We start from the raw sequence: 115,343 nt of genomic DNA, 5'->3' as shown, positions 1-115,343 counted from the left end.
CAACCCGGTGGATATCACCGTCGACGCCTGGCCGGATATCACACTGCACGGGCATGTCGACAGCGTCCAGATGGGTTCCGGCTCGCGCTTCTCCGCCTTCCCGGCGGAAAACGCCACCGGCAACTTTGTGAAAATCGTCCAGCGCGTGCCGGTGAAAATCGTCATCGATAAAGGGCTGGACGCCGACAAACCCTTGCCGCTGGGCCTGTCGGTTGAACCCAGGGTGACGGTGAAATGAGCCAAAGCCAGAGCTGGCAGCCGGCCAGCAACCCCTGGCTGGTGGCCATTACCGTCACGCTGGCGGTGTTTATGGAGATCCTGGACACCACCATCGTTAACGTGGCGCTGCCGCACGTCGCCGGCTCGCTGTCATCCAGCTACGATGAATCGACCTGGGTGCTGACCTCGTATCTGGTGGCCAACGGCATTGTGCTGCCGATTTCCGCATTCCTGAGCCGGGTATTCGGCCGCAAGCAATTTTTCCTGATCTGCATCGTGATGTTCACGCTCTGCTCGTTCCTGTGCGGCATCGCCACCGAGCTGTGGCAGATCATTCTGTTTCGGATCATGCAGGGCTTTTTCGGCGGCGGGCTACAGCCGGTTCAACAATCGGTGCTGCTGGATTATTTTAAGGTGGAGGATCGCGGCAAGGCGTTCGGCCTTTCCGCCATCGCGGTGATCGTCGCCCCGGTGATCGGGCCGACGCTCGGCGGTTGGATCACCGATAACTACAGTTGGCGCTGGGTGTTCTTCATCAATATTCCCGTTGGCATCTTCAGCGCGCTGGCGATCTATCAGCTGCTGGAAGATCCGCCGTGGGAACGCAAGACGGCGAAGGGCAAGCTCAGCATCGATTACATCGGCATCGGCCTGATCACCCTGGGGCTGGGCTGCCTGCAGGTGATGCTCGATCGCGGCGAGGATGAAGACTGGTTCCAGTCAAACTTCATTATCACCTTCGCCATCCTGACGACCATCGGCCTGGTCGGTGCCGTCTACTGGCTGCTGTACGCCAAAAAGCCGGTGGTTGATCTCTACTGCCTGAAAGACCGCAACTTTGCGGCCTCCTGCGTGCTGATGGCCGGCATGGCGATGATACTCTACGCCAGCGCGGTGGTGATCCCACAGCTGGCGCAACAGGATCTGGGCTATACCGCCACCTGGTCCGGGCTGATCCTCTCGCCGGGCGGCGTGCTGATCGTGCTGTCGATCCCGCTGGTGCTGCGGCTGATGCCGGTGATACAAACCCGCTGGCTGATCGCCTTCGGCTTCTTCTGCCTGTCGGCCTCGTTCGTCTATTCCGCCACGCTTGCACCGAACGTTGACTTCACCACGCTGGTATTGATGCGCAGCGCCCAAACCATCGGGCTGGGCTTCCTGTTTGTGCCGCTGACCACCATTGCGTTCGTCACCATACCGCAGCGGCTAAATGCCGATGCCTCCGCCCTGTTCACTATGTGCCGCAACGTGGCGGGCTCGATCGGCATTTCACTCTCCACGGCGATGATCACCGAACGCCAACAGGCCCACAGCGCCAATATGGTGCACAACATGTCAACCCTGAATGAGCCTTTTAACCTGACGGTGGAACGCTGGGCGCAGGCGATCAGGGATTTCACCACCCAGACGGGCGATCCCATTTCTCTCGCCACCGGCCAGCTGTACAAAACCATGATCGAGCAAGCGCGCATCCTCGCCTACATTGACGTTTTTACCGGCCTGAGCGTTATCGCCCTGCTACTTATTCCTTTTTGTTTACTGCTTGCGCCCATCAAGAGCAAAGGCAGTGCGGGAGCACACTGACATGACGGTTTACCCCTCATTTTCCGCCTCACGAGCCGGCTTACTGGCAACGGCCCTGCTGGCGCTTTGCGCCTGTTCGGTCGGGCCTGACTACCAGGCCCCCACGCCCAACACGCCGGGCGGGTTTAATACGTTGGCTTCCGACGGCGCGTCAAAACCGCAGGCCACGGCGATCGACGCCAACTGGTGGAAATCCTTTCACGATCCGCAGCTCGACAGCCTGGTGGAGCGGGCGATCGCCGGCAATCTGACCTTGCAACAGGCCGTGCTGCGCATTGCCGGTTCGCGCCAGCAGTTGAACCAGGCGCGCGGCGCCTGGTATCCGGCGGTGGAAAGCAAAGCGTCGGTACAGCGCCAGCAGATGGGGCTGAAGGGGATCCTGGAATCCCATGGCGCATACAGCAAGGTGGATGAGGTCGATCCCAGCCTGAGCTCGGCGCTGGATAGCCTGGCCCAGCCGGTAGGGCTGTATCAGGGCAGTTTCGATGCCTCCTGGGAACTGGATCTCTGGGGCAAGGTGCGCCGCCAGGTGGAAATGGCCGGCGCCCAGCAGCAGCAAGCCATCGAAAATCGCAACGACGCGCTGGTGTCTCTGGAGGCGGAAGTCGCCAGAACCTATTTACAGCTGCGCGGGGCGCAGGCCACCAGCCAGACGCTCGCCAGCCAGATTGAGATCGCACAGCAGACGCTGGAACTGACGCAAAGCCAACAGCGCAATGGCCTGGCGCCGCAAATGAACGTGGAAAACGCCCGCGCCCAGCTTGGCTCGCTGCGCGCGCAGATGCCGCAATACCAGGCGCAGATCCATCAGGCGATGAACGGCCTGGCGGTGCTTATCGGCCAGCCACCGGGCGCGCTGGATGGCGAACTGGCGGCGAATAAGCCGCTGCCCGCCTTGCCGAAGGCGGTGCCGGTCGGCGTGCCGTCCACGCTAGCCAGGCGCCGGCCGGACGTGCGTGAAGCGGAGGCGCAATTGCACGCCGCCACCGCCAACATTGGTGTTTCCATCGCGCAGCTGTTCCCGGATCTGTCGCTAACCGGCCAGTTCGGCGTACGCAATACCGACGCCAGCTATCTGGATAACTGGAGCAGCCATTTCTACAGCTACGGCCCTTCGATTTCGCTGCCGATATTTCAGGGCGGCCGGCTGGTGGCCGGCGTTAAGCTGGCACGCGCCGAGCAGGCCAGCGCCGCGCTGGGCTACCGCCAGACGGTGCTGACCGCGCTGCAGGATGTGGAAAACGCGCTGGTGAGCTACCGCGCCGACCAGCAACAGGCGCAGGAGCTTGATCACACCGTCGACGCATTGCAAAACGCGTTTGAACTGGCCAGCGACGGCTACCGCCAGGGGCTGTCTTCGTTTATCGACGCGCTGGATACCCAGCGCCAGTTGGCGCAGGCCAAACAGCAGGCCAGCCAGGCGCACATGCAAAGCAGCCTGGATCTGGTGGCGTTATATAAAGCGCTGGGCGGCGGCTGGGAACCTTATCAGCAGGCCAAGCTGCCCGACTACCCGGTATTCGGCCCGGCCGGCAGCTAAAAAAACGGGTGTTGCTCCCGTAGCTGGCCGCCGTGGGGGCAACACATCGGCCAGCGCATCATCCGCCGGGCAAACGGCTCTCCCCTTTGTTAACGGCCTGCGCAAGCACACTAAAAATAATTGCACCTATGTGCAAAACGGTCACCGGGCCGTCATAAAGCGCCGATATAGTCCTTTCCTGTCTAAAAACAGAAAAGGGAATCCCCCGTGACGCCCGAAGCAGTTAACCCGGCACCGCCTTCATGGTGGTGCAAATTCCGGCACGCTTTCACCATCGCCCGCCACGAGCCGGCGAACCTGATTGGCATGCTGTTGATATTGCTGTTTGCCTGGATCATCCTGGCGCCGGTGCTGTCGATTCTGCTTGACGCCATCGTCGTGCAGAGCGGCGACAGCGAGCGCGTGCAGGCGGCCGAAGGCGCCTTTACCCAATATTACCTGCTGCGCACCCTGGCTTCGCGCATGTCCAGCCTGTTGCTGTGGACGCCGTTGCTCAATACGCTGGCGGTGGCGATCAGCAGCGTGTTGGGCGCGCTGGTGGTCGGCGTCACCCTCGCCTGGCTGGTCAACCGCACCGATATGGCCGGGCGCAAATGGTTCGCCACTGCGCTGATCGTGCCGTTTATGCTGCCCTCCTGGACCTTCGCACTGGCCTGGACCACGCTGTTTAAAAACCACACCGTTGGTGGCCAACCCGGCTGGTTGGAAACCCTCGGCTTCCACACGCCCAACTGGCTGGCCTATGGCTATTTCCCGATCGTGGCGATCATGGTGCTGCACTACGCGCCGCTGGTGATCCTGATCGTCGGCAACGCCCTGAAACGCATGGATAGCCAGTTGGAGGATTGCGCCCGGGTGCTTGGCGCCTCACGCCAGGTTATCGCCCTACGGATTATTGTGCCGCTGGTGCGCCCGGCGCTGCTGTCGGCCGCGCTGCTGATCTTCGCCGATTGCATCGGCGAGTTCGCCATTCCGTACATTCTCGGCTTGCCGGTGCACTTCGATACGCTGTCCACCGGTTTGTACCGCGCGTTGGGTTCACGCCAGACCGGCGTTGCCGCGGTGATCGCCGCGGTGATTATGCTGATGGGCATGATCACACTGCTGCTGGATATGCGCATGCTGCGCGAAGCCAAACGCTTCGTTACCATCAGCGGCAAGGGCGGGCTGGATCGCCGCCGCCATCTCGGCCGCTGGCGCCTGGCCGCCGGGGCGGCCGCACTGCTGTTTGTGCTGCTGGGCGTGGCCATACCGCTGCTCACGCTGTTCTTTTCCACCATCATGAAACTGCCGGGGCGGTTCAGCGCCGACAACTTCACCTTCGATTTCTGGATTGGCCATCATCTGGATACGGTGGCCCTGCATAACGGCATTCTGATTACGCCGGATTTCTGGCACGCGGTCTGGAACACCTTGGTGATTGTCGGCTCCGCATCGCTGGCCTCCGGCATCCTCGGCCTGTTGGTCGGCTATGCGGTGATACGCAGCACGGTGCGCTGGGTGGGCGGGTTTTTACGCCAGATCACCTTCCTGCCCTACCTGGTGCCCGGCATTGCCTTCGCCGCCGCGTTCCTGTCGCTGTTTGCCGTGGCGCGCGGCCCGGTGCCCGCCCTGTACGGCACCCCGCTGATCCTGGTGATTGCGCTGATCGCCGAGAAAATGCCCTATGCCAGCCGTTCCGGCATCGCCGCAATGACCCAGTTGGGCAAAGAGCCGGAGGAAGCGGCGCGCGTGGCCGGCGCCGGCTGGTTCACCCGCATCGGGCGGATTGTGATCCCCATCCAGGCCGCGCCGCTGACCACCGGCATTCTGCTGCCGTTTATTTCCGGTATTAAGGGCGTCAGCCTGTTCATCATCCTGGCGATCCCCGCCACCGACGTCCTGACCACCTATTCACTGCGCTTGATTGACTACAACTACCAGCAGGCGGCCAACGCCGTGGTGTTGATGATCGCGCTGATTTCATGGGCCGGCACGGTACTGATTCAAAAAATCTCCGGTACCGGGTTGGCTGAAGGTTTGGAGAACTGACATGCCCGCCATTACCCTGACCAACCTGAGCAAAACTTACCCCGGCGCCAAACAGCCGGCCGTCAACGCCATCAACCTGACCGTTAAAGACGGCGAGTTCATGTGCCTGCTTGGCCCCTCCGGCTGCGGCAAAACCACCATCCTGCGCATGATCGCCGGTATTGAACACGCCAGCGGCGGCGAGATCGCCATCGGCGATGCGGTGATGGATTCTGTGGCCCAGGGGGCCTTCGTGCCGCCGGAGCGGCGCCGCGTCGGGCTGGTGTTCCAGAGCTACGCCCTGTGGCCGCACATGACGGTGGAGCAGAACGTCGATTTTGGCCTGCGGCTGCAAAAAGTGCCGAAGCAGGAACGTATCGCCCGCAGCCGGGACGTGATGGAAAAGCTGCGTATCGCCGAGTATGCCGGCCGCTATCCGGCACAGCTTTCCGGCGGCCAGCAACAGCGCGTCGCACTGGCGCGCATGCTGGCGGTCAACCCCGGCGTACTGCTGCTCGACGAGCCGTTGTCCAACCTGGACGCCACCCTGCGCCTGGAAATGCGCGCGGAGCTGCGCCGCCTGCACGCCGCCTTCGGCACCACCATTGTGTTCGTCAGCCACGACCAGTGGGAAGCGATGACGCTGGCCACCACCATCGCCGTGATGAGCGCCGGGCATGTCCAGCAGGTGGGCACCCCGGATGAGATTTACGCCAGGCCCGCCAACCGCTTTGTCGCCGAGTTTATCGGCACGCCAAAGCTGAACATGATCCCGCTCAATCAGCCGGCCAGCGCATTGGCCGCCCACCTGCAGCAACGCTTTGCCCTGCGGGAAACGGCGCATACCTGCGGCATTCGCCCAGAGGAGATCGCGCTGTGCGAGCAGCCGCACAGCGACAGCATTCCGATGACGATCGACAACATCATGCCCACCGGCGGCAGTTGGGTGATCGAGCTGGTGAAAGACGGCGATCGCCTGTTTCACTCAACGCAACTGCGCCCGCGCTGGCAGGCCAACCAACAGGTGCACTGCCAGTTGCCCGCCGCCGCCCTGCACTTCTTCAACCAGCAGGGGCAACGCCAGGAACCGTATGGGCGCTAACCACCACGATAGCCGTTTCGCTTAACCGCAACCCAAGGAAATGTGATGAACCGCAAATTGATAACGCATCTGGCGATACTCGCCGTCTGTGTCGCCGGCGCCGCCGGCGTCAACGCGGCCGAACCGCTGGATCTCTCCACCCTGATTGCCAACGCCAAAACAGAAGCGCCAATCACCGTTTATGCCTCCACCGGCAAGATCGTCGAGCAGGCGAAAAGCTTTAGTCAGCAATATGGCGTTAACGCGGTAGGCATTAAGGCCGACGCGCCGCAGATCATCGAGATCATCAGCCGTGAAGCGCAGGCGCACAACGTGAAAGCCGATGTAGCGATCATCGAAGACGCCCCGGCCGGCATGGCGCAGCTGTTAAACAAAGGCTATGTGCAAAGCTGGGTGCCGGATGACATGAAGGCCACCGTGCCAGCACAGTATCAGGCACCGTTGACGGTGGTGCTGGCGCCGAACGTGTTTGCCTACAACACCGCGCATCACGGCCGTTGCCCCATCACCAATATCTGGCAACTGACCGAGCCGCAGTGGCGCGGCAAAGTCGCCATGCAGGATCCCACCAGCAAACCGGCCTACACGGATTGGTTCAGCCAGATGGCCACCCACTATGATCAAGAGGTGCGCGCCGCCTATCAACAGGCATACGGCAAACCGCTGGAAACCGACGAAAGCACGGCGACGGCGGCGTTCGTTAAGGCGCTGGCCGCCAACAGCCCGCTGCTGACGCATTCCGACAACGACGCAGCCGAAGCGATTGGCGCGCCGGATGGCAAAGGCGATTTTGTCGGGCTGGTTTCCACTGCGAAATTCCGCGATAACAAACAGGGGATGAAGCTGGGCCTGTGCAACGGAATGAAGCCGTTTATCGGCTGGAACTACCCGAGCCTGGGCGTGGTGGCGACCGGTAGCCACAGCCCGAACGCCGCCAGGCTGTTTGTCCATTACCTGATGACCGCTGAAGGCATCGCGCCGCAGGGCGTGGACGGCAAAATGTCCACTAACCCGGCGGTAAAACTGCCGGCAAATGAAGCCTCGGGCATCGAAAAATACCGCGCGGAGCTGATGGTCTACCAGACCACCAGCGCCAAGACGGACTGGCAGAGCCGCCAGGACTGGCAAGATCTCTGGAACCTGAACTACCAAAAATAACCGCGCCGCCGCGCGCCCGATATTTTCAGACTGGGAGAGCCCTTTGACACAGATTAACCTGGCCCAGCGTGAAGCTGCGCTAAAACGCATTATCCTCGCCGCCGGCGAGACGGCGCTCGGCCACTTCCGTTCCCGCCAGCCGGGAGCGTTCTCACTGAAAGGCCACCAGGACTTCCTGACCGAAGCCGATACCCTGGTAGAACAGCAGATCCGCCAGGCCATTGCCGCGGCGTTTCCCGAAGATACCCTGCTGGGTGAGGAAACCGGCAGCACGGCCTGCGATGCCACCCGCTTGTGGGTGATCGATCCCATCGACGGCACCGCGAACTTCGCGCGCGGCATCGAGCACTTTTGCGTCGCCATCGCCTTCGTCGCCGAGGGCGTCACCGAGCTGGGCGCCATTTACAACCCCGCCAGCCAGGAGCTGTACCTGGCGCGGCGCGGCCACTACGCCGAGAAAAACGGCCGGCCGCTGCAGTGCGCCGCCACCGATGACGTGCGCAACGCCACGTTTGAACTCGGCTGGTCAACCCGCGTGCCGCAGCGGCGTTATCTGGACGTGCTGGCCGCGCTGCTGGGCCAGGGCGCGAACGTGCGGCGCGGCGCCTCGGGCGCGCTGGCGCTGGCCTGGGTGGCGGAAGGCCGCACCGACGGTTACGCCGAACTGCACATGAACGCCTGGGATTGCCTGGCCGGGCTACTGCTGGTGCGTGAAGCCGGCGGCCACACCGGACACATCCCCACCCACGCGGCAGACATCTTTAACGGGCTGCCGGTGTTAGCGGCCGCACCGGCCGTAGTCAATGCGCTGGCGCGCGCGACCGGCATTCCGGTCGCCACGGCGGCGTTGCCCCCCGCCGAAGAACCGGCCGTCACCGAAGCGGCCGCCACGCATTACGATCGTCCGGCCATCAGCCTGATCGCATCCGATTTTCCCGGCTGGGGAATGGATATTTATATCGGCGGTTCCAGCGGCGTGACCGATCTGGCGCTGCTGGAACAGTACGGCATCAAGACGGTGATCAACTGCGCCGTCAACCTGGATATCGACTGGGTTTCCACGCCGGAAGCGAACATCGGCGCGCACTTGCTCAACCACGGCGCCGGGGCCATTCGCTATTACAAACTGGGGCTCATCGACGGCGAGGGCAACGCGCCGACCATGCTGCACGCGGGCTATCACCTGATGCGCTCCGCCCTGCTGCAGCAAATCCCCGCCAAGCCGTCTTACCGCAACCGCGAGCGCGGCAATGTATTGGTCAACTGCCGCGGCGGCCGCAGCCGGTCGGTGGCGCTGGTCGCCCTGTTTATGCACCTGGAGTGCCCGGCCCGTTACCCGACGCTGGACGCGGCTATCGCCCATATCCGCGATAAACGCCGCCTGCACCCAGACGAATGGTACGAAACGCCGAAGCCGGAAATGGTGGCCCTGGCGCAGCGCGCCATTGAGATGGAGCAGGCGTTAAACGCGGCGGGGTTGGGCATTGAGCAATAACCCCCACCAGGAGGCCACGGCATGAGTGAGAAATACATGGCCAGCGCCGCCGAAGTGGCGCGCCTGGCGGGGGTTTCCCGCTCGGCGGTGTCGCGCACCTTTACCCCCGGCAGCAGCGTTTCAGCAGAAACCCGGCGCAAAGTGTTGGCCGCCGCCGAAACGCTTAACTACCACGTCAACCATCTGGCGCGCGGCCTGTCCAAACCGGCCAGCCGCCCGGTTTGTCTCCTTGGCGGCAACCTGAGCGCGCCCTACCAGGCCAGCCTGCTGGATCAGATCACCCGGCGCCTGCATCAGGCGCAGCGTGCCGTGATGGTGATCAATACCGACGGCGGGGAAGAAAGCGCCGACGCCGCGCTGCGGCAAACCCTGAATTACCGCGCCGCCGCCACCATCGTGCTGTCGGGCAGGCCACAAACCTCGCTGGTGGAAACCTGCCTGCAAAGCGGCCAGCAGGTGATACTGATTAACCGCATGGGGCAATTCGCCGGCGCCGACAATATCGACATCGATTACACCTCGACCATGGACGATGCTCACCATATGCTGCGCCAGGCCGGCTGCCAGCGCATCGCCCTGGTCTCGTCTTCCGCCCGTTCGCCCAGCATGGTGATACGGGAAAGCAAGTTTCTCGAAGCCGCCGGCGCCCAGTGCCAGGTAGCGCGCCCGGGGCCGGCCGACTATGCCAGCGGCGCTGCCGCCGCGCGGCAACTGCTGGCGGGGCCGAACCGGCCGGACGGTATTTTTTGCGTGACCGATCTGCTCGCCTGCGGCGTTATCGACGTGGCCCGTCATGAATGGGGGTTACGCATTCCCGAGGATCTTTGCGTTATCGGTTTCGACGACATCGAACAGGCGAGCTGGGGCGGCTATCAGCTCACCACCTTCGCCCAGCCGCTGGCGGAGATGGCGAACGCCATCATGGAACTGTTGCAGCCGGCATCAGCGCCGCGCCTGCCGGGCAAGCGCCTGTTCCAGGCGCCGCCGGTATGGCGAAAAACGGTGCGGTTAGGCTGAACCGCGTACCCGCAGTGCCGGCGCCAGGCTCGTGAGCGCCGGGATGGCCTCTTCGCTCTCCGCCATCATGTGCAACAGTTGGATCACCCGTTCGGCAATCTGCGCAACCGGCTGGGCGACCGTGGTCAATTGGTAGCCTTGCCAGGCGGCCTGCGGCACATCATCACAACCGATCACCTTCAGTTGGCCGGGAACAGACGGCCCCCCCTGCTGGCGGCAGCAGTCCATCAGCCCCATCGCCAAGGTATCGCAAGCGCAAAACACGCCTTCCATCTCGCGCAGCGAGGCCCGCGTGTGCATGGCCAGCTCAAAGCCCGCCGCGTAGCCATATCGCCCGGCTTCCAGCCGCTGCGGCGCCGCGCCCCCCATAGCCTGGATCTGCTGGCAAAAACCCAGGTAACGTTCGTTGGAGGCCTGCCCATCACCGCGCCCGGCAATAAAACCCAGCCGCGTCAGCCCCAGCGAGAGCAGGTGCGCGGCCGCCAACCGGCCGGCCTGCACGTTATCAGTCTGAACCGCGGGAATTAAACCGCGGGCATCGGTGCGCCCCAGCGTCACCAGCGGCAATGAAAGCTTCAGGCACTGGCCGAAACGCTCCGCCGGCAACGATCCGACAACCGCAACCACGGCGTCAACCTGGTAACCTGATAAGCGCAGGATGGCGTCATCGAGATCCTCATGCTGGTTAACGCTCAGCAACATCGGCTGCTTGCCGTGGCGTTGTAATGCCGCCGACAGCGCTTCAAACAGATACGACTGATAGGGGTTGGAAAAATCGCTGATCAGTATCGCCACCAGATTCGAACGTTTGCGCTGCGCCGGCGTGCTCAGCGTGCGGGCAAAGAAATTGGGTTGGTAACCCAGCGCTTTCGCCGCGGCCAGGATGCTGGCGCGTTTCTTTGGCTGGATGCTGGCGCCGTCGGTAAATGCGCGCGACACCGCCGAGCGCGACACGCCGACATAAGCGGCGACGTCGGCGGCGGTCACTTTTTTATTCATATTAACGATGAGCTTGCTCCTGTTTAACGTAAACACGGCCGTTCCTTATGCACGGGCGCTGCGGGCGCCGATATCCGCGACGGCCAGCGTTTCCCCCTCTTGCGCCAACGCCAGCCCGGCGATGCCTGCGGTACGGGCGCGTAGCTCTGGGCGGCAGTGCGGGCTGATATGGTACAAGCGCCACTGGCTGCCCGGCTTGCGCGCCAACGGGGCGATAGCCTGCCATGAGCCGTGGCTGGGGTGATGTTCCAGCACTTCACACTCTAAAAATACCCAGTCGCTTTGCGCCGCCAACCGTTCGCCCGCCGGCGACAATAATCCGTCACCGGAGTAAAACAGCTGGTGCCCGCCGGCGGTGGTTACGTGCAGGCTGCGGTTCGGTACCGCATGGCGGGTCAGCGAGGTCTGCAACGCCCACGGGCCGAGCGAAGCTACGGTTTCGCTGTCTTGCTGCACGAGCGCAAACCCGCCGGCGGCCTGCGGCCAAAATGCGTAATCAATCAGCGGCGCGATCACGCGCCACTGCGCACGTTGGGCGATCAGCGCCAGCGGCCGCCGCCGGCCATTGGCCGCCATCCAGTTCAGCAGCGCCGTCAGGCCCAGGCAGTGGTCCGGGTGGGCATGCGTAAGATAAACGGCATCAATCCCATGCGGATCGCGCCCCTGGGCGAATAGCGCCGCCGGCACGGTTGGCCCACAGTCAATCAGCAACTGATAGCCGCCCTCCGTTACCAGCACGCTGGCGTTGGTATGTTCCCCGTCATAAGCATTGCCGCAACCTATCACCTCAAGTTGAAAATCACGCGGCATGCGTCACCTCTGCGGGCACAACGCGCCGTTGCGCGGCGTCGAAATAATGCAACAGGGAATCCGCCAGCCGCAGCGGCAAACGGTCACCGGTTTGATAATCGGCCGTGCTCTCGACGATAAATGGCTGGCCTTGCAGCTGGCCATAATACAAACGCGCATGGCCCAGCGGTTCCACCACGCTAATCGTCATTTCACAGTCCGGGCGCGCGGCGTCAATCACCACATGGTTCGGCCGCACGCCAACGGTGGCGACGTTTTCCATCGCCGCGCCGTTAATCAGGGTAGTAAACAGGTGGGCATCGAGAAAGTTCATCACCGGCGAGCCGATAAAGGCGGCGACGAACTGGTTGGCCGGCTGCTGGTAAAGCGCTTCGGGCGAGCCAGTTTGCTCGATCCGCCCCTGATTGAGCACCACGATTTTATCGGCCAGCGTCATGGCCTCAACCTGATCATGCGTAACATAAATCATGGTGGCCTTCATTTGCTGATGCAGCTGTTTCAAATAGGTGCGCATTTCGCTGCGCAGCTTGGCATCCAGGTTCGACAGCGGCTCATCAAACAAAAACAACTGCGGGCGGCGGACGATCGCCCGGCCGATGGCGACCCGCTGCCGCTGGCCGCCCGACAGTTCGCCCGGCAGGCGGTTTAACAGCGGGGTCAGCTGTAAGTTTTCTGCCGTCTGCCGCACGCTCTGTGCGATCGCCGCTTTGGCGATGCCGGCCATTTTTAGCGGGAACCCCATGTTTTTCTCAACCGACATGTGCGGATAAAGCGCATAGGACTGAAACACCATCGCGACTTCACGCTCCGACGGATGCACGCCGTTCAGCGCCTTGCCGTTCAACAGGATCTCGCCCTGAGTGACGGTCTCCAGGCCGGCGATCATCCGCAACAGGGTGGATTTACCGCAGCCGGAAGGGCCAACGAACACTACGAACTCCCCGTCTTCCACGGTCAGGTCCACATGGGGAATAACGCGTTGCTGGCCATAGGCTTTTTGAATGTTTTTAAGCTCAAGCTTTTTCATGGTGATGTCCTATTTCAGCCCCATCGAAAAACCGCGCAGCAGGTAGCGCTGCATGTAGCTGGCCAGCGCCAGCATCGGCAGGGATGAGACGATGCCGGTCGCCATCAACTGGCCCCAGACGGTACCGTCTTCGGTAACAAAATTGGAAATAAACAGCGGCAAGGTGAGCTTATCCGGGCTATGCAGAAACAGCAGCGAGAAAAGAAACTCATTCCAGCCGAGGATCATGGCGAAAATCGCGGTGGCAACCAGGCCCGGCGCGCACAGCGGCAGCACGATCAGCGCCAGGCGTTTGCTCAGGCGCGCACCATCCATCGCCGCGGCCTCTTCAATTTCGGCCGGGATGTCACGCACGAAGCCCAGCAGCATCCAGATACAAAACGGCAGGGTATAAACCTGATAGACCAGCACCAGCCCGAGCCGGGTATCCAGCAGCCCCAGTTGGTTCATCAACGAATAGAGCGGGATTGCCACCACGATCGGCGGCATCATTTTGATTACCAGCACCGCCAGTAAAAACAGCATATCCAGGCGGGCCGGGAAGCGATAACGCACCAGCGCATAGGCCGCCAGCACGCCGGCCATCACCGATACGGCGGTGGAAGCCAGCGAGACAAACAGCGTATTGCCGACCAGCATCGGCAAATCCCCCTGCCAGATCGCCTTGAAGGATGCGAAGCTGATCTGCCGCGGCAGCAGATTGGCGCCGGCGTTGAGGATTTCGCCCGGCGGCTTGAAGGCCGTGCCGAACATCCAGACGATCGGCAGGATAAACAGCACGACGATCAGCCAAACCCACAGCGGGTGAAGATACGCTTTCATCGTGTGCTCCCCTTCATCACTTTGCGGGCATAAAACAGCGTCATCGCCAGCGAGATCGCCAGCATGACCAGCGCCGAGCTGCTCGCCATCCCCAGATCAAAAAAGCGGAAGCCATATTTATAGACAAACATCGACAGCGTTTCAGTGGCGTTGCCCGGCCCGCCGCCGGTCATCACGTACACCTTGTCAAACAGCTTGAAGGTATCGATCGCACGCAGCAAAAACGCCAATATCACCTGGTTTTTAATCTGCGGCAGGGTGATGTAGACAAAGGCGCGCCAGCCTTTGGCGCCATCAACCAGCGCGGCTTCGCTGATGTCTTTCGGGATGGATTGCAGGCCGGCCAGCACGATCAGAAACGCCATCGGCGTCCATTGCCAGGTATCCACCAGCGCAATGGCGTACAGCGCCAGATGAGGGTTAAACAACCATTCTTGCGCCGGCAGGCCCAGCGCGGTCAACACCGTGTTCAGCAAGCCGTAATCGTAATGGAACCAGGCACGCCAAATTGCCGAGCACACCATGGTCGAGATCATCATCGGGTAGATAAACAGCGGCAGGGCCAGGCGGCGCCCGGGAAAACGGCGGTGAAACAGCAGCGCAATGCCAAGGCCGAGCACCACCTGCGCTACCGAAGCCACCACGGTAAACACCAGGGTATTTTTAATCGCGTCGACAAAGAAAAAGTCATCGAACAGGGTGCGGAAGTTAGCCAACCCGACAAACTGATAGTGGTTGTTTGCGCGATCGACTTCGCCGAAGGCGTGATAAATCACGCTGACGATAGGGTACGCCGTTAATAATCCCAGAATCGCCAGGGCGGGCAACAGCAGAACAAGGCATTGTTTACGATTTTCAGAAAACATAAATCAATCCGAATTGGCGCTGGCGTTAACGCCAGCGCCGTTGAGCCAATTACATTTTGATGATGCGGCTAATGCTGCGCTGGGCCTGCTGCAGCGCCTGTTCGGCACTCATCTGGCCCATCATGGCCATTTGCAGGTAATCGCCCAGGATGCTTTCAACCTCGGCCCAGTTCTGAATGCGCGGGCGCGCCTTGCCGATTTTCAACGCTTCGGCCTGCTGCGGATACCAGCGGTATTTCGCCACCACGTCTTTGTCGGCATAAACGCTGGCGCGCGTTGGCGGCATGCCGTAGCTCAACGCCAGCGTTTTCTGCATATCGGCGCTGGTGGCGAAGGTGAGAAAAGCCGCCGCATCGGTTTTGTTTTTCGCATCCGCTGGGATCGCCAATTGCCAAAGCCCCAGCATCGGCGACGGTTTACCGACTTCCGCCGGCGGCGCCATGATTTCCATCTCGCCGACGACTTTCGACACTTCCGGGTTATCCAAATTCGGCACCCAGGCCGGCCACACTTCGATCGCCATGGCGGCGCGGCCTTTTTGCAACGCGTCGCGCACTTCATCGGCGTTATAAACATCCACGCCGTGCGCCGCGTACTGTTTCATGGTCAGGAACGTTTCCAGCGCCTGCTTCGCCTGCGGCGAATCCAGCGTAGCCTTGCCATGTTGATCCACCACGTCGCCACCATAGCCCCACAGAATCGGCAGGAACCCGGTGACGATCGGGTTGCCCTTCACGCCGCGGAACACCACGCCCTTCATCTCTGAATGCTGATTAATCACCTGCGCAGCGTTGAGAACATCACGCCAGGTTTTCGGCTGTGAGAGGTGGTATTTTTCAAACTCCGCGCGGTTCCAGGCGAACATGGCGACGTTGCCCACCATCGGCAATGCGTAGATCGCGCCGTTGGCATCGGGATAACGGCCAATATCAAACGGCGCCGTAATGAAATCGCTGTCTGCCACATCGTTGGCCAACGGCGCCAGCCAGTGGTTGCTGAAAAACTCCGGCGCCCAGGCATCATCCATTTGAATGACATCGTAATTACCGGTCTTTTCACGCATAGACAGCGCGATGTTCTCGTAAAGGCCCTTATTCGGGCGCTTCACCAGGGTGATTTTGGTTTCCGGGTGGGCTTTTTGGTAGGCGTCCACGACGTACTGCAGCGCTTCGCCATAGCTGCTATCGCGGCCGGCAATAACCAGTTCGCTCGCCAGAGCGCCAAACGTGGTGGCCAGCAGCGTAGCGGCAAGGATGGTGCGTTGGAACATGGATATCTCCTCAACATTGCTCATTAATGCGTCTTTTTGCACGCGCGTGCATTTCAATGAGCACCAGCCTAGAGAGGAAAAATGTCACCCAGATTACAACGCCGTAAAAGTTAATAGGCGGCGCCGACGCGCCGCCCGCCTTCCCGTTTACCGGCAACCGGCCCTACCCACATGGCAGCGATGCCGGCGTGCCAGCCACAGCAAGGGAAGCTGAGCCAACAACGCCAGCGCAAACCCGGCCCAGGGGGTGTGGGCCAACTGCCCCTGCGCCACCAAGGTGCTGCCGCAGGCCTGGCCAAGGGTAATGCCCAAATTGAAGGCCGAGATATTCAGCGCCGAAGCAAAATCCACCGCCCGCGGCGCCCAGCGTTCGGCGGTATCCAACATCCCGGTCTGGAACCCCGGCGACATGCCGAAGGCGAATACGCCCCAGATAAACAACAGCGGCACCATCGCCGTCTTGCTGGTCATCAATAACGCCAACGCCGCGAAGACCACCAGCAGCCCGGCAAACATACGCCGCAGCGCCAGCGGCCAGCCCAGGCTTGCCGCCAGCCGCCCGCCCAGCAGATTGCCCACCAGCGTTGCCGCGCCAAACACCACCAGCAGCAGGCTGGCGCTATGCAGCGAAAACCCGCTGATATCGACCAGAATCGGCGTGATAAAGGTGAAAGCGGCAAAGCTGGCGCCAAACCCCAATGCGGTGATGCTCATCATCGCCAGCACCGCCGGCTGGCGTAACGCGGCCAACTGCTCCCTTCCCCGCGCGGCGGCCAGGGTGGGCAAGTTCGGCACCCAGCGCGCCGCCGCCAACCAAGCCAGCCCGGCCAACAGCGCCACGGCGAAAAACGGCAAGCGCCAGCCAAAACTGTTGCCGATAAAACTCCCCAGCGGCACGCCAACCACCATCGCCAGATTCAACCCGGCAAACATCACCGCAATCGCCCGGCTGGCCTGCCCTTCCGGCGCCAAGCGCGCGGCGATGGTGGCGCCGATCGCAAAGAAACTGCCGTGCGCCACCGCGGTGATGCTACGCCCGGCCAACAGCATCGGGTAGCTGGCAGACAACGCCGACAGCAGGTTGCCCGCCAGAAACAGCGCCACCAACCCCAGCAGCACCGTTTTACGCGGCAAACGCGCCAGCGCCAGCACCACCAGCGGCGTGCCGATCGCCAATGCGAAGGCGTATAGCCCCACCAGCCCACCCGCGCTGGCCAGCGGCACGCTGAATTCTGCGGCGATGGCCGGCAGTACGCCGACCACGATGAACTCCGCGACGCCAATCGCAAACGCCCCAATGGCCAGCGCATAGATGCCGGGGTGGGTATGATCTTTACGACGCATGCGGCCCCTCCTGCGTGGCGAACGGATAATCGGTATAGCCTGCCGCCGCACCGCCGAAAAAGCGATCGGCATCCGGCAGGTTCAACGGCAGCCCCAGGCGCAGGCGCGCGGGCAAATCCGGGTTAGCGATAAACGGCCGCCCAAAGCCGATCAAATCGGCCCAGCCGTGTCGCAACGCCGCCTCGGCGCGCGCCAGCGTGTACTTGCCGGCATAAATCAGCGTCCCGCCATAGATCAGCCGCAGCGCTTCTTTGAACGCTGCTGGCATCTCGGGGGCATCCTCCCAATCCGCCTCGGCGATGTGCAGGTAGGCGACATGACGTTCGCCAAGCAGACGGGCGGCGGCCAGATAGGTCGCCTGCGGCGTATCGTCCACCGCGCCCTGCAGGGTGGTTAATGGCGCAAGCCGGACACCGAGCCGCTCCGGGCCGGTGACGGCAGCGACCGCCTCAACCACTTCGCGCAGGAATCGCAGGCGGTTGCCCAGGCTGCCGCCGTATTCATCGCGCCGGGCGTTGGCCTGGGAGTCAATGAACTGGTTGATCAGGTAGCCGTTGGCGGCGTGCAGCTCTACGCCGTCGAAGCCGGCCGCCAGCGCATTACGCGCGGCATCGGCATAATCACGCACGATGCCGGCGATTTCCGTTATTTTCAGCGCACGCGGCGCCGAGTGCGGTACCTTTTCGCCCATGCCGGCCAGCGGCCCTTTACCGTCGGGATCGATAAATACGCTCACGCCCTCGGCCCGCAGCGGCGAAGAGGACACCGGCGCCGCCCCTGCGGGCTGCAATGACGTATGGGAAACACGGCCGACATGCCAAAGCTGTGCGAAGATGCGTCCGCCGGCGGCGTGCACCGCGGTGGTTACGCCGCGCCAGCCGGCAACCTGTTCGGGGCTGTGGATGCCAGGCGTCCAGGCATAGCCTTGCCCCTGCTGACTGATTTGCGTGCCTTCACTGACGATCAATCCAGCCGAGGCGCGCTGCGCGTAATATTCGGCCATCAGGGCCGTTGGTACGTTAGCGGCGCCGGCGCGAGAACGGGTCATCGGCGGCATCACGATACGGTTGGGCAACGTCAGATCGCCCATTTGATAAGGGGTAAAAAGCATAGGTTAGTGCTCCTGTGTGGTGGCCGGCAGTTTAAGATCCGGTAACAAAGCCGGTAGATCGACGGCCGCGGCCAGCGCGCGGTTGCCCTCATCACCCGGGTGCAGGCGATCGCCGGAATCGAAACGGGCCGCCAGGCGGGCGGAGTGCGCGCCATCACGCAGAATGGCATCGGCGTCGATCACCGCATCGAACGCGCCGCTGTGGCGTATCCAGTCATTCACCTGCCGGCGCAGCGCGTCCTTGGCCGGCTGGTAATAATCCTCCAGCGGCGTGCCGGGCAATGCGCCCTCGAACGGCGTCAGCGTGGCGCCGATGACGCGCACGCCGTGGCTGTGCGCCTGCGCAATCAGTTGGCGGTACCCCGCGGTTAACGCGGCCAGCGTGGGGGGCGCGCTGGCCGGCGCGAATGCCGTTCCCGGCCAGGCAATATCATTGATCCCCAGCATCACAATGGCGCTTTGCACGCCCGGTTGCGCCAGCACATCACGCTCCCAGCGCGCCAGTGCATTGACGCCCATGCCGTCGGATAACAAACGCCCGCCGGAAATACCGGCGTTGAGCACGGCTACGCCATACGGCGCCAGGCGGGCGGCCAGGAAATCGGGCCAGCGCGCGTTGTTATCCAGGCTGGCGGCGGCGCCGTCGGTGATCGAATCGCCAATAACCGCCACCGCGCGCGCCGCTACGGGCGCCTCGACCTGAACCCCGGCCAGCAGCAGCCGCGTCGTCGTGGTTTCCCCGCCGGACAGCGCCGGCGCCATCACCCGATCGCCCGGTACAATCCAGCCGGTCTGGCGGCCATCCCAGTGGAAGGTGCTGATGGGGGTAACCGCCGGCAGGTACAGACTCACCGCCACCTGCCCCAAGGCGGGTACCGGCAGTGCGATCGGATCGCTAAGCAGCACGGCGCCGGGAGGGATCACCGCCGCCGCCTGGCCGCCAAAGGTAATGGTACGCAGGCTCTCAACGTGTATGGCTCCGTCGGGCGCCGGCTGGGCGGCCGTCGCCTGTCCCAAAAAAAGCGGCCGGTCGCCGTAGGCGTTGGACAAGACGATGCGTATCCGCGGCCCGCCCAAACTGACGCGCACCACCTGGCGCACGGTATGATCGTGCAGTTGCGCGGGCGCATTGCGCGGAAATAGAAAATCCGCATCCCAAACGGGCTGGGGGCTGGCGCTCCAACTGGCCACCCAATGGGAAGCGGATGCCGCCGCGCCTCCTGCGGTGAATGCACTGGCCAGCAGCATGCCTGCCGATAGGGTTTTAGCGTTTTTCATCCTGGTGATCTCAATGGCAATGTGTCGCTAAAGGGTGAACCTAACGGCGAAAATGGACTAGACTGCCTTCAGGAAAAACATTTATGAATTGAAGTCATAAGGAGGCTGCGATGGCCCGGCTGGAAATCAACCGCTCCGGCGAACTGGACGTTTTTGTGCAGGTTATTGAACAGGGTGGGTTTTCTGCCGCTGCGCGCGCCTGTGGGATGACGCCCTCCGCCGTAAGCAAGCTGATCACTCGCCTGGAACGCCGGCTGGGCACCCGGCTGTTGAACCGCTCGACCCGCCAGCTCCAGCTCACGCCGGAAGGCTGCGCCTTTTACGAGCGCGGCGTGCGCATCCTGGCCGATCTGGCTGAAGCGGAACGCTGCGCCAGCGCCCACTCGACGCCGCGCGGGCGGCTGCGGGTGAATGCTAACGTGCCGTTCGGCCACCATTTTCTGTTGCCGCTGGCGCCGGAATTTCTCGCCCGCTACCCCGACGTGGCGTTAGATATCGTACTGACCGATGAGGTCATTGATATTCTGGAACAGCGCACCGACGTGGCCGTGCGCGCCGGCCCGCTCAAAGACTCCAGCCTGGTGGCGCGCAAACTCGGCCAGACGCGCATGATGATCGTCGGTGCGCCGGATTATCTGGCGCGCAACGGCATGCCGACCACGCCGGATGAATTGGCGCATCACAACCTGCTGGGCGCCAACTATGTGCGCGCCCAACCCGGCTGGCCGCTGCGTTATCAGGGGGAGGACATCACCGTGCCGATCGGCGGCAATGCGCAGGCCAGCGACGGCGAAGCGCTGCACCGCCTGGCACTTTGCGGCCTGGGCCTGGCGCGTCTGGCGGCGTTTCAGGTGCGCGAAGACATCGCCGCCGGCCGGCTGCTGCCGGTGCTTGAGGCGTGCAACCCCGGCGATATCGAAGAAATCCACGCGGTGTTCGTCGGCCAGGGGGGCTACCTGCCGCTGCGGGTACGCGCTTTGCTGGATTTCCTCGTTGAGCGGGTCAAGATCGGCACGGAGTAGCCCGGTTGGCGGAAGATAAATGGGCGGCGCTGTTGGCATGGCGTAAGCACGCCATACCCGCCCTTCATGCCGGCAGCGCGGCCACAAAACGCGCGGTGATCTGCTGCGGGCGGGTAATGGCGCCCCCGACCACCACCGCATGGGCGCCCAACTGCAGGCAGCGCGCCATCATCGCCGGCGTGGTGATATTCCCTTCGGCGATCACCGGCCTGGCGACCGCCGCCAGCACCTGCTGAAGAAACGCGAAATCATCCATCGGCAGGCTGCGGCCCTGCGTTTCCGCGGTATAGCCATGCAGCGTCGTGCCGATGCAGTCAAACCCCAGCGCGTCGGCGGCGCGCGCTTCTTCCAGCGTGGCGATATCCGCCATCAGCAGCAGTTGCGGATAGCCGCGGCGGATTTCGCAGACCAGTTCCGGCAGCGAAACGCCGCCCGGGCGTGGGCGCGCCGTAGCATCCAGCGCGATCATCGCCGGCCCCGCGGCCATTAACTCTTCCACTTCTTGCTGCGTGGCGGTGATGAAGACGGCGCTGTCGGGGTAATCGCGTTTTATGATGCCGATGACCGGCAGCGCCACCGCCGCCATAATCGCTTTGATATCGGCCAGGCTATTGGCGCGGATCGCTGCGGCGCCGCCTTGCTGGGCCGCCAGCGCCATGCGGCTCATAATAAAATCACTGTGCAGGGGTTCATCGGCTAACGCCTGGCAAGAGACAACCAATTTCCCTTTGATGGTTTCCAACATCGTCCGGCTCATAGTGCCAATCTCTCCTCAATTTCATTTTTGATCACGGTAACCTGCGGGCCATAGATCACCTGAATGCCCTTGCCATGGCTGACCACGGCCCGCGCACCGGTCTGTTTCAGTAGCGCTTCGTCGACCAAGGCGCCGTCTTTCACCGTCACGCGCAGCCGGGTGGCGCAGCAGTCCAGTTCATCAATGTTGTGCTGGCCGCCCAACGCGGCGATCGCCAGTTCAGCGCGCGAATCGGCCGCCGCAGCCGGCACATCGGCGGCCAACGTTTCCTGCTCGCGCCCCGGCGTTTTCAAATCGAAGCGGGTGATCAGGAAACGGAACGAAAAATAGTAAAGGAAGAACCAGGGCACCCCGACCAACGGAACCCTGAGCCAATGCGTTTTGGCTTCGCCCTGCAGGACGCCGAACAGAATAAAATCAATAAAACCGCCCGAGAACGTCTGGCCGATAGTGATATTGAGCATATGCGCCAGCATGAACGCCAGGCCGTCGAAGAAAGCGTGCAATACGTACAGTAGCGGCGCGACAAACAAGAAGGCGAATTCGATCGGCTCGGTGATGCCGGTCAGGAAAGAGGTAAGCGCCGCAGACAGCAGCAGGCCGCCAACACGTTTTTTGTTCTCCGGCCTGGCGGTGTGATACATCGCCAGGCACGCGCCGACCAGGCCAAACATCATGGTGATGAAGCGGCCCGACATAAAGCGCGAGGTGCCGGAATAGAAATGGCGGGTGGCGGGATCGGCCAGTTGCGCGAAGAAGATCCGTTGCGTGCCCTCCACCAGTTGGCCGTTAATCATTTCGCTGCCGCCCAGGGCGGTGGTCCAGAACGGCAGGTAGAAAATGTGGTGCAGCCCCAATGGCCCCAGCATGCGCAGGATAAAGCCGTACAAGAAGGTGCCGATATAGCCGGTTTGCTCCACCAGGCCGCCCAGCCCAAAGATGACTTTCTGGACATGCGGCCACACCACCACCATCACGCCGCCCAGGGCGATCCCCGCCAGCGAACAGACGATCGGCACAAAGCGAGAGCCGCCGAAAAAACCCAGAAACTGCGGCAGGCTGATCTTGTTATAGCGTTGATGCAGCCAGGCGCACACCAGGCCCACCACCACGCCGCCAAACACGCCGGTTTCCAGCGTTTGGATCCCCAGCGTCATGCCCTGCCCCACCGCGCCGGGATTACTGGCGGCCAGCTTGCCGCTCAGCGTCAGCAAGCTGTTGATGGTGGCGTTCATCACCAGAAAGGCCAACAGTGCGGCCAGGCCGGCAGTGCCCTTATCGCTGCGTGCCAGCCCCACCGCCACGCCGACCGCAAACAGCACCGCCAGGTTGGCAAAGACGACGGCGCCGGCGCTGCTCATCACCGAGAAAATGCCCTGTAGCCAGGGGATATCGAGGAAGGGGTAAGCGGTGACGGTATTGGGGTTCGACAGCGCGCCGCCGATCCCGAGGAGTAACCCGGCCGCCGGTAACACCGAGATCGGCAACATGAACGACTTGCCGAAGCGTTGCGCTTTTTCAAACCAGGGACTGTTGCCACTGCTGCGAAATATCGACATGAAAATTTTCCTCACCGACGTAGCCATTAGTGATAATTTTTATCACAGCAATCAGAAAAGGAAACAATTATCATCATAGGATTTGATTATGATCGCAGGGCGAGGACGGGATGAACGAAAAAGAGAATGTGCTGCTGCACCTGAAACAGGATCTGCCAAGCCTTAGCCCGGCATTACAGAAGTTGGGCAGCTACGTTATTTCGCAGGCGGAGCGGGTGCTCTACCAGACCATCACCGAACTGGCGCGGGAAAGCCAAACCAGTGAAGCCACCATCACCCGCCTGTGCCGCCTGCTGGGCTGCAAAGGGTACACCGAATTCAAGATGGCGCTGGCATTCGACATTCAGCAAACGGCGCCGGCCATCGCCAGCGGCCGCGATGATATCGACACCCTGATCGATGAATGCGCCCAGTCCCTGCGCGACACCGGCAGGCTAACCAAACGCGAGGATCTGGATAGCGCCGCCGCACTCGTCCATCAGGCACGCCACATTCAGATCTTCGGCGTGGCCGCCAGCGCCACGGTCGGCGATTACCTGCACTATAAGCTAATGCGCCTGGGCATCCCGGCCCAGGCGTTTACCGATAGCCATTCGGCGGCGATGAATTGCGTCAGCCTGGGTGCGGAAGACGTGACGTTCGCCGTCTCCAGCTCCGGCTCTACCCGCGATGTGCTTTACGTGGTTGAGCAGGCCCGCAAACGGGGCAGCAAGATCATTGTGCTGAGCAACACCTCGCGCAGCCCGCTGGCCAACCTGGCCGACGTGCTGCTCGTGGCGGCCAAACCGGAAGGCCCGTTCACCGCCGGGGCATTGAATTCGAAGGTGGGCGTGATGCTGCTGGTGGAAATGCTGATCATGGCGCTGTTGAAGTGCGATCCGCGCTATGCGCAGCGCAGCCAGGAAACGGCGAGCGTGACGCTGCCGATGCTGCTGTAACGCGCCTGCGCCGCAGAAACGATGGGCAGCGCTGCGGCTGCCCTTACCGCCTTACTGCTCCAGTTGGCTGATATCCGCCGGCGATAACTGCAGGTGCGCCGCCGCCAGGTTTTCCTGCAGATGGCCCAGCGATGAGGTGCCGGGGATCAGCAGAATATTCGGCGAGCGCTGCAGCAACCAAGCCAGCGCGACCTGCATCGGCGTGGCGCCCTGCCTGCCGGCCACATCGTCCAGCGCCGCAGATTGCAGGGGCGAAAAACCGCCCAGCGGGAAATACGGCACCAACGGAATGCCCTGCGCAGCCAGGGCATCAACCAGGCTATCGTCCTGGCGGTGGGCCAGGTTGTAGTGGTTTTGCACACAGGCCACCGGCGTGATTTTCTGCGCATCGGCAACCTGCCTGGCCGTAACGTGGCTCAGGCCGATATGGCGGATCAGGCCACGCGCCTTCAGCTCCGCCAACACGGTTAAGGGTTCTTCCAGCGGGCCTTCGGCGGGCTGATGCGGATCAAACATGCTGCGCAGGTTGACGACATCCAGCACGTCCAGCCCCAAATGGCGCAGGTTATCTTCCACCGCCTGGGTGAGCTCTTTCGGTGAAAAGGCCGGCAGCCAGTTGCCTTTATCATCCCGCCGCGCGCCCACCTTGGTGACGATGCACAGATCGTCCGCGTAGGGATGGAGCGCTTCTTTGATCAGCTTATTGGTGACGTGAGGGCCGTAAAAATCGGACGTATCGATATGGTTAACGCCGGCGGCCACGGCTTCGCGCAGCACGCGAATGCACATTTGCGGATCCTTGGGCGGGCCGAACACCCCAGGCCCAGCCAGTTGCATTGCGCCATAGCCGATGCGTTTCACCTGCCGATCGCCCAGTTGATAACTGCCGGACGCATGAATGTTTGACATTGTGGCTCTCCTGTTCGGGTTTGTTTCTTTGTACGGGCGTTGACCTGTACGACTATACGCCCAAACAGAGACAGGCGAGAAATAAAGCCAACGCAGCGACAGCCCAGTTGGCCGTGTTTACCGCGATTACAGGCCGAGCAGCTTTTCCAACATTACATTCGCCTGTAGCCAGAAGGTGTAGCCATTTTCAGGTTTGACGCTGGTGACGGCGTACTGCCAGTTCGTGTTGTTCCAGACGCGGGAACCCGTCATGGTCAGATTGATCTCCGGCGTCAGCATGAACAATGCGTCGATGCTCAACTGGTATTCATTACGCGGCACTCGCCAGCCGGCCCCGCCCAGGGAGTCGTAGGTATCCTGCAAGTAGCGCTGCTCTCCCCCGGTCAGGCGGCCGTAGCGGAACGTCAGGCCATAGCTGTCATAGGGGCGGCTGCGCCAGGGGCCGGACCAGATTACCCCGGCATCAGCCAGCGTCGCGACGCCCGTGTAAGCATCTGACTGCAAGGTTTGCGTAATGCTGCCGTGCAGGCTCACGGCGCTGGGGGCGTCATCCTGCGGGTTGGCGCCGCCGTCGCTTCGCCATACGGCTTTTTTAGCCGTCAAATAAAACCCTGAAACGCCTTTATGCGTGCGCACCGCAGCGTTGCCGTCATAAACTTTCGAGGTACCGTTCACCGTGTAATAGGCATCGTCAAAGGTCAGATCGTTATAGAACGCCAGCATTTCCCAGTTGAATGGATAGGCCTCCTGCTGCCAGTTCACGCGGCGTGCAATATTGGCGACCATCAAGGTACTGCCTGAACCATAATCATCGTCCCACCGTTCCCAACCGTTGGTGAACGGAAAAGCCTGATAGGTGCGCCAGGCGCCGAGGGTGGATTCTAGCAGCGGTGTGAAATGATAACTTGCGCGCATGCCCCAGCCGGCATAGGGCGCAGGCCCGAACACCGCGGTTTTATTCAATACCGTATTAACACAGGACGATTGCACATTGCAGTTAGTGAAACCGACAAACTGACCGGGGTTGCTCTTGCCAAGCTCAATCGACAGCCGGTCGTTAAATAGCTTCTGCTCATAACCAAAACGCAGTAAATGCGCGACCTTAGGGATGTAAGGCGGCGGATCGCCGGCCAGTAAACCGCCCGCGCCATCGCCCAGGCTGATGTTATTTTTGAAAGGCACCCACAGTTGCATGAAATGAACGCTGCCGCCGGGAATCAGCCCCATGCGATCCAGATCGAAATCTGCACCGGCGAAAAATAGAGTATAAGCCGACTGTTCACCGGTGCGGGTTCCCGCGCTGGGGTTCCCCAGCCAAAGCTGCGATACCATGATATGGGGAATGACGCCGTGCTCTTTCAGCCATGTTCCCGTATCGGCCAACGGCCGGTCGGCACTTCCCACATCCGCAGCGGCGGCGCCATTCGTCAGCATCATGGCGCACGCGATCGCGCCAGAGCACAACATTCTCTGCCATAGATTACGAGGTGTTATTTTCATATCGTTATCCCATCACGATGGGACGGAAATGCGCGGTCATCAACGACCAAAAACAGCAAAGTAAATCTTTAACTCTTATTTTCAAGCCTGGTTGGATAAATACCAACAGGCCGCGAATAAGATTATTAAAACTTTATTTCGGTCCAGAGAAATACAGTAATGACGTTCAAGCGGCAATAATTTATATACTCGTCATACTTCAAGTTGCAGGTGTGTTGGCTTTCCTCGCTCACCCCAGTCACTTACTCCAGTAAGCTCCTGGGGACTCGCTGCGTCGCCGCCTTCCTGCAACTCGAATTATTTAGAGTATCCACTTACAGCGGATATTATGCATTATCACTGCTTTATTTCCGTCTCTAATCAATATTAATACGGTTCGTTTTACCTATACCGTACATTGTTGTTTCCGCTATTACGGCGTATTTTTCTTTTCACCTTCTCGCCAAGATCAAACGCGCTCAACGATCATGGCCACGCCTTGCCCGCCGCCGACACACAGCGTCGCCAGCCCCAGCGTTTTGTCATTGGCCGCCAGCGTGTGCAGCAGCGTGACCAGGATGCGGGCCCCTGAAGCACCGATCGGGTGCCCTAATGCGATAGCGCCGCCGTTAACATTGGTTTTTTCCATATCCAGCTTCAATTCGCGGGCAACGGCAATGAATTGGGCGGCGAAGGCTTCATTCGCTTCGATCAGATCGAGATCCGGCACGGTCAGCCCCGCACGGCTTAGCGCCAGGCGGGTAGCGGGCAAAGGCCCCAACCCCATCAACGCAGGATCGACACCGCTGGTTGCGTAACCGCGAATACGGGCCAGCGGGCGAATGCCCAGGCTTTTCGCCCGCTCCTCACTCATCACCAGCAGCGCCGCCGCGCCGTCGTTGATACCCGAGGCGTTGCCTGCGGTAACCGTTCCCTCCGGCTCGAACGCCGGTTTCAGTTTTGTCAGGCTCGCCAACGTCGTATCGCTCTTGGGGTGTTCATCCACCGTAAACAGGCTGTCCCCCTGTTTAGTGCGCACGGTCACCGGGACAATCTCCGCCTGGAAGGCGCCACGTTCAATCGCCGCCGCCGCCCGCTGCTGCGATAACAACGCAAACGCATCCTGCTCCTGGCGGCTGACGCCGCAGCGCCGCGCCACGTTTTCCGCCGTGATGCCCATGTGGTAGTGATTGATGGCGCAGGACAGCCCATCATTGACCACGCTATCCCTCACGGGATAATCCCCCATGCGATACCCCCAGCGCGCTTTATCGAGCAGATAAGGCGCCGCAGACATATTTTCCATACCGCCCGCCAGCACCACCTCGGCAGTGCCGGCGGCAATACTTTGCGCGGCGGCGATCACGCTTTGCAACCCGGAACCGCACACCATATTGAGGCTGGTTGCCGGCTTGTCTTCCGGCAGGCCTGCCTGCAACATCGCCTGGCGCGCCGGGTTTTGGCCCAACCCCGCCTGCAGCACATTACCGAAAAGCACTTCATCAACGGCAGAGGGAGCGATAGCCGCCCGCTCGATCGCCGTTTTCATCACCAGCGCCCCCAGTTGCGGAGCGCTGACCGTAGTCAGACTGCCGCCGAATTTACCGATAGCGGTGCGCACGGCACTCACAATCACCAACGATTTCATAGTTACCTCGAGTCATCTGCGGTCATGCCGGTACTGACCGGCGTCACATCAATCAACCAAAATAACAACAGCGTTATCGCGCCCACCCCTGCCAGCAGCAGATAAGCGCCGGCATAGCCCCCCAGATAAGTCAGGCCGAAGGCCAACAGGGTAAACGCGGAACAGCGCACCACCGACTGGATCGGGTGGATAATGCCGAGGGCCCGCACATAGATGCGGCGGGGAAACTTGGCGGCGATCAGCGCGGTGCTCAGGTTGGTCGCCCCCGGCATCGCCAGACCGATCATCACCAAAGAGATCCACAGCGTGACGGCGTGGTGGGCAAGCATGTTGATCACTATCGCCAGCATCCACCATAGGGTGTAGAACAGCAGCGAGCGCCGGACGCCAAAGCGCTGGTTGCACCAGCCCCAGCCATAGGCCGCGGGTAAACCACACAGCGCCGATAGGGTCATATAAAAGATGGCCGTGCTCTGGGCATAGCCCATGCCCACCAGCCGGGGCACGATCTGGCTGGTCACCCCGACCAGCATGATGTAGAGACCGCCGGTCGCGATCCCCATAAACCACACGTCCCGCATGCGCAGCAGTTGCCCAATGCTCAGGGGGAACCTGTCGCCGTCATGCTGGTGGCGCCGTTCGGTTTGTTCCTCGCCGGAAAGCCGGCCGTTATCAGGTGCAAGCCCTATATCCTCAGGCCGGTTGGCGATAAAACGTTGCGCCAGGACGGCCACGATGAACATCATCGCCGAAATGCCCCAGAAACCGTCACGGACGCCCAGCCAGAGAAAAAGGCCGGCCAACGTCGGCACAAAGAACGCGCTGGATAGCGTCTGCCCGATGGTGCACCACCCCAGCGCCAGCCCCTGCTTACGCACGAACCAATTGGCCATGATCGCCGTGCCGCCGACATAGGCGAAACCGGTACCAAAGAAGCAAACACCGGCGAATAGCAGCGTGAAACCGATAAAAGATCCGCAATATCCCAGCAGGCCATAACAGAGGCCACAGGCTATCAGGCAGAAGATGACGTTGAATTTGGCCCCTTTCTTTTCACTCAACCACGCGCATAGCGGGCCGGCGAGGATCGAGGACCAGGATGACGGCGTCGCCAGCGCAAGCAGCACACTGTAGTCCAGGCCAAAGTTGCGCGCCAAAGCAGGCAACATGACGTTCAGACCGTGAGTCACCGCACCGGCGGCAATCCAAAACAACACGCCCTGGAACACAATGACGCGCCAGCCGTGCACGCCAAAGTGATTCCCACGGTGCGCAACGTCGGGGCCATTTTCGGCGGTCTGCACCCTATTATTTTCCTGCGCAATCATAGCGTTGTTGTCCTTGAACCGATGCGATAGCGCGCCATTCACACACCCTGTCAGGCCGACATCACCTTCGGCGATGCGGGTACGATCAGCCGGGGTTCCACCTGGCTCTGGATGTCGTCCGGCGTCAGCCCTTCCAGCAGTTCAACCAGCACCAGCCCATCGGGCGTGACGTCGATGACGCACTGTTCGGTAACGATATGATCCACGCAGCGGCGCCCGGTCAGCGGATAGCTACAGGCGTTGACCACCTTCGGCTTACCGTCTTTGGTGCACAGCTCCATGGTGACGATCACCTTGCGGGCGCCGCTGACCAAATCCATCGCGCCCCCCATCCCGAACACCCGGCCGGGCTGGGCCCAGTTGGCCAAATCGCCGTTTGCCGCCACTTGCAGCCCGCCCAGCACTGTCGCCGCCAACTTGCCGGAACGTACCAGCGCAAAAGATTCCGCACTGTCGAACGCACTGGCGCCGGGTACCGGAATAAAACGCAGGGCGGTGGCGTTGGAAAAGCCCTCCACCGCCAACACGCCGTCCACCAGCGGCCCCATCCCCACCAGGCCGTTTTCGGTGTGGAACATTACCCCAGGCGGGGCATAGTCGCTGCACAGGCTGGGAATGCCGATGCCGAGGTTGATAACGTCGCCGTCGGTGAAGTACTCCGCCGCGCGGCGGGCGATTCTGTTACGTGGGTTCATTGCCGTTCCCCCTGAAGCTTCAGAATCTTGTTCACGTAGACGCCGGGCGTGACGATGCTCTCGACGCCCAGTTCGCCCACGTCTACCTGTATATCGGCGTCGACCAGCGTCAGGTTGGCCGCCTTGGCCACCAGCGGGTTAAAATTGCGCATCGTGCCGCGATAGGTCAGGTTGCCCAACGGGTCGGCGGTGCGGGCGCGCACCAGACCGATGTCTGCCCGCAGCGGTGTTTCCAGCAACCACTCTTCGCCATCCACCTCAATGTGCTGTTTGCCCTTATCGACCACCGTACTTAGCCCCGTTTTCGTCAACACGCCGCCCAGCCCGGAACCGCCGCAGCGCATGCGCTCCGCCAAGCTACCTTGCGGCACCAGCTCCAGCGCGATCTTGCCAGCCGCCACCAGCGCCACGGTTTCGGTATTGCGGCCAATATGCGAAGCGATCAGCTTGTCGACCAGCCCGTGATGGATTAGGCGCCCAATCGTCAGGTTGGCGTCGCCGCTGTCGTTCGAAATCAGGGTAAAATGCCGCGCCCCGCTGGCAATGACGCAATCGATGAGCCGATTCGGCACGCCGTGATTGGCGAAACCGCCGCACATCAGCGTCTGCCCGTCTTTAAACAGCGCGATAATCTCTTCGGGTAGTGCAAATTTACTCGCCATGGTTTATTCCCTCGTCAGCAGTACCGCCACGCCCTGACCACCGCCGACGCAGAAGGTGATAACGGCATTGTCCAGATGGCGGCGGCGCATGTCGTACACCGCTTTCGCGGCCAGAATCGCACCGGTTCCAGCCAATGGATGGCCCATGGCGATGGCGCCCCCGTTTGGGTTGACCCGATCGGGATCCATACCGATTTCCAACATGCAAGCCAGCGATTGCGCGGCAAAGGCTTCATTCAACTCCCACAGATCGATATCGTTCACCGACAACCCGGTCTGCTGCAGGAGCTTGGCGGTAGCGGGCACCGGCCCAAGCCCCATGTAGTTGGGATCGACGCCGGCGGCGGCATAGCCGCGAAATACGCCCAGGATTTCCCGGCCCGTTCGCTCCGCCAGGCGGCGCTCCATCACCACCAGCGCGCCGGCGCCGTCGCTCATCGGCGAACTGTTGCCCGCCGTGACCACCCCGTCGGGGCGGAAACTGGGGCGCAGCGTGGCCAGCGTCTCCAGCGAGCAATCGGGGCGCACCGACTCGTCGCGACTGACCCCAGTCGCCCGCCCTTTTCTGTCCATAACGGTCACGGGCACAATCTGTTCGTCATAGCACCCGGCCTGCCAGGCAGCGCTTGCCCGCTGGTGACTCCGTAGCGCAAACGCATCCAGTTGCCGGCGGCTGAAATCGTATTTCTCGGCAATGTTCTCCGCGGTGATCCCCATCGGCGGGTTACCCAGGCTGTCCGGCGCTGTATGAATGTCCACGAAGCGTGGCGGTTGCACGGCATAGGCCGTGTCGGTTTTTTCCAGCATCCAGGTACGGCGCGAATCGCTCTCTACGCCGCCGGCGACGATCACATCGGCAAAGCCCGCCATAATCTGGATAGCCCCGTAGGCCAACGCGTTGAGCGACGCCGCGCACTGACGATCGAGCGTGATGCCGGGAACCGTGATGGGCAGGCCCGCCTCTAACGCCACCATGCGCCCCATGTTGTTAATCTCATGATTCATCAGATTGGCGAAAATCACGTCGTCGATACTTTCGGCGGCAATGCCAGCGCGGCGCACCGCTTCTTTGACGGCCAGGGCGCCCAGGATGTGCGCAGGCACCGGCGCTAATACACCGCGGCATCGGCCGATGGGCGTGCGCGCCGCAGCAACAATAACGGCTTCTCTCATCATTTTTTCCTTAACGTCTCGGCATGCTCATAGGCCTGTTGATATCAGCGCGCTCACGCGGAGATGGCCGTTGCGCCTGCCGACGACAGTGTTTAACGCGCATTAACGGTGAGCGGCGCAATGCCCAGAATCTCTCTGGCGATAGCCGGCGTGGCCACCCGTTTACCGAATAGCTGCACGGCTTGCGCCGCACGTTCCACCAATTGAGGGTTGCTCGCCTTGATGCCCTTGCTGAAATAGACGTTATCCTCCAGCCCCACACGCACGTGGCCACCCAGCGCCAACGCGGCAAACAGTATCGGCAGGTGCGATTTGCCTACGCCGAAGGCCGACCAGGTGGAACCGGCGGGGATCTGCCGGGTGAGATAAAGCAGGTTTTCCACCGTGGCGGGCATGCCCCCTGGGATACCGAGGCAGAACTGATAGTGAAGCGGTGTGTTCAGCACCCCCTGCTCAGCAAAATAGTGGGCAACACCCAGCATGCCGCTGTCGAAAATCTCCACCTCGGGTTTGATGCCGCGCTCCTTCAGAATTGCGGCCAGGCGCCCCAGGAACTGTGGGCTGTTAACGAACACCCCGCCGGGCATCCAGTTGAACGAGCCGGCATCCCAAGAGGCGATTTCGATACCGTTCAGCGTCGAGACATGCGCCATGCGCTGTTCATCGCTGGCCCGGTGGTCGCCGGAGGTGGTGCAGTTGATGATGACGTCGCAGTCCCGGTATTCCCGTAACAAGCGGATGGTTTCGGCAAAGCGTTCACGGTCCATCGTGCCCAGGCCGTGTTCATCGCGCATATGCAGATGAACCACCGCCGCCCCTTGCTGCCAGCACCGGTAGGCGTCGGTAGCAATTTCCTCCGGTGTGAGCGGAATATATTCGTTAATCTCTTTCGGCGTTACCGCGCCGGTCAGGGCAGCAGAAATAATGACGTCGTTTCCGGTTTTCATGAAACACCCCCGCTTACTGTCGTTGTTATTTTTTAAACGGCATGTTGTATTAAATAAAACGCGCATCTTGCCATCATGGGGAAATAAAGGTTTTATTCTTGCACCGCCCCACCAACATTAATTATTAAATATCGGGAAAAACGGTGCGCAATAAACAACCGACATTTAACCAGCCGCAGGTTGGCTTTCGGTGAACGAACGCCGCCACCCCATATGCAATGTGAAATATGGCGAGTATAAGCCGGTTATTTTAATTATGCCGTTACCAAACTGGCCGCAGAGCGTTATTTGATTTCGTCTTCTGCCTGCCCACCGCCGATGCGCGGGCGCACCACCTGGCCATTTTTCTCTGCGGCCTTAACTAGCTCCGCTTCTTCTTTGGCCCATTGCCAGTAATTAACTTCATGAGGCGAGTGTTCGGTGGCGGTGACGTACATCTCCGCCGCGAAAGCATTACGCAGTTCGTTGGCGATGTCTTCCTTCCAGGCTTTGCGCAACTGCTGGGTGGTAATACGACGGGTGACGCGGGTGCCGGTGCGCATAATCAGCTCGGCGATCTCCCAGGCGCGATCATAGCAAGCTTCGGTGTCGGCGCAGATTTCGTTGACCATACCCAACGCCAACGCCTTGCGCGCGGTAATAATCTCGCCGGTCAGTTCCGCATAGGCATATCTCTTGCGCCCCATCAACTCACGCCAGGCAATCCCAATGCCATCGCCCGGCACCATATTTACGCGGAAATGCATCTCGGTGGTCCAGGCATCTTCCGTGCAAAGGGTAATATCATTAAACAACACCAGATCGGTGTGAAAAGCCGCGCCGTTCCATACGCCGATAGTGGGCACTTGAATATCGAACACCTGGCCTTCAATGTCCCTGGTGCCATCGTAATACTGATAGTCGTACATCTTCCAGGCTTCTTCCGGGGCGGAATTAAATTCGGTTGCCGGTTGCCACTGGCCTTGATCATCAATCCGGCCAATCCCTTTCATAAAGTCTTGCCCGGTGCCGCCAAGAATAATCACTTCGTTATCCGGATCTCTTCCCGCCCAGTTAAAGAAATAATGCAACCCCTGATGGGCCGGCGCGCCCCATTGCAAACTATCGCCATTGGTATGCAAACGGGCTTCCAGGATGCCGTTCTTTCTTTTCATGGTAAAGCAATGCTTCAGTCTTTCCGAGTATTCTTCGAAAGGCATATGAGGAATCGTCCCCAATTCCTTATGCGACATTTCTTTACGTTTATCATGATCGGATTCATAGTTGGCTTTAATTACCATGAATAACTCCTTAATAAATCACTATGAGGGTGAGTAACGTCTAATATCCCTTACGACAGCCGCTCGCATTCGACGCAGAATGTCGTATTAGCAACAGTGGCAAGAATTTTTAGCCACCTGGCGACGACTCAGAACGTAGCACCACCTAAAAGTTGGGAGAAATTCTTTTTTATCTTTATGGCTATGTCATTTTCACATAACCAAGAAAAATCAACGTGAGAATATTTTATAGCGATTGAAAAACAAGCATAAAATAAAACATCTCATATTAAATGGGGCAGCCTTTCCCCAACAAAGAAACGGCAACGACAATTAATTATTGTGAGTTAAATCACATAGAGTTATCCGCGCCGAGGAGAATAACCTATCTCTTCGGCGGGCAGGCGAACACACTATCCGTGATTGGCATCTAAAAACTTTCTAAACTCTGTTAAAAAAATATTGATATCCGCATTGGTATTTTGATTATCCCAAACCAATTCCAGATTGAACCAGTAATCATCTTCGATGACCTCCAGCAACACGCTGTTATCGCCGAGCAGGTACTGCCGATGCTTCGGCATCAGTAGCGCCACGTCTTTCCGGTATTCCAGATTAAAGCAGCAGGTTTTCAGGTTGGGGTATTCTTTATCCAGCCTGTAGGCGATGTTGTAATGGTCGAGAAAGCGTGTGCTGAATTGCTCGAATAACGGGGATTCGCGATGGTCGACGCGGATAATCGGCCATTCACTGACCTCTCGCAGTGATACCTTGCCCCGTTTAGCCAAGGGGTGATGCCGGTTTACCGCCACGCACAGCGGATCGGTAAGAAACGGCAACGCACAAAAGCGGTTGTTTTCCAGAAAATTGGGGCGGATCAGGAACCCCAGATCGCAGGACTGTTCCTCCAGAAAACGCAGTGCCTCATCCAGTTCGTTGTCGCGGCACTCTATTGCGATATCGACATGATCCTGCTGAAACTGCAGCAAAAAAGGCGTCAAAAAATCCTGTATGGCCTCACCTAACACCACGATCTTCAATTGCCGGTAGCCCTTGCCGGCAAAGGCATTGATGATCGACAACGAGCCTTCATACTGTTGGACGATTTTGCGCGCTTCCTCTAAAAACAGTTTACCGGCTGATGTCAGTGCGACCTTATGCGTACTGCGTATAAACAGCACCACGCCCAGTTTATCTTCCAGCATTTTCATATGGCGGCTAAGTACGGGTTGCGTGACGTTCATTTTTTGCGCGGCCTGGCTAAAATTAAGCAAATTTGCTAGCTGCATAAATTCATACAGAAGTTGCATCTTCATAGATAACCTCATGATTATTAATCGATTCTAATGTTACTCTCTGGAAGATTAATCACTTTGCTGCAGGATAACGCTATCTCAATAACATGCGCCCCGCATTGGTTATGTCACCAGAACATGACGCGGTTCAGAAAAAAGCGGCAACGGCATATTCCAGAGTGAGGATAAAAGGCTGAATCATGGTTCCGACATTCTTGATTGACGCGGGAATAGGTTAACGATTTGCTATGCATTATTTACATATATTGCGAATAAAAAAAGAATTACCATTTCATATTTAATTAAGGTACAAGAAACCCAGTGCTAATTTCGAATGTAAAAACCGCGCCATCATAATTTGTAAAACAGATCACATTATTTTCAGCATTATCCGGAGAATTCTATGACGAATAACAGGAAACCCGATACGGCAACCATGGCTGAAATGCAGGCGGTATCGAAAAGTGAGTTTTGTGATGCGATGTCACAAATTTGTGCCGCCGTGCATATCATCACGACAGCAGGCGTGGCGGGCAGAGGCGGTTTCACTGCCACCGCGGTATGCAGCCTTTCCGACTCCCCGCCATCGCTGTTGGTCTGTATGCGGCGGGAATCCGCCCAACATGACCTGTTTAAGCGCAACGGCCACTTTTGCGTTAATGCGCTTTCCTATGCGCAAGCCAACCTGGCGGGTGTTTTTGCCGATAAAAACACAGAGATGGACAAGCGATACGCATCAGCCGACTGGCAAACATTACGCACCGGTAGCCCTGCGTTAAAAAATGCCCTGTTAAATGTTGACTGTGTGCTAGAGAATCTTCACGAAACCACGACGCACAGCATATTCATTGGCCGCATCGTCGCCATTGAAAAATGGCAAAGTCGTCATTCACTGGTTTATTTTGACCGGGCCTATCGTTACGTAAAAAAGATTGACGCAGCGATCGCTTAATCACCACTCATTAAATAGCATTACTGCAAACGTTATTCACAATAACTTTAACACTTCACAGACATTGACGTTTGCATAGCGATAATTGCTTAACATTTTTATTTATCATTTCCGGTTAATCTCCGGCTAACCGATTAGTAAAGTTAAGAGGAAAAAATGATCAATTCATACAATAAATGGCAAGAGCCAGAAAACCATCTGCCTGTCCCTGGCTGGGACACGCCGCCCCAGCCAATCCCTGATAATGAAATCACGCAAATTGTCGAAAGCGATGTTGTCATCATCGGTGCGGGCTGCGCCGGTTTGTTTGCCGCCCATTCAGCAGCGGAACACGGGCTGAAAGTCGCCGTAGTCGAAAAATTCTCCACCTTCTCTGCCCGAGGGATGGACAACGGCGCCGTCAATAGCAAACTGCAACTTCAATCCGGCAAAGAGATTGATGAAGACCTGATTTTTGCCGATCTCATCCGTTTCGCCAATAACAAAGTGCATCCTGAACTGTTGTCTATATGGGTACGTCAAAGCGGCCGGGTATTCGATCACTACATCGATCTGTGTGAAGCCAACGGCATGAAAATCGCTCTCGCCGATGCGTTTAGCGTGGCCAAACAGTATCCGGACCTTTACCGCCAATACCCGACGGCGCATATTTTTGCACGTGCGGACCAGAAGATCAGTACGGGGAATGAATATATCCCTACCCAGCAGGCATTTCTCGGCTTTATCGAGGATCAGTGTAAAAAACTGGGGGTGGCCTTCTACTACAACGTCGCCAGCGAGCAAATTGTGCGTGAAGACAATGGCCGGGTAAGCGGCGTAATCGGCCAAACACAGGATGGGCACGCTGTGAAATTCACGGCGGCCAAAGCCGTGATATTGGCCAGCGGCGGATACTCTGAAAACCAAGCGATGATCGATGCCTGGTGCCCAATCATCAATAAAGCCGAAATCAAAACCTATAATCCCCAGGGCGGCAATGCAGGTGAAACGTTGGCCCAGGCCTTGTGGATAGGCGCCGGCCTGCAAAACTGGCCGCATCCGGTGATGCTGCATACCATTCCCGGTTTTCATGTTGATTTGATGTGCGGCAACCAATCGTTCATGCACGTTAACCAGTTTGGCAAACGCTTCCAAAGTGAATCGTTGCCTAACCAGAGCCTGGTTAACGGCCGCTTCCGCCAACCCAATCAGCTGGCGTGGGCGATTTTCGACGCCAGATATGAGAGCGATCATCAAACATTCCAGAGCGGCTTTGACGGCCCGGTGACCGAGCCCATTGACGTGCTGAACGCCCATGCCGACAAAGGCCGCCTCTACCGGGCCGATACGCTGGAAGCGCTGGCGCAACAGATAGGCGTACCCGTCGATAACTTCGTCGCAACCTGCAAACGATACAGCGAAATGGCGCATAGCGGTAAAGACACGGACTTTAACAAAGAACCCTATCTGATGTTCCCCATCGAACAGCCACCCTATTACGCCGTGCCGATCCGCTCCCACCTGCTCGTAACCGTGGGGGGCCTTGATTGCGATCCCGACATGCAGGTGCTTGATATCAGCGGCAACAAAATCCCAGGGCTTTATGCGGCTGGCAACATACAGGGTAATTTTTTCGCCAGCGAATACCCTCTCATGGCGCCAGGGTTAAGCCACGGCCGCGCTATCACCTTGAGCTATGTGCTGGGCGAACAGTTGGCGAAACAATAAGCCATCCCCCCCGGCCTCTGGGGGGGTAAAACAACACGCATTGTGAACTGGCCCTATCCAACAACCGCGCCGCATTAATAATTAATGATAGCGCGCGGGTACCAGGAGTAATCAGTATGAGTGCTCACCACACGTCACAACAATCGCCTTATCCATCAATACGCTGGGCAATACTCGCCGGATGCTGCCTGGCCGGCGTATCTTTCCAGCTTGCCGCTATGTCTTACGCGCCATTATTTGGCGTCATCGCCAAGGATTTGGGGATCGCGTTTCCCGAAGCGGTGCAGTTGATGACCTATTTTATGCTGTTTTCTAACCTCTCCTTCTTTATCAGCGGCCCCTTTATTGACCGATTCACCCCAGCAATATCGATTATCGTCAGTATTATCCTGTCATTTGTGCCAACACTGGCGACGCTATGGGTTGGCAATTCCTACGCCAGCGTGGCCATTATTCGCATTCTGCAAGGGTGTGCCGTCGGTTTTTGTATGGCGGCAACGGTGCCGCTGATAATGCAATGGTTCCCGGGAAAACAGAGGGCGTTTGCATTAGGGATCACCGGTGCGTTTATTCCTCTCGGCGCCATGTTGAGCGTTGTGATTGCACCAGTGATCTACACCTTGTTGGGTAATTGGAAATTATCCATGGCGGCCATCTCGCTTTTTGCACTGGTTTCGCTAATTTATTGCCTGATTATTTTTAGCATCGCCAGAAATAAGGCACCATTACTGATGGATGAGGCGCCTGGCACCGACGAAATCGCTGACAATGCCCCCGGTGAAGGCTTATTCAAAGCGGCATTGCTTTCCCGATATACCTGGATTGGTATCGCGGCCACCTTCGCCGCCAACTGGGCCCTGCAGTCCGTCTTTAGCCTGACGCCCTCCTATTTTTCAGAACCCGAACCCATTGGTTTAGGACTAGGGCCCATCGCGGGCGGCAGCCTGACGGCCGTTTTACAGGTGGCCTCGGTGATTGCTCCCGTGGTCGGGGGATATATCGCCGGCAAATATTTCAATGGCCGGCCCGGAGGCATCATCATGGTCGCCATGGTATTGACCACCGTATACGGCGCGATTCAATTCCAGCAAGTTTATCGTCAGGAAGCGATTTTGATGTTGTGCCTGATTCTGCCGGGCTTCGGTATCGGTATGCTGATGCCAATGCTACAGGCTAAAATAGCGGAATCTTACGATCATCGCATCGTTGGACGCATGAATGGGCTGTGGCTGGGCATAGGTTCATTCGGGGGAACCGTCGGCCTGTTCGTCTCGGCAAAGGCACTGGCCGCCACGGGTAATTATATTAGCATTATCAATATTATTGCGTTGGTCGCGCTCATCGGATTAATCCTTTCGCTCTTCCTGAATCGCCGCAAAGAGCAAAAAGAGAGCCATCCTACGCTGGAAGCAAACAAAAATTGAAACCAGAGGCAGTCCTCTGCGGGGGCGGAATACTGCCGGTGTGACTAAAGGCCAGAGAAAACATATGTATCATTCACTGCTGTTGTTTGCCTTTATCACATTGGCGATGAATCTGCGGGCGCCGCTGACATCATTGCCATCAGTGATTGAGTTCATTAAGACCGATCTGCATATTAATTCAGGCCTGGCGGGATTACTGACGACGATTCCAGTATTGTGCTTCGGCGCACTGGCGCCCGTCGCGTCAGCGATCATTGCGCGCGTAGGTATCGAGAAGGCCATTTATGTCACCCTGTTCGGCGTGACGCTGGGAACCTTGCTGCGTTCAGCTGATGGATTAAGCCTGGTTTTGGCGGGGACATTGCTCCTTGGCGCGGCCTTGACGCTTGGCAACATCGCCAGCCTGATGGTAATCGCCCGGGATTTCCAGCACCGCTCGAGCCTGATTACCGGGTTATATGTCATGTCGATGAGCATCGGCGCCATGTTGACCGCCGCGTTGACAGCGCCGTTAGCCGCGGTGATCGGCTGGCGCGCCGCGCTGGCCGTTTGGAGCGGGCTGGCCGTACTGGCCATCATGCTATGGCTGGCGGCCAACCATGTTAAGCATTCCTCACCGGCGGCCATGCAGCCGCCCTTCTCTTCTTCCCAACGGGAGGCCGTTGAGCAAACGCCGTCCCAGCGGGCAAGCGCAGAGCAAGTATGGCGCCGCCCGGTGGTCTGGTTACTGGCCATCGCATTTTCAGCACACACATTCCTGTTTTACGCCATGACCGCCTGGCTGCCGGACTATTTGAAACACGCCGCAAATATGAATACCAGCGGCGCAGGTATGGCGGCCTCACTGTTTCAGATCCTCGGTATCCTCGGCTGCTTTGGCATCCCCTGGCTGGGTTCGGCCGCGCATTTTTCCAAGGCTACGCGCTTTCTTATCGTGGGCCTGGCGTGGTTTTGTATGCCGGCCGGGCTGTTGGCTTATCCCGGCCTGTGGCCGCTATGGATAATTTGCGGCGGGATCGGCGCCGGAGGCGGCTTTCTGGTGGTCTTCACGTTGGTCATCGACATCGCCGGCAATTTGGATGAAAACCGCCGAATTTCCTCTTTTGTGCAAGGCGTTGGCTACATCGTGGCCTCAACCGGGCCGATTGTGGTCGGGATGATCCATCAATTGAGCGGCGGTTGGCATGGCGGATTCATTCTACTGGCCTCGATTGCCTTACTGATGTGCCTTAGCGGAACCAGGGCGGCGAAATCTCAACGCAGGTAAATAGCCGGCGCCAGGCCGATGAACGCTATGACCCGGGTTGCAGGTAACGCCGTTATCCTTTTAGCGGCCCGGCGGTATAGCCAAGGACCCTCTCAAATGGCATTCAGATCGACATCATCCGTATATTCCAGGCTGGAAATCTCCTTGGTTATCGGCTGGCCGCAGATAACGCGCTTTCGTTCAGTATCGAATGTTAACGTGGCGGGGCCGGCGATTTCCCACCCATTGTTCAGCAGTTTGGTAATCCGTTGGCAAAACTCAGCATCATCTGGCCCGGTGATATATCGGTAAGCTTTCATTCTGTGACCTCCATTTTTCGTCGGTGCCGTGGTTAAGGGCCGGCCCAACCTGAATAAAAAACGAACACGGTTCAGAATAAGCATCCTGTTGTTGCCGTCAACATCTGCTTCATCGCCGGCAGCGGCAAAGTGCATATTGACGGGCAACGGCTGATTTATTTTGCTTACGGGCGCCCGCGTTAAAATGCCGCCAGATGGCTATTGCGAATATCCGTCACCACCATATGGCCCGGGGCGTGGGTAATCGCAAACGGCAGGCCGGCGGAACGAATGGCTTCCTGCGGCGTAACGCCGCATGCCCAAAATACCGGGATTTCACCCGAGTTAATCAGCGAACGGCCACCGAAATCAGGCGCGTCGATATCGCTAATGCCGATCAGGGCAGGATCCCCCAGATGCACCGGCGCACCGTGCACATCAGGAAAACGCGAGGTAACCTGCACCGCACGAATGGCCTGCGCTGGCGTCATTGGGCGCATGCTCACCACCATGTTACCGGCAAAATCGCCTGCCCGGCCATTGGCAATATTGGTGATATACATCGGCACATTGGTGCCCTGTTCGATATGGCGGATCGGGATCCCGGCGTCCAGTAATGCATCTTCAAATGAATAGGAACAACCAATAACAAAACCGACTAAATCGTCACGCCAGACATCGTGCAGATTTTCCACCTCGGCGACGCGTTTGCCATCATGGAACACATAATAGGAAGGGAAATCGGTTTTGATATCAACATCCCCAAGCTCCGGTACTTTGCTGTTACCCGGTTCCGTCATGCCGATCACCGGGCAGGATTTAAGGTTAAGCCGGGCAAAGCGTAAAAACGCATCAGCATATTTGTGCGGCAAAACCGCCAGATTACCCTGGGTATATCCAGGGCACTGCCCGGCCGTTGGGACAGTAAAACGCCGTTGCCGAACGGCCTGACGGAACTCCGCCGGATTATGCCAAATCGTAGCCATTATCATCACCTGATAATCAATTATGGGAAGCCTTATTCTTTTGCAGCTACGGCGTGATGTCTAACCAGAAATAATCACGATGGCTGTTTAATATTTATAGACAATGCCTGCACCAATATTGTGCCATTGCACAACAGCAGCCTTATTTATTTCATTGTTTATGCCAAGATGCCGCCAATAATAAAGATATTACGTATCAACGCCTGGGCGGGGAGTAGATAAAACCCCGCTTAACCATAATATTCCGCCAATGAATCAAGCAGGCGGGCGCGTTCAGTCCGCAACGCCTGCGCGTGATGAAGATCGCACCAGGTAAAATGGATCGTCTCCCCGGGCAGACGCTGGGCCAACAGGGGTAAATCGACGCTGATGACATGCGCGATTTTGGGGTATCCGCCGGTGGTCTGACGATCGGCCATCAACAGAATCGGCTGGCCGCTGGGGGGCACCTGGAGAGTGCCGAAGGCAACGGCTTCTGAAAGTAGCTCCAGCGGTTCGCGCAGCGGCAACGCGGCGCCGCTCAACCGATAGCCCATGCGCTCCGACGCGCTGGAGATCTGGTAATCCTTTTCCGTCAGCGCCTGCTGGGCTTGTTCGGTAAAATAGCGCCATTCCCGCCCGGGGATCACCCGGATCGGCGCGGCCGCCAACAGATCGACCCGCAGGCTACGCGGCAGCGGTAAGCGCGGCAATGCATTTTTGAACGAAGACGGAATCGCAATACGATCCCCGGCCTGTAACGGGCGGCCGGCCATGCCGCCAAAACCGCCGTGGCGATAGGTACTGCAACTGCCCAATACCGGCGGGATCAGATAGCCGCCATGTACCGCAATATAGGCGCGCGCGCCGGATATTCGCTGGCCAAAGCGCAATATGCTGCCGGCTTCCACCCGCACCGCAACGCCGGGTTGTATCGCCCGCCCATCCAGCGTGGCGGAAAGATCGGCCCCGGCGATCGCCATCAGGCAACGCGACTGGAACAACAGCTCCGGCCCGACCAGGGTGACTTCCAGCGTGCTGCAACTGCCGGGGTTCCCCACCAGCAGATTGGCCACGGTGTGGCTCACCTCATCCATCGGCCCACTGACAGGAATGCCTAAATGCTGATGCCCATAGCGCCCCGAATCGTGAAGGGTGGTGCATAAACCCGGTTTAATAACCTGAATACTCATCGCTGCGCTTCCTGTGCCATGGCATAAAACGTCGGTTCATCGATCGCCACAAACCGCACGCGATCGGCATTACGGAATAAACATGGTTCTTCCCTGTCAGTCGCAAACACGGTTAACGGCGTCCGGCCAATAATGTTCCAGCCGCCAGGCAAATCCATCGGATAAATAACCGATTGCCGATTCGCGATGCCAATGCTGCCTTGCCGCACCTGCGTCCGTGGCGTCGCGCGTCGCGGGGGGTTCAGCGTGCTATCCAACATGCCGATATAAGCATGCCCCGGGGCAAACCCCAGCATCAGCACATCCAGCCAGTGTGCGGTATGTTTTTCAATTAAGGCCGCCGGCGACAAGCCGCAAAGCGCCGCCGTTTGAGCAAGATCGGGCCCGAACGCACCACCGTAACAGACCGGAATGTCGATTTGCCGCGGCGGCTGAAGCGTCGCCGAGAAAGGCGCCTGCAAAACTGCAATAATCTGCCGGCAGAGCGCCTTATAGGGCGAGCTTTCGCCCTCGCCACAGCGGATCCGTTCAGGCAGGTAGTGAACCCCAACCGTCACCATAGCCGGGACGATATCCAAAACGCCGATTAGCTTGCCGGCCTGTTTCGCCGCGGTTAGCATGGCCGCGGCGTTGGCGGCCTGATGATTAGCCTCGGGGCAAAATATTGAAGAAAATTCGAGAATGACGCAGCTGTCGCCGGAAGCAACAATACCGCCGCCAGCCCAAGGGAACTCCGCCGAAGCATCGGGCATAAAAGAAAAATCGTTATCATGTTTAAACATAATCAAAACCTGATGACAAAATAAAAAAGATCCCCTTCCCCTGGCATTCACCGTAGCCGCGAAAACATCAGTAAAAAAGCAGGCAAAGTGGATATCATTCTCTTACTCCAGGAACCATAAAACGCTTTGTTATTATTTGAATAGACTGGTTATGATGTCTATCGCAGAATAATCTGAGTATCTGTTCAGCTAAATTTAACCGTTATGGCACTCATCATGGGCAAATTTACCGGCCATAGCATTCATTGCACCAACCAGAGGCATGAATGAACACGCGATTTGTTGAGACTTTTGTATTGTTAGCCCATATCGGCAGTGTCCGTCAGGTTGCCAAACGCTTATATTCCACGCCAGGAGCAATCTCTATGCGTGTAAAAAAGCTGGAAGCGGAACTGAATGTCGTGCTGTTTAACTGGGATCATAAAACCCTGCAATTATCCCCCGATGGTTTACGGCTATTGCCCTATGCCGAACGTTTGCTGGAATCGACGCAGCAACTGGAGCGCATGGCTAAATCCCCCAGCAGAGAAAAAAGCAAAATACGTATCGGTATTATTGAAACCGTCGTACATACGTTCCTGCCAGAATTTATGAAAGAGATGAACCGCATGATGGCGGACGTTACTCTCGATCTGTCGGTCGAACTCACCACTAACCTGAAAGAACAATTAATGCGGCGCGACATTGATTTATTGATTCGGGTTAAAGACGACGAAAGTAATAATCCGTTTGCCATCACCCGGCCGATCGCCGAATTGCCCATACACTGGATCGCTCATCCCCGGCTTATCCCCACGCATGATCTTGTCCGCAACATTTTAAGTCAACAGCTCCTGACCCAAATGCGCGGTTCAGTGCCTTATGAATCCGCGGTCGCCGTCGCCCAACAACTGGCATCGGCACACGGCCTGCTCCCCAGCGAATTACGCATTTCCGGCACACCTTCGCTGGCCACGCTGGTGGCGCTGGTGCGCGAAGGCGTCGGGGTGGCGATCATGCCCGGGATCTTGGTTAAAGAGCCGCTGGAACATCACGCATTACAGGAGCTGGCGTTACCGGGTTCCCCGCCGTTCCAACTTGCGATTTCCTACATGAAAAACGCCTCCCCGCTGATCGCCGATGTGGCAAACATCGCGCATAACGTCTGCCGAAATTACTGCCAGCGGCAGGGGGAACACTGGATAAAATTTATCGAGTAACCCGCATCAACGGCGCCGCTGGCCCGGTGTTGTCTTGTGCCCGAATTCGGGGCGCCATGTTATATCCAACGCTGGCCGCCAGTAACACGGCATGCCCACATGCCGGGATGCACCTATTATTTCAACACATCATTGTGCGTGTCACGCATACGCAGCAGGGTGAACAGGCTACAGAATGCGGCGAACGCCATAAAGAAGCCCGGCATCAACAACATACCGGTTTTATTGATCAACGCAGTGACCAGATACGGAGTGATACCGCCACCGAGGATCGCCCCGATATTAATACTGATCGCCATCGCGGTATAACGTACCGACGTCGGGAATTGCTCGGCATACGTTGGGTAGCCCACGGACTGAATAATCGGCATCGGCAGTGTTGCAATCAACATCGCTAGCGCAGCAATCCAAATATTGTGGCTGTCCATTAACAACATCATCGGAATAACGATCACTACATAACCAATAAAACCGGTTAATAATAATTTACGCCGCCCCAGCCGGTCGGATAGCCCGCCCCAAAACGGCATCATCGCCGCCACGCATAATCCCAGTGCCGCCATCAACCAAAACACATGGCTCTTTTCATATCCCAGATAGGTGGTGAGATAAATATTCATAAATATCACCCCAATCCAGTAGCCGGCATTTTGCCCAAAGGTCAGCATAATCACCCGAAACAACGCCGAAGAGTGCTCGCGCAATACCGACATAAAGGGCGTATGCACCACTTTTTTATTGCCGGAGATAAACCTTTTGAATGCCGGCGTTTCCTCCACCTGATGACGAACATGGACAGAAAACAGCACCAGCGGCAACGTCAACAGAAATGGAATACGCCACCCCCAGGCCTGCAATTGCTGCGGATCAAGAATCGTGGTGACCAGGCCACAAATAATTGCCGCCAGCGCGCCGCCCAATGCCACGCCAACCGGGGTAAATGAGCCATAAAACCCCCGCCGCCCGGTGGGCGATGATTCAGCAACAAACGCCGCCGCGCCAATAATCTCCCCGCCGGCAAAAAAACCCTGTATCAGGCGTAAACAAACCAGAAGTATCGGCGCCGCAATGCCGATGGAAGCGGTCACCGGCAACATGCCGATCGCCGCCGTCGCCCCGCCCATGCCAATCACGGTTAACAACAACACCTTCCGCCGCCCCACGCGATCGCCAATACGCCCCAGCAAAATACCGCCCAACGGCCGGATAAAGAAGGCGCTGCCGAACACCGCCAGAATAGACAACAATGCCGCCGCAGGATTATCTCCGGGGAAAAACAGCGGCCCGATAATCACCGCCATAAACCCATAAATACCAAACTCATAATATTCAATCGCGGTACCGGTCATGGAAGCTATCGCCGCACGTTTTGCGATCCGTATTGAGGCCGGATCAGGCACTGAGGCCTGGCGTATATCAGTAAAATCAGACTCTAGTTCATATGACATATATCACCCGTCTGGTTGTCTGCTAAGGATGAACAGCGCTGACATCATGCTCGCTGCCCGCAAAGCTAGTTCTCAATTAGCTACCCTAAATAAATGCAAGGGCGGGACCAGACTGACCAATCAGGAAAATGTTTTGTATATCAAATAACTGATAAACAAACGCGATGAGTCAACCACCGATAAGGCGATAAAAAGGCGGAACTGATGGCAAAAATCGCATCAGGCGGTAGAAAATACATATTTCCACCCGCGGTGATAAAGAAATAAAGTAATAATCAATACCCGTAATCCCCAGCCAGGTGCAAATCACCGATTATTTTCACCGTACTGGTGCAGCAATATTTTTGACAAGTTAGGGTATAAAGTCAGCCAATTCAATATTGCCAAAACGGGGAAAATAGAGGGTGCAATGGGGGAAATAAAAAATGCAGCGAACTACGGGGAAATTAAAAGACGCCATTAAAACACGGCGGCGGCTTTATTATTCACAAGCCGCCGCGATGTTATCAGCAGAGAATTACTGTTTTTTCGTCGCCTCATAGCGAGCGCGGTTTTCTTCATTCGGCGGGTAAAGCCCCGGCAATGCGGCGCCCGCGTTAACTTCGGCCATGATCCAGCTTTCAAGGCGCTCCTGCTCAACGGCCAGTTCGACGATGTCGTCCAACAACGCGGCAGGGATCACAACCGCGCCGTCCTGGTCGGCGACGATAACGTCATCCGGGAAAACGGCAACACCGCCACAACCGATGGGCTGCTGCCAGTCAACGAAGGTCAACCCGGCTACCGAAGGCGGCGCGGCGGCACCGCGTGCCCACACCGATAGACCGGTTTCCAGTACACCGGCCCGATCGCGAACGACGCCATCGCTGACCAGCGCGGCAACGCCGCGTTTAGCCATCCGCGCGCACAGAATATCGCCCCAGAACCCGGCGTCCTGTACGCCGTTGGCATCAACCACCGCGATACAGCCTTCCGGCATCAGTTCAATCGCCGCACGCGTCGACTTCGGGGAACTCCAGGATTCCGGCGTCGCCAAATCCTCACGGGCGGGAATAAAACGGACGGTGAAAGCACGCCCGATGGTGCGAGGCAAACCGGATTTGAGGGGGAACGCCCCACGGATCCAGACGTTGCGCAGCCCCTTCTTCAATAACAGTGTGGTCAGCGTAGCCGTCGTAATATTGGCCAGCGTAGCGAACGCCGCTGCGTCTTTAGACAAGGTCATATGCCATCTCCTGTAAGCCGGTGGAATACCGCACCGGCCGTTAGATATTATTGATTAAGCCGCCATCAACCCGCAGGGTAGTACCGGTGATGTAAGCCGCCCGATCGCTGGCCAGAAAGGCCACCGCATCGGCATACTCTTCCGGGCGGCCGTAACGGCCTAACGGAATGGTGGCGGTGCTTGCGGCTTCCACATCGGCCAGCTCCCGCCCTTCGCGTTTCGCCCGGGCGCCATCAAGAAAACGGGTCCGCGCCGTAGCAATACGGCCTGGTACGATAATATTCGCGGTAACCCCTTGCGCCGCCACATCGCGCGCCAGCGTTTTAGACCAGCCGAGCAGAGAAATCCGCGTCGCATTCGATAACCCCAGGTTGGCAATCGGTGTGATCACCCCGGAGGAGGTGCTGGTGATAATCCGGCCCCATCCACGTTCACGCATCCCCGGCAGCAGCATATCGGTAATGCCGATAACCGGGATAATCATGGATTCAAAGGCGTTGCGCCAGATGGCGCTGTCATGCCCGAAAGCCGGCCCCGGCTGCGGGCCACCGGTATTGTTAATCAGGATATCGATGCCGCCGACGCGCTCCAGCAGCGCCGCAATGCCAGCGCGCCATTGCGCCTCATCGCTTAAGTCCCAGCTAAAAACATGGGCGGTGCCCTGCTGGGCACGCACTTTTTCTGCCGTTTCCGCCAGCGCCGCTTCATTTTTATCGGCCAGGCAAACCGTCACGCCTTCATTTGCCAGCGCCAACGCAATCGCGCTGCCCAGCCCGCCGCCGGCGCTCATCACCAGCGCGCGTTTCCCCGCGATGCCTAAATCCATCTGCCTTCCCCTTATTGATTCAGTTGGCTGCACGCCTGATGAATACGCTCGCAGGCGCGTTCAAGTTTCTCTGTCGATGTGGCGAAAGAGATACGGAAATGGCCCTCGTAGCCGAAAGCGCTGCCGGGCACCACCGCAACCTGCGCCTGTTCGAGCAGATAACGGCAAACATCCAGATCGTTTTGCAGCAGGACGCCATTCGGCGTGGTACGGCCGAACAGGCCGCGGCAGGACGGAAACAGGTAAAAAGCCCCTTCCGGGCGCAGACAGGATAATCCCGGCGTCGCATTAAAACTGGCCAGGCACAAGTCGCGGCGCTGGCGGAATATCTCATTACGCGGCGCGAGAAAATCCATGGGGCCGTCAAGCGCCGCCAAGGCGGCTGCCTGTGCAATCGAGCAGGGGTTACTGGTGCTTTGTGACTGAATCGTCGCCATGGCGGCAATCAGTTTTTTCGGGCCGCCGGCATAGCCAATGCGCCAGCCGGTCATCGCATAGGCTTTGGAAACGCCATTGACCGTCAGCGTGCGTTCGCGCAACGCCGGAACCTCTGCGGCGATATTGGCAAATTTCCAGCCGTCGTAGCACAGGTGCTCATACATATCGTCGGATAAGACATACACCTGCGGATGCGCCAGCAACACCTCACCCAAGTGGCGTAAATCATCAGCGCTGTAACCGGCGCCCGTCGGGTTGCCCGGCGAATTGAGAATCAGCCATTTGGTTCGCGGCGTAATCGCCTGGTGCAACTGTTCCGGTTTTAACTTGAACCCTTGCTCTGCACCGCAACTAACGCTGACCGGTGTTCCCCCCGCCAGCCGCACCATATCCGGATAGGAAACCCAGTACGGCGCCGGAATAATGACTTCATCACCGGGATCCAGCGTCGCCAGCATGGCGTTGAAAATAATTTGTTTACCGCCGGTACCGACGCTGATCTCAGATCGCTCATAGACCAGCGCATTATCGCGTTCGAATTTACGCGCAACGGCCGCTTTCAGTTCGGGCGTGCCATCGACATCGGTGTATTTTGTTAACCCCTGATCGATCGCTTCACGTGCCGCGGCATTAATATGCTCCGGCGTTGGGAAGTCCGGTTCGCCTTGCGACAAACTGATAACGTCAATGCCATTTCGCCGCATTTCCGCTGCCTGCCGGGTTATCGCCAGCGTGGCAGAGGGCTTAACTGAATCCAGCAGGTGCCCCAGCAATTGCATACCCATCCCCCTTGATTTAGACCTGAACTTCATCGTAGGGCTTGATAAGCAATAATAAAATCAATATATTTTTGATAAATACTCAAATAAAATCTATCAATGATCCGAGAACTGAAAACGCTACTCGCCGTCGCGCGTGAAGGCACCTTTGCCGCCGCCGGTAAAAAAATCGGCCTGACCCAGGCGGCAATCAGCGCCCAGATGCAACGGCTGGAGGCCGGGCTGGGCTTTCCCCTTTTTGAGCGCAAGGGGCGCTCAGCACATCTGAACCCCATGGGTGAACAGGTGCTGCGCCAGGCGCAAGCGCTGTTGGAGCTCTATGATCATCTTGGCTCAGTTCCCCCGCCGGATACCGGTAGCCGCCTGGTTAATATTGGTGCAATCGCCTCGGTACAATGCGCGTTGTTACCCGCCGTGCTGGCAAAATTTCATCAAAGCTATCCGGGATGCCGTTCACGCGTAGTGCCGGGGCTATCGATGGAACTGGCTAATCTTGTCGATGCCGGCGAGCTGGATATCGCGGCGATTATTCGTCCCCCTTTTTCATTGCACAGCGATCTGCAGTGGTCAACGCTGGCAAGCGAGCCGTTCCGCCTGCTGGTGCCCCATTCCATTCCCGGCGACGATTGGGTTGAATTACTGAGTAGCCAGCCGTTCGTGCGTTATAACCGCACGTCGTTTGGCGGCCGCCAGGTTGATCGTTTCCTCCGGGAAATGCACCTGTCGGTGCACGAGATCTGTGAAGTTGACGAACTGGATGCCATTGTCCAATTGGTGGCGCATGGCGTTGGCACGGCACTGGTGCCGCAAACGCTCACCTATCAACGCTGGCCGGCGACCATTCGGGTGATGGATCTGGGTCAACATACCTTTCACCGCGATATCGGCCTGATCTACCGTGCTGGGCTGGAACTGAACGAACCGCTAGCCACGCTGAAACAGCTGATTACCACCTATACGCACGTGCAATACCACCGCACGGTTCAGCCGGCCGCCGGAAAAAAATAGGGCGCGGATTAGCCGCTGCCGGGAAAAACCCCGCACCCGGCAGCAGCAGATAGCGTTAGCCACGGCTTGTAATATTTACCGCTCGTGATTACTATTTTTCATCAAAAATGGAATCCTCCCCTGCAAATGAACATTTTTATTAATGAATGGGGTCGTCATGATACGAGAGCTCAAAACCTTTGTCGCCGTAACGCAATTCGGTACTTTTGCCGCGGCTGGGCAACATATCGGCCTGACGCAATCCGCAGTCAGCGCCCAGATTCGCTCGCTGGAAGAGGCGCTGGGTATGCAGCTCTTTGATCGTTCAGGGCGCACCGCGCAGTTGAATACCGCCGGCAACCGGGCGTTACCCATGGCGGAAGAGATTCTGGCTATTTTTGCCCGCATGTCGCAGCCGGAAGATCTGGATCGCTATCGCGGCGCCATTAAGATTGGCGCGATTGCCACCGTTCAGACCGGCCTGCTGCCGAAGATGCTGGTGCAACTGCATCGGCAGGCGCCTGCGCTGGAAATGAAGCTGCTGCCCGGCGTTTCATTTGATTTATTAACGCAAGTGGATGCCGGGCATATTGATTTGGCGATTGCCCTAAAGCCTTCCTTTGCGTTAAGCAAAGATCTGTATTACGAAACGCTCAAGCAGGAGCCTTTTGTACTGATTACACCGCCCGATCTGGCGGGCGATAACCCGTTGGCAATCATCCGGGAAAAGCCGTTCATCCGTTATGACCGCACGTCTTTCGGTGGGCGGTTAGTCACGCGTTTTTTACGCGAACAACGGCTGGAGCCAAATCAGGTGCTGGAAATTGACGAAATTGACGCCATCGTCAAGATGGTGGAAAACAATTTGGGCGTAGCCTTGGTGCCACAGGCAGGGCTATGGCACGAACGCGAAAACCACGTGCGAATAGTGCCGCTGGGCGATCTCACCTTTTGCCGCCAACTGATCGTCGCAACGCGCCAGGCCGATCAGCATAAGCCCTTACATCAGATGATTATCCAGTGCCTGCACCACTATGCTAAACAATGATTCTGTTTTACCGCGGTAAAAAAGCGGTTATCGTATTGCGTGGCAATTATAAAAACAGCTCAGCAACCTCCTTCCAGTTCTCCACGCGCGGGAACCCTGTTACAGCGATATTGTGCGGGGCACTGAATAAAATGCCTTTCCCGCTAAAGCCCGCAAAATGCCGGGCGTTATCGTCTATCAGATAATCCGCCTGTAAGATGCCCTTGTAACCACAGAAAACAATATGCAAGGGATCAATAAAAGGAAAGTGCTCGTTGAGCCAGCGGAATTTTGCATTAAATGACAGCGGAAATTCCATCGCCGCCGTGGTAATGAACACATCATGTTTCAGTACCATGCGCCGCAGCGTTTCCTGGCTGCCTTGCATGACAGGCAAATCGGCAAAGAAATCAGGCTCCCCGATCATCTGGTTAATGTCTTCACGCAGATCGGGCCGTAGTTGCTGAATCGTCTGCCCTTTCAGCTGCTCCAGCGTTAATGTTTCACTAAAACGATGATTAAAGGCCGCCACCATTTTCACATTGAAGTCTGCGATGACTTCATCCATATCGACTGCAATCCGCGCCATCTCGCCCCCCCGCTCGTACCTCGTTCAGTATCACTACACGCGATAAACGCCTGTAACGGATTCACTGGCGGCCAAAGGTTACCCCCAATGATATCTCTACGCAGGCGACTTATTTTTGTGATATTGGGTTTTAAAGCCACACTTTTATGGCAATAAATCGCAAATTCACAACATACTGATTGCGATTTAATCCAGCAAATCCCAAAATAAAAAATGCTGGCAGGATCACAGATCCGTGGTGAACGCACATGATTTTCCTAGCGACAGGCGGCGGCAGAACGCTATGGTTGATTAGCATCGTGGATGAAAAACCAAACCCGGCCCGCTTGAATTATCGGTTTCATCACGCATTCCATTGATATAAGGAATATCGGCATGTCGTTAAGTTCTGCCCAGCAAAGGCGCCATTATCTGGCCGAAGTGCTGCTCACCGAAGGAAGTGTCCGCGTGGGGACTCTGGCCGAGCGCTTTAGCGTCTCGACGGAAACCATCCGCAAAGATTTGATCGAACTTGAGAAGCAAGGGATCGTCAAAAAAAATCATGGGCGGGCGGTGCCCACCAGCCATTTTCTGGAGATAGAGCAGCCTTTCGATAAGAAAAATAATGAAAACCAAAAAATAAAAAATAAGCTGGCCCAGGCGGCGCTGGCGCTTGTGCCCGCAGGCGGCGTGATCGTGCTGGATACGGGCAGCACCGTATATAGCCTTGCCAGGCTGCTTGCACTGAAGAAGAACCTGAAGATCTTCACCAATTCATTAAACAGCGCACAGATTTTGGCTTCCAGCAGCAATGAGGTCTATCTGCTGGGCGGCAAATTAAGAAGCACCAGCATGGGTGCGGTGGGCGGTTGGGGTGTCAGTGAGATCAACAGCATACGGGCAGACCTTGCCTTTCTGGGAACAGACGGATTCTCCGGCACCACAGGCCCCTGCACCGCATCCTATGAAGAAGCCGAACTGAAAAAAGCCATGGTTGACTGTGCCAGAGTCAGCGTGGTGGTCAGCGACAGCAGCAAATTTGCTATTGCCGGCCTGTTTAAATTCAGTGAATGGCGCACGCTTGATCATCTGGTGACCGATAACAAAGCCCCTGCCCCCGCGCTACGGCAGCTTGAAGAATATCTGAACGTGATACAGGTTGCCGTATGAGCCACAAGGGTTATCCGCCCGGCGCAACACGCGTTGAACATACCGGGCTGGCGCTGCCAGCGGTTCGCGCCAGACCAGTTCAGGAACAGGTGGCTTCGCACCTCAAATGTAAGTCTGGCTTTGTATAAAATAGCTTTTTCTTATGGCCAGACAGTTATTGTTCTCACAGGAATAACCCTTCTTTCTACCCTGACCGAATAGTGAATGCTGAATGGCGGATATTAATTCGTTTCAATGTTGCTCAAATACAAATCCTGTGATGATTTGACTCTATCCATAGCAACGTAGGTTCTGAACCGGCGAACATTCCCCCCCTCGAAGAAAAGCTCCCGTGTAAGCCGTTCATATTCCTGCATATCTTTTACAGCCAGAATAAGCACAAAATCAATATCGCCAGTGACATAAAAGCAATGCTGGATTTGCGGGCACTTCAGGAACCGATCGCGTATCTCATCGAGCTCCTCAACGGCCTCATTCTCAACGGACACATTTACAATGATGGTGTTATTAATGCCCAACAGGCTTGGGGATAATATGCTTTTATTATGGGTGATATATCCACTGGCCTTTAATCGCTGTAATCGTTTGGCTACCGCAGGCAATGAAAGGTTGATTCTTTCAGCGATTTCCCGAACAGGTGTGTGATTATCCCTCTGAACTATATCAAGAATTTTCTTATCAAATTCATCGATAGCCTTTAATGCCTTTGCCATGAATGCATCCTTAAAAATTCCATGAGAGAAATTTTCTCTTTTCTTACTCAGATTACGACAGCACTTCTCTCATACATGATCATATATTCTCTCTGGTCACTTTGACAGCAAGGACTGAAAGATGCAACTTCACATAAACGCTTCTGACCAACAGCGCGCATTACAGGATGCCCGGGAATTAGATCCTTTCCGTTCCGATCTTATTTCAGAGATCAAAGAACACTTGTGGTGTTTCGATTACGCAACCACGCCACTTTATCAATTGAAGAATTTGGCTGTTCATTTAGGGATTGCAGAAATTTTTATAAAAGATGAAGGCCAACGCTCTTCTTTACGCAGTTTCAAAACCCTGGGGGGAGCGCACGCCGTTATCCGGTTGGTGCTGGAAGTCGCAGGGAAGACGCTCGGAAGGGACGTCGCAGCCTCTGAGATCGACAGCCCCGAGGTGAGGAAGGTTGCTTCTCAGATCACCATCACTTGCGCCACAGATGGAAACCACGGACGGGCAGTGGCTTCTGCCGCAACGCGCCTGGGATGCCGCTCAGTCATTTATATCCATAAAGGCGTCAGTGAGCGCCGCGCCGCTGCCATCCGGGACAAGGGGGCTGACGTTATCCGGATCGATGGCAGCTATGACGATTCCATCGCGTTCACCACTGCGACGGCAAAAGAAAATGGCTGGCACGTTGTTTCCGATACCTCTTGGCCCGGCTATGAAGTTATCCCTACCTGGGTCATGCAGGGATATCTGCCAATGGCAGATGAACTGATGCAGCAATTCTCTCTTACAGGCAAAAAGGCTACCCATATCTTTTTGCAGGCCGGAGTGGGTGGTTTCGCTGCTGCAGTAGTTGCACATATTCACAGCAGGCTCGGCGAGCACGCCCCAAAATTTATTGTGGTGGAACCCGATAAAGCGGCCTGCGTGTTTTCTAGCAGCATCAATAACCGGATCGTTCGGCTTGATGAAAGCCAACCCACGGTGATGGGGATGCTGGAATGTTATGAGCCGTCCATGCTGGCTTGGTCCATTCTTAAAAAATTAGCAACGGCGTTCATCACGATTTCTGATGATGAAGACCTGCATGCGATGGCACGGCTGGCGACGCCTGTAGGAAGTGATCCTTCCGTACAGGGGGGTGAAAGTGGCGCCGCGGGTCTTGCGGGACTTGAAGCTTGCGTTGGATCTGAAAGCACGCGTGAACTTCTGGGCATTGATGAGCATTCCGTGGTGCTGTTAATCAACACCGAAGGGGCAACGGACGAATCGTTGTATGCATCACTTCTCCAAAAGGGCAGAGAAACATTATGACCCCTGAAATCAACGCAGTGCGTCTGCTAACCCGGCTCGATACGCTTGCCGAAATCGGTCTCAGTGCCAGTGGCGAGCTGACACGCCTGGCCCTTAGTGATGAAGATGCGGTGGCGCGGGATCTGATTATTCACTGGATGCAGGAAGCCGGGGCAGAAGTCTGGGTTGATAAGATTGGGAATATTCACGGTGTTATCCCTGGCGAAAACGAGCAGCCCGCTATATGCACCGGTTCCCATATTGATACGGTGAACAGTGCAGGCAAACTTGATGGCTGTTACGGCGTCATCGCTGGCATTGAAGTCTTACAAACGATCAAAGAACAGGGCCTGAAACCCGGCACGCCGATTGAAGTCATCGTGTTAAGCAACGAAGAAGGCGTCAGATTCACGCCCGATCTTCTCGGCTCCCGCGTGATGGTCAAAGACATCAGCCTGAGCGAAGCGCTTGGTGCCGAGACCCGGAACGGTGACTGTTTTGGCCGCGAGCTTAAACGTCTGGGGTATGACGGAGAACGCGATCCCTGGCATAAACTACCGGGGAAGTTTCTGGAGCTCCACATTGAACAGGGACCGATCCTGGAGTCTACGGGCAATCAGATCGGCGTTGTTGAAGCCGTCCAGGGCCATTCCTGGTGGCAAGTTGATATTCACGGTAGCGCAAACCATGCCGGAACCACGCCGATGAACCTGCGCCGGGATGCAGGCCAGGCCGCGATGTCAGTCGCCCAATGCATTACGCGGATGTCGGCCAGTGAAGGTATCCCTGCCGTTGCCACTATTGGCACATTTAGCCTGGGGCCGGGTTCAATCAATGTGGTTCCCGGACATGCCCGCTTTACTATTGATTTTCGTGACGCAAATTCTGCGCAACTGCGCCAGGCCGATATTTATCTGCATCAGGAAGCGCGTCAGTTAGAAGAAAAAGGCTTCACCGTGAGCCTGAAAAACATTTCCCGGGCCGAACCCGTTTTCTTCTCTTCTGAAATATCGACAGCGATTAGAGACGCTGCAAGCACAAGAACTTCACGCATCTTGAGCATGATTTCAGGAGCGAGCCATGACGCGCAGATGATTGCCAGAATCTGCCCAACAGCAATGATATTCGTCCCCAGTGTCGGTGGTATCAGTCACAACCCCGCAGAATTCACACGTTCTGAAGATCTGGCACTCGGTGCTCAGATCCTGGCTGATGTCATCTGGAAATTCGCTAAATAACCACTCATTCAGAGAGTAACTCAGGAGTTAAAAATGGATATGGCCTTCACGTCTCAGGAGTTTGAAGAACGTCTATCGCGGATACAGGCAGAAATGCAAGTGCATCAGCTTGATGGTCTGCTCGTTACTTCTCCACCAAATTTTCGTTATTTCAGCGGATTTGACAGCCAGTTCTGGGAAAGCCCGACGCGACCGTGGTTTTTTCTGATCCCCGCTGAAGGATTGTGCACCGCGATCGTGCCGGAAATCGGCGCGCCACTGCTGAAAGGTAGCTGGATCAGCGCCACATTGAGCTGGCCTGCGCCATGCCCGGCAGATGATGGCGTCACGCTTCTCGCTGGCGCCCTGGAGAAACTCCCGAAACGCTTTGGCCGGATTGGTATGGAATTCGGGCGTGAATCAGCTGTTCGCATGCCACTGAACGATTTATTCCTGCTCAAGGACAGGCTGAAAAATGCTCAGCTTGTTGATGGCTCGCCATGCATTTGGAATGTCCGGGCGATCAAATCGTTGGCCGAAGTGGCTTATATTCATCAGTCCTGCACCTTTGTCTGCAACGCATTTGATAAATTGCCAACCTATGCCCGCGCTGGACAAACTGAGCGTGAGATCGGCCAGCAGTTAACCGCTGACATTATTCTGGCAGGCGCTCATTCCGTTCCTTTCATGGCCGCAGCATCAGGACATGGCGGCTATGAGCAGATCATTTCGCGCCCATCCAGCAGGACGATCAATGACGGAGATATCCTCATTATTGACGTTGGTGCGACGGTCAACGGTTACTTCTGTGATTTCGACCGTAATTTTGGCTTTGGTAATGTGCCTGATGCTGCCCTTAGAGCAAATGAAGCTTTATGGGATGCGACCGATGCCGCTATCAAGCTTGCCGTTCCTGGCACAACAACAACAGACCTCTGGCGCTGTATGAGCAACGTTCTGGAGAAGGCCGGCGCACAAGGATACAACGTTGGCCGCCTCGGGCATGGCCTTGGGTTGCAATTAACGGAACCACCTTCACACATGCCGGGAGATAACACCGTTCTTAAAGAAGGGATGGTAATTACCATTGAACCGGGGATGGAATACGCACCAGGGAAAATGCTTGTACATGAAGAAAATATTCATATCACGCCGTCTGGTCCGCAAATACTGACGAGACGCGCACCTCGTGAGTTGATTGTAATAGATCGTTAAAACTTTATCTGTTTCATCAGGGGGTTCATCATGGTTTGTAAATTTAATTTCATAAAAACGAAATCGCTGCTTGCTATTACTCTGACAGGCGTGCTTTTTAGCGCCCATGCGGCCGTTGAAACTAAGCAGGAAGGTATTCTTACCATCGGTTCAGATTTAACGTGGGCCCCATATGACTATCAGGTAAATGGCGAGGCGGCTGGTTTTGACGCTGACCTAATGAAAGAAATGAGTTCATCACTCGGGCTCAAAACAAAAACCATAGATACGCGTTTTGCGAGCCTGATTTTAGGGCTGACAGGGCATCATTATGATGTGATTGCCTCGGCGCTCTATATCACGCCAGAGCGTGCTAAGCAGATCAACTATATCCCCTACCTGAAAACAGGTGGAGCATTAATGACGGTTAATGGAAGCCCATTTAAACCGAAAACTCAGCAGGATTTGTGTGGAAAACGGGTTGCATCTTTAAAAGGCGCGGCATGGGTTCCTGCCTTGCATAAGCTATCTGAGGGATATTGTGCGGAGCATAAACTGGGTTCAATAACGGTTCAGGAATACTCATCATCGCCGTTAGCTGCACAGGCCCTGCTCTCACATGCCGCAGACGTGCAATTTGATGATGCAGCAGTATCACAAATGATGGTTAATCAGACTAAGGGAAGGCTGCAGATTACCTCTAAAGACATCCTCGAACCTGTCATTATTGGGCTGGGTGTTGCCAAGGGCAACGATCAGCTGTTGAACGCACTGACCTCAGCGCTTCAGGAAGTTAAGAAGAATGGGAAATATCAGGAGCTGTTGACAAAATATAATCTTCAGGAGCCTACGGCAGAAGAAATCGCCGCAGCTTACAAAGAGAATTAATGACCCAACCCCGGAGTCATACCCTCTGTATGGCTCTTTCATTTTTTCCGGAGAATGGGAAATGAACTTTGACTGGCATTATCTGCTGAGCCTCTTCTTTAATAAATCTTTTTGGCAGGCCACCTGGACAGTGGTTGAGCTCAGCCTGTGTGCATGGGTGCTGGGTATCGTATTTGGCTTTTTTCTGGCTCTGTTAAAGCAGTCAAAAAATCCATTTCTCAGTTACTTTGCGAGATCCTATATCTGGTTCTTCCGAAGCGTGCCATTGCTGGTTTTGCTGATATTTGTCTACAATCTGCCTCAATTTTTCGCTTCGACCAGCCAGTTTTTAGGCAACCCATTTATTGCTGGCCTGGTCGCGCTGGTGTTGAGTGAATCCGCTTATATTGCTGAAATTCACCGTGGTGGATTACTGTCTATACCTAAAGGCCAACTGGAGGCCGGTAAAGCGCTTGGCATACGGTTCCCTGGTGTTCAGCGCTTAATCGTTATCCCACAAGCATTTCGCGTGGCGCTGCCAACGCTGATAAATGAATACATCACGATTGTTAAGTTAACATCGTTAGTGTCAGTTATCTCACTGGCGGAGATTCTGCTGGTTGGTGAACAATTATATACGCAAAACTTTCTTATTCTCGAAACGCTGACTGCAGTGGCATTTTATTATGTTCTGATTGTTACTGTTTTTGGGTTCCTGCTACAGTGGCTTGAAAGATATCTCGACATATCAAGAAGGACGCCGGGTGTAACAGATGGGTTTGACGTCCCCTCTGTTCAGATAGCAACCCGCCGTAAGCTGAATATCGAACCTAAAGGTGAGTTTGCCTTAGAGTTGAAACGCGGGCAGAAATTCTACGGTGAAAATGAGGTTATAAAAAATGTCAGCCTGAAGGTGAAGTGGGGGGAAGTCATTTCCATTATTGGCCCTTCAGGCTCGGGGAAAACAACCTTAATCCGTTGCCTTAATGGGCTTGAAACACTGAACAATGGTGCAGTCTGGCTGCATAATGAACCTTTTTTGGTAGGATCATATTCAGAGAAAAAATATAACGAGAAAGATCATCTCGAACGTATAGTTCATGTCGGAATGGTATTTCAGGGGTTCAATTTATTTTCTCATCTGACGGTGCTTGAAAATGTTCAGTTGGCACCGCTGTATCACAAGCATGACACACGGATTGCGACCAAGTTACTGAGTCTGGCTATGCTTCAAAAAGTAGGCCTTGCCGAGCATGCAAACAAATATCCTCATCAGCTATCCGGTGGTCAGCAACAACGTGTAGCGATAGCCCGAGCTCTGGCCATGCAGCCCTCTGTTATGTTGTTTGACGAACCGACATCGGCTCTTGATCCTGAACTGGTGGGCGAAGTGCTGAAGGTCATTGAGGAACTGGCAAAAGAAGGAATGACGATGATTATCGTAACGCATGAAATGAACTTCGCCTTTAACATTTCCGACAGAGTAATTTATATGGAAAAAGGTGAAATCATTCATGATGCAAAACCCGAGGTCTTAAAGAATGATACCCGTTCCGAAAGGCTCCAGCGATTCCTCAAGAATGTGAGCTGAAGCGATAAAAATATCAAAAAATTTATACCTGAATGACACCATGTTATTGAAAAAAATAATCAGTTTCTATATGGGACATGGTGATTCACTCCTGGCCCATTGGCTTAAAACAGCCTAAAGGGCCGCACCGGGGGGAAAGATCCCCCCTATCACCTCACCCGCCTATATTTTTGCGATTCAACGGCGGGAAACTTGATTTAACGCCTGTATCAGTTCGCCCTTTGTCATACGTACACAATACGTCGGCATACCTCTTTCGAAACGCCATCCTTCAGACAGCAGGCCAACATCCACGCAGTCAAAGCCAAAGGCATCATAAAGATCAGCAACGATTTTTTTACCTGCGGGATCGTCGCCGGCAACAGGCAGCGCGCGCCTGGCCGGATCTCCCGCGGGCAGCCCATCAGTTTCCAGTTGCGTCATGGGTATGGCATTAAATGCTTTTGTTACTTTCACCTGTGGCAGTTGTTCGGCCAAAAGTTCACTGGTTGTTGTCTGCCCGGCATCAAGTGCTTCAACCTGCCCATCCCGTTCAGGATAATAATTAACCGCATCAATCACCGGTTTTCCGCTAAGCGCGCCCCGCGGAAGCTGCCCGATAGCCGTAAGAGGCACGGCGATAATAACAATATCGCCGTACATCGCCGCATCGTTGGCCGTGCCTATCTCACAGCCAATCATTGGCCGGAGGCTAAACAGCGTTTGCGGGCTGCGGGAATTACTGAGCATAACCGTATGCCCCGCTTTAATAGCCAGTTGAGCCACGGCCCGCCCAACAAAACCTGCACCTATGATCCCGATCTTCATCACATCGCCCTCTTTCTTCACGAATGAAAAAAGAACTTATTTCATTACTCTTTAATGATAAAGTGCATTGTTTAACCAACATAAACAACAAAACGGGGTTAATTGTGGACAAGCTAACCAGCATGGGGGTTTTCGTAAAAGCAGCCGAACTGGGTTCCTTTGCCGCAGCAGCCAATACGTTAAAAATATCCCCGCAGATGGTGGCAAAAAACGTTGCGTGGCTCGAAGCCCGACTTGGCGCCAGATTATTGAATCGCACCACGCGTCGTCAGAGCCTGACCGACATCGGGCGTAACTACTATGAAAGATGTAAGATCGTGCTGGCAGAAGCCGAAACGGCTGATGCCGTAGCACTTGAAATGAAAACATCCCCTTCAGGTATCATCAAAGTCAACGCGCCGCTGACCTTTGGTTCATATTCCTTACCCCGCTTTATTGATGGTTATCTCGCCGAATATCCTGATACCGAGATTGAGCTTACATTAAGCGACCGTATCGTCGATCCGATTGAAGAAGGATTCGAAGTCATTATCAGGATAGGGGAGCTTGCCGATAGTTCAATGGTCGCCTGGCCCCTGCGCCCTTATCGGCTTATCACCTGCGCTTCACCCGGTTACCTAGCAAAAGCAGGGGTACCAGAAACACCATCCGATCTTATTCATCATTCTTGCCTGGTTTATGGTATTTGGTCACCCTCTATGCCTTGCCGCTGGGTTTTTAGCAGAAATGGCAAAACGGAAGAAATAAAACCAACGGGAAGGTTCCGCTCAAATGATTGGAAAGCCCTTCTCCACGCGGCTATAGCAGGCAATGGCATCACCTTGGGGCCGGAAGACGTACTGAACGATGAAATTCAACAAGGCCGCCTGGTGCAAGTTTTGCCACACTATGAAGGGCCAAGCCGCCCGATGCATGTATTATTACCCGCAGGGCTGCGGCCAACGGTGAAAATAAAAAGTTTTGTTGATGCAATGCGAAAACAATTTGGTCTTAAAGGCCCTTCGCCAAGGTAAAAACCTGTTTTCAGCCTGTTCCTGCCGTATTCATCAGTTAAACAAGCCGCTAAAAATGGGCGACGCAATTGCCAGGCTGCCGACAAATGATATAAGCCGGCGCATCCCGAAAGGCGAACGCTCACTCGCCCCACCATGCAACGGTCTGTCGGCTTGGCGATAGCTGTAACACTCACCGTTGCCACCACCACGTCCTCTTCCGTGCTGTCTGAATCAACATCGGCATCAATGCATGCATCGATCCCTTTTTTGCCCTAGGCATGGCCAAACCGCGCTTGCAGCCTGGCTCTTGGGCTTAACCGGCGTATTTTTGCTGCCGCTTGGCATAAACGCCATAAATGCCCCTCCACGTTCAGCGCGAGCAAAACAGAGACAAAAGTTGTGATCCTATTCTCCTTTCCGCACAGTTTTTTTGGACAAGTCACAGCGTATGCATGATATTTACAGAATAATAAATCATCATTGAATATTTATTCATAATGGAGATAATAAATGAAACGTACCCTGCTTACCTGTTTAATGTTTTCCACCATGGCGTTCTCCACCGGGGCGCTGGCAGCAGAAAAAGGGCTGATCGTCATCATCACCCCGTCCCACGATAACCCGTTCTTCAAAGCCGAAGCCGATGGCGCGGCGCAGAAGGCTAAAGCACTCGGCTACAGCACGTTGACGGCCTCTCACGATGATGATGTCAGCAAACAAAATCAACTGATTGAAACCGCCATCGGCCGTAAAGCCAAAGCCATCATACTGGATAACGCCGGGGCTGATGCCACCGTCGGGCCAGTACAGAAGGCCAAAGATGCCGGTATCCCAACCTTCCTTATCGACCGTGAAATAAATAAAACCGGCGTGGCCGTGGCGCAGATCGTCTCCAACAACTATCAGGGCGCGCAGTTGGGGGGAGAGAAGTTCGCCAAACTGCTGGGCGGCAAAGGCGAGTATATAGAGCTGTTGGGTAAAGAATCCGATACCAACACCAGTGTGCGCTCCCAGGGCTATCACGATGTGCTCGATGATTACCCGGAGATGAAAATGGTGGCCCAGCAAAGCGCCAACTGGAGCCAGACTGAAGCCTTCAGCCGTATGGAAACTATCCTACAGAAACACCCGAATATCGTCGGGGTGATCTCCGGTAACGACACCATGGCACTGGGTGCCGAAGCCGCGCTGAAGGCCGCGGGGAAAAAGGATGTGGTGGTCGTAGGGTTTGACGGCAGCGACTACGTGCGCGACTCCATCATCAACAAGGGCAATATCAAAGCCACCGTGTTGCAACCGGGCTGGGCGCAGGCGCAGATGGCGGTTGAACAGGCGGACTACTATCTGACGCACGGCAAAGCGCAGAAGGAAGAAAAGCAACTGATGGACTGCGTGCTGATTGATGACAGTAATGCCAGCAAACTGAAAACTTTCAACCTGGCACAGTAAACAGGGAGCCGATGATGGTGATGAAACTTGCACACGGCGCTCTGTTGGCCGCAGCCGCTTTACTGTTAAGCGCCTGCAAAGTGGTTGATCTCGACACTAACGGTCAGCCAATCATTCCGCAAGATCCCAATGTGCAGCACGGTTATCGCAACCAGACGGCGCAACAGGTGGCGGAGGCCACTTGGGACAGCAAAGTGCTGGTCAGCGCCGATCAGCATGCGATGAGTTGGGCCGACATGAAAACCCGCAGCAGCACCGTGAAGGTCGGCAGCAGCGACAGTGTGTTTGTACGCGCCGGTGGAACCGTAGCTGCAGTCGGCGGCGCCGACGAGCGGGAACGGATCCTGACAGTCACCATTAACGGTGAAGCAGTGCCGGTGGCCATCGGGCCCGTGGTGCGCAGCAATGCGATACGCGATGCCGCCGGCTTTAAGTTTGAAGAGTTCACCAACCAGGTGCAATTTGCCCAACTGACCAAAGCGCTTAACCGCCACGCGGTGCAACAATTGCCGCCGATGGACGAAAACTGGGTGGGCAAACCGGTGCAGCTGTTGCTGGCGGTCACGATGCAGCCTAACAAAGTGCAGGACGTGGTCGCCGTCAGCGTGAAGCAGGAGCAACCGTAATGAGCCAAACCGACCCAATCATTCTGCGCACCAAAGGGGTTTCGATGCTATTTCCCGGCACCCTGGCACTGGACAAGGTGGACTACAACGTCTGGCGCGGCAAGGTCAACGTCATCATCGGTGAAAACGGCGCCGGGAAATCAACGCTGATGAAAATCCTTGCCGGGGTGCAACAGCCGACCAGCGGCGAAATCTGGCTTAACGGCCAGCTGGTCACGCTGCCCAGCACCCGCGCGGCGGCCAAGCTGGGTATCGGCATGGTGCACCAAGAGCTGAACCTGTTTGAGAACCTGTCGGTGGCGGAAAATATTTTCCTCGGGCGCGAGTTACAAAGCGGCTTGAAGCCGATTGATGAAAAAACTCAGGAAGCACGCACCGCCGAGCTGATGCAGCGCCTCGATCAAGATATTTCGCCGCGCGAGCTGGTGGCGAACCTGAAGGTCGGCCAGCAGCAACTGGTGGAAATTGCCAAAGCGCTGGCGGAAAACACCGATATTCTGATCCTCGACGAGCCCACCTCCGCCCTGAGCAAAACCGAAGTGGAGATCCTGTTCCGGGTGATCCGCGAACTCACACGCCAGGGGGTATCAATTATCTATATCTCCCACCGGCTGGAAGAACTAATGGCGATTGGCGATGTGATCACCATTCTGCGAGACGGCCATTTCCAGGTGGAGGCTCAAGTCAGCGAGATCGATGTGCCATGGATTGTGCGCCAAATGCTCGGCAGCGAACCGGTCACCAGTTTCCTGGAGCCGGGACGTGAATTCGGCGTGCCGGTACTGGAAGCGGAAAACATCACCTGCGTTGGCCCCGCCGGTAACGCGGTGGTGGATAACGTGTCGTTTAACGTGCGTGCCGGTGAGATCGTCGGCATTTACGGCCTGATGGGCGCCGGACGCACCGAACTGTTCGAGTGCCTGCTCGGCACCCAGCGCAGCTATCTCGGCAAACTGTGGCTCGACAGCAAGCCGGTGCCGCTGCGGCTGGATACCGCAGAACGCATCCGCATGGGCATGAGCCTGGTACCGGAAGACCGCAAACGTACCGGTATCTTTCCGGTGTCATCGGTGGCCAGCAACCTGACCATCGGCAGCCTGTGGCAACGGCTGGAGTATCGTTTCGCCATCTCGCGCAGCCAGGAGAAAGCGGTGGTGAATGATACCGTCAGCAATCTGTCGATCAAAATTTCCTCACCGGAGGTGACCATTAACGCCCTGAGCGGCGGCAACCAGCAGAAGGTGGTGATTGGCCGCTCGCTGCTAACCAACCCACGCCTGCTGCTGCTGGATGAACCCAGCCGCGGCATTGACGTCGGGGCCAAGGCGGATGTGTTCCGCATGATGGTGAAGCTGTCGCAACAAGGCATTGCCATTTTATTTTCCACTTCGGATCTGAAAGAGATTATGGCGGTCTCTGACCGCATTCTGGTGATGTCCGGCGGCAAACTGACCGCCGATATTCCACGTGCAGCGGCGGAAGAATCGGCGCTGGTGAAAGCAAGTGCTCAGGGGTTCTGACATGAAAAATACCACGACGGCCACGCTGGCCGCACCCACGGCAAAGGCCTTTAACTCGCGCGAGAGCCTGATCCTGCTGCTGTTAAAAATGCGCACCTTTATCGCGCTGTTCCTGATCGTCGGGTTCTTTGCCATTACAGTGCCGGATTTCCTTGCGGTGGGCAGCATGGTCATCATGATTAAACATATCGCCATCAATGCCTTCCTTGCCCTCGGCATCACCTTTGTGATTATCACCGCCGGCATCGATCTTTCCATCGGCGCCACGCTCGGGCTGTGCGGCATGGTCGCGGGTTGGCTGATCACCAAAGGCATTGTGCTGCCGATGTTTGGCATCGCCATCTTCCCCAGCGTTTGGGTGATTGTGCCGCTAGTGCTATTGCTGGGCGGGCTGATCGGCGCCGCCAACGGCTGGATCATTACCCGCTATAACGTAGCGCCGTTCATCTGCACCCTCGGCACCATGTACATCCTGCGCGGTGCGGCGATGCTGACATCAGGTGGCGAGACCTTCCCCGGCCTGCAGGGCAATCCGCAGCTCGGCAATACCGGCTTTGACCAGATTGGCGCCGGTTATTTCCTCGGCCTGCCATACGCTATTTGGATGATGATCGTACTGGCATTGGTCATTGCCTACATTGCCCGCCGCCTGCCGTTTGGCCGCCAGGTATACGCCATCGGCGATAACGAACGCGCCGCCGAACTCTCTGGGGTGCGAGTAAAACGTGTGAAGATCATGGTGTATGCGCTCTCGGGCTTCTGCGCGGCGATCGCTGGGATCGTGGTCTCTTCCCAGTTAGTCGCCAGCCACCCGGCCAACGGCACCTCGTTTGAGATGAACGCCATTGCGGCGGTGGTGCTGGGCGGCACTTCACTGGCGGGCGGGCGCGGCACGATTGTCGGCACGCTGATCGGGGCGTTCGTTATCGGCTTCCTGGCGGACGGGCTGATCATGATGGGCGTCAGCGAATTTTGGCAGATGGTGATCAAGGGCATTGTGATCATCATTGCGGTGATCATCGACCAAATGCAGAACCGCATGCAGCAAAAAGCCGCGGTCGTCGCGCAAAAGGCGCTGATTGAGGAAGGTGGCGCGAGCCGAGCGGGCTGATAGCCCGGCAGCCGCGTAATTTTCTATCCGTTTCGCATTTAAATAAAAATCCAGGTGGCGTGATGAACCCGTTCAATCTGTCGAAGGAACAACTGCAGAGCAAAGCGCGAACAGCCCGCCGCCACATTATTCAACTGAATGCAGCCGGCCCCGCCGGAGGGCATGCCGGTGTAACGCGCTTTCCCTCTTGCCGCCAAGGCTGCATGCACCTTCTTACCTTGTTAAGCCTGGAGAAAGATCAAAATGACTCACTACAATTACCCAAAATTTGGCGCCGGTTTGTGGCATTTCGCTAACTATATCGATCGCTATGCGGTGGATGGTTATGGCCCGGCGCTGAGCACCTTGGAACAGATCCAGGAAGCCAAAAAGGTCGGCGATCTGTCCTATGTTGATATTCCTTATCCCTTCTCACCGGGGGTGACCTTAAGCCAGGTGAAGGAGGCGTTGAATGACGCTGGGCTGAAGGCCATCGGCATCACGCCGGAGATCTATCTGCGCAAATGGTCACGCGGCGCCTTTACCAACCCCGATCCAGTAGCGCGCGCCGAGGCGATGACACTGATGAATGAGGCAGCCGATGTGGTGCGTGAACTGGGCGCTAGCTATGTGAAGGTGTGGCCGGGCCAGGATGGTTGGGACTATCCGTTCCAGGTGGATCACAAACAACTGTGGAAGCTAGCGGTGGACGGTATGCGCGAACTGGCGGCGGCCAACCCCGATGTTAAATTCGCCATTGAGTATAAACCGCGTGAACCACGGGTAAAAATGACTTGGGATTCGGCGGCTCGCACGCTGTTAGGCATTGACGATATCGGCCTGGATAACGTTGGCATACTGTTAGATTTCGGCCATGCGCTGTTTGGCGGTGAATCGCCGGCGGATTCCGCACAGCTGATTATCGATCGCGGCCGCCTGTTTGGTATGGATGTGAATGATAACCTGCGTAGCTGGGATGACGATCTGGTGGTTGGCACGGTGCATATGACGGAGATCTTTGAGTTCTTCTATGTGCTGAAGATCAACAACTGGGATGGCGTGTGGCAGTTGGATCAGTTCCCGTTCCGCGAAAATAACGTTGAGGCTGCGCGCCTGTCCATCCGTTTCCTCAAGCATATTTACCGCGCGCTGGATAAACTGGATATCGCGGCGTTGCAGGAAGCGCAGTCGCGCCAGGATGCCATGCAGGCACAACGTATTATTCAGAATGCGCTGCTGTCGTCCATCGAAGTGGAATAATAGTGCTTCCACAAAAATGAAAGGCCTGGCTGCCCCGGTGACCGGGGCAGCAGGGAAATTTACCGGTTTCCTACCTATTCAACGCCTTTGTAGCATCTGCCGCAGAGGCGTTGAAGGCTGTTGGCGCCAGCCTACTGTGTTTGTTTAGTGACGACAAAAGAACACCTCTTTGAGAGGCATCCTTCACGATTCAACTTAGCGCGTTATTTCGCTATCGGTGAGTGGTATGCTTTCAACATGCCCGCCAGATAACGCAATCCCCGTTACAATGCTTCTTCGTGCCTGCCGCTCACCAGGAGCTTCGAGTATGAATTGTACAATGAACTGTCCTTTATCGGGGAATTGATAAAAACCGGGCGGGATACACAACTTGCCATTTTCTACAGCCAGATCAGGTGAGTCCGTTACTGACAACTTTTGCGGCGGCGTTCCTCTGGGGTTTATTGCGATCAGAGAAGGCGGGTAGTTCCCGACATCTGGAACCTGAAAGCATATGTCTTCACCGATCTTACTAACCGTTGTTGTTTCGTCTGCTTTTAATCTGTCGCCTGAACCCGAGCATCCAGCCAGAAAAAAATGAGGTAATCAATAAGAGGGAACTATTTTTAGTTTCTTTCATTATTCCCCATGGGAAGCCAAAAACCAGGCTAGTCGCAAAGGTGTTGGCAACTATCCAGAATAACGCCGCGTTTTTCCGTGAACTTACTGAAAATAAAATATTAATGAAAAGCCCTAAAGGGCTTTTCATACATCAGCATCTGCAAAAGGTTAATCACCACATTAAATCATCGGGCACTTTAAAATCGGCATACGGATCGTCTTCATCTTGTTCTTCCTGACTAAGCGCACTATTCAATACAATACTGCTCGCATCTCGCTGTGCAATTTTATCGGCTACGCTCGCGGGGATAATAGCGTATTCACTCTTGCCACTGTTATCAACAACCAAACGAGCAATAGCGAGACGCCCACTAATCAGCTGGGCTTGGGTCGTTTTATCCACAACTATTTTTTTGATTAAATTATTATCTGTGAAGTTAAAACCAATATCACCTTTTGAAATGTCGATTTTGTTCATTTCAATGAGTTGCTTCACCTGAGCTTTATACTCTTTAGACAAAGCAGCTTGTTTTTGTTGTTCGCTTAGCTGTTTATCACGCTCGAGTTGTGCCTTTTTATTTTCTTCCACCGCGGCTCTTGCCTCACGAGCCTGAACCCGTGATTTTTTAGCCGTTCTTTGGACCTTGGCCACTTTTTTGCTGGACACTAATCCAGCTTTTAGCAGTTGTTCTTGTAAGGTGAGTTTTGTCATCTTCGTTTCTAAACCAGTTGAATAATTTAGGGGATTATACCTGTAATTTTTGAGACTATACCAGTTGCAGCACGGTGTGGTCTGAGTTTAAAGAAGCCTATCTAAGCAGATAAAGCTTCTAACACATTGATGACGAGAATAACGGAAGTCATAAAATGCCGCGATTCCCTGTAGCACGCTATCTCGCCAAGTCTGTTGAGCTACAAACGCAAGCAGCCTATTGAAATGCTGACATTCTATAGGCTGCAAAAGCGCAGGGAAGAGATTACCCGTATGCACGGGAATGCTCTCCCCATTTAGCCCTCGGCCATATGTCAGTCTGGGGAGGACTCACTCGAAGGTGCCTGCAGCACCTCTTCCGCCACCTCACGTACCAGCTGTAGCTTTTTGGCCTGATCTGCAGTGGTCAACGGATTGCCTTCCCAGGTAGAAGCAAAGCCGCACTGAGGAGAAATGCCGATGCGTTCGAGCGGTATAAAACGGGTCGCCTCGTCAATTCGCGCCTTAAGCAGGTCTTTTGCTTCAATATCCGGCCGCTTGGTAGAGATTAACCCAAGGATAACCCCTTTGCCCTTGGGAACCAACGCCAGGGGTTCAAAGTTTCCCGAACGAGGATCGTCGTATTCCAGAGAATAAAGATCGAAACTGCGCGCGCCTTTGAACAGCGCCTCGGCGATGCTCTCATAACCGCCTTCGGCATAGAACTGCCCTGCATTGTTGCCACGGCAGATATGCAAGCAGGTTTTTATCCCTTCCAGACCGTCGACGACCTCGTTGATGCAGGCAATCCCCTCTTTGAGTAAGCGCTCAGTATCAATCCCCGTCTGAGCCTTCACCCCTTCCCTTAATGAAGGATCGATGAGGATCGCCAGTTCCGGTGCGTCGATCTGCACATATTCACAACCGAGAGCACGTAACTCTTCAATTTCTTCCCGGAGCAGCCTGGCCACGTCATGAAAAAGATCGAATATATCGGGATAGGCCGCCGCTGAATGAGACGAGGACCAGAACGACCATGCGAGAAGTGGCGAGGGCAGCGTGATCTTCTTGGGCCGGTCAGTGATAGCACGAAGAAAGGTGAACTCTTCAACCGATACGGCCTTCTTGCGCGCGAGTTTACGGGTAACTACCGGCACAACGGGCGTTTTCGCATTGGTGCTCTGCGCCGCCCCCTTCAGGCCACGCCATTCCAGGCCCGGAAAATTGGACGATGCAGTAAGATCAAATCCCGATAGCGCATCAAAAAACCAAGAGAAGAACATCGACCGACGCTGCTCGCCGTCGGTAACGACATCCATACCGGCAGCTTCCTGAACTGCGACGGCCTCACGCACGGCACGATCCTCGATACTCTTGAACTCCGCCGCTGAGATTTCGCCCGCGTCGAAGCGGATGCGTGCCTCTTTCAACCATTCAGGCCGGAGCAAAGAGCCAATCTGTTCTACTTTGTACATCATTCCAACCTCGTTCCTTTTTCGTTTAGTCTGCAGTAAGACGGGGTAGAAAGGCATCGACTATCTGCCCTGACCACCGCGATCTGTTTAGGTGCTTGTTTGATAAAGTGACCAGCTACCCATTGATAGGTATACCTTGATGTTAGCAGTGTTCGCTTCTGGCACAAAATCGTTCATTGCAGGGTTACGTCGGCTATAGCGGAAGCGGAAGTTCGCCCATAGTTGTAATACTAACATTGCCATGTGGGGCTCAACGGGGAGCAGGTCAATTATCGACTGATCCTTAATTTCGCTTTTACAGTTTACTTGCATACTTTGCTTCTTAGCCCCCCGCGTCAAATTTCGATTTCTGGCGGTTCTTCACCGAACATTTCAATCCATTCTGACTGCCAGGTGGTGCTCAGTGAAAATTTCCTGAACTTAGGATGCAAATCCGTCCTGATCAGCAACCATTTCTGTTTGATTAGAGAGTTAGAACGCAGCGCACGTGAAACATTATTTGTATATTTTTTATTGTCGTCATTTACTATGTGATCGTTAATTGTTTCTGTGATCTGAGCGCCAATGCTGGTCTCAAACCCAAGATAGGATCGTATCGCCAGAGCGACAAAAATGAGAGGGATATACTCGCTTCCACAGGACATGGCATTTTCAAGAGATAAGGGTTTGAATGAAGGGGGGATGTCTCTCTCTTCACCGGATGCACTGGTTGTTTCAATTCCATCGTCGAAATCGAAAGATAAATTACCGTGATCGTTTTTCTCACGGCTAGTGGTAAACTCGTGGTTATTCCCTATGTTACGACTGAACGATGCCACCAGGCGGTTTATGCTTTTTTCCGTTAAGAGTACGTCTGTCTGAGTTCTCAGTAATGATAAAGTCAGTTTTTCTCTTTCATACTCTGATGAAAGATATCTTGATATCAGAATTGGCATCTGACTTTCTTCGACCAGATTAATAATCTCATGATTGGTGTTAATACTTTTATCATTATAAATTGCATCGATCAGTCTGGTGAGTTCCTGTTTTGCTTCGTTATAGGGCTTTTTTTCATGGAAAGGCAAATAAAGAGATGTCAAAGACAGGTAAATTGATGTGTGGCAGATATCGAGTATCAAACAAGTGCCTAAAGGTGATATACGAAATGTATGGGCTGAGCTAACGGTGTATTCTGTGTTGAAGTCGCTGTCAGAGGGTAGCTCAATACATTCAATAATCCTTTCTTTAACCGAACCTTCAATTGCTTTGCTGATCCAGTCTTTTTTATAACCGTAAAGCGATGCGAACCGGATTATCCGTTCAAGGCTAATTCCTTTTGCAATTTCTCCGGGGGAAACGGCGTCATTCAGAAAATAGAGTATTCTTAACTTCAGGAAGTAGCATTGGTTTACGTTCTGATAGGGCAGGTAAACATTCGGTATGTATGCTTTTTCCGTGTGATCGGGATGATAGGTGAGTGTGGAGATGACATCCTTTTTACGCCACGCTGACTCATTTCCCAATTGGTAGTGTACGTGTTTAATCAATTGATAAAAGTTTCGGATATTATGCCAAGACACAGAAGATAATATTTCCAGGATGGGCATGCCCTCACTCGACAGTTGAAGGTTTTTTCTCAGCACATCAGCGTAGAAATTCATTTTGCTCAAGAAATCTTGAAGCTGATATTTTTTTCTCCAGTCTTTAATCCTAAAGTCCTCACCCAGATATTCTTTAATGTACTTTATCCTGGTCGAAATCAGTTTGTTAAAGTCCGGTGATTTGAGGTGAATGATCTTGTCTTCTGGCCTAACGTCCAGAAAGCCTTTGTCTTTATTCTTAAAGAAGGTGAACTCCCTAAGTGTGATGATGACTGTTGCACCCGATGCTTGGGTTATTAAATGAGATAAAGCATAAATTTCCTCTTGAAACGATTCAGAAGCTCGGTCGACATTATCGATCACAATAATAACGGACTTGTTCTCTTTGACACGCTTTTTGAATATTTTCAATACTAGACTCTGCCGGTTGAAGCTTTCCTGCTCCAGCAGTTCAGCTTCTTTGACCATAAAAATTTCTGGGTTCTTAGAAAAGATATCCTTGTAGGGGCCGTTTTTTAATACTTTAATTTCATGCGCAAATGTGATGCGCAGCTCATCTAATGTAAACTCACTTTCATACTCGCTTTTTATCTTGTCATGCAGATAAGTAAATACGACGTTTTTTACATCAATGTTATGCTTTGAAACGTCATTGATTAAATCTATGATGATTGGGGTTGCATATATATTCATTTGCTGTCTGGCTTCTACTAAACATTTAGTCACCAGAGTGGTCTTCCCACATCCAACGGCACCAGTAATGATGATAACTTTACCAGTATGGTGCTCTAGGATGAATTCTTTACCTTCAGAAGGTGAGAGATCTAACGCATCATTCGGAAGAAAGCTGGGTTTTGAATCTTTTAACGCTCTTTTTATTTCTCCTTTAAACTGATCTAACTTAGAGTCACTGACAAAGCAGTGTTCCAGCATTTTTCGCTGATTGTTCTCTGTTATTTGGGAGAAAAAGTTTTCATAAAAGTCATCTATCCATTGGTTGTCTTTATTACTATCCCAAATGAAATCATGAACATGATCTTTTAGCATGTAACACACTTCTGACGGTACATGATTCAGTTCTGAAAGGTAGCTGTCCAGATTATTCTTTTCTGTGCTGTCCCTAGATATGAGGTTGTACATGAGATCAAACGAAAACTCACCTCCAAAGATATTCCCAAAATAAACGCCTTTCATCGAGTCAGTTGTTTTACCGGCTTTTGGCAGCATGGGGCAAACAAACCACTCTGCACCATTTGTGATCAATGCATATTGAACCGCTTTTTCGACACAGTATCTTTGTGCCTGATCGATAACCTCAGAAATTTTCTTATTGAATGCTTTTTTGAGATAGGCGACAGAGTATTCGTTCAAGGTTAAGGTGCTTTTTGGAAGGCCGAAGGTCGCGCCGATTTTTTTGGCTTCAACAACAAGGCGAGGCGTTCTTTCCATACTCAGTATATAATCGGCATACCCCGCTGTTCTGCAATACGCTTCCGGCGTAAATTCTTCTTTATTCCAGCCCAGTATGTTTAGGATCTCATCTATCACCAGTAAGCGACTTTCAGCTTCATTTGCTTCAAAAAGAGTATCCTTTCGAGCGATATACCGTTCCTGAACTTCCTTAAATTTTTCGAATGCCTTTTCTCTGTTCATACTAGCCCCAATAAGAGTATTGAAAACTTTTTATGTTTTTTCAGTTAATTAGTTTGAATGGTCGGGGGTGACCTCTCAGCATCACTTAAAAACTCATCACCCCCGGCTTTCTGATCTGTGGCGCTTGTCTCAATGATCACGCTTTGCCGTTTAGCTTGCAGGTCAAAGTAATGAAAGAGAGTAAGACAATGCTTCACTGTTTGTTTTATAGCCTGTTATCGCATCTTTCTGAGACAACTGAAATAGGGATGACGTCATTTTTTAAGGGCAAGCCTGCTTTCATGGCAAATCAGGACTGACATACTTCCCTTTGGTTAGTAGAGACTGTTTTAGGAACGTCCGCTCCTGGTACCAAGCCGACTATCAGATCAAATCTGATGAGATCCATTCTATATGTATTTATATCGTCCCCCCCTCTGTCAGGATAGTTGTCACCCCCTATTGAAAATCTAAATGGGGACAATGGAGCCTGATATGAAACGTTATTCACCGGAACGTAAAGCCGCAGTTTTGGCAAAATTATTGCCGCCTTACAACATGACCGTCTCCTTGCTGGCTCAGCAGGAAGGGATTTCTGACGCAACCCTGTATAATTGGCGTAATCAGGCCAGACTGGGGGGGAAACCGGTGCCCGGAGCCAATAAAACTACTGAGCAATGGTCGAGCGAAGCCCGTTTTGCCGTCATTGTTGAAACCGCCACGCTCAGTGAGGCGGAATTAGGGGAATACTGTCGTCGCAAAGGACTCTATCCACAGCAAATAGCACAGTGGAAGCAGGCTTTTATCGAACAGAATAATGATAACCCTGCGGATAAAGCGCAGTTAAAGCAACAGGCTAAAGAAAACAAACAACTTAAATGTAAACTGGCGCGAAAAGAAAAAGCGCTGGCGGAGGCTGCCGCCTTGCTGGTACTGCGAAAAAAGCTCAACCGTTACTACGGGATGGAAGACGAGGACGACTGACGCCCGTCCTTGAACGCGTGCAATTTATCCAGTGGATACGGGAGGCGATGAACAGGGGGCCCGTCTGGCTCCGGCCTGCCGGGAATTGAATATCAGCCTGAGAACCTGGAATAGATGGTACAGGCAGGCCGAAGACCGGCGTCCTACCGCAGCACGTCCGACCCCGGGCAATAACTGACGCTGGCGGAGGAACAGCAGGTACTGACCGTATGTAACCAGCCGGAATACGCCAGCCTGCCACCTGCGCAGATCGTGCCGCGTCTGGCGGACAATGGCATCTATCTGGCGAGCGAATCAACGTTTTACCGGATACTCCGGCGCCATGGTCAGGTTCATCATCGCGGTCGTAGCCGGGCGCCGGTAACCCTCAGTAAACCGACCAGCTACCCTGCCACTGCGCCCCGTCAGGTCTGGACCTGGGATGTGACGTGGTGCGCGTCACGGGTACGAGGCCGTTATTTTTATCTGTACCTGATAGAAGATATTTTTAGCCGGAAAATCGTTGGTTATGAGGTTCATGAAGAGGAGAGCGGTGAGCACGCTGCCGCGTTGCTGCACCGTGCCGTGCTGCGAGAACGATGCTACCGGCAACCGCTGGTACTGCATGCCGACGGTGGGCCGTGAAGTCCCAAACGTTAAAGGCAAAACTGGAAGAGCTGAATATCACGGATTCGCACAGTCGGCCTCGGGTCAGTAACGACAATCCGTTCGTGGAGTCATTGTTCAGAACGTTAAAATATGTGCCGGGCTGGCCGTCAGCGGGCTTCTCGGGACTTGATGAAGCCAGACGATGGGTTGAATGCTTTAGCCGCTGGTATAACGAAGCGCATCGACATAGTGGCATCGGTTATGTCACACCGGAACAGCGCCACCAGGGGCAAGATACAAGTCTGCTGGCAAACAGGAAAGCGGTATATGAAGCGGCGAGGAAAGCCAGACCGGGTCGATGGTCAAGGCAATGTCGTCAATGGCAGCGTGAAGGTGTGGTGATGTTAAATCCGGATAAGCCACAAAACGCATCAGAAAAAGCCGCCTGAAAACTCATTAAGGGTGACAACTTCGTTGACAGCTACCGATTGCAGCTTTTTCTTCATGAAATTCTTTCGACTCCTTTTACGATTTTGCCGCATTTGGTTGGAGGATGGGTGCCCACTGCCCACCCAGCCCTCGCGCTTTCAAAAACCAAACTTCTGTCTCGCCGAGGTGTTCTCTGAATATTCGAAACGCAGTCTAACAGAACTCTTGATTGCCATGGTATACCGAGCACTCACCCCGAGCCACTTTCACCTGCGCAATCCGTTGAAGTAAATGCGTTTCCTTATCTATAGTTGGACTGCCCCCACTTGGGTGGGGTCAGTCCAATAACTTTAATTTTCAGTAATGCTAAAAATACCCCTTCCAGATATCATTCCATTCTTTAACGATAAGGTTTGAGGACTTTACCCGTGAGAACTCGTTACATTGTCCCGTTCAAACGCAAAATCATCATTGACGATCATTGGGAAATCCCAATGCAAGGTGGTAAGCTCCGCATCATTGAAGAGAGTGGTTACGCCAAAGCTATTGAGCTTACTTTCGAGAAGCAGCCTCTGGAATACGTACCGAGCTTTCAGAAACGAGCCCCTTATGAGGCGATGACAACGATAACCGGGCACGATGAACGTATGGCATTCGTGAAGCGTCAACTCGATAACGCGGCCACATTTCTCGAATGTTTTCATGATATTGAACTCATGACAGAGGAAATTGAGGCCAAATATGAAGGAGAAACCCCGGAAGAAGAAACGCGACTATCCATAAAGAGTATATCAATGGGCAGGCATGATTCTGCATTGCCTCTCAGTTTCGATATGTTTACGCGGGCGCTTATGGCTGCTGAGAAATATGATGGGCCAAGATTTGAAGTTGCCTTTGTGAAAAGCGCTCGCAAAATGCTTAAAAATCAGGAATTCATAAACTCCTTCCGCTACTCATTCCTGTTGATCGAATCCCTGTATGGGAATGGTCAATTTAAAACACCAAGCTTGCAGGCTGCGCTAAAATCAAACCAAGAATTTCGTAATATTGTTGAGCTTGCCATCAAAGACATGATTCCAGCAAAGAACGATCGGAACTCAGATACGGCGAAGCTCATTTTGACGAAACCAAAAGCAGATGACATTATTAATCATCTAGTCGAAAAACGGGGTTTCTATTTTCACGGGAACATCAAACGGAAGGACGCTTGGAAACCCGATGAACAAGACTCGGCAGAATCTCTGGCTCTTATCGCAATAGGTATTATCACAAAAATTACTATGAAGGCGGCGGAGCCGATGTTCGTCGCAGAACTAGAGAAACGCCACTTTGAAGACGCAATGCATGTAGGAGCCAAAATCGTGTTTGAAATAAAATTCAGATTCCGTGAACCCGAAGAAAATTTCGATAGACAACATCAAGTCAACATAACTATGCCAGGAACCAAAGTCACCCCTCGTACAGCTCTCGCTGTTGCTCAGCATTTTCTACATGAATTCCAGCATAATCAGCCTGTATCGGCTCTATGTGAAGCTGAATGCAAAATACAGGAAACCGGGGAAAAGGTATTTAACCTCACATTTCATGCCAAAGAAGATTGAACTGTAAAGTTTGCGCTAAAAATATAACCGCGAAAGCGTTGAACAACCATATCAAAAACATATACAAATTTTTCTTCCGAAAATAACATCATTTTTTCCCATCACATGCTTTCAACCTGCCAAAAAAAGCCATTAATGATGAAGACATCATTAATGGCATGGTTTTATCAAAGAAAATCAACTTTTTATAAAAAACTCACCCCACTCGATGATAGCGTAATATGTTAATGCATTGTATTTATAAGGATAAATACTTTCTAAGAAGACAAATACCGTCATTTTTACCGTTATAAAAAATCCTATTTAAAACAAAGGAATAAAAACATCACTTCAATACAGATATCCTAAATTCATAACCTTTCGGTTAAGTTTTATTTTGTTTCATTCTTATAGACAATATCCAAAGTTCAGACAGGAAATTCGGCATCACAGACCAAACACCACCGGATAACCCACGAGGAACAAGCTCATAGCTTTCGTCAGCGAACATAAGCCTCATTAAACACTCGGTATTACACACTTGAGCGTCTATTGCCCCTTCCAACTTTACAGTCACCTGGCTAATAGCAGATGAGGTATCTTCAACACCAGTAATGGACCAATGTATTAACGAAATACCTTTCAATTCATTGCGTAATCGACCAGCACGAAAACCAATAGGACGATTGGGGTAATCGACAGTACCCTTGGCTAATTCACCATAATTCTTCGTCATCAGCCATGAAAGATATTCAGCGGCAAAAGCCTCTGGACTACCTGATGGCAGGTTCGCAATATCATCGGACGTGGCCAAGATAATATTCGAAACGACAGGCCGGGCTTTCCACCTATTTAATGCGTCCTTAATTTCTGCATTTCGTTGCATGCTTTTCCCAAGCTCACGCAGATCAACAGGTTTTTGTTCCTCGGTAGCTTTTTCTAATCTTTGTGCTTCATCACGACGCCGATCAAAATAATCAACCGTCGCCCATAAGAGATTAAATGCCTTCCCTGCTACTATGGGACTGCCGTAGTTAGGGTTTAATCCATGCACAATACCATGCCGGAATGGCATACAGATAAGTTCCGTATCCAGTTTTCGTCGAGTCGAACCAAGAATTGCAAGCCCTTCAGATAGACCTCCGGGGCCTGATGTTTGGCTATCAAAAACAGGTGTATCAGCACCACCAGAAAACGGATGTTTACCCGTTGATGTGGTGCATATCCCATCAATAATGCTTAACACAAGTGGGATAGCCGACAAATAATCCTCTGCTCCCGCTCGCTCTACAGCCCGTTCATACATTGCTTCCCACGGATTAAAATGACGCGTACAAAACCGGTAACCCAAAAAACGCAAGTTATCTGGATTTAGGTGATAGCTTGTCAGTTCGATTTCCCCATCCTCAAGGTTCATATCGAGAACTTTTGCGACAATATCTGTCGAGAAACGATCATAATTTACCCATCCAAGCGGACTATAAATTTGCGCAAACAGATCCCTATTGAACATCATGTTTTTTATGTTTTCTAATTGTCTTTCTACCTCCTGAAACTGCGCTTTAGCATTCTTATTGAATACTCCCAATAATTTTGCTACTGGACGAGCTTTTTCAATCTGATCAATAAGATATTCAGCAGGCGATTTAGGAACACGTTTATCTGACATTCATATGCCCCTTGTTGTTGTAACAGAAATTGCGGAGTCAAATCTGCGTAAAATCATATCAATATCAACAATAGCTACTTATGAAGAAGCTCGCCATTGAACATAAAATTTCTCTACATATTCGGCTGCATCTTATGACTCAATTGTAAAATGACGTATACCCCTACTCTCCGACGCACGGCGTTTCACGACACGGTATCCTATGCCGCGCTGAACAATACCTGCGCGCCGGAGCGGCAGCGGTTGAGGTATGGCGGGGATATCGGTTATGCACTCGGTGCAGCCGCCTGCATCAGCAGGGTAATCCCCTCAGGCTAAAAGCCTGCCTCAGGTATCAGTTCAGTTCTCCTCTAATAAATGGGTTGATGAGAATTGGCGCAGAAAATGTGCGTCAGATGACAGGTCGCGCCGGAAAGCGCTGTGGCGTAAGGGCTAGCGCAGAGATCGTTAGCGGCGTCACTTGCAACGGCTTTTCGCCGTATGAAGTGACGCCTCTGCCTCATGGATGCATTCGCTAAGGCAGCAAAAGGCCGCGGACGATTGCGCCAGTCACCGACTCTAAAAATATGAATGCGCATCAGCACATAGTCCGATAGCAGCTAAGCGATAACTTCACGAACAGGATGCAGCACTAAAGCGCTGAGATAAGGTAACTGCCGTCGCCGAAGCGAGCGCCCGCTGAATGGCAGTGATGGCGGGCTGGGTGTCGACCTCACAGGCTAGGCCTGTGCGTTGCCTTGAAGGTCATGGCAACGTGGGATGCTGCTTGTCGCAGCGATAAAGCACCTATAACTTACTGCGCCAGCTTTCCCGCATCAAGCGGCTAACGCACTACACTTGTTGGCTCCTTAACGGATTTCCATTCGTGCAAAATGTAAGGTTTTGTAAACCTCTACTGAGCTGATTTTCAATCCGACTCCCCTGCCCCACTTTGCCTTCGTCTGATGTTTTGATAGCGCGACGGCCAGATCTCTTCGGGGAGTTTATTTAGCGCCTCGGCGATCAGGCGCTCGCCTTTCGGCCAGTGACGCGTCAACGCATTTGCCAGCGTGGACGACGCCAGCCCCGCTTCTCTGGAAATCGCCGCCAGTGTTGTTCCCCTCTTCCTTAAACCCGCAATGATATCCGCCGGATGCCAGTCATGTTGCTCCATATGCCCTCCTACATTGTTGACTATTAGTCACATAGTAGCACAAAAACTAACGATTGTGACTAATAGTCCGTGGACTGATAAGCATCAAAACGGAATGCTTATCACATGAAAACATCCGACTCGATCAAAGTCCTGCTTGGACAACGTGTTAAAGCACTCAGATTGCAGGCAGGCCTATCTCAGGAAGCCTTTGCGGAAAAGTGCGGGCTGGATCGTACTTATATCAGCGGCATTGAACGTGGGATCAGAAACCCAACACTGGAAGTGCTCAACATCATCGCAATTGGGTTACATACCGATCTAACCACGCTGTTTGCATTTCACGATCCTGCCTGACATTCCAACCTTACCGATTAAATCGACAAAATCCCTCATATGTGACTCATCGTCCGTGGTCTGATAAGCAACGAGAGATAATGCTTATCTGCATGGAAAATGCAAAAAACATCACCATCCGTTTTGGACAACGCGTAAAAACACTTCGCTTACAGGCCGGACTCTCCCAAGAGGCTTTCGCCGATAAGTGCGGCTTGGATCGCACTTATATCAGTGGGATTGAGCGAGGCGTTAGAAATCCCACCCTAGAAGTGATTGGGGTTATTGCTAATGGGTTGGGGATTGAATTGGCTGCATTATTCAAATTTCAGTAAACCTAAAAAATCATAATTAAAACTGCTAATTCAGGAGTACTTATGATGATTTATAGTAGCAGAGAAGACGCAATAGCTGATAATTACTTCAATAAAATAAATGTATTATCATTTAGCACATCAATTCCCGCATCAATAACAATTTTAACGCTCGAGCACCCACAGCCTATTGCATGGTTCTTCTTAGGAATAACCACGCTTTTCGCCCTCAAAGAGGGTAAGGGATATAAAAAGATCTCCCACAGCTATGTAGCAAAATATAAGGGACTTATGGGAAATATTGCTCTTTTAAGAAAAATGAATCTATTCTGCATCAGTATCGTGATATTAACATTTATTGCATTAGGAGAACTGAGTTTAGAGTCAGTTTATCAATTAACTGGTTTCAAAATTAGTGACCTATAAAAAGCACCAGTCTTTATCATGAATTGTGCTTTCGAATTATTTTTCTTTTTTAACAAATAGCTGAAATCACATTCAGTCGATTATCAACAATAGAAGAAACCCGATAAACCCTTTGTGATTATAAAACAAACCAACACATGGCACCATGAAAATATTATACCTACTTTAACCACATTCGCCCTTGTTAAAAGTCATAGCTTAGTTTATTAATGCAGCTATCGGAGAGGGGCAATAGCAGGATCTATTTCACCAAAGCTAATTTCAATCCAATCGTCGTTATCATCTTCGCCCGTCTTAATGATATTGATCTCTTGCGGCAATCGCCCTTCTCTCAGATTGTGTAACACTATGGCCTGCAAGTGATTAGGTACCTGTGGCAATTTCCTAGCTGCCTCAACATATTTAGCGCCATTATCCTGAAGTGTCCGCAGGCCAGCGAAAATCTCGGTAAACTCGCGCAAACCAAGACGCACTACATTTGCTCCTGACATAGAATAATCTCCATGATGTCCAAGGCCGTAACCATTTTCAGATGCCCGAAGCGTGCCATTAACAGGCATCATCGCGGGGCTAGGAAAATACTCGACCATACTTTGAAACAAGGTAGACAATTCGTTGTTTAGACCACATCCTTCACGAACAAACAGCTCCGAATAATTCTGCCGCACAGGTGGCAAATGGGACATCCAGTTGTGTCGACGTTCACGAACACTTAAGAGCAGAACAAAATCGACGGATGAAAATTGCCGGAAAAACTCGTCGATAATCTCTTTGATAGATACTCCATTTGAATTCGCCGATCTATCAGAAAGCGCAACACAATCGCCATCACCGACGATGACTCCGGAGATGCAATCTGCACCACGGAGCTGCCCAGCTTTAGCTTTGAGAGCGTTATAAAGTGGATTCCGATCCTTAATTTTTGGCACATCATAGACGGCAAAACCACCGGAGCTATATGGTGACTTGGTTGGATCGATAGTAATGTCAAGACCGACATCGTCACTATCGATCGTGATGCGCAGAGGAAATGAACCAGCAGCCATCTGCTCGCGCAACTGTGGAACAATTTTCAGACGAACAAACTCTTGCAATTTCCCTCTCGGAGGTAATCGTAACACCGTGCGAGTTCCGCGTTTCGTGCTCTCATGCCTAGCTCGAACACGGAGATCAAGACCTCCGATAGGTAGTTTGAGTTTATCCTTGGCAGCTTCGAGTAGTTGACTTAATTCGGAGTAGGGATTGTCCTTATCGAGTCCTTCATCAGAAACCGACGTCACATCGGCGGTCAGCCGCAGCCCACCCTGTTCAAACAGTATGTCTGGCCGACGTGAAGATGCGAGAGCAACCTCACTTTGAAGACAGCCACATTTCGACAGGCCATGAAGCACCACTAGCTCCCACATAGCCGCCACACGATCCTTACCGGGCTGGTTAAGACGCTCAGCTAATTTGTCGACCGCAAGATCATCGAGCACACTACGAAGCTCGTTAAGGCGGCGCTGGAGCGCCCGTCTCTGATAAATCATATTGACGCCACGATCTCTATATAAAGCAAAGTTAATGCCTCAACAAATATACTAAAAGGAATTACTTTAATTTACAGACTCCCAACCCACCCATCAACCATATCCGCCCAATCCTGCAACATCTTCCGGCGTTGCTCGGCGTATTCCGCCTTGTTGTAAACCGCCCGAACGCCGCGCTGTTCGTGGGCAAGAGCTTTTTCAATCCAGTCCGAGTTATACCCGGCTTCATGCAGATGTGTGGAGGCGGTGCGGCGCATATCGTGGATGGTGAAATCCTCTAACGGTAGACCCTGCTTTTGCGCCAGTTGGATAGCGTGATTCGCAGCACGGTTGAGCGAGCTTAATGCGATAGTGCCATGTTGAGACTGGCCGAAACTCGGTAACACAAACGATGATCCCGCGGCCAGAATATGTAACTGCATAAAAAGATCCAACACCTGCCGGGAGAGATAGACCACATGCGGACGCCCCGCGCCACGGCGGCTGGCTTTCATTTTCTCCGCCGGAATAGTCCATTCGGCATTCACAAAATCGATCTCATCCCACGTAGCGTTAACGATGGAATTTTTTCTAACCAGCGTCAGCAGAATGATCTTGAGAGCAACTTTCAGCGCATGAGAAGTTTGCGCGTTTTTTAAGGTGTTAAAAAACAGGCCGATCTCTTTTTTGGATAGCGCCCTGTCCCGCGGAACAAAGGTAGCGATAGTGGACGGCGGCACATGCTCCGCCGGATTGTCGCATTTCACGCCGCGCGCTTTGGCGTAGGTAAATACGCCGCCGACGATATCGCGCGTTTTCACCGCCGATGCAGATGCTCCCCGGTTCTTTACCTTGTCGCAGTGGTTGCGCAGTATATCGGGCGTGATCTCGCTTAATAGCTTTTTGCCGAACTTCGGCGCAACGTCGCGTTTGATGATGCCCTGTATCATGCGGCGCGTACTGTCTTTGTAGTTAGCATCGTCAAACCAACGCGTCAGCCAGTCGCCGAAATAGGTGGATTTGGCCTGCTGTTTCTGGCGTTGTTTTTCAATAGACGGAGAAATGCCTTGTTCGATTAGCCGTTTGGCCTCCCGTAACCGCTCTCTGGCTTCTGATAGCGTGATCGGGCCGTATTTGCCTATCGCCAGCGTTTCTCGTCTACCGTTGATACGATAATCGTAGCGGAACGAAACGGTTCCCGAAGGCAACACCGCCACATACATCCCATCGCGATCGGCAACCTTGTAAAGCCGTTCTTTAGGTTTCAGCGATTTCAACCGGGTATCCGTCAACATCTCCGCCTCCCATTCTGCTTCCAAAGTACCGTCACCCACGACGGTATTTTTTCAACTTAGCACAACAGAGGAAAAACGCTACCGTCAAAAATGACGGTATCATGGAGTGGATTTAGATGGATTTTCATGGCTCACAAAATAAAAAGTCGCCAGTAAATCCTATGATTTTACTGGCGATTTTAGACGTTAGCGGAACTCAGTGGATGCTAAATCCTCACTCCCACTCGATCGTCGCCGGTGGCTTGCCGCTGATGTCATACACCACCCGCGAAATGCCATCAATTTCATTAATTATGCGGTTGGATACTCGGCCGAGGAACTCATACGGCAGGTGCGCCCAGTGTGCAGTCATGAAATCAATAGTTTCCACCGCGCGCAGTGAAACCACCCAGTCGTATTTTCGGCCGTCGCCCATCACGCCGACGGAACGCACCGGCAGGAACACGGTGAACGCCTGGCTGACTTTGTTGTACAAATCGGCCTTGTGCAGTTCTTCAATAAAGATGGCATCGGCGCGGCGCAGCAGATCGCAATACGCTTTCTTCACTTCGCCCAGCACACGCACGCCAAGGCCTGGGCCAGGGAACGGGTGGCGATACAGCATGTCGTACGGCAGGCCCAGCTCCAGGCCGATTTTACGCACCTCATCCTTGAACAGCTCTTTCAGCGGTTCAACCAGGCCCAGCTTCATTTCTTTCGGCAGGCCGCCCACGTTGTGGTGCGATTTGATCACGTGCGCTTTGCCGGTGGCGGAAGCGGCGGATTCGATAACGTCCGGGTAAATGGTGCCCTGCGCCAGCCATTTCACTTCATCCTGCTTGCAGGCTTCTTCGTCAAACACTTCAACAAACACGCGGCCAATGATTTTGCGTTTGGCTTCAGGTTCATCCACGCCGGCCAGCGCGCTCAGGAAGCGATCTTCCGCCGGCACGTGCACGATGTTCAACCCGAAGTGATCGCCAAACATCTCCAACACCTGATCGGCTTCGTTCAGGCGCAGCAGGCCGTTATCCACGAATACGCAGGTCAGGCGTTTGCCGATCGCACGGTGCAGCAGCATGGCGGTAACGGAAGAATCCACGCCACCAGACAGGCCGAGGATCACGTGATCTTCACCCACCTGTTCACGAATGCGCGCTACCGCGTCTTCAATAATCGTCGCCGGGGTCCACAGCGCTTCACAGCCGCAGATATCCAGCACAAAGCGTTCCAGCAGGCGCTGGCCCTGGCGGGTATGGGTCACTTCCGGGTGGAACTGCACGCCGTAAAAGCGTTTTTCTTCGTTAGCCATAATGGCGAACGGGCAGGTATCGGTGCTGGCAACGGTCTCAAAACCTTGCGGGATGGCGGTGACTTTATCGCCATGGCTCATCCACACGTCCAGCAGCGGGTTACCGGCGGCGCTCAGGGCATCTTCGATACCTTGCACCAGCGCGCTGTTGGTCTTCACCTCTACCTGCGCATAGCCAAATTCGCGCTCATTCGAGCCCTGCACATGACCGCCCAGTTGCATCGCCATGGTCTGCATACCGTAGCAGACACCCAGCACCGGCACCCCTGCGGTGAACACGTATTCAGGCGCGCGCGGGCTGTTTTCTTCCGTGGTGCTTTCCGGGCCGCCGGAAAGGATGATGCCGCTTGGGTTGAAGGCGCGAATTTGCTCTTCGCTAACGTCCCAGGCCCAGAGTTCACAGTAAACGCCGATTTCACGCACACGGCGAGCAACCAGCTGCGTGTATTGCGAACCGAAGTCCAGAATAAGAATGCGATGCTTATGGATGTTTTTTGTCATGTAAGGCAAATTCCAGCAACAGAGAAAAAAGAAAAATCAATTCGACAGAATTGATTCCAGTGGCAAGGCCGGGCAATGGGGTGCCGCCCGAAGCCCTGCATGCACCCCTGGCATCAAGCCAATGTGCACACGAGCAACGGACGGCGGCCTAATGCACAGGCCCCCGACCAGCATCAACCCATACGGTAGTTTGGTGACTCTTTGGTGATGGTCACATCGTGCACATGGCTTTCCTGGATACCGGCACCGCTGATGCGCACAAACTCGGCCTTGGTGCGCAATTCATCAATGGTCGCGCAGCCGGTCAGGCCCATGCAGGAGCGCAAACCGCCCATCTGCTGGTGCACAATGGCTTTCAGCATGCCTTTGTAAGCCACACGGCCTTCGATCCCTTCCGGCACCAGTTTGTCCGCCGCGTTATCAGTTTGGAAATAACGGTCGGAAGAGCCTTTGGACATCGCGCCCAGTGAGCCCATGCCACGGTAAGATTTGAAAGAGCGGCCCTGGTACAGTTCGATTTCGCCCGGGGATTCTTCAGTACCGGCCAGCATGGAGCCTACCATCACACAGGATGCGCCAGCGGCGATGGCCTTGGCGATATCACCGGAGAAACGGATACCGCCGTCGGCGATAACCGGGATACCGGTGCCTTCCAGCGCGTCAACGGCGTCGGCGATAGCGGTAATCTGCGGTACGCCAACGCCGGTTACGATGCGGGTAGTACAGATAGAGCCAGGGCCGATACCCACTTTCACTGCGCTCACACCAGCATCCGCCAGCGCTTTGGCGCCTGCGGCGGTGGCAACGTTGCCGCCGACGATTTCCAGATTCGGATATTTGGCGCGGGTTTCACGAATGCGCTGCAGCACGCCTTCGGAGTGGCCGTGAGAGGAGTCGATCAGCAGCACGTCCACACCAGCGGCAACCAGCGCGTCAATACGCTCTTCATTGCCAGCGCCGGCGCCAACGGCAGCGCCAACGCGCAGGCGGCCCTGGTCGTCTTTACAGGCGTTAGGCTTGCGTTCGGCTTTCTGGAAATCTTTCACGGTGATCATGCCCAGCAGGTGGAAGCTATCGTCCACCACCAGCGCTTTCTCAACGCGTTTTTCGTGCATTTTGTGCAGCACAACTTCGCGTGCTTCAGCGTCTTTCACGGTAACCAGGCGCTCTTTCGGCGTCATCACCGCGCTAACAGGCTTGGAGAGATCGGTCACGAAGCGCACGTCACGGCCGGTAATAATCCCCACCAGTTCGTTATCATCGGTGACCACCGGGTAGCCGGCAAAGCCGTTACGCGCGGTCAACTCTTTGACTTCCTGCAGGGTGGTGTTCGGGGTAACGGTTTGTGGATCGGTGACCACGCCGCTTTCGTGTTTTTTCACGCGCATGACTTCTTCAGCCTGGCGCTCAATGGACATATTTTTGTGGATGAAGCCCAAACCGCCTTCCTGCGCCAACGCAATAGCCAGGGCGGATTCGGTTACGGTGTCCATTGCTGCAGACAGCATTGGAATATTCAGGCGGATGTTTTTGGTCAGTTGCGTGCCCAATTCTGCGGTGTTAGGCAGAACGGTAGAATGGGCTGGAACCAAGAGAACGTCATCAAACGTTAGAGCTTCTTTAGCGATACGTAGCATGGGCAATATCTCACCAAGGTGGATGCAGAAAAGATAAAATATTGCCGCGGCATTATACAGAGCGTAATCGCTTGCCTCCAGCACTTTCTTACAAAAACTCTTGATTACCTGTTTCAGCCATGTAGTATCGACCAATTAAGTCGTTGTTTTGGAATTTGATCTGGGTCACATGTCGCTACCTACCTCACCGCCCATTTTTACCGTAAGCCGCCTGAACCAGACGGTTCGTCAACTGTTGGAAATGGAGATGGGGCAGATTTGGCTTTCCGCCGAGATCTCCAACTTTACCCAGCCGGCCTCCGGCCACTGGTATTTCACGCTGAAAGACGACCGCGCCCAGGTGCGCTGCGCGATGTTTCGCAACAGCAACCGCCGCACCACCTTCCGCCCGCAAAACGGCCAACAGGTGCTGGTGCGCGCCAATATCACCTTGTATGAACCGCGCGGCGACTATCAGCTGATTGCCGAGAGCATGCAGCCGGCCGGCGACGGCCTGTTGCAACAGCAATTTGAACAGCTCAAGCAAAAGCTGGCCGCGGAAGGGCTATTCGCCCAGCAGGCGAAGCAACCGCTGCCCAGCCCGGCGAAATGCGTGGGGGTGATCACCTCCGCCAGCGGCGCGGCACTGCACGATATCCTGCAAGTATTGCAACGGCGCGATCCTTCGCTGCCGGTCATCATCTACCCCACTGCGGTGCAGGGCGCAGAAGCGCCGATGCAAATCGTTAATGCGATAGCCACCGCCAACCGCCGTGCGGAATGCGATGTCCTAATCGTTGGGCGCGGCGGCGGTTCGCTGGAGGATCTGTGGAGCTTTAACGATGAGCGGGTGGCGCGCGCTATCTTTGCCAGCCAGATCCCGATCGTCAGCGCCGTCGGCCATGAAACAGACGTCACCATCGCCGATTTTGTCGGCGATCTGCGGGCGCCAACCCCTTCCGCCGCCGCCGAACTGGTCAGCCGCAACCAGCTTGAGCTGGTGCGCCAGTTGCAATCGCAGCAGCAGAGGCTGGAAATGGCGATGGACTACTATCTGGTGCAGCGCCAACAGCACTTTACCCGTATCAACCATCGCTTGCAGCAACAGCACCCACACCTGCGGCTGGCACGCCAGCAAACGCTGCTGCTCAAACTGCAGCGCCGGTTGGAAGATGGTATGCAGTTGCAACTGCGCGGCGCCGGCCGCCGCAACGAGCGAGCCCAACATCGGCTGGCCCAGGCGCAGCCGCTGGGGCGTATCCATCGCGGCCAGCAGCGCCTGCAGCAACAGGAATATCGCCTGCAGCAAGCGCTTGAGCGCCAGCTAAACGGCTACCGGCAGCGTTTTGGCGTAGCCTGCAGCCAGCTAGAGGCCGTCAGCCCGTTGGCCACGCTGGCGCGCGGCTACAGCGTGACGCAAACGCCGGCCGGCACCTTACTGAAAACCACCCAACAAGCCCAGGTTGGCGAACTGCTGACCACGCGCCTGCAGGATGGCTGGGTTGAAAGCGAAGTGAAAACCATCACGGTGGCGAAAAAGCCCCGCAAGAAACGCGCGGAAAAGTAGCCCGAGGCTAGAGTGTTAATCAGGGAGTCCGGGTATGGCGCCCGGCGGCGTGGCGCGATGCAAGGCGGCGTTTCAGCCGCAGCAAAAACGCGGGGAGTGAATACTTACAGCGGTTGATAGCTGAACAGCACCCGCTTTTTCGAGATCAACCCATGGCCGTTCTGGCACAGATAGTCCACCGCGCCGCAGGCCTTCAGCGCTTGTAACGGCTGGCCGCAGTCCGGGCAGTGGGCAAACTGCTGGTAGCTGCTGTTGCAGCCCTCGCAATGATAGTGACCATTCACCCAGCGCATCGGCTGGCCACACTGTGGGCAAAGCGCTTCCATCTTCCCTCCCGCCTCTCACGCCCACCCGCAGCTTAAGCCACTGGGCGGGCGGCGACGCATGATTATTTGCTTTTCTTCAGGTGGCTCATCAGGCGTTTACGTTTGCGCAGTTGATTTGGCGTCAGCGTGTTGCGCTTGCCGGCAAACGGGTTTTCCCCTTCTTTGAACTGGATGCGGATGGGGGTGCCCATCACGTTCAATGAACGACGGAAGTAGTTCATCAGATAGCGCTTGTAGGAATCGGCCAGATCGGTTACCTGGTTGCCGTGGATCACCACAATCGGCGGGTTATAGCCCCCGGCATGCGCGTATTTCAGCTTCACGCGGCGGCCACGCACCAGCGGCGGCTGGTGATCTTCAGCCGCCATGTTCATGATTTTGGTCAGCATGGAGGTGTTCACACGGCGGGTGGCGCACTCGTAGGCTTCCTGTACGGATTCGAACAGGTTACCAACACCGCTGCCGTGCAGGGCGGAAATGAAGTGCACGCGTGCGAAGTCAACGAAGCCCAGGCGCAGATCCAGCATTTCCTTGACGTGTTCGCGGTCTTCTTCGCTCATGCCGTCCCATTTGTTGACGGCAATCACCAGTGAGCGCCCACTATTGAGGATAAAGCCCAACAGCGACAGGTCCTGATCGGAAATCCCTTCACGCGCGTCGATCACCAGCAGCACCACGTTAGCGTCTTCAATCGCCTGCAGCGTTTTGATCACCGAGAATTTTTCCACGGTTTCGGTGACTTTGCCACGCTTGCGCACCCCAGCGGTGTCGATCAGCACGTATTCACGTTCGTCGCGCACCATCGGGATGTAAATGCTGTCGCGCGTGGTGCCTGGCATGTCATAGACCACCACACGCTCTTCGCCCAGAATGCGGTTGGTAAGTGTAGACTTACCGACGTTCGGGCGCCCAACGATAGCCAGCTTTATTGGCAAATCCTGCGGATTGAAGTCATCTTCCGGCGTTTCGCCTGCTTCATCTTCGGCCAGTTCGCCGCTCTGCTCCGCCCAGTAAGCCGCATTGGCTTCCTCTTCGGTCAGTTCAACTTCTTCTTCCTTCGCAGGAAGGAACGGCACCAGCACATGCTCGATAAGCTGCGTTACGCCGCGGCCGTGGGATGCGGCGATAGCATGCACATCCCCCAGACCGAGCGAATAAAAATCAGCGGCGGCCATGTCCGGATCGATACCGTCCGTCTTGTTGGCCACCAGGAAAGTCGCCTTCTGGCGGCTGCGCAGGTGTTTGGCAATCGCCTTATCGGCCGGCATCAGCCCAGCGCGGGCATCAACCATAAACAACACGATATCGGCCTCTTCGATGGCCATCAGCGATTGGCCCGCCATGCGGGTTTCAACGCCGTCTTCGGTGCCATCAATACCGCCGGTATCGATAATGATAAATTCATTACCCTCAACTTCAGCACGACCATACTTGCGATCTCGCGTTAGCCCGGGGAAATCCGCCACCAGCGCATCGCGCGTGCGTGTTAAACGGTTAAACAAAGTGGATTTACCCACATTCGGGCGCCCGACCAGCGCGACGACAGGTATCATTGTTGAAGCCTCATTACTTAATAATCAATACGTTACCACGCAGCGGATTCATATCGGCAACGCAGCTATAAAAATACGAAACGGCCCCTGATGCTTCAGGAGCCGTTGCAAAACCAACCAGCGGGCGTGCGCGGTTAGCGGGTGAAGGCGTAAACTTTACCGCCTTTGGCCTGGATAATCAGCTTATCGCTGGCCACGGCCGGAGCCGACAGGAAGCCGGAGCTGTCCACTTGCTGCTGGGCGACAAAACGGCCATCCGTGGTGTTGATCCAGTGCAGGTAGCCTTCGGCATCGCCAACCACCAGGTAGCTATTATACATCACCGGCGGGGTTAAATTACGGTGCAGCAGTTCGCTCTGCGTCCACACGGTCACGCCGCCATCGGTGCTCAACGCCACCACGCGGTCGTTTTGATCGACCAGGTAAATACGGCCGGCATCAACGATGAAGTCATTCACCGAACCCAGCTCACGTTTCCACATGATCTGGCCGGAACGCAGATCCAACGCGCTCAGGTTACCATTGTAACCCAATGCATAGACCACGCCGTCAACAATCACCGGAGTGGTGTCTACGTCGTTCAGGCGATCGATTTCGGTCGCGCCGCTCGGCTGGGAAATGCGCTGCTGCCAAATCAGCTGGCCCTGCTGCATCAGCACTGCGCTGACGCGGCCGTTATCGCCGCCGACAATCGCCGCACCGAACGCCGTTGCCGGCGCAGATTCACCGCGCAGCGAGAGTGAAGGCATATCCAGGTTCACCGTCCACTTCACCGCGCCGTCCGCTTCGTTCAGCGCCTGCAACTGGCCGTTGCTGGTGTGGATCAGCACCATGCCGTCGCTGACCACCGGGCGGGAAATCGCTTCGCCGGCCACTTTGGTCTGCCAGGCTACGGTACCGTCGCCAGTATTCAGGGCATATACCACCGCTTTCTCACTGCCGACGTAAACGTGGGCGCCAGCGGCGGTCAGGCCGCCAGAGAGCAGCGCAGGCCGGTTGCTGGAGAAGAAGCCGGTTTTTTCGGAAAGATCGACTTTCCATTTTTCATTGCCGCTGTCCGCATCGATCGCTTTCACGATGCCATGGCGATCGGCAGCATAAATCGTGTTGTCCTGGAACGCAGGGCGCAGGTGCGAATAGTATTCGCCAATCCCGTCACCGACCGACGTGCTCCATACCTTGCTCGGCGTGAACTGATTCTCAACCTTCGGCAACGGCGACATCGTCACCACGTCTTCTTCGCTGTTGAACAGCGAGCAGCCACTCAGCAAGGCAACGGACATTAGCCCAACCAAGAGTGTTTTACGCAATTGCATGGGAATTCCCCTTAGCTGGCCAAATTATTCAATTTCATGCGCAGCAGAACCTGCAGCGCCGGAGAGGCGTTGGAGCTAACGCCCTTTTGATAGGCTTCACGCGCCCCTTTGGCATCATTTTTCGCCAGCAAAATATCACCGCGCACATCTTGCTGCATCGCAACCCAGCCTTCGCCTTTAACGCCATCAAGCGTTTTCAATGCGTCATCCAATTTCTTTTCCTGCAGTTGCACACTGGCCAGACGCAGACTAATCATTGCCTGCAGGTTGGGCTCTTTCGCCTGCCCCAGCGCCAACAGCAGTTGCTGCTCCGCCTTGGCAAAATCATTTTGCCCAACGAAGTGCTTCGCCAGCTCCAGCGCGGCAAGCACACCATAGCTGTTGCCGTTAGCCTGGATGAATTTCTCCGCCGCGGCAACGCCTTCCGCCTTCCCGCCGGCCAGTGATTCACTCACCTGCTGGTAGGACTGCGACGCTTCCATCATGCCGGTGCTTTGGTGGTTCTGCCAGTAGCGCCAGCCGACCAGGGCACCAATACCGAGTACCACACCCACCGCCAGCGCCTTGCCGTTTTCGGCAAAGAAGCGGCGCACGGTGTCGAGTTGTTCGTTTTCTGTGGTATAGACTTCCACGGTGTCCTTCTCCTCAACCTAACATCGAAGCCAGGCGCGCTGCGACTTCGCTTTGCGCCAGCGTTTCTTGTTCACCGCTGCGCAGGTCTTTTACCACTACCTGCTGGGCTGCCACTTCGTTCTCGCCCAAGATCAGGGCGGCACGAGCGCCCCATTTGTCTGCGCGGCTCATCTGTTTCTTGAAATTGCCGCCGCCGTAGTTCGTCATCACTTTCAACTGCGGAGCCGCATCACGCACGGTTTCCGCCAGCGCCATCGCCGCACTCTGCGTGCCTGCGCCGGAAGAAATCACATACACATCCACGGTAGCCGGCGCTTTGAAGTCCGGATTAACGGCCTGCACCAGCAACACCAGGCGCTCCAGCCCCATGGCAAAACCCACCGCCGGGGTTGCGCGCCCGCCCAGTTGTTCCACCAGGCCGTCGTAACGGCCGCCGGCGCATACCGTGCCCTGAGCCCCCAGGCTGGACGTCACCCACTCGAAGACCGTGCGGTTGTAGTAGTCCAGGCCGCGCACCAGGCGCTCATTAATGGTATATGGGATACCGGCTTGCGATAAAAGTTCACACAGGCCGTTAAAATGCTCACGGGATTCTTCATCCAGGTATTCCGACAGGCGCGGCGCACCGTTCAGCAGCGCCTGCACATCCGGGTTCTTGGAATCCAGCACCCGCAACGGGTTGCTGTACATGCGGCGTTTGCAGTCTTCGTCCAGCACGTCAATGTGCTGTTCCAGGAAGGCCACCAACGCATCACGGTAATGGGCGCGCGCCTCCAGCGAACCGATGGAGTTCAGCTCCAGGCTTACGTGTTCGGCAATGCCAAGCGCCTTCCACCAGCGCGCAGTGAGCAGGATCAGCTCGGCGTCGACATCCGGGCCCTGCAAGCCGAAGACTTCGGCACCCAACTGATGGAACTGGCGGTAGCGGCCTTTCTGCGGGCGCTCGTAGCGGAACATCGGGCCGATATACCACAGACGTTGTTCCTGATTGTACAGCAGACCATGTTCAATGCCGGCGCGTACGCAGCCCGCCGTCCCTTCAGGGCGCAGCGTCAGGCTTTCGCCGTTGCGATCGTCGAAGGTGTACATCTCTTTTTCGACGACGTCGGTCACTTCACCGATGGCGCGTTTAAACAAAGGGGTCTGCTCTACAATCGGCAACCGTATTTCGCTGTAACCATAGCTGCCAAGCACCTGTTTCAGGGTGCCTTCAATACGCTGCCATAATGCCGTGTCTGCCGGCAGGTAATCGTTCATGCCGCGGATGGCTTGAATATTCTTTGCCACGTGAATTCTCTGTCCGTTTTAGATAAAAATGAACCCGATTATAGGGACTTTGCCGGCCGGTGTTCAATCATCGCCCCGGCCTGAACCGAAGCGTGATGGCGATTAGCGAACCCTGCCTGGCCCCTCGGGCCTATCAAACAAGCGGGCGCTAACGCCCGCCGATCGGTAATTCGTGCTTATTTTTCCATCAGATTGACGGTGATAATGCGGTTTTTCTCATCCAGCATCGAAGCCTTGGCGCGGATTTTCGCTTCCAACTGATCGATCATCGCTTCGTTATCAAAACGCTCTTTCTGCCGCACACCGTCTTCGTAGAAGCCGCTTTTTTTATGGCCGCCGGTCACCCCCATGGTGGAAACCAGCGCTTCGCCCGGCCCGTTGACCACGCAGCCAATGATGGAGATATCCATTGGCGTGATAATGTCTTCCAGGCGCTGCTCCAGCGCGTTGACCGTGCCGATCACGTCAAACTCCTGGCGCGAACAGGTTGGGCAGGCAATGAAGTTGATGCCGCGCGCCCGAATACGCAGTGACTTGAGGATATCAAACCCCACTTTCACTTCTTCTACCGGGTTCGCCGCCAGCGAGATACGCAGTGTGTCACCGATGCCTTCCGACAACAACAGCCCCAAGCCAATCGCCGATTTGACCGCGCCGCTGCGCGCGCCGCCGGCTTCGGTAATACCGAGGTGCAACGGTTGATCGATCCGCGCGGCCAGCAGGCGATAGGATTGCACCGCCAGGAACACGTCCGAAGCCTTAACGCTGACCTTGAACTGATCGAAGTTCAGCCGATCCAGGATATCCACATGGCGCATTGCCGATTCCAGCAAGGCTTCCGGCGTTGGCTCACCGTATTTTTCCTGCAGATCCTTTTCCAGCGAACCACCGTTAACGCCGATACGGATAGGAATATTTTTGTCACGCGCGCAATCCACCACCGAACGGATACGGGATTCGTTACCGATATTACCCGGGTTGATGCGCAGGCAATCAACCCCATACTCGGCAACCTGCAGAGCAATACGGTAATCAAAGTGGATATCGGCAACCAGCGGCACGTCGACCTGCTGTTTGATCAGTTTGAACGCCTCGGCGGCATCCATGGTGGGCACGGAAACGCGGACAATATCAACACCCACACGCTCAAGCGCCTTGATCTGGTTTACCGTCGCTTCAACGTCGGTAGTGCGGGTGTTGGTCATTGATTGTACGGCGATGGGGGCGCCATCGCCGATAGGCACCTTGCCGACGTAAATACGTGTTGATTTGCGGCGGTTAATGGGTGCTTGGTTATGCATTACTTACTCTCCATTGCCGCTCTGACAAGCAAAAGCAACCGCGCACTTATTGCGCGGCTACGGTCAGGCGGGCAACACGGTTTGACTTAATAAACCGGCTCAGATCCACCGGTTTACCTTGATACTGAATTTGTACTGCCGCCGGGGCGCCAATGGTCAGCTTATAGGGCGCGGTGCCATTCAGGCTCAGTTTGCCACCGCTTTTCTGGATGCCGCTGAACAGCGTTTTACCACTGGCGTCACTCACCTGCAGCCAGCAATCGGCACTGAAATCCATCACCAATGCGTTCAGATCGGCAGCGGCGCCGCTCTCGGCAACGGGTGCTGCCAGTTCTGGGGCTGCGGGGGCGGCAGGCGCAGGGATCGTTGCCTGGCTGGGGGCAACCACAGCTGGCTGTTGAGCCGGTGCCGCCGGTGCTTGCGCTGCGCCGTTGTCCGGCGCAGACGGTTGCACATTGCTGCTGCCGTTATCGGCAGCCGGCGTGCTGGTATCCGCATTGTCATCGTTCAACGGAACCGACTGCCCTTCCCCCTGTGAAAGCTGCGCCGAGGATTGCACCGCCATCGTGGCGATTTCGTCCTGCTGCGCCTTATGGTTTTGCCACCACCAGGCGCCGGTCAACCCCACCACGACAAACCCAATCAGCCAGGTGAAACTCATCAACCAGCCATCGCGTTTTTTGCGGCGCTTGCCCAAAGAAAAACTCTGCATGGGCGCCACTTTTGCTGCTTTAAGCGGCGCCTGCTTGGCCAACATCGGCAACAGTTCTTCTTCCGGCACGTGCACCAGCTTGGCATAGGAACGGATGTAGCCACGCACAAAGGTTGAGGCAAGATCGGCGGAAATATTGTCTTCTTCAATATCACGAACGGTGGACATTTTTAGGCACAGGCGTTCTGCAACCACCTGTTGGCTCATCCCGAGTTGCTCACGGGCTTGACGCAGGCGCTCGCCTGTCGTCATCGATACGGCTTTATCTTGGGAAGCTTCAGTATTCATTAGCTAAGAACTGCTGGTACTGTTTGGATTGTGGAAAACTTCGCGCAAGCTGCCTGCCATAGCGTTGAACGCTGTCCTGGCGGCCGGCTAACGCGGCGAAACGAATCTGTAACCATAAGCTGCTGGCGCTGGCCGGCAGAACATGCTGATAAACATTCAATAAAAGTTGCGACTGCGCGCGCTTCCCTTCTCCAAATTGTTTTTCGGCTTCCGCCAGCAACGGCGCACCTTTGTCAGGATCGGCCTTCAACGCGCGGGTTAATAGCGTGCGCGCTTCGTCAAACTGCCCAGCCTTTAAGAAACAATAACCTGCATTTTCCTGGCTGTCAGCCACCTGGCCGTAATCTGTAGCCAGCGCTGCGGCGCTAAACTGCTGCTGTGCCGCTACATACTGCCCTAAACTGCAAAGAAACGCACCGTAATTATTCAGCACGGCGCCGTTGTTTGGTGCAAGTTTGCGCGCCTGCTGGTAACGCTGCTGGGCGGCGGCGTTATCCTGCACCCGCTGATAATAAAGCGCCATACCCAACTGGGTACGGTAATCCTGTGGGGCCGCGTTTAGCGCCTTTTCCAGGTTGGGCTTGGCCGCAGCCAGATCCCCCTGGTTCAAATAGGCCAGGCCCAGTTGCAAACGCGTTTCCGCCGAGCCGTTTTGCTGGCTCGCGCTTTCTGGCCCCGAACTTGAACAACCGGCCAACAGGCCAGCCGCTAACACCACACCCCACAGTCTCAGCTTCATGCCGTGCTCATTCCTTATCTGATTTAGCTATGGACGCATTGTTCACATAACAGACTGTTAGATAACATAAAATCACACTACACCGTTCAGACCGCCCGGACGTTGATAGGTTCCCCGGCCATTTTCTTTTTCAGCGTGCGTTTGGTGCGGTCGATCACTTCACCGGCCAATTGCCCACAGGCGGCATCGATATCGTCACCACGGGTTTTACGAACAATAGTCGTAAAGCCGTATTCCATCAATACCTTGGAGAAGCGGTCCACGCGGCTGTTGGAGCTGCGGCCATACGGTGCGCCCGGGAACGGGTTCCATGGGATCAGGTTGATCTTGCACGGCGTATCTTTCAAGACCTCCGCCAATTGGTGCGCGTCGTCGGTGCTGTCGTTAACGTGATCCAGCATCACATACTCCACCGTCACACGCCCTTGGTTGGCATTGGATTTCGCCAGATAGCGGCGCACCGCGGAGAGGAAGGTGTCGATATTGTATTTTCGGTTGATCGGCACGATCTCATCGCGGATCGTATCATTTGGCGCATGCAGCGAAATCGCCAGCGCGACATCGATCATATCGCCGAGCTTGTCCAACGCCGGCACCACACCGGAAGTCGACAGCGTTACGCGGCGTTTAGACAGGCCAAAGCCGAAATCATCAAGCATGATTTCCATCGCCGGCACCACGTTCGTCAGGTTGAGCAGCGGCTCGCCCATTCCCATCATCACCACGTTGGTGATCGGGCGCTGGCCGGTTACCCTCTGGGCGCCAATGATTTTCGCCGCGCGCCACACCTGGCCGATAATCTCAGAAACCCGCAGGTTGCGGTTAAAACCCTGCTGCGCCGTGGAGCAAAAACGGCATTCCAGCGCACAGCCTACCTGGGAAGAGACGCACAGCGTCGCACGATCCGCTTCGGGGATATAGACGGTTTCAACCTGTTGATCGCCGACTTTGATCGCCCATTTGATGGTGCCGTCGGCAGAGCGTTGCTCTTCGGCCACTTCAGGCGCGCGGATCTCGGCGATGCTCTGCAGTCTTTGCCGCAAAACTTTGTTGATATCGGTCATCTGCTCGAAATCATCGCAGCAGTAATGATAGATCCATTTCATGACCTGATCGGCGCGGAAAGGTTTTTCGCCCATTTCAGCGAAAAACTCGCGCATTTGCTGACGGTTTAAATCCAGCAGGTTAATTTTGGCCGCAGCCGGTTTTTCCGTTTTAACGGTTTGATTTGTCAGCGAATTGTTTTCAGACACGATATGCTCAGATGCGATGGGTTCTAACATGATGATCTATGGCCTCGTTATTACACGTTATGGCGCGAAAAGAAGAGAATAAGTTTGCAATTTAGCCTGCGTTTACACCGCGGCACGCCCCAGGTTTGCCCAAGCGACGCTGCAACCGGGAGTAGAAAAGCAGGCCCCGGACAAGACGTCTTATCCGGGGCGCGGCATTGTACAAATTTTAGTAGCGCGTTTCCATGTCTGAAAGGCTATCGGGGCATTTTTATTGTTTCATCCGATAAACAGCGCCCTGCAGCACAGATAAACAGGCTATCAGCGCGGGCAGATTTCGCTTTCGTCAAAGAAGTAAGCGATTTCACGCGCCGCAGACTCTGGGGAGTCTGAACCGTGTACGGCATTGGCGGTGAAGCTGTCCGCGTAGTCAGCACGCAGGGTGCCGGCCAGTGCGTTTGCCGGGTTAGTCGCGCCCATGATGTCGCGGTTACGTTGGATAGCGTTTTCCGCTTCCAGCACCTGCACCATGATCGGGCCAGAGGTCATGAATTCAACCAGGCCATCGAAGAATGGGCGGCCTTTGTGCTCGGCATAGAAGCCTTCAGCCTGCTCACGGGTCAGTTTGAGCATTTTGGCGGCGATGATTTTAAAGCCCGCGCGCTCAAAACGTGCATAGATAGCGCCGATATCGTTATTAGCAACGGCGTTTGGTTTTACGATGGAAAAGGTACGTTCTACGGTCATAATGGCCTCTGTCTAACTTCCAAAACAGGTCGGGCGCAAATATCCCCCTTATCGGCCAGAGCAGGCGTATTGCCCTTCCTGCAGCTTGACTTATTTGGGGCATAACTGGGCCAGCCTTCCAAGTGGCGCAGATTATATGTGTGTCATTAACGCTTGCCTACGGGAAAATCAACATTCCATTAAAAAAATGTTAGCGTTATTCCTCATAATCAGCGCGTAAATCCCATTCTATACCCAAATCGCCATAAATGGGCGTGCGCCGCCGGTTATTCCAGTCGGAACGCTTTCAGCGCCACCTGCCCACCTTCATCCAACACGCTGAGTTGAAAACGGCCCGGCTGCACCAACGTTTGCAACAGGTTATCGCCTTCGCCCACCAGTTGGCCGTTCAGGAACCACCAGCGTTGCCCACTGCCGCCCTGCGCCGACACCCGCAGCGCTACCGCATGCTGGCCCGGCAAACGGCGCAGAATCGCGCCGTCGTTCACCCCAAGCAACAGTAGCGGCGCCACTGCCTGCTGCTGCAACGGCGGGCACTGGCTGCTTATCGGCGGCAACCGCTGCGCCCGGCGCTCCTGCGGCGGCAGCCAGGGCTCAAGCGGCAATGGCCATAGCATCACCCGGCGCGGCATGGCGCCTGGGCAATCCGCCGCAACCCGCTCGCCGTTGGCATTCAGCCAAACCAGCGGCTGGCTACCCTGTGCGCTTTCCTGCCCCGGCGCGGGCAACGTAGGCGGCATGGTGCCATCCAGCACCCAGCCTAGCCGGCGCTGGCGGCAGTTGCTGTCGCCGGCCGGCAACGGCTGCCCACCCGGCCAGCAGATCACCGCGCGGCTCACGCTGGCCGGCCGCGGATCCAACGGGATCCCCTGCCCACTCTGGCGCAATGAGGCCAACAATAGGTTATTGACCTGATGCAACATCGGCACCGCCGTGGCAAAGCCGAATTGACCGGCAACCGGGGTGCCGTCCGGCCGCCCGACCCAAATGCCAATGGTGTATCGGGCATTCACGCCCAGCGCCCAGGCATCGCGGTAGCCATAGCTGGTGCCGGTTTTCCACGCCAACGGCACGCGGTTGGATAAAGCATCATCCGGCAGCGGCCGGGCCTGCCCGGCCAAAATACGGCGCACGATCCAGGCCGCACCCGGCGACAACAACGGGCGATCGCGCAACGCCTGGTTTGGGGTAAAGCGCAGCGGCGCGGCCTTCCCCTGGCGCGCCAGCGCGCTAAAGCCGGCCACCAGTTGATCCAGCCGCGCACCTGCGCCGCCGAGGATCACCGCCAGATTAGGCTCGGCATGCGGCGGCAGGCGCAACTCAATGCCCGCATTGCGCAAGTTAGCGGCGAAACGCTTCGGCCCGTAGGCCTCCAGTAGCTGCACCGCTGGCAAATTAAGGGAACGGGCCAGCGCTTCGCTGGCGCTGACCGGGCCATGGAACCCGGTATCAAAATTGCCGGGCCGATAGTCGCCGAAACGCCGGGGCACGTCCTGCAACAAGGACTCTGCGTGGATCAGGCCGTCATCCAGCGCCAGGCCATACAGCAACGGTTTTAGCGTTGAACCGGGCGAGCGCCAGGCGGCCACCATATCCACATGGCCGAAGCGGCTGTCATCGTTGAAATCAAGCGATCCCAGATAAGCCCGCACTTTCATGCTGGTGTGATCGACCACCAACACCCCGGCCGAGGTTTTCTCCGGCAGTTGGCTTTTCCACACGCGCGCCAAGTCCTCCAGCCGCTGCTGCAAGGTGGCATCCAACGTGGTGGCTATCACCTGCTGGTTTTGGCTTTGCAGCATCCGGCGTGCCAGCAGCGGCGCCAACTGCGGCACCTGGCGTGGTGCCAGCCACACGGCTTCCTGGCGGATTTCCGCCACCTGTCGTTGCGACCAAACGTGGTAATAGGCCAGCCGCGCCAGCACTTTGTCACGCGCCGCCTGCGCCCGCAGCGGGTAACGATCCGGCCGCAAGCGGCTTGGCGCCTGTGGTAATACCGCCAGCAGGGCCGCCTCTCCTGGCGTCAGCGCAGACGGCGGCTTGCCCAGGTAGGTCCAACTGGCCGCGCCCACGCCCTGCAGCGTGCCGCCGAAAGGCGCACGGTTCAGGTAGATCTCCAAAATCTGCGCCTTCGAGAGGTGCCATTCCAACTGCGCCGTGCGCCAAACCTGGCGCAGCTTGCCGCCAAGGGTACGGGGGTGCGGATCGATGAGCCGCGCCACCTGCATGGAGAGGGTGCTGCCGCCAGAGATAACCTGCCCGCCCAGTAAATCCTGCCAGGCGGCCCGTAACAGCGATAACGGGTTCACCCCGGGGTGGCGATAAAACCAGCGATCCTCATAGGTCAGCAACGCTTGCAGATAATAGGGGGAAACGTCCGCCAGGGTAACCGGATAACGCCATACCCCGTCGCTGTCGGCATAACGCCACAATGGGGTGCCGTCTTCTGCGGTCACGACGCGCGCCATCTGCGCTTCCGCCAGCGGCAGCGGCCACTGCCGATCCGCCCACCACAGCAACAACGGTAGCAGGCAAACGGCTAACAGCCACCGCGGCCAACGGCGGCGCAGGTGGCGTATCAGGCGGCTCATGGCACCCTCACGCCCCGCTGCGCGCAGCATCGCCGCCGCGGGCGGCCAGCCTAGCGGCCAATCTCAAGCCGCTGCGGGGTGTCACCCACCGCGCGCCAGTTGGGCACGTACATTGATTCCACCTGCGGCGCCGGGATCCGGTAAACGCCGGGCGTCACCGCACGGGCCAGATAAACCAGCGTTGTATGCCGGTAACCGTCAATATCCACCGCCGCTACGTAGCGATCGTCACGGAACTCCTGATGGCGAATTTCCGCCTGCTGCATATCCTGCAACAGCTCCGCCAGGTTGCTGGCGCTTTCTTCCAGGCTGGCGCTGCTGTCGGCCAGGTTTTGGTTTTCCAGCTCCAGGCCGGCCGGCAACAGATCAACCACCAGCGCATCCGGCACGTGAGTGGTGGCCGAGATGTCCAAATGCACCACCACCAGTTGACCGCTTTTCAATGCATCAAGCGCCAACGGCTTGCCATCAAGCCCCAGGAACTCGCGCTCTATGTTCAACACATTGCTATGGGGCGGCGGCGCCTGCTGCGGATACCCCACCACATCAAGCAAGCCATACAGCGTGCCGGTGCCGGTATTGGTCAGGTGAATGCCGGCCGCCAGCTTATCTGCCGGCAGCGTTTGCCCCCATGGCCGATCGCCCGCCAGTGTGTCGCCTTCGGCCGTCTGGGCCTGCCAGTGCGTTTGCGTGCTGCCGATCAGATTACGGGTTGCCAGGAACAGCGCGTTGCTTTCCTGTGTGGATAAGTATTCCTGGCCGACAAGACGTTCGCTCAGCGACAGCAGCAGCCGATCGCGCGTTGGCGGCAGCAGGTCGTTTTCAGCCAATAGCGCCAAGATCAGCGCATCATCACGCAACGGGCTGCCGTAATCGGCCAGCAGATAATCCCGGGCATTACGCTGGATCGCCAGCCCCTGTTCGAGCGCCTGGTTGGCGCGCGGCATATCGCCCATCAATTTCAGAGCAACGCCCAACTGCACCAGCGGCAGGCCGGAGCGTGCATCCGCACGGCGTTCATACAGTTGGCGCAGCGCCCCCAACGGGGCTTTCTGCTGCCGCGCCAGCACCAAGCCGGCATAAGCCTGCACCGCCAGGCGGGTATGATCCGGGAATGAACTGTATGCCACATCAATCTGGTTGCGATCCTGCAGGTAACGCTGCAAACGTTCATTCGCCTTGGCCAGCGCATCCGCCGGCACGCTGTAGCCCTGCTCGCCGGCCCGAACCAGGAAATCGGTGGCGTAGGCGGTCAGCCAGAATTCCTCCTGGCTTTCGCGGCTCCATAACCCAAAGCCGCCGTTATAGCGCTGCATACTGAGCAAATGCTCAATACCGGCATCAATACTTTGGCGACGCGATTCATCGCTGCCGGTTTTAATGCCCAGCGCGGTAAGCTGCGCGCGGTTGGTATACAGAGAAGGGAACAGACCGCTGGTCGTCTGTTCCAGGCAGCCGTATGGATAGGCGTACAGTTCCCGAACGTAACGCGCCAGATTGATCGGCGGGCGGCTGCTCAACACCCACTGCCCTTCCAGCGTGGAGGCCACCAACCCGCTATAGGCTTCCGGCGGCAATGCCCAGCCCTCGCCGGGGCGCATCACGGCCGAAAAGTGACGGGTTTGGCCAGGATAAGCCGGGCGCACGCCGATGGGCCAACGGTGCTGATAATCCGCAACGTCCTCTCCCGGCAGATTTAACCCGCTGACGGTCAGCGCCACATCCCCCTGGCCGAAGCCCGCCAGCGCCTGTACCGGCACCCGCAACGTTTTACGTTCGCCCGCGGCCAGTTGAACCTGCTGTTCGCCGGTGCCCTGCAGGCTAAGCAAACCGCTGGCCGCCAGCTTCACTTGCAGGGCCTGCGGCCGGCCGGTCAGGTTGCTAAGATCCAACGCCAACTGCGTGCTGTCGCCGCCGGCCAGGAAGCGCGGCGTAGCCAGCTCTGCCACCAGCGGCGCGGCCACAATCACTTTCCCTTCTGCGCTGCCGAAGTCTTCATCGCTCCATGCCTGTGCCATCAGGCGCAGTTCACCGTTAAAATCAGGAATCGCAAGCGTAATTAGGCCTTCGTCGTTGGCATCCAGCGCCACGGGCTGCGCCTGTTGCGCCACGATCGTCACCGCGCTGATCGGTTTTTTGCCGCCGCGCGCCAGCGGATCTTCATCGTCGCCATCCCCGCCATAACGCAGGCTGGCCAACCGCCCTTTGCCTTCGATCAACTGCCCGTAAACGTCGTATTGATCGGCGCCGTAACGTTTGCGGCCAAAGAACGCCTGATACGGATCCGGCGTTGCGTAGCCGGTGATATTCAGGATGCCGCTGTCAACGGCGGAAAGCAGCACGTTGATCTGTTTTGGCAACTCGCCGCTACCGCGCGCCGCTTTAACCTTTACCGTTAACGTTTTATTCGGCCGTATTTGTGCCGGCGCATCCAGCGCCAGCGCCAACTTGCGATCGGCGCCCGCCAGCGGCAGATGCAGCAACCCGACTGCCCGTTTCGGCAGCGCCTGCTGTTGCTTATCGCCGGGGCGGATCACCAGGGCGCTCAGGTAAAGATCGTGACGGGCCCACGCCTGATTGACCGGCACCTCAACCTCGGCACCGTTTTCCGGCACGTCCAGCTCCTGCCACCACAATGGGCCATCGCTGGATTCCACCAGCAGATAACCTTTGCCTGCCGCAGGCGCTTCTATACGTACGCGGGCTTTTTCACCCGGCGCGTAGGCCGGTTTATCCAGCTTCAACTTCACCTGGTCCGGGCGCACCACGCCGCTGCCGCCGGTGTTGTCTTGCCAACGGTAGCCGGCCCAGAAACGCACGCTGCTCAACAGGTGGCTTTGCGGATCCACCACTTCCAGGCGATATGCCCCCCACTCAACCGGGAAGCTGACCCTGGCGCTGCCGTTGGCGGCGATATCCACGGTTTGCTCCGCCAGCGGCAGATCTTTTTTATCGTACAGTGATTGCCAGCCTTCGCTTTCCGACCACTGCCAGTAGTAGTCGCGCCGCTCACGGACCAGGCGCGCCTTCAGCCCATGAGCCGCCAGCTTTTCACCGGCGGCGTTGGCATACACGATATCAAAACCCGCCTGGCTATTTTCATCCACCATCGCCTGCATTTGCTGGCTGTCGGTGCGATAGTCATACACCGGCTGTTTGCTGAACAGCGGGCGGATGCCCGGCAGCGCCGCCGCGGGCCAGATGGCCTGCTCGGCCCGGCGCGTTACCGGGCGGCCGCCGGATTCCAGCAGGCTGGCCTGAATAACCGCCTTCAGCGGGGATTTTACCCCGCCCCAAGTGCTGTCTAACGCTATCTGCGCCTTACCGGCGGCATCCAGCGCCTGATCAAACTCGTCCATATTGCGCACCAGGTTTTCTTCCGTGACGGAGCCAAACTCATAACCCGGCAGGCTGCTGACGGCTTCGCGCAGGGGCCGCAGAAACAGCTGCCCCTGCAACGCGTTGCCGGCGGCGGGCGCGCCATAGAGGTAATGGCCGCTGACGCTAAACGCCAACGGTTCATCCGGGCGCAGCGGCTGCGGCTGTGAACCAATAGACAGCGCCATACGCTCCGGCAAAAAGTCTTCCACCCGGAACTGATACAGGCGCGGCTGATTGTCGCCGACATTGAAACGCAGCGACCAGGTGCCGGTCGGCGCGTTTTGATCGATGGGATATTGGTATTGATACAGGCCGTTTTGCGGCTGCCAGACAAAGCTGCGCGCCACCTGATCGTCAGGCTTGACGATCTCGACCTTAACCGGCTGGGCCGGCAGCGGTTTGCCATTGGCATCACGCAACAGGCCGTTGACCACCAGCGTCTCACCCGGCCGGTAAATATCGCGCGGCCCAAAGGCAAAGAACTGTTTGCTGTAGCCCGCCGGGCCCGCAATATCGAACTCGGCCAGATCGAGCGCCGGCGCAGACAGATCGATCATGCTGGTTTGCCCCTGCTGGGTCGCCAGCAGCAGCCGCGCCTTGGCGCTTTTTTCCAGTTGGGCATGGCCCTGGCGATCCGTGCTCGCCTGCGCCAGCGCCCGGCCTTTTTCATCCAGCACGCTCAGTTCTACCCCTTCCAGGGCCCCGCCGTTTTCCAACCGTTGGGTGAAAACATCAAGGCGATCATGGTAGCTATGCAGAGAAACGCCGATGTCGCTCAGGGTAAACAGGGTGGCCGGATTGCTGTACCCGTAATGCCCGGCCTGCTGCATCACCGCCAGATAAACCCCCGGCTGCTGCAGTTTTTCGATGCTGGCCAGCGGCAACAGTAGCCGCTCGCGGGTATTGCGCGCGGGATTAAGATCAAAGCGCCCGCTATAAACCAGATCCGCCATTTTCAGCAGATCTTCGGATTCCCAACTGGAAAGCGCGCTGCGGTATTCCCAATTGGCCAAAAACGCGGGCAGTGAAGCCGCTTTGATGCGGAAGAAATTCACGTCGACGCTGTCGACGTTAAGCGCCATGACCGGTAGCCCGGCAGCTAGCTTGGTTGGCAACAAAGAACCTTTGCTGGCAAAGCCGACGCTGGGTGTAATATCGCGGGTCGTCAGGGTTTGCTGCTGCTGGCCGCCCAGCTCGGCGCCGTTGAGCGCTTTCAAGCCGCCCTCGACGGTCAGCACCAGTTTGCGGTTCGGCGGCAGATGGCGCAGGCGCAGCTCCGTTAAGTTATCGGCAAGCTCCCAAACGCCGTCAATTTTGCCACTGGCGCTGTCCACCAGGTGCACGCGTGCCATAAAATCCTGGTTTGGATCCAGCGGGATGGAGAAGGTCAGCACCATGGCGCTGGCACCATCCAACTGCAGTTCGGCCGCGTCCAGCAGTTTGAGCGGTTTGCCGGCGTCGCGCCGGGCCATCGCTGCCAGTGCATCGCCACCCGGCGTTTTCGCCGGCGCGGCGGCAGTGGGTTGCCCAGTAGCGGCGGGTGTAGCAGGTGGATTATTATCACAAGCGGCGAGTAGCCATAACCCGCTAGCCAATAAGATGCCCTGCAAAAGCGGTTTGCCTGATGCAAATGCCCGGCGACGGCATAATTTCATCGTTTAACTCCCTGGCACGGTAAGCGCAGTCCTGACGGCGAAAATGCGGAATACCCTTCACACTTCACGTTGCCGGTGCGTTGCCGGAGTTTCGCAGCCCATATCTGGGCCGCGCTTCTGCGGCGCACGGCCTGTAACGCGAGTTATTTTGGGTAGATATGCGGAGAATAATAGCGTGCAGGCCGCCGGGCGGCGAAATATTTTGCACCGACTTTGCGCAATGCGCCGCATTAAATCACCAGGGATCAACGGCGCAGGCCAGATAAGACGCCGCCTGCGGCGGCATCCTGGCGGCAACAAATTACTGGGTTTTATCGGTGGAAGGGATGATATTGCGTAACCAACTTCCCCAACGGCGCTGATAAAAAGGCTGGGTATGGCTGATCAGATAGTGGCTGACGCCACGCTCTTTCTCCGACACCAGGCAAAAATCCACCGGTTCATCGTCAGGCATGGTTTCGCTGGCAACGCTGCCCGCTTCGTTGATTAACGCCTCAACATCCGTTGTATCGCCGTCAATCTCCAGCCCCACCAGCAGATTAGGCCGCTCATCCACCGCGCGATCGTGCATCAGCGCCAAAAACGCGCGGCGCACCGGTTTGCGCTGGCTGAACAGTGTGGTCAACGCGTCGACCAGCGCCGACGGGTAAACCTCCGGCTGGCCCAGCAGGATCTGGGTATCCTGATCAACATAGTGCTCGACCGGTTTGGCGACGCCGCCGGTGGCCAGCAGCATCGCCACTTCTTCCGGGTAGAACTCTTTGCCGTATTCCGCTTTCGGGTTGAGAAACAGCTCCGCCCCTTCAGTCAGCTCAAACAGCACACGCGCCGGCATGGCGATAAACGGCTGTTCGGTTTCAACCGCCTGGCGCAAGGCTTCCAGCGAAGAGAAAAACGGGATCACGCTGCCGCCGCCCTGCTTTTCCCAATGCTGGATATTCACCGGCGTGTCGGCATTCAGCGCGATTTCGCCCACCTCCGGCAGTTGTTCACGGTCGCCGAGAATGTAGACCGTAGCGTCCAGCAGCGTCTGGAAAAAGGCCGGCCGATAGGCCGATTCCGTGGCCGCCAGTTTCAACAAACGCTCCAGTTCGTTTTCACCGGGCGCGCTATCGTTATGGGTGGCGCTCATTGCTTACTCCAATATCAACACAGCCAAAGGGCCCGGCCTGCGCCGAGCCCCCGTCAACGTGATGGCCAGGCCGCCGTTTAGTTAGCTTTGTTTAGCAGCAGGTTGGCCAAGGTGCGCACGCCCAGACCAGTGGCGCCGGCCGACCATTGTTCCACCGCCCCTTTGCGGTAGGTGGCCGAACAGTCAATGTGCAGCCAGCCCTGGTGGTAATTTTTCACGAAGTGCGACAGGAAAGCCGCCGCCGTGCTGGCCCCGGCGCTGTAGGCCGGCGCCGCCACGTTGTTCAGCTCGGCAAAGTTAGACGGCAACTGACTACGGTGGAACTCGGCCAGCGGCAGGCGCCAGAACGGTTCATTCTCCGCCTGGGCACTGGCCAGCAGTTCCTGCGCCAATGCATCATCAAAGCTGAACAAGGCGTGGTAGTCGTTGCCGAGCGCCGTTTTCGCCGCACCGGTCAGAGTGGCGCAGTCGATAATCAGCCCCGGGTTTTGCTCAGAGGCGTCAATCAAGCCGTCGGCCAATACCAGGCGCCCTTCGGCGTCGGTGTTCATCACTTCAACGGTTTTACCGTTGCGATAGCGGATGATATCGCCCAATTTGAACGCATTGCCGCTCACCATATTATCGGCGCAGCACAGATAGAGCTTTACGCGCTTGTTCAGCCCGCGCGAAACGGCCAGCGCCAGCGCACCAGTGACGGTGGCAGCGCCGCCCATGTCCGATTTCATCGAATCCATAAAACCGCTGGGCTTCAGGCTGTAACCGCCGCTGTCAAAGGTGATGCCTTTACCCACCAGGCAGGCAAAGACCGGGGCCTGCGCATCACCGGTCGGGTTGAAATCCAGCGCCAGCAGCACCGGCGCGCGATCGGAACCGCGGCCTACCGTATGCAGGCCGGCATACTCCTGCGAACGCAGATCTTCACCTTTGGTGATCCGGTAGGAGACGGCATCGCCGCCAACGTCGCACAACAAATCCACCGCACGGGTTGCCAGTTGCTCTGGCCCCAATTGCTCTGCTGGCAGGTTGATGGTGTCACGCACCCAGTCGACGATCTTCAGGCGCCGATCCAGTTCCTGGCGCGCATCCTGCGACAGTTCGGCCCATTCAATGCTGCGCTGGCCCTTCGGCCCGCGGAAACCTTGCCAAAACGCCCAGCTTTGCTCCAGCCCCCAGCCCTCGCCGGCCAGCTTCACTTTTTTTACGCCCTGGCCGTCAACTTTATGGCCCGCACGTTGGATGGCGGCCAGTTCTTCGGCGCCGGTCAGGTGGATAACCATGCCTTCGCTATTGGTGCTCAACAGCGCTTTTTCGCCCCAGCGCGCATCGGCGGGGGTATGAGAGAGCGTGACCTGCATAATATCGGTTGTCATAGCCTTACTCCGGTTTTGCTGTCCCTTGCATTTTCCCCGCTTCGCCGTTGCGGCCAGGGGGAACAATGGGGTCGTTTTGTTATCGTGTCGGATACAAAATAAATGGGCCGCCCTAGGCAGCCCGCGCTATTCACTCCGCTTCATCTAACCAGACCAGCAGAATGGCTTCCAGTATTTTCTCATTGGAAGCCTGTGGATCGTCATCAAACTCGTCCAGATCGCAAATCCACTGGTGCATATCGGTAAAACGGACGGTTTTCGGATCGGTATCCGGATAGTTATCGTACAGCGCTTCGCCAATTTCGCGGCTGTCGGTCCATTTTAATCCCATCATGATCTCCTGATTAAGCAAAACGCGCCGTTGGGCGGCGTGTTTTAATGCTCGCGCGCATGGTTAATGGTATAGCGTGGAATTTCCACCACCAGATCTTCATCTGTAACACGCGCCTGGCAGCTCAGGCGGCTTTCCGGCTCCAGCCCCCAGGCTTTATCCAGCATGTCGTCTTCCAGTTCGCTGCTTTCTTCCAGCGAATCAAAACCTTCACGCACGATGCAGTGGCAGGTGGTGCAGGCGCAGGATTTCTCGCAGGCGTGCTCAATTTCGATCCCGTTGCGCAGCGCGACGTTCAGGATAGACTCCCCTTCCATCGCCTCCAGCACGGCGCCCTCCGGGCACAGATCCTGATGGGGCAGGAAAACAATTTTAGCCATGGTTAAACCTCATCCACAGAATGACCGGCCAACGCCCGGCGAATGGAAGCATCCATGCGGCGCGCGGCAAAATTTTGCGTTGTTGCATCAAGTGTTTTTATTGCGGCTTCGATCGCAGCGGGATCGCTGCCCTGCACCGCTTGCTGCAGGCTTTGCTGCGCCGTAGCGATCGCCTGGCTTTCGGCTTCGCTCAGCAGCGCGGCGTCGCTCGCCAATGCACCGTGCAGGCTTTCCAGCACCCGGGCGGCCTCAACCCGCTGTTCCGCCAGCCGGCGTGCGCCGATGTCGCTTTGCGCATTGGCCATGGAATCCGCGATCATGCCGGCAATTTCAGTGTCGGAAAGGCCGTAGGACGGCTTCACCTGAATAGCAGCGGCCACGCCGGTGGATTTTTCCATCGCGCTGACGCTCAGCAGGCCGTCGGCGTCCACCTGGAAGGTCACGCGAATATGTGCGCCCCCTGCCGGCAGCGGCGGCAGGCCGCGCAGGGTAAAACGCGCCAGCGAACGGCAATCCTGCACCAGCTCGCGCTCGCCCTGCAGGACATGGATCATCATGGCGCTTTGGCCATCTTTGAAGGTGGTGAACTCCTGCGCGCGCGCCACCGGGATGGTGGTATTGCGCGGGATCACTTTCTCCACCAGCCCGCCCATGGTTTCCAGCCCGAGCGACAGTGGGATCACATCCAGCAGCAGCATATCGCTGTCGGGCTTGTTGCCCACTAAAATATCGGCCTGGATTGCCGCACCAATGGCGACCACTTTATCGGGATCGATCGATGTCAGCGGCGTGCGGCCAAAGAATTCGCCCACCCGTTCGCGCACCAGCGGCACGCGGGTGGAGCCGCCGACCATCACCACTTGCAACACGTCGTCAGTGGCGACGCCGGCGTCTTTTAGCGCGCGGCGGCAAGCCACCAGCGTGCGTTTCACCAGCGTTGCGATCAGCGCCTCAAACTGCTGGCGGGTCAAGCTGCCCTGCCAGCCGGCGACGGTGACCGTGGCAACATCGGCTTCGCTCAGAGCGATTTTTGCCTGGATGGCCGCGTCCAGCAACTGGCGCTGTATGCCATGATCGCTGCGATCGGCGATGCCGGCTTGCTCACGCAGCCAATCAGCCAGCAGGTGATCAAAGTCATCGCCGCCCAGCGCGGAGTCGCCGCCGGTCGCCAACACTTCAAATACGCCGCGGCTCAGCCGCAGAATGGAAATATCAAAGGTGCCGCCACCCAAATCGTAAACGGCGATCACCCCTTCATGGCCGGAATCCAGGCCGTAGGCGATCGCCGCCGCGGTCGGTTCGTTCAGTAAACGCAGCACATGCAGGCCGGCCAGGCGCGCGGCGTCTTTGGTGCCCTGGCGCTGCGCATCGTCGAAATAGGCGGGTACCGTGATCACGACGCCATCAAGCTCCCCTGCCAACGCCGCTTGCGCCCGTGTGCCAAGTACCTTGAGAATGTCGGCCGACACGCTGACCGGGTTGACCAGCCCGCCGGCGGTGGCGATCAGCGGCAAACCGTTGTCGCTGGCCTGAAATGAGTACGGCAGATTGGGATAACGGGCGGAGACATCGGCCAATGAACGGCCCATCATGCGCTTGATCGAACTGATGGTATTGGTCGGATCCTGCGCCGCTTGCGCGCGCGCCGCCCAGCCGACGTTGTGGCCGCCGGCCTGGTAGTGCACGACGGAAGGCAAAAGGTGTTGCCCTTGGGCATCGGCCAGGGTTTCAGCCTGCCCGCTGCGCACGGTGGCAACCAGCGAATTGGTGGTGCCCAAGTCTATACCGGCAGCTAAACGGCGCTGGTGCGGTGCTGAACTCAGGCCGGGCTCACTAATTTGTAATAAGGCCATATTGAGGCTTCCACAAGCAAAATGTAATACGCGTCATCCGTTAAGTCGCCTGTGCATCGGCCGCGCTCAGGCTCCGGATTGTCTAGAGTATGTTATTCAAAACCCAGCAATTTTTCTTCGAGTTGTTCAACCTGTTGCTGAAGCTTATCCAGAAAACGCAGTTTACGGACGGTATCGGCGGCCACGGGCCACTGCTGGCCGTCCAACTGTTCCACCATCGTTGCGCTGCGCTGTTTGATCATCGTGGCCAACTGCGCGGCAAAACGGGCGAGCGCATTTTCATCCGCTTGCTGTTCAATGGCGTCCAGCGCTTCGCGCAGTTCCAACTGCTCCATCAGAAACGCGGTATCACGCAGGGTATGTTGCTCATTGCTCAGATCAAAACCGTGCAACGATAACATATACTCTGCGCGTTTTAACGGGTGCCGCAGGGTTTGATAGGCTTCGTTGATGGTCGCCGCCTGCGTGAGCGCCATCAGGCGTTCGCGCTCCGGCTGAAGGGCGTTGCGGTCGGGGTGAAATTGGCGCTGCATATCCTGAAAACGGGATGCAAGCAGGCTACCGTCCAGCGCATAGCGAACCGGCAACCCGAATAAAGTAAAGTAATCCATAGCGTGCTCTGGTGGTTTGAGGCCCCCCGCCTGCGCCGGGGACTTGTCATTAAACCGCAAGCGGGTTGCGGTGGAACACGATACTGGCCGTCAGACGTTGAAACTTTCGCCGCAGCCGCACTCGTTTGAGACGTTCGGGTTGTTGAACCTGAAGCCTTCGTTCAGGCCTTCCTTAACGAAATCAAGCTCCGTGCCGTCAAGGTACACCAGGCTTTTGCCGTCAATAATCACCTTAACGCCCTTGTCTTCAAACACCACGTCGTCGCCGTTAACTTCGTCAACGAATTCCAGCACGTATGCCATCCCGGAGCAGCCGGAGGTTCGCACCCCAAGGCGCAGGCCAAGGCCTTTGCCACGGTTAGCCAAAAATGCCTGAACCCGCTGCGCCGCGCTGTCGCTCATCGTAATCGACATGACAACCTCACACTTACCCTCCCACGTTCACAACCACGGCCGGGCGATTGCATGCAACCGCCGCGGCAAGCGTTGAAAACGTGGGATATCATTCAACAATAACTACTTGGCGCTGCTTTTGCTTTTGTAGTCGGCGATCGCTGCTTTGATGGCGTCTTCCGCCAGAATCGAGCAGTGGATTTTAACCGGCGGCAGCTCCAGCTCTTCGGCGATCTGCGTGTTTTTGATCGCTTCGGCCTGTTCAAGAGACTTGCCTTTCATCCATTCGGTTACCAACGAGCTGGAAGCGATAGCAGAGCCGCAGCCGTAGGTTTTAAAACGCGCGTCTTCAATGATGCCCGCCTGGTTAACCTTAATCTGCAGCTTCATCACGTCGCCGCAGGCCGGTGCACCCACCATACCGCTGCCCACGGAAGGATCGGCATTGTCGAACGAACCGACGTTACGCGGGTTTTCATAGTGATCGATTACTTTTTCGCTGTAAGCCATGACCTTTGCTCCTAAAATCCTGAGAACTTAATGGTGTGCCCATTCAATGCTGTTGATATCCACGCCCTGCTTGAACATTTCCCACAGCGGGGAAAGATCGCGCAGGCGGCCGATGGATTTACGCACCAGTTGAATGGCGTAATCGATCTCTTCTTCGGTGGTGAAACGCCCCAGAGAGAAGCGGATCGAGCTATGGGCGAGTTCATCATTCATGCCCAGTGCACGCAGCACATAGGAAGGCTCCAGGCTGGCGGAGGTGCAGGCGGAACCAGAGGAAACGGCCAGGTCTTTCAGCGCCATGATCAGCGATTCACCTTCAACATAGTTGAAGCTGACGTTCAGGATGTTGGGAGCGCCCTGTTGCAGATCGCCGTTCAGGTAAACTTCTTCTAAATCTTTCACACCGTTCCACAGACGATCGCGCAGGGCGCGCAAGCGTTCCATTTCGGTGGTCATTTCTTCTTTGGCGATGCGGTAGGCTTCGCCCATACCGACGATCTGGTGCACCGGCAGGGTACCGGAACGCATGCCGCGTTCGTGCCCGCCGCCGTGCATTTGCGCTTCAATGCGGATCCGCGGTTTGCGGCGCACATACAGCGCACCGATGCCTTTCGGCCCATAGATTTTATGGCCGGAGAACGACATCAGATCCACTTTCAGCTTGCTCAGATCGATCGGCAGTTTGCCCACGCTTTGCGTGGCATCGACGTGGTAAATAATCCCGCGCGCGCGGCACATTTCGCCGATAGCCGCGATATCCTGCACCACGCCGATTTCGTTGTTCACATGCATGATGGAAACCAAAATGGTGTCATCACGCAACGCCGCTTCCAGCGCCTGCAGATCGATAATGCCGTTGCTCTGCGGTGCCAGATAAGTGACTTCGAACCCTTCACGCTCCAACTGGCGGCAGGTGTCCAGTACGGCTTTGTGTTCGGTTTTACAGGTGATGATGTGCTTGCCCTTTTTCTGATAGAAATTGGCAGCACCTTTGATCGCCAGGTTGTCGGATTCCGTGGCGCCGGAGGTGAACACGATCTCGCGTGGATCGGCCCCGACGAGTTCTGCTATTTGGTTACGCGCGATATCGACGGCTTCTTCGGCCTGCCACCCGAAACGGTGGGAGCGGGAAGCAGGGTTACCGAAAGTGCCGTCCAGGGTCAAAAACTGCATCATCTTCTCAGCAACGCGCGGATCAACCGGCGTCGTTGCTGAGTAATCCAGATAGATCGGTAATTTCATTACTCTTATGCTCCGTACATCACTTCCAAAAACAAAATAACTTGCCGCTATCTGCTTATGCGCGCAGATTAACGTTGATCGTTTCTTGTGAACGGCTGGTCGCCGTGCGGCGCGTATCGTTGTTTTGGCGATCCGCGACATCAAGAACTTCCTGATTGTTGACCAGTTCAGCCAACGTAATGCTGTTGAGGAACCCGCTGATGCGCTCGCTCAGATCGCGCCACAGGGTGTGCGTCAGGCAGCGATCGCCGCCCTGGCAGCCTTCTTTGCCCTGGCAACGGGTAGCATCGACGGATTCATCGACGGCGGTAATCACGGCGCCAACGGCAATTTCGCCAGCGTCTTTGCCCAGCAGATAACCACCG

At 55.9% G+C, this 115,343-nt stretch carries 99 protein-coding genes and 1 pseudogene (2 of these 100 only partly in view); 35 read left to right on the top strand and 65 right to left on the bottom strand.

What is annotated here, in order from left to right; translation table 11 throughout:
* From ACN28Q_RS18495 to ACN28Q_RS18460, 8 genes are all read left to right on the top strand, one after another.
* Positions 1-238: the 3' end of an HlyD family secretion protein gene (locus tag ACN28Q_RS18495; protein ID WP_095847685.1), read on the top strand. Its footprint begins 902 nt before the window's first position; the window shows 238 of its 1,140 coding nt (coding positions 903-1,140); its start codon lies beyond the left edge, outside the window; it ends in the stop codon at positions 236-238.
* On the top strand, positions 235-1,803 hold the full coding sequence (locus ACN28Q_RS18490) for a DHA2 family efflux MFS transporter permease subunit (RefSeq protein WP_095847684.1): 1,569 nt from the start codon (positions 235-237) through the stop codon (positions 1,801-1,803). Before ACN28Q_RS18495 ends, ACN28Q_RS18490 begins: the two co-directional genes overlap by 4 nt.
* A 1-nt stretch (position 1,804) precedes the next feature.
* Positions 1,805-3,343, top strand: coding sequence for an efflux transporter outer membrane subunit (locus tag ACN28Q_RS18485; protein WP_095847683.1), 1,539 nt, complete (start codon positions 1,805-1,807; stop codon positions 3,341-3,343).
* Between the two features lie 207 nt (positions 3,344-3,550).
* On the top strand, positions 3,551-5,374 hold the full coding sequence (locus tag ACN28Q_RS18480; RefSeq protein ID WP_165907076.1) for an ABC transporter permease: 1,824 nt from the start codon (positions 3,551-3,553) through the stop codon (positions 5,372-5,374).
* A 1-nt stretch (position 5,375) separates the two neighbouring features.
* Positions 5,376-6,455, top strand: a complete 1,080-nt coding sequence (locus ACN28Q_RS18475) for an ABC transporter ATP-binding protein (RefSeq protein ID WP_095847682.1) — start codon at positions 5,376-5,378, stop codon at positions 6,453-6,455.
* A gap of 45 nt (positions 6,456-6,500) precedes the next feature.
* On the top strand, positions 6,501-7,613 hold the full coding sequence (locus tag ACN28Q_RS18470; protein ID WP_095847681.1) for an ABC transporter substrate-binding protein: 1,113 nt from the start codon (positions 6,501-6,503) through the stop codon (positions 7,611-7,613).
* A gap of 43 nt (positions 7,614-7,656) precedes the next feature.
* Complete coding sequence (locus tag ACN28Q_RS18465; RefSeq protein WP_095847680.1) at positions 7,657-9,108, top strand: inositol monophosphatase family protein; 1,452 nt, start codon at positions 7,657-7,659, stop codon at positions 9,106-9,108.
* A gap of 21 nt (positions 9,109-9,129) precedes the next feature.
* Complete coding sequence (locus ACN28Q_RS18460) at positions 9,130-10,125, top strand: LacI family DNA-binding transcriptional regulator (RefSeq protein ID WP_095847679.1); 996 nt, start codon at positions 9,130-9,132, stop codon at positions 10,123-10,125.
* On the opposite strand, the gene ACN28Q_RS18455 is transcribed toward ACN28Q_RS18460, so the two are convergent.
* From ACN28Q_RS18455 to ACN28Q_RS18415, 9 genes are all read right to left on the bottom strand, one after another.
* Positions 10,117-11,160, bottom strand: a complete 1,044-nt coding sequence (locus ACN28Q_RS18455) for a LacI family DNA-binding transcriptional regulator (protein WP_230469445.1) — start codon at positions 11,158-11,160, stop codon at positions 10,117-10,119. The two genes, ACN28Q_RS18460 and ACN28Q_RS18455, sit on opposite strands and share 9 nt — an antisense overlap.
* A gap of 9 nt (positions 11,161-11,169) precedes the next feature.
* On the bottom strand, positions 11,170-11,934 hold the full coding sequence (locus ACN28Q_RS18450; protein WP_095847677.1) for an MBL fold metallo-hydrolase: 765 nt from the start codon (positions 11,932-11,934) through the stop codon (positions 11,170-11,172).
* The gene (locus tag ACN28Q_RS18445) at positions 11,924-12,961 is read right to left on the bottom strand and encodes an ABC transporter ATP-binding protein (RefSeq protein ID WP_095847676.1); all 1,038 of its coding nucleotides are present in this window, start codon (positions 12,959-12,961) and stop codon (positions 11,924-11,926) included. Before ACN28Q_RS18445 ends, ACN28Q_RS18450 begins: the two co-directional genes overlap by 11 nt.
* Positions 12,962-12,970: 9 nt before the next feature.
* The gene (locus tag ACN28Q_RS18440; protein WP_095847675.1) at positions 12,971-13,783 is read right to left on the bottom strand and encodes a carbohydrate ABC transporter permease; all 813 of its coding nucleotides are present in this window, start codon (positions 13,781-13,783) and stop codon (positions 12,971-12,973) included.
* Positions 13,780-14,649 carry a carbohydrate ABC transporter permease gene (locus ACN28Q_RS18435; protein WP_095847674.1) on the bottom strand — a complete coding sequence of 290 codons (870 nt, stop codon included), beginning with the start codon at positions 14,647-14,649 and terminating at the stop codon, positions 13,780-13,782. The genes ACN28Q_RS18440 and ACN28Q_RS18435 overlap by 4 nt, the downstream gene beginning before the upstream one ends.
* A 49-nt stretch (positions 14,650-14,698) precedes the next feature.
* On the bottom strand, positions 14,699-15,919 hold the full coding sequence (locus ACN28Q_RS18430) for an ABC transporter substrate-binding protein (protein ID WP_095847673.1): 1,221 nt from the start codon (positions 15,917-15,919) through the stop codon (positions 14,699-14,701).
* Between the two features lie 147 nt (positions 15,920-16,066).
* Entirely contained in the window at positions 16,067-17,263 is a 1,197-nt protein-coding gene (locus ACN28Q_RS18425; protein ID WP_095847672.1) for an MFS transporter, read from the bottom strand.
* The gene (locus ACN28Q_RS18420; protein WP_095847671.1) at positions 17,253-18,374 is read right to left on the bottom strand and encodes an alkene reductase; all 1,122 of its coding nucleotides are present in this window, start codon (positions 18,372-18,374) and stop codon (positions 17,253-17,255) included. Before ACN28Q_RS18420 ends, ACN28Q_RS18425 begins: the two co-directional genes overlap by 11 nt.
* Positions 18,375-18,377: 3 nt before the next feature.
* Entirely contained in the window at positions 18,378-19,652 is a 1,275-nt protein-coding gene (locus ACN28Q_RS18415; protein WP_095847670.1) for an SGNH/GDSL hydrolase family protein, read from the bottom strand.
* A gap of 110 nt (positions 19,653-19,762) precedes the next feature.
* Here ACN28Q_RS18415 and ACN28Q_RS18410 point away from each other — a divergent pair, with 110 nt between their 5' ends.
* Positions 19,763-20,674 carry a LysR family transcriptional regulator gene (locus ACN28Q_RS18410; RefSeq protein WP_095847669.1) on the top strand — a complete coding sequence of 304 codons (912 nt, stop codon included), beginning with the start codon at positions 19,763-19,765 and terminating at the stop codon, positions 20,672-20,674.
* A gap of 64 nt (positions 20,675-20,738) precedes the next feature.
* Here the strand turns inward: ACN28Q_RS18410 and ACN28Q_RS18405 are convergent, their stop codons facing one another.
* Together ACN28Q_RS18405 and ACN28Q_RS18400 are read right to left on the bottom strand one after the other, a co-directional pair.
* A complete protein-coding gene (locus ACN28Q_RS18405) occupies positions 20,739-21,431 on the bottom strand; it encodes an N-acetylmannosamine-6-phosphate 2-epimerase (RefSeq protein ID WP_095847668.1) in 693 nt (230 codons plus the stop codon).
* Positions 21,428-22,990: a PTS transporter subunit EIIC gene (locus tag ACN28Q_RS18400; protein ID WP_095847667.1), complete on the bottom strand. Its 1,563-nt coding sequence runs from the start codon at positions 22,988-22,990 to the stop codon at positions 21,428-21,430. The genes ACN28Q_RS18405 and ACN28Q_RS18400 overlap by 4 nt, the downstream gene beginning before the upstream one ends.
* 110 nt (positions 22,991-23,100) lie before the next feature.
* Between ACN28Q_RS18400 and ACN28Q_RS18395 the strand changes: the two genes are divergently transcribed.
* Positions 23,101-23,928 (top strand): MurR/RpiR family transcriptional regulator, encoded by an 828-nt coding sequence (locus tag ACN28Q_RS18395; protein ID WP_095847666.1) that lies wholly within the window; start codon positions 23,101-23,103, stop codon positions 23,926-23,928.
* 51 nt (positions 23,929-23,979) lie between these two features.
* Here the strand turns inward: ACN28Q_RS18395 and ACN28Q_RS18390 are convergent, their stop codons facing one another.
* The 10 genes from ACN28Q_RS18390 to ACN28Q_RS18345 form a co-directional block, all read right to left on the bottom strand.
* Positions 23,980-24,837, bottom strand: coding sequence for an aldo/keto reductase family oxidoreductase (locus tag ACN28Q_RS18390; RefSeq protein WP_095847665.1), 858 nt, complete (start codon positions 24,835-24,837; stop codon positions 23,980-23,982).
* A gap of 126 nt (positions 24,838-24,963) precedes the next feature.
* The gene (locus ACN28Q_RS18385; protein WP_230469444.1) at positions 24,964-26,274 is read right to left on the bottom strand and encodes a carbohydrate porin; all 1,311 of its coding nucleotides are present in this window, start codon (positions 26,272-26,274) and stop codon (positions 24,964-24,966) included.
* Positions 26,275-26,785: 511 nt separating this feature from the next.
* On the bottom strand, positions 26,786-27,964 hold the full coding sequence (locus tag ACN28Q_RS18380) for an acetyl-CoA C-acetyltransferase (protein ID WP_095847663.1): 1,179 nt from the start codon (positions 27,962-27,964) through the stop codon (positions 26,786-26,788).
* Between the two features lie 2 nt (positions 27,965-27,966).
* Positions 27,967-29,292, bottom strand: coding sequence for an MFS transporter (locus ACN28Q_RS18375; protein ID WP_095847662.1), 1,326 nt, complete (start codon positions 29,290-29,292; stop codon positions 27,967-27,969).
* Between the two features lie 50 nt (positions 29,293-29,342).
* A complete protein-coding gene (locus ACN28Q_RS18370) occupies positions 29,343-29,987 on the bottom strand; it encodes a CoA-transferase (protein WP_095847661.1) in 645 nt (214 codons plus the stop codon).
* Complete coding sequence (locus ACN28Q_RS18365) at positions 29,984-30,649, bottom strand: 3-oxoacid CoA-transferase subunit A (protein WP_095847660.1); 666 nt, start codon at positions 30,647-30,649, stop codon at positions 29,984-29,986. The genes ACN28Q_RS18370 and ACN28Q_RS18365 overlap by 4 nt, the downstream gene beginning before the upstream one ends.
* 3 nt (positions 30,650-30,652) lie before the next feature.
* On the bottom strand, positions 30,653-31,825 hold the full coding sequence (locus ACN28Q_RS18360) for a thiolase family protein (protein WP_095847659.1): 1,173 nt from the start codon (positions 31,823-31,825) through the stop codon (positions 30,653-30,655).
* A gap of 89 nt (positions 31,826-31,914) precedes the next feature.
* Positions 31,915-32,769 (bottom strand): beta-keto acid cleavage family enzyme, encoded by an 855-nt coding sequence (locus ACN28Q_RS18355; protein WP_095847658.1) that lies wholly within the window; start codon positions 32,767-32,769, stop codon positions 31,915-31,917.
* Positions 32,770-33,053: 284 nt separating this feature from the next.
* Positions 33,054-34,049, bottom strand: coding sequence for an enoyl-CoA hydratase/isomerase family protein (locus tag ACN28Q_RS18350; protein WP_095847657.1), 996 nt, complete (start codon positions 34,047-34,049; stop codon positions 33,054-33,056).
* A gap of 392 nt (positions 34,050-34,441) precedes the next feature.
* On the bottom strand, positions 34,442-35,344 hold the full coding sequence (locus ACN28Q_RS18345) for a LysR family transcriptional regulator (RefSeq protein ID WP_095847656.1): 903 nt from the start codon (positions 35,342-35,344) through the stop codon (positions 34,442-34,444).
* Positions 35,345-35,726: 382 nt separating this feature from the next.
* Between ACN28Q_RS18345 and ACN28Q_RS18340 the strand changes: the two genes are divergently transcribed.
* The 4 genes from ACN28Q_RS18340 (at position 35,727) to ACN28Q_RS18325 (ending at position 40,673) form a co-directional block, all read left to right on the top strand.
* Positions 35,727-36,275, top strand: coding sequence for a flavin reductase (locus ACN28Q_RS18340; protein WP_230469443.1), 549 nt, complete (start codon positions 35,727-35,729; stop codon positions 36,273-36,275).
* 156 nt (positions 36,276-36,431) lie between these two features.
* Positions 36,432-37,982 (top strand): FAD-dependent oxidoreductase, encoded by a 1,551-nt coding sequence (locus ACN28Q_RS18335; RefSeq protein ID WP_095847655.1) that lies wholly within the window; start codon positions 36,432-36,434, stop codon positions 37,980-37,982.
* Positions 37,983-38,098: 116 nt separating this feature from the next.
* Positions 38,099-39,406, top strand: coding sequence for an MFS transporter (locus tag ACN28Q_RS18330; RefSeq protein WP_095847654.1), 1,308 nt, complete (start codon positions 38,099-38,101; stop codon positions 39,404-39,406).
* 64 nt (positions 39,407-39,470) lie between these two features.
* Positions 39,471-40,673, top strand: a complete 1,203-nt coding sequence (locus tag ACN28Q_RS18325) for an MFS transporter (RefSeq protein WP_095847653.1) — start codon at positions 39,471-39,473, stop codon at positions 40,671-40,673.
* Between the two features lie 92 nt (positions 40,674-40,765).
* On the opposite strand, the gene ACN28Q_RS18320 is transcribed toward ACN28Q_RS18325, so the two are convergent.
* The 4 genes from ACN28Q_RS18320 to pxpB all read right to left on the bottom strand — a co-directional run bounded on the left by ACN28Q_RS18320 (position 40,766) and on the right by pxpB (position 43,942).
* Positions 40,766-40,972: a DUF1737 domain-containing protein gene (locus tag ACN28Q_RS18320; RefSeq protein ID WP_095847652.1), complete on the bottom strand. Its 207-nt coding sequence runs from the start codon at positions 40,970-40,972 to the stop codon at positions 40,766-40,768.
* 179 nt (positions 40,973-41,151) lie between these two features.
* The gene (locus ACN28Q_RS18315; protein ID WP_095847651.1) at positions 41,152-41,937 is read right to left on the bottom strand and encodes a putative hydro-lyase; all 786 of its coding nucleotides are present in this window, start codon (positions 41,935-41,937) and stop codon (positions 41,152-41,154) included.
* A 230-nt stretch (positions 41,938-42,167) separates the two neighbouring features.
* Positions 42,168-43,109: a 5-oxoprolinase subunit C family protein gene (locus ACN28Q_RS18310; RefSeq protein ID WP_095847650.1), complete on the bottom strand. Its 942-nt coding sequence runs from the start codon at positions 43,107-43,109 to the stop codon at positions 42,168-42,170.
* Entirely contained in the window at positions 43,106-43,942 is an 837-nt protein-coding gene (gene pxpB / locus ACN28Q_RS18305) for a 5-oxoprolinase subunit PxpB (protein WP_230469442.1), read from the bottom strand. The genes ACN28Q_RS18310 and pxpB overlap by 4 nt, the downstream gene beginning before the upstream one ends.
* Before the next feature lie 215 nt (positions 43,943-44,157).
* Between pxpB and ACN28Q_RS18300 the strand changes: the two genes are divergently transcribed.
* Positions 44,158-45,090: a LysR family transcriptional regulator gene (locus ACN28Q_RS18300; RefSeq protein WP_095847649.1), complete on the top strand. Its 933-nt coding sequence runs from the start codon at positions 44,158-44,160 to the stop codon at positions 45,088-45,090.
* A 116-nt stretch (positions 45,091-45,206) separates the two neighbouring features.
* On the opposite strand, the gene ACN28Q_RS18295 is transcribed toward ACN28Q_RS18300, so the two are convergent.
* From ACN28Q_RS18295 to ACN28Q_RS18280, 4 genes are all read right to left on the bottom strand, one after another.
* Positions 45,207-46,439 (bottom strand): MFS transporter, encoded by a 1,233-nt coding sequence (locus ACN28Q_RS18295; protein WP_230469441.1) that lies wholly within the window; start codon positions 46,437-46,439, stop codon positions 45,207-45,209.
* Between the two features lie 616 nt (positions 46,440-47,055).
* Positions 47,056-47,763 (bottom strand): ribonuclease activity regulator RraA, encoded by a 708-nt coding sequence (locus ACN28Q_RS18290; protein ID WP_095847647.1) that lies wholly within the window; start codon positions 47,761-47,763, stop codon positions 47,056-47,058.
* 40 nt (positions 47,764-47,803) lie between these two features.
* On the bottom strand, positions 47,804-48,589 hold the full coding sequence (locus ACN28Q_RS18285) for an SDR family oxidoreductase (RefSeq protein ID WP_095847646.1): 786 nt from the start codon (positions 48,587-48,589) through the stop codon (positions 47,804-47,806).
* 11 nt (positions 48,590-48,600) lie between these two features.
* Positions 48,601-49,812: a pyridoxal phosphate-dependent aminotransferase gene (locus ACN28Q_RS18280; RefSeq protein ID WP_413541196.1), complete on the bottom strand. Its 1,212-nt coding sequence runs from the start codon at positions 49,810-49,812 to the stop codon at positions 48,601-48,603.
* Between the two features lie 93 nt (positions 49,813-49,905).
* On the opposite strand from ACN28Q_RS18280, the gene ACN28Q_RS18275 reads away from it, so the two are divergent.
* Together ACN28Q_RS18275 and ACN28Q_RS18270 are read left to right on the top strand one after the other, a co-directional pair.
* Complete coding sequence (locus ACN28Q_RS18275) at positions 49,906-50,814, top strand: LysR family transcriptional regulator (protein WP_095847644.1); 909 nt, start codon at positions 49,906-49,908, stop codon at positions 50,812-50,814.
* 157 nt (positions 50,815-50,971) lie between these two features.
* On the top strand, positions 50,972-51,841 hold the full coding sequence (locus tag ACN28Q_RS18270; protein WP_095847643.1) for a LysR family transcriptional regulator: 870 nt from the start codon (positions 50,972-50,974) through the stop codon (positions 51,839-51,841).
* Positions 51,842-51,887: 46 nt separating this feature from the next.
* Here the strand turns inward: ACN28Q_RS18270 and ACN28Q_RS18265 are convergent, their stop codons facing one another.
* Entirely contained in the window at positions 51,888-52,388 is a 501-nt protein-coding gene (locus ACN28Q_RS18265) for a 5' nucleotidase, NT5C type (RefSeq protein WP_329957322.1), read from the bottom strand.
* A 396-nt stretch (positions 52,389-52,784) separates the two neighbouring features.
* Here ACN28Q_RS18265 and ACN28Q_RS18260 point away from each other — a divergent pair, with 396 nt between their 5' ends.
* Complete coding sequence (locus ACN28Q_RS18260; protein WP_095847641.1) at positions 52,785-53,558, top strand: DeoR/GlpR family DNA-binding transcription regulator; 774 nt, start codon at positions 52,785-52,787, stop codon at positions 53,556-53,558.
* 221 nt (positions 53,559-53,779) lie between these two features.
* Here the strand turns inward: ACN28Q_RS18260 and ACN28Q_RS18255 are convergent, their stop codons facing one another.
* Entirely contained in the window at positions 53,780-54,271 is a 492-nt protein-coding gene (locus ACN28Q_RS18255) for an Lrp/AsnC family transcriptional regulator (protein WP_095847640.1), read from the bottom strand.
* Positions 54,272-54,392: 121 nt separating this feature from the next.
* Here ACN28Q_RS18255 and ACN28Q_RS18250 point away from each other — a divergent pair, with 121 nt between their 5' ends.
* The 5 genes from ACN28Q_RS18250 (at position 54,393) to ACN28Q_RS18230 (ending at position 60,431) form a co-directional block, all read left to right on the top strand.
* A complete protein-coding gene (locus ACN28Q_RS18250) occupies positions 54,393-55,583 on the top strand; it encodes a diaminopropionate ammonia-lyase (RefSeq protein WP_095847639.1) in 1,191 nt (396 codons plus the stop codon).
* Positions 55,580-56,800, top strand: a complete 1,221-nt coding sequence (locus tag ACN28Q_RS18245) for a Zn-dependent hydrolase (RefSeq protein ID WP_095847638.1) — start codon at positions 55,580-55,582, stop codon at positions 56,798-56,800. The genes ACN28Q_RS18250 and ACN28Q_RS18245 overlap by 4 nt, the downstream gene beginning before the upstream one ends.
* 33 nt (positions 56,801-56,833) lie before the next feature.
* Positions 56,834-57,994: a M24 family metallopeptidase gene (locus ACN28Q_RS18240; protein ID WP_095847637.1), complete on the top strand. Its 1,161-nt coding sequence runs from the start codon at positions 56,834-56,836 to the stop codon at positions 57,992-57,994.
* 30 nt (positions 57,995-58,024) lie between these two features.
* Positions 58,025-58,861, top strand: coding sequence for an ABC transporter substrate-binding protein (locus ACN28Q_RS18235; protein ID WP_230469440.1), 837 nt, complete (start codon positions 58,025-58,027; stop codon positions 58,859-58,861).
* Positions 58,862-58,922: 61 nt separating this feature from the next.
* Positions 58,923-60,431: an amino acid ABC transporter permease/ATP-binding protein gene (locus ACN28Q_RS18230; protein ID WP_095847636.1), complete on the top strand. Its 1,509-nt coding sequence runs from the start codon at positions 58,923-58,925 to the stop codon at positions 60,429-60,431.
* A 177-nt stretch (positions 60,432-60,608) separates the two neighbouring features.
* Here ACN28Q_RS18230 and ACN28Q_RS18225 read toward each other — a convergent pair whose 3' ends face one another.
* Positions 60,609-61,238: an NADPH-dependent F420 reductase gene (locus ACN28Q_RS18225; protein ID WP_095847635.1), complete on the bottom strand. Its 630-nt coding sequence runs from the start codon at positions 61,236-61,238 to the stop codon at positions 60,609-60,611.
* 104 nt (positions 61,239-61,342) lie between these two features.
* Between ACN28Q_RS18225 and ACN28Q_RS18220 the strand changes: the two genes are divergently transcribed.
* The 5 genes from ACN28Q_RS18220 to ACN28Q_RS18200 all read left to right on the top strand — a co-directional run bounded on the left by ACN28Q_RS18220 (position 61,343) and on the right by ACN28Q_RS18200 (position 66,939).
* Positions 61,343-62,251 carry a LysR family transcriptional regulator gene (locus tag ACN28Q_RS18220; RefSeq protein ID WP_095847634.1) on the top strand — a complete coding sequence of 303 codons (909 nt, stop codon included), beginning with the start codon at positions 61,343-61,345 and terminating at the stop codon, positions 62,249-62,251.
* A 492-nt stretch (positions 62,252-62,743) separates the two neighbouring features.
* Positions 62,744-63,682 carry a D-ribose ABC transporter substrate-binding protein gene (locus ACN28Q_RS18215; protein WP_095847633.1) on the top strand — a complete coding sequence of 313 codons (939 nt, stop codon included), beginning with the start codon at positions 62,744-62,746 and terminating at the stop codon, positions 63,680-63,682.
* Between the two features lie 20 nt (positions 63,683-63,702).
* Positions 63,703-64,308, top strand: a complete 606-nt coding sequence (locus ACN28Q_RS18210) for a DUF2291 family protein (RefSeq protein ID WP_095849085.1) — start codon at positions 63,703-63,705, stop codon at positions 64,306-64,308.
* Positions 64,308-65,828 carry a sugar ABC transporter ATP-binding protein gene (locus tag ACN28Q_RS18205; RefSeq protein WP_095847632.1) on the top strand — a complete coding sequence of 507 codons (1,521 nt, stop codon included), beginning with the start codon at positions 64,308-64,310 and terminating at the stop codon, positions 65,826-65,828. The genes ACN28Q_RS18210 and ACN28Q_RS18205 overlap by 1 nt, the downstream gene beginning before the upstream one ends.
* Position 65,829: 1 nt before the next feature.
* Positions 65,830-66,939: an ABC transporter permease gene (locus tag ACN28Q_RS18200; protein ID WP_095847631.1), complete on the top strand. Its 1,110-nt coding sequence runs from the start codon at positions 65,830-65,832 to the stop codon at positions 66,937-66,939.
* 38 nt (positions 66,940-66,977) lie between these two features.
* On the opposite strand, the gene ACN28Q_RS18195 is transcribed toward ACN28Q_RS18200, so the two are convergent.
* The gene (locus ACN28Q_RS18195) at positions 66,978-67,148 is read right to left on the bottom strand and encodes a hypothetical protein (RefSeq protein WP_183102155.1); all 171 of its coding nucleotides are present in this window, start codon (positions 67,146-67,148) and stop codon (positions 66,978-66,980) included.
* A gap of 34 nt (positions 67,149-67,182) precedes the next feature.
* On the opposite strand from ACN28Q_RS18195, the gene ACN28Q_RS18190 reads away from it, so the two are divergent.
* A complete protein-coding gene (locus ACN28Q_RS18190; protein WP_095847630.1) occupies positions 67,183-68,178 on the top strand; it encodes a sugar phosphate isomerase/epimerase family protein in 996 nt (331 codons plus the stop codon).
* Between the two features lie 195 nt (positions 68,179-68,373).
* Here the strand turns inward: ACN28Q_RS18190 and ACN28Q_RS18185 are convergent, their stop codons facing one another.
* The 4 genes from ACN28Q_RS18185 to ACN28Q_RS18170 form a co-directional block, all read right to left on the bottom strand.
* Positions 68,374-68,748, bottom strand: coding sequence for a putative T6SS immunity periplasmic lipoprotein (locus tag ACN28Q_RS18185; protein WP_329957323.1), 375 nt, complete (start codon positions 68,746-68,748; stop codon positions 68,374-68,376).
* Between the two features lie 202 nt (positions 68,749-68,950).
* Positions 68,951-69,490 carry a DUF2058 domain-containing protein gene (locus ACN28Q_RS18180; RefSeq protein WP_095847629.1) on the bottom strand — a complete coding sequence of 180 codons (540 nt, stop codon included), beginning with the start codon at positions 69,488-69,490 and terminating at the stop codon, positions 68,951-68,953.
* 314 nt (positions 69,491-69,804) lie between these two features.
* Positions 69,805-70,947 carry a cobalamin-independent methionine synthase II family protein gene (locus ACN28Q_RS18175; protein WP_165907077.1) on the bottom strand — a complete coding sequence of 381 codons (1,143 nt, stop codon included), beginning with the start codon at positions 70,945-70,947 and terminating at the stop codon, positions 69,805-69,807.
* 332 nt (positions 70,948-71,279) lie between these two features.
* Positions 71,280-74,177 (bottom strand): DEAD/DEAH box helicase family protein, encoded by a 2,898-nt coding sequence (locus ACN28Q_RS18170; RefSeq protein WP_095847627.1) that lies wholly within the window; start codon positions 74,175-74,177, stop codon positions 71,280-71,282.
* A gap of 474 nt (positions 74,178-74,651) precedes the next feature.
* On the opposite strand from ACN28Q_RS18170, the pseudogene ACN28Q_RS18165 reads away from it, so the two are divergent.
* Positions 74,652-76,177 (top strand): annotated as a pseudogene (locus ACN28Q_RS18165) (IS3 family transposase).
* 408 nt (positions 76,178-76,585) lie between these two features.
* Complete coding sequence (locus tag ACN28Q_RS18160) at positions 76,586-77,758, top strand: hypothetical protein (RefSeq protein WP_095847626.1); 1,173 nt, start codon at positions 76,586-76,588, stop codon at positions 77,756-77,758.
* Positions 77,759-78,122: 364 nt separating this feature from the next.
* Here the strand turns inward: ACN28Q_RS18160 and ACN28Q_RS18155 are convergent, their stop codons facing one another.
* Together ACN28Q_RS18155 and ACN28Q_RS18150 are read right to left on the bottom strand one after the other, a co-directional pair.
* Positions 78,123-79,406 carry a hypothetical protein gene (locus ACN28Q_RS18155; RefSeq protein ID WP_095847625.1) on the bottom strand — a complete coding sequence of 428 codons (1,284 nt, stop codon included), beginning with the start codon at positions 79,404-79,406 and terminating at the stop codon, positions 78,123-78,125.
* Positions 79,407-80,313: 907 nt separating this feature from the next.
* The gene (locus tag ACN28Q_RS18150) at positions 80,314-80,559 is read right to left on the bottom strand and encodes a helix-turn-helix domain-containing protein (RefSeq protein ID WP_095847624.1); all 246 of its coding nucleotides are present in this window, start codon (positions 80,557-80,559) and stop codon (positions 80,314-80,316) included.
* A 105-nt stretch (positions 80,560-80,664) separates the two neighbouring features.
* Here ACN28Q_RS18150 and ACN28Q_RS18145 point away from each other — a divergent pair, with 105 nt between their 5' ends.
* From ACN28Q_RS18145 to ACN28Q_RS18135, 3 genes are all read left to right on the top strand, one after another.
* A complete protein-coding gene (locus tag ACN28Q_RS18145; protein ID WP_025919135.1) occupies positions 80,665-80,895 on the top strand; it encodes a helix-turn-helix domain-containing protein in 231 nt (76 codons plus the stop codon).
* Positions 80,896-80,987: 92 nt separating this feature from the next.
* Positions 80,988-81,209: a helix-turn-helix domain-containing protein gene (locus tag ACN28Q_RS18140; RefSeq protein WP_095849084.1), complete on the top strand. Its 222-nt coding sequence runs from the start codon at positions 80,988-80,990 to the stop codon at positions 81,207-81,209.
* Positions 81,210-81,251: 42 nt separating this feature from the next.
* Positions 81,252-81,614 (top strand): hypothetical protein, encoded by a 363-nt coding sequence (locus tag ACN28Q_RS18135; protein WP_095847623.1) that lies wholly within the window; start codon positions 81,252-81,254, stop codon positions 81,612-81,614.
* Between the two features lie 215 nt (positions 81,615-81,829).
* On the opposite strand, the gene ACN28Q_RS18130 is transcribed toward ACN28Q_RS18135, so the two are convergent.
* The 4 genes from ACN28Q_RS18130 to guaB all read right to left on the bottom strand — a co-directional run bounded on the left by ACN28Q_RS18130 (position 81,830) and on the right by guaB (position 87,846).
* Positions 81,830-83,143 (bottom strand): hypothetical protein, encoded by a 1,314-nt coding sequence (locus ACN28Q_RS18130; protein WP_095847622.1) that lies wholly within the window; start codon positions 83,141-83,143, stop codon positions 81,830-81,832.
* A gap of 71 nt (positions 83,144-83,214) precedes the next feature.
* Positions 83,215-84,417, bottom strand: coding sequence for a tyrosine-type recombinase/integrase (locus tag ACN28Q_RS18125; protein WP_095847621.1), 1,203 nt, complete (start codon positions 84,415-84,417; stop codon positions 83,215-83,217).
* Between the two features lie 214 nt (positions 84,418-84,631).
* Complete coding sequence (gene guaA, locus ACN28Q_RS18120; protein WP_095847620.1) at positions 84,632-86,209, bottom strand: glutamine-hydrolyzing GMP synthase; 1,578 nt, start codon at positions 86,207-86,209, stop codon at positions 84,632-84,634.
* A 173-nt stretch (positions 86,210-86,382) separates the two neighbouring features.
* The gene (guaB, locus tag ACN28Q_RS18115; RefSeq protein WP_145957820.1) at positions 86,383-87,846 is read right to left on the bottom strand and encodes an IMP dehydrogenase; all 1,464 of its coding nucleotides are present in this window, start codon (positions 87,844-87,846) and stop codon (positions 86,383-86,385) included.
* A gap of 169 nt (positions 87,847-88,015) precedes the next feature.
* On the opposite strand from guaB, the gene xseA reads away from it, so the two are divergent.
* Positions 88,016-89,392: an exodeoxyribonuclease VII large subunit gene (gene xseA, locus ACN28Q_RS18110; protein WP_095847618.1), complete on the top strand. Its 1,377-nt coding sequence runs from the start codon at positions 88,016-88,018 to the stop codon at positions 89,390-89,392.
* Between the two features lie 104 nt (positions 89,393-89,496).
* Here xseA and ACN28Q_RS18105 read toward each other — a convergent pair whose 3' ends face one another.
* The 22 genes from ACN28Q_RS18105 to iscR all read right to left on the bottom strand — a co-directional run.
* Positions 89,497-89,718 (bottom strand): zinc ribbon domain-containing protein, encoded by a 222-nt coding sequence (locus ACN28Q_RS18105; RefSeq protein ID WP_095847617.1) that lies wholly within the window; start codon positions 89,716-89,718, stop codon positions 89,497-89,499.
* 62 nt (positions 89,719-89,780) lie between these two features.
* Positions 89,781-91,271, bottom strand: a complete 1,491-nt coding sequence (gene der / locus ACN28Q_RS18100; protein ID WP_095847616.1) for a ribosome biogenesis GTPase Der — start codon at positions 91,269-91,271, stop codon at positions 89,781-89,783.
* A 134-nt stretch (positions 91,272-91,405) separates the two neighbouring features.
* Positions 91,406-92,587 carry an outer membrane protein assembly factor BamB gene (bamB, locus tag ACN28Q_RS18095; RefSeq protein WP_095847615.1) on the bottom strand — a complete coding sequence of 394 codons (1,182 nt, stop codon included), beginning with the start codon at positions 92,585-92,587 and terminating at the stop codon, positions 91,406-91,408.
* Between the two features lie 11 nt (positions 92,588-92,598).
* The gene (locus tag ACN28Q_RS18090; protein WP_095847614.1) at positions 92,599-93,219 is read right to left on the bottom strand and encodes a YfgM family protein; all 621 of its coding nucleotides are present in this window, start codon (positions 93,217-93,219) and stop codon (positions 92,599-92,601) included.
* A gap of 13 nt (positions 93,220-93,232) precedes the next feature.
* Positions 93,233-94,507, bottom strand: coding sequence for a histidine--tRNA ligase (gene hisS, locus ACN28Q_RS18085; RefSeq protein WP_095847613.1), 1,275 nt, complete (start codon positions 94,505-94,507; stop codon positions 93,233-93,235).
* Positions 94,508-94,683: 176 nt separating this feature from the next.
* A complete protein-coding gene (gene ispG, locus ACN28Q_RS18080) occupies positions 94,684-95,808 on the bottom strand; it encodes a flavodoxin-dependent (E)-4-hydroxy-3-methylbut-2-enyl-diphosphate synthase (protein WP_095847612.1) in 1,125 nt (374 codons plus the stop codon).
* 46 nt (positions 95,809-95,854) lie between these two features.
* The gene (gene rodZ, locus ACN28Q_RS18075; protein ID WP_095847611.1) at positions 95,855-96,808 is read right to left on the bottom strand and encodes a cytoskeleton protein RodZ; all 954 of its coding nucleotides are present in this window, start codon (positions 96,806-96,808) and stop codon (positions 95,855-95,857) included.
* Positions 96,798-97,547 carry a type IV pilus biogenesis/stability protein PilW gene (gene pilW, locus ACN28Q_RS18070; protein WP_095847610.1) on the bottom strand — a complete coding sequence of 250 codons (750 nt, stop codon included), beginning with the start codon at positions 97,545-97,547 and terminating at the stop codon, positions 96,798-96,800. Before pilW ends, rodZ begins: the two co-directional genes overlap by 11 nt.
* A gap of 86 nt (positions 97,548-97,633) precedes the next feature.
* Positions 97,634-98,830, bottom strand: coding sequence for a dual-specificity RNA methyltransferase RlmN (gene rlmN, locus ACN28Q_RS18065; protein ID WP_095847609.1), 1,197 nt, complete (start codon positions 98,828-98,830; stop codon positions 97,634-97,636).
* 270 nt (positions 98,831-99,100) lie between these two features.
* The gene (gene ndk, locus ACN28Q_RS18060) at positions 99,101-99,526 is read right to left on the bottom strand and encodes a nucleoside-diphosphate kinase (protein WP_095847608.1); all 426 of its coding nucleotides are present in this window, start codon (positions 99,524-99,526) and stop codon (positions 99,101-99,103) included.
* Between the two features lie 266 nt (positions 99,527-99,792).
* Positions 99,793-102,117 (bottom strand): peptidoglycan glycosyltransferase PbpC, encoded by a 2,325-nt coding sequence (pbpC, locus tag ACN28Q_RS18055; RefSeq protein WP_095849083.1) that lies wholly within the window; start codon positions 102,115-102,117, stop codon positions 99,793-99,795.
* Between the two features lie 50 nt (positions 102,118-102,167).
* Positions 102,168-107,153, bottom strand: coding sequence for an alpha-2-macroglobulin family protein (locus tag ACN28Q_RS18050; RefSeq protein WP_095847607.1), 4,986 nt, complete (start codon positions 107,151-107,153; stop codon positions 102,168-102,170).
* Between the two features lie 301 nt (positions 107,154-107,454).
* A complete protein-coding gene (gene sseB, locus ACN28Q_RS18045; RefSeq protein WP_095847606.1) occupies positions 107,455-108,285 on the bottom strand; it encodes an enhanced serine sensitivity protein SseB in 831 nt (276 codons plus the stop codon).
* A 77-nt stretch (positions 108,286-108,362) separates the two neighbouring features.
* Positions 108,363-109,658, bottom strand: coding sequence for an aminopeptidase PepB (gene pepB, locus ACN28Q_RS18040; protein ID WP_095847605.1), 1,296 nt, complete (start codon positions 109,656-109,658; stop codon positions 108,363-108,365).
* 130 nt (positions 109,659-109,788) lie between these two features.
* Entirely contained in the window at positions 109,789-109,989 is a 201-nt protein-coding gene (gene iscX / locus ACN28Q_RS18035) for a Fe-S cluster assembly protein IscX (RefSeq protein WP_095847604.1), read from the bottom strand.
* Positions 109,990-110,033: 44 nt separating this feature from the next.
* Positions 110,034-110,369, bottom strand: coding sequence for an ISC system 2Fe-2S type ferredoxin (fdx, locus tag ACN28Q_RS18030; RefSeq protein ID WP_095847603.1), 336 nt, complete (start codon positions 110,367-110,369; stop codon positions 110,034-110,036).
* 2 nt (positions 110,370-110,371) lie between these two features.
* Positions 110,372-112,222 (bottom strand): Fe-S protein assembly chaperone HscA, encoded by a 1,851-nt coding sequence (gene hscA / locus ACN28Q_RS18025; protein WP_095847602.1) that lies wholly within the window; start codon positions 112,220-112,222, stop codon positions 110,372-110,374.
* A gap of 92 nt (positions 112,223-112,314) precedes the next feature.
* Positions 112,315-112,833 carry a co-chaperone HscB gene (gene hscB / locus ACN28Q_RS18020; RefSeq protein ID WP_095847601.1) on the bottom strand — a complete coding sequence of 173 codons (519 nt, stop codon included), beginning with the start codon at positions 112,831-112,833 and terminating at the stop codon, positions 112,315-112,317.
* 90 nt (positions 112,834-112,923) lie between these two features.
* Positions 112,924-113,247, bottom strand: coding sequence for an iron-sulfur cluster assembly protein IscA (iscA, locus tag ACN28Q_RS18015; protein WP_095847600.1), 324 nt, complete (start codon positions 113,245-113,247; stop codon positions 112,924-112,926).
* A 102-nt stretch (positions 113,248-113,349) separates the two neighbouring features.
* Entirely contained in the window at positions 113,350-113,736 is a 387-nt protein-coding gene (gene iscU, locus ACN28Q_RS18010; RefSeq protein WP_095847599.1) for a Fe-S cluster assembly scaffold IscU, read from the bottom strand.
* A gap of 27 nt (positions 113,737-113,763) precedes the next feature.
* Positions 113,764-114,978, bottom strand: a complete 1,215-nt coding sequence (gene iscS, locus ACN28Q_RS18005; RefSeq protein WP_095847598.1) for a cysteine desulfurase — start codon at positions 114,976-114,978, stop codon at positions 113,764-113,766.
* A 55-nt stretch (positions 114,979-115,033) separates the two neighbouring features.
* Positions 115,034-115,343 carry the 3' portion of a Fe-S cluster assembly transcriptional regulator IscR gene (gene iscR / locus ACN28Q_RS18000; protein ID WP_095847597.1) on the bottom strand. It continues 185 nt past the right edge of the window, so only the last 310 of its 495 coding nucleotides appear in the window; its start codon lies beyond the right edge, outside the window; its stop codon occupies positions 115,034-115,036.

Origin of the sequence: Gibbsiella quercinecans (assembly GCF_002291425.1) — a bacterium.
Lineage (GTDB): Bacteria > Pseudomonadota > Gammaproteobacteria > Enterobacterales > Enterobacteriaceae > Gibbsiella > Gibbsiella quercinecans.
This window is presented reverse-complemented; position numbering and strand designations above follow the sequence as displayed.

Coding starts and splice junctions, on each gene's coding strand:
- rlmN (WP_095847609.1), bottom strand. CDS start 98,830: ATGTTAGAACCCATCGCATCTGAGCATATCGTGTCTGAAAACAATTCG.
- ACN28Q_RS18470 (WP_095847681.1), top strand. CDS start 6,501: ATGAACCGCAAATTGATAACGCATCTGGCGATACTCGCCGTCTGTGTC.
- ACN28Q_RS18180 (WP_095847629.1), bottom strand. CDS start 69,490: ATGACAAAACTCACCTTACAAGAACAACTGCTAAAAGCTGGATTAGTG.
- pbpC (WP_095849083.1), bottom strand. CDS start 102,117: ATGAGCCGCCTGATACGCCACCTGCGCCGCCGTTGGCCGCGGTGGCTG.
- ACN28Q_RS18425 (WP_095847672.1), bottom strand. CDS start 17,263: ATGCGTCGTAAAGATCATACCCACCCCGGCATCTATGCGCTGGCCATT.
- ACN28Q_RS18360 (WP_095847659.1), bottom strand. CDS start 31,825: ATGATGAGAGAAGCCGTTATTGTTGCTGCGGCGCGCACGCCCATCGGC.
- ACN28Q_RS18420 (WP_095847671.1), bottom strand. CDS start 18,374: ATGCTTTTTACCCCTTATCAAATGGGCGATCTGACGTTGCCCAACCGT.
- ACN28Q_RS18350 (WP_095847657.1), bottom strand. CDS start 34,049: ATGGTAATTAAAGCCAACTATGAATCCGATCATGATAAACGTAAAGAA.
- ACN28Q_RS18440 (WP_095847675.1), bottom strand. CDS start 13,783: ATGAAAGCGTATCTTCACCCGCTGTGGGTTTGGCTGATCGTCGTGCTG.
- ACN28Q_RS18270 (WP_095847643.1), top strand. CDS start 50,972: ATGATACGAGAGCTCAAAACCTTTGTCGCCGTAACGCAATTCGGTACT.
- ndk (WP_095847608.1), bottom strand. CDS start 99,526: ATGACCGTAGAACGTACCTTTTCCATCGTAAAACCAAACGCCGTTGCT.
- guaA (WP_095847620.1), bottom strand. CDS start 86,209: ATGACAAAAAACATCCATAAGCATCGCATTCTTATTCTGGACTTCGGT.
- ACN28Q_RS18365 (WP_095847660.1), bottom strand. CDS start 30,649: ATGGCGAGTAAATTTGCACTACCCGAAGAGATTATCGCGCTGTTTAAA.
- ACN28Q_RS18370 (WP_095847661.1), bottom strand. CDS start 29,987: ATGAACCCACGTAACAGAATCGCCCGCCGCGCGGCGGAGTACTTCACC.
- ACN28Q_RS18405 (WP_095847668.1), bottom strand. CDS start 21,431: ATGAGCCGGACGATGTTGGAAACCATCAAAGGGAAATTGGTTGTCTCT.
- der (WP_095847616.1), bottom strand. CDS start 91,271: ATGATACCTGTCGTCGCGCTGGTCGGGCGCCCGAATGTGGGTAAATCC.
- ACN28Q_RS18130 (WP_095847622.1), bottom strand. CDS start 83,143: ATGATTTATCAGAGACGGGCGCTCCAGCGCCGCCTTAACGAGCTTCGT.
- ACN28Q_RS18210 (WP_095849085.1), top strand. CDS start 63,703: ATGAAACTTGCACACGGCGCTCTGTTGGCCGCAGCCGCTTTACTGTTA.
- ACN28Q_RS18330 (WP_095847654.1), top strand. CDS start 38,099: ATGAGTGCTCACCACACGTCACAACAATCGCCTTATCCATCAATACGC.
- pepB (WP_095847605.1), bottom strand. CDS start 109,658: ATGACAACCGATATTATGCAGGTCACGCTCTCTCATACCCCCGCCGAT.
- ACN28Q_RS18300 (WP_095847649.1), top strand. CDS start 44,158: ATGAACACGCGATTTGTTGAGACTTTTGTATTGTTAGCCCATATCGGC.
- ACN28Q_RS18435 (WP_095847674.1), bottom strand. CDS start 14,649: ATGTTTTCTGAAAATCGTAAACAATGCCTTGTTCTGCTGTTGCCCGCC.
- ACN28Q_RS18215 (WP_095847633.1), top strand. CDS start 62,744: ATGAAACGTACCCTGCTTACCTGTTTAATGTTTTCCACCATGGCGTTC.
- ACN28Q_RS18375 (WP_095847662.1), bottom strand. CDS start 29,292: ATGATTGCGCAGGAAAATAATAGGGTGCAGACCGCCGAAAATGGCCCC.
- ACN28Q_RS18340 (WP_230469443.1), top strand. CDS start 35,727: ATGACGAATAACAGGAAACCCGATACGGCAACCATGGCTGAAATGCAG.
- ACN28Q_RS18315 (WP_095847651.1), bottom strand. CDS start 41,937: ATGGCTACGATTTGGCATAATCCGGCGGAGTTCCGTCAGGCCGTTCGG.
- ACN28Q_RS18400 (WP_095847667.1), bottom strand. CDS start 22,990: ATGTCGATATTTCGCAGCAGTGGCAACAGTCCCTGGTTTGAAAAAGCG.
- ACN28Q_RS18125 (WP_095847621.1), bottom strand. CDS start 84,417: ATGTTGACGGATACCCGGTTGAAATCGCTGAAACCTAAAGAACGGCTT.
- ACN28Q_RS18385 (WP_230469444.1), bottom strand. CDS start 26,274: ATGATGCTGACGAATGGCGCCGCCGCTGCGGATGTGGGAAGTGCCGAC.
- ACN28Q_RS18475 (WP_095847682.1), top strand. CDS start 5,376: ATGCCCGCCATTACCCTGACCAACCTGAGCAAAACTTACCCCGGCGCC.
- ACN28Q_RS18250 (WP_095847639.1), top strand. CDS start 54,393: ATGCAACTTCACATAAACGCTTCTGACCAACAGCGCGCATTACAGGAT.
- ACN28Q_RS18275 (WP_095847644.1), top strand. CDS start 49,906: ATGATCCGAGAACTGAAAACGCTACTCGCCGTCGCGCGTGAAGGCACC.
- ACN28Q_RS18245 (WP_095847638.1), top strand. CDS start 55,580: ATGACCCCTGAAATCAACGCAGTGCGTCTGCTAACCCGGCTCGATACG.
- xseA (WP_095847618.1), top strand. CDS start 88,016: ATGTCGCTACCTACCTCACCGCCCATTTTTACCGTAAGCCGCCTGAAC.
- iscS (WP_095847598.1), bottom strand. CDS start 114,978: ATGAAATTACCGATCTATCTGGATTACTCAGCAACGACGCCGGTTGAT.
- fdx (WP_095847603.1), bottom strand. CDS start 110,369: ATGGCTAAAATTGTTTTCCTGCCCCATCAGGATCTGTGCCCGGAGGGC.
- sseB (WP_095847606.1), bottom strand. CDS start 108,285: ATGAGCGCCACCCATAACGATAGCGCGCCCGGTGAAAACGAACTGGAG.
- ACN28Q_RS18380 (WP_095847663.1), bottom strand. CDS start 27,964: ATGAAATCGTTGGTGATTGTGAGTGCCGTGCGCACCGCTATCGGTAAA.
- ACN28Q_RS18280 (WP_413541196.1), bottom strand. CDS start 49,812: ATGGGTATGCAATTGCTGGGGCACCTGCTGGATTCAGTTAAGCCCTCT.
- ACN28Q_RS18490 (WP_095847684.1), top strand. CDS start 235: ATGAGCCAAAGCCAGAGCTGGCAGCCGGCCAGCAACCCCTGGCTGGTG.
- ACN28Q_RS18310 (WP_095847650.1), bottom strand. CDS start 43,109: ATGAGTATTCAGGTTATTAAACCGGGTTTATGCACCACCCTTCACGAT.
- iscX (WP_095847604.1), bottom strand. CDS start 109,989: ATGGGATTAAAATGGACCGACAGCCGCGAAATTGGCGAAGCGCTGTAC.
- ACN28Q_RS18345 (WP_095847656.1), bottom strand. CDS start 35,344: ATGAAGATGCAACTTCTGTATGAATTTATGCAGCTAGCAAATTTGCTT.
- ACN28Q_RS18410 (WP_095847669.1), top strand. CDS start 19,763: ATGGCCCGGCTGGAAATCAACCGCTCCGGCGAACTGGACGTTTTTGTG.
- ACN28Q_RS18260 (WP_095847641.1), top strand. CDS start 52,785: ATGTCGTTAAGTTCTGCCCAGCAAAGGCGCCATTATCTGGCCGAAGTG.
- hscB (WP_095847601.1), bottom strand. CDS start 112,833: ATGGATTACTTTACTTTATTCGGGTTGCCGGTTCGCTATGCGCTGGAC.
- ACN28Q_RS18395 (WP_095847666.1), top strand. CDS start 23,101: ATGAACGAAAAAGAGAATGTGCTGCTGCACCTGAAACAGGATCTGCCA.
- rodZ (WP_095847611.1), bottom strand. CDS start 96,808: ATGAATACTGAAGCTTCCCAAGATAAAGCCGTATCGATGACGACAGGC.
- pilW (WP_095847610.1), bottom strand. CDS start 97,547: ATGAAGCTGAGACTGTGGGGTGTGGTGTTAGCGGCTGGCCTGTTGGCC.
- ACN28Q_RS18460 (WP_095847679.1), top strand. CDS start 9,130: ATGAGTGAGAAATACATGGCCAGCGCCGCCGAAGTGGCGCGCCTGGCG.
- ACN28Q_RS18105 (WP_095847617.1), bottom strand. CDS start 89,718: ATGGAAGCGCTTTGCCCACAGTGTGGCCAGCCGATGCGCTGGGTGAAT.
- ACN28Q_RS18265 (WP_329957322.1), bottom strand. CDS start 52,388: ATGGATGAAGTCATCGCAGACTTCAATGTGAAAATGGTGGCGGCCTTT.
- ACN28Q_RS18295 (WP_230469441.1), bottom strand. CDS start 46,439: ATGACCGGTACCGCGATTGAATATTATGAGTTTGGTATTTATGGGTTT.
- ACN28Q_RS18325 (WP_095847653.1), top strand. CDS start 39,471: ATGTATCATTCACTGCTGTTGTTTGCCTTTATCACATTGGCGATGAAT.
- ACN28Q_RS18240 (WP_095847637.1), top strand. CDS start 56,834: ATGGATATGGCCTTCACGTCTCAGGAGTTTGAAGAACGTCTATCGCGG.
- ACN28Q_RS18205 (WP_095847632.1), top strand. CDS start 64,308: ATGAGCCAAACCGACCCAATCATTCTGCGCACCAAAGGGGTTTCGATG.
- ACN28Q_RS18355 (WP_095847658.1), bottom strand. CDS start 32,769: ATGAAAACCGGAAACGACGTCATTATTTCTGCTGCCCTGACCGGCGCG.
- ACN28Q_RS18230 (WP_095847636.1), top strand. CDS start 58,923: ATGAACTTTGACTGGCATTATCTGCTGAGCCTCTTCTTTAATAAATCT.
- ACN28Q_RS18320 (WP_095847652.1), bottom strand. CDS start 40,972: ATGAAAGCTTACCGATATATCACCGGGCCAGATGATGCTGAGTTTTGC.
- ACN28Q_RS18145 (WP_025919135.1), top strand. CDS start 80,665: ATGAAAACATCCGACTCGATCAAAGTCCTGCTTGGACAACGTGTTAAA.
- ACN28Q_RS18200 (WP_095847631.1), top strand. CDS start 65,830: ATGAAAAATACCACGACGGCCACGCTGGCCGCACCCACGGCAAAGGCC.
- ACN28Q_RS18290 (WP_095847647.1), bottom strand. CDS start 47,763: ATGACCTTGTCTAAAGACGCAGCGGCGTTCGCTACGCTGGCCAATATT.
- guaB (WP_145957820.1), bottom strand. CDS start 87,846: ATGCTACGTATCGCTAAAGAAGCTCTAACGTTTGATGACGTTCTCTTG.
- ACN28Q_RS18450 (WP_095847677.1), bottom strand. CDS start 11,934: ATGCCGCGTGATTTTCAACTTGAGGTGATAGGTTGCGGCAATGCTTAT.
- ACN28Q_RS18190 (WP_095847630.1), top strand. CDS start 67,183: ATGACTCACTACAATTACCCAAAATTTGGCGCCGGTTTGTGGCATTTC.
- ACN28Q_RS18235 (WP_230469440.1), top strand. CDS start 58,025: ATGGTTTGTAAATTTAATTTCATAAAAACGAAATCGCTGCTTGCTATT.
- ACN28Q_RS18485 (WP_095847683.1), top strand. CDS start 1,805: ATGACGGTTTACCCCTCATTTTCCGCCTCACGAGCCGGCTTACTGGCA.
- ACN28Q_RS18390 (WP_095847665.1), bottom strand. CDS start 24,837: ATGTCAAACATTCATGCGTCCGGCAGTTATCAACTGGGCGATCGGCAG.
- ACN28Q_RS18150 (WP_095847624.1), bottom strand. CDS start 80,559: ATGGAGCAACATGACTGGCATCCGGCGGATATCATTGCGGGTTTAAGG.
- iscU (WP_095847599.1), bottom strand. CDS start 113,736: ATGGCTTACAGCGAAAAAGTAATCGATCACTATGAAAACCCGCGTAAC.
- ACN28Q_RS18140 (WP_095849084.1), top strand. CDS start 80,988: ATGGAAAATGCAAAAAACATCACCATCCGTTTTGGACAACGCGTAAAA.
- ACN28Q_RS18430 (WP_095847673.1), bottom strand. CDS start 15,919: ATGTTCCAACGCACCATCCTTGCCGCTACGCTGCTGGCCACCACGTTT.
- ACN28Q_RS18285 (WP_095847646.1), bottom strand. CDS start 48,589: ATGGATTTAGGCATCGCGGGGAAACGCGCGCTGGTGATGAGCGCCGGC.
- ACN28Q_RS18415 (WP_095847670.1), bottom strand. CDS start 19,652: ATGAAAAACGCTAAAACCCTATCGGCAGGCATGCTGCTGGCCAGTGCA.
- ACN28Q_RS18155 (WP_095847625.1), bottom strand. CDS start 79,406: ATGTCAGATAAACGTGTTCCTAAATCGCCTGCTGAATATCTTATTGAT.
- ispG (WP_095847612.1), bottom strand. CDS start 95,808: ATGCATAACCAAGCACCCATTAACCGCCGCAAATCAACACGTATTTAC.
- bamB (WP_095847615.1), bottom strand. CDS start 92,587: ATGCAATTGCGTAAAACACTCTTGGTTGGGCTAATGTCCGTTGCCTTG.
- ACN28Q_RS18170 (WP_095847627.1), bottom strand. CDS start 74,177: ATGAACAGAGAAAAGGCATTCGAAAAATTTAAGGAAGTTCAGGAACGG.
- ACN28Q_RS18135 (WP_095847623.1), top strand. CDS start 81,252: ATGATGATTTATAGTAGCAGAGAAGACGCAATAGCTGATAATTACTTC.
- ACN28Q_RS18445 (WP_095847676.1), bottom strand. CDS start 12,961: ATGAAAAAGCTTGAGCTTAAAAACATTCAAAAAGCCTATGGCCAGCAA.
- ACN28Q_RS18335 (WP_095847655.1), top strand. CDS start 36,432: ATGATCAATTCATACAATAAATGGCAAGAGCCAGAAAACCATCTGCCT.
- ACN28Q_RS18255 (WP_095847640.1), bottom strand. CDS start 54,271: ATGGCAAAGGCATTAAAGGCTATCGATGAATTTGATAAGAAAATTCTT.
- ACN28Q_RS18175 (WP_165907077.1), bottom strand. CDS start 70,947: ATGATGTACAAAGTAGAACAGATTGGCTCTTTGCTCCGGCCTGAATGG.
- ACN28Q_RS18050 (WP_095847607.1), bottom strand. CDS start 107,153: ATGAAATTATGCCGTCGCCGGGCATTTGCATCAGGCAAACCGCTTTTG.
- iscA (WP_095847600.1), bottom strand. CDS start 113,247: ATGTCGATTACGATGAGCGACAGCGCGGCGCAGCGGGTTCAGGCATTT.
- ACN28Q_RS18225 (WP_095847635.1), bottom strand. CDS start 61,238: ATGAAGATCGGGATCATAGGTGCAGGTTTTGTTGGGCGGGCCGTGGCT.
- hscA (WP_095847602.1), bottom strand. CDS start 112,222: ATGGCCTTATTACAAATTAGTGAGCCCGGCCTGAGTTCAGCACCGCAC.